Origin of the sequence: Serratia sp. CY84636 (assembly GCF_052166245.1) — a bacterium.
Lineage (GTDB): Bacteria > Pseudomonadota > Gammaproteobacteria > Enterobacterales > Enterobacteriaceae > Serratia > Serratia nevei.
Genome location: NZ_JBJNOX010000002.1, coordinates 1,974,541 through 2,061,266, shown reverse-complemented (window position 1 = coordinate 2,061,266; position 86,726 = coordinate 1,974,541). Strand labels below are relative to the sequence as shown.

At 60.6% G+C, this 86,726-nt stretch carries 79 protein-coding genes, 7 tRNA genes and 1 other RNA gene; 46 read left to right on the top strand and 41 right to left on the bottom strand.

Annotation, left to right across the window (positions count from 1 at the left end; translation table 11 throughout):
* Window positions 1-1,311, bottom strand: a 1,311-nt coding sequence (gene mmuP / locus ACJ8QI_RS14230) for an S-methylmethionine permease (protein ID WP_442532680.1), incomplete at its 3' end; no start/stop codon positions are given.
* 177 nt (window positions 1,312-1,488) lie between these two features.
* On the opposite strand from mmuP, the gene ACJ8QI_RS14225 reads away from it, so the two are divergent.
* From ACJ8QI_RS14225 to ACJ8QI_RS14210, 4 genes are all read left to right on the top strand, one after another.
* Complete coding sequence (locus ACJ8QI_RS14225) at window positions 1,489-2,328, top strand: ChaN family lipoprotein (RefSeq protein WP_187322735.1); 840 nt, start codon at window positions 1,489-1,491, stop codon at window positions 2,326-2,328.
* A gap of 102 nt (window positions 2,329-2,430) precedes the next feature.
* Entirely contained in the window at window positions 2,431-3,228 is a 798-nt protein-coding gene (locus ACJ8QI_RS14220; RefSeq protein WP_442532679.1) for an energy transducer TonB family protein, read from the top strand.
* Between the two features lie 54 nt (window positions 3,229-3,282).
* Window positions 3,283-5,409, top strand: coding sequence for a S9 family peptidase (locus tag ACJ8QI_RS14215; RefSeq protein WP_080435372.1), 2,127 nt, complete (start codon window positions 3,283-3,285; stop codon window positions 5,407-5,409).
* A 121-nt stretch (window positions 5,410-5,530) separates the two neighbouring features.
* Window positions 5,531-7,771 carry a TonB-dependent receptor domain-containing protein gene (locus tag ACJ8QI_RS14210; RefSeq protein ID WP_060419815.1) on the top strand — a complete coding sequence of 747 codons (2,241 nt, stop codon included), beginning with the start codon at window positions 5,531-5,533 and terminating at the stop codon, window positions 7,769-7,771.
* Between the two features lie 22 nt (window positions 7,772-7,793).
* On the opposite strand, the gene ACJ8QI_RS14205 is transcribed toward ACJ8QI_RS14210, so the two are convergent.
* From ACJ8QI_RS14205 to amiA, 3 genes are all read right to left on the bottom strand, one after another.
* Window positions 7,794-8,249 (bottom strand): YaiI/YqxD family protein, encoded by a 456-nt coding sequence (locus ACJ8QI_RS14205; RefSeq protein WP_004936514.1) that lies wholly within the window; start codon window positions 8,247-8,249, stop codon window positions 7,794-7,796.
* Window positions 8,249-9,169, bottom strand: coding sequence for an oxygen-dependent coproporphyrinogen oxidase (gene hemF / locus ACJ8QI_RS14200; RefSeq protein WP_060419818.1), 921 nt, complete (start codon window positions 9,167-9,169; stop codon window positions 8,249-8,251). The genes ACJ8QI_RS14205 and hemF overlap by 1 nt, the downstream gene beginning before the upstream one ends.
* Before the next feature lie 65 nt (window positions 9,170-9,234).
* Window positions 9,235-10,116 carry an N-acetylmuramoyl-L-alanine amidase AmiA gene (gene amiA, locus ACJ8QI_RS14195; protein WP_442532678.1) on the bottom strand — a complete coding sequence of 294 codons (882 nt, stop codon included), beginning with the start codon at window positions 10,114-10,116 and terminating at the stop codon, window positions 9,235-9,237.
* Between the two features lie 204 nt (window positions 10,117-10,320).
* Here amiA and ACJ8QI_RS14190 point away from each other — a divergent pair, with 204 nt between their 5' ends.
* Window positions 10,321-10,746, top strand: coding sequence for a GNAT family acetyltransferase (locus tag ACJ8QI_RS14190; RefSeq protein ID WP_004936504.1), 426 nt, complete (start codon window positions 10,321-10,323; stop codon window positions 10,744-10,746).
* A 42-nt stretch (window positions 10,747-10,788) separates the two neighbouring features.
* On the opposite strand, the gene ACJ8QI_RS14185 is transcribed toward ACJ8QI_RS14190, so the two are convergent.
* Window positions 10,789-11,187 carry a YgiW/YdeI family stress tolerance OB fold protein gene (locus tag ACJ8QI_RS14185; protein WP_049198414.1) on the bottom strand — a complete coding sequence of 133 codons (399 nt, stop codon included), beginning with the start codon at window positions 11,185-11,187 and terminating at the stop codon, window positions 10,789-10,791.
* A gap of 175 nt (window positions 11,188-11,362) precedes the next feature.
* Between ACJ8QI_RS14185 and ACJ8QI_RS14180 the strand changes: the two genes are divergently transcribed.
* The 10 genes from ACJ8QI_RS14180 (at window position 11,363) to ACJ8QI_RS14135 (ending at window position 20,903) form a co-directional block, all read left to right on the top strand.
* Entirely contained in the window at window positions 11,363-11,827 is a 465-nt protein-coding gene (locus tag ACJ8QI_RS14180) for a DUF2919 domain-containing protein (protein ID WP_060439267.1), read from the top strand.
* Between the two features lie 156 nt (window positions 11,828-11,983).
* Window positions 11,984-12,571: an RpoE-regulated lipoprotein gene (locus tag ACJ8QI_RS14175; protein WP_038881279.1), complete on the top strand. Its 588-nt coding sequence runs from the start codon at window positions 11,984-11,986 to the stop codon at window positions 12,569-12,571.
* Window positions 12,572-12,753: 182 nt separating this feature from the next.
* Window positions 12,754-13,653 (top strand): Dyp-type peroxidase, encoded by a 900-nt coding sequence (locus tag ACJ8QI_RS14170; protein WP_060419825.1) that lies wholly within the window; start codon window positions 12,754-12,756, stop codon window positions 13,651-13,653.
* A gap of 201 nt (window positions 13,654-13,854) precedes the next feature.
* Entirely contained in the window at window positions 13,855-14,877 is a 1,023-nt protein-coding gene (locus ACJ8QI_RS14165) for a sulfate ABC transporter substrate-binding protein (protein WP_047730138.1), read from the top strand.
* Window positions 14,878-15,717 (top strand): sulfate/thiosulfate ABC transporter permease CysT, encoded by an 840-nt coding sequence (gene cysT, locus ACJ8QI_RS14160; RefSeq protein ID WP_019453852.1) that lies wholly within the window; start codon window positions 14,878-14,880, stop codon window positions 15,715-15,717.
* Window positions 15,717-16,592 carry a sulfate/thiosulfate ABC transporter permease CysW gene (cysW, locus tag ACJ8QI_RS14155; protein WP_025303787.1) on the top strand — a complete coding sequence of 292 codons (876 nt, stop codon included), beginning with the start codon at window positions 15,717-15,719 and terminating at the stop codon, window positions 16,590-16,592. The genes cysT and cysW overlap by 1 nt, the downstream gene beginning before the upstream one ends.
* Entirely contained in the window at window positions 16,582-17,670 is a 1,089-nt protein-coding gene (gene cysA, locus ACJ8QI_RS14150; RefSeq protein WP_063988895.1) for a sulfate/thiosulfate ABC transporter ATP-binding protein CysA, read from the top strand. The genes cysW and cysA overlap by 11 nt, the downstream gene beginning before the upstream one ends.
* Window positions 17,671-17,751: 81 nt before the next feature.
* The gene (gene cysM / locus ACJ8QI_RS14145; protein WP_033638551.1) at window positions 17,752-18,633 is read left to right on the top strand and encodes a cysteine synthase CysM; all 882 of its coding nucleotides are present in this window, start codon (window positions 17,752-17,754) and stop codon (window positions 18,631-18,633) included.
* Between the two features lie 257 nt (window positions 18,634-18,890).
* Window positions 18,891-19,571 carry a response regulator transcription factor gene (locus ACJ8QI_RS14140; RefSeq protein WP_038881296.1) on the top strand — a complete coding sequence of 227 codons (681 nt, stop codon included), beginning with the start codon at window positions 18,891-18,893 and terminating at the stop codon, window positions 19,569-19,571.
* A 6-nt stretch (window positions 19,572-19,577) separates the two neighbouring features.
* Window positions 19,578-20,903 carry an ATP-binding protein gene (locus ACJ8QI_RS14135; protein ID WP_442532677.1) on the top strand — a complete coding sequence of 442 codons (1,326 nt, stop codon included), beginning with the start codon at window positions 19,578-19,580 and terminating at the stop codon, window positions 20,901-20,903.
* 76 nt (window positions 20,904-20,979) lie between these two features.
* Here ACJ8QI_RS14135 and crr read toward each other — a convergent pair whose 3' ends face one another.
* The 5 genes from crr to cysZ form a co-directional block, all read right to left on the bottom strand.
* The gene (gene crr, locus ACJ8QI_RS14130) at window positions 20,980-21,489 is read right to left on the bottom strand and encodes a PTS glucose transporter subunit IIA (RefSeq protein ID WP_004936467.1); all 510 of its coding nucleotides are present in this window, start codon (window positions 21,487-21,489) and stop codon (window positions 20,980-20,982) included.
* Between the two features lie 49 nt (window positions 21,490-21,538).
* Window positions 21,539-23,266, bottom strand: a complete 1,728-nt coding sequence (gene ptsI / locus ACJ8QI_RS14125; protein ID WP_015378671.1) for a phosphoenolpyruvate-protein phosphotransferase PtsI — start codon at window positions 23,264-23,266, stop codon at window positions 21,539-21,541.
* Window positions 23,267-23,312: 46 nt separating this feature from the next.
* Window positions 23,313-23,570 (bottom strand): phosphocarrier protein Hpr, encoded by a 258-nt coding sequence (gene ptsH, locus ACJ8QI_RS14120; protein ID WP_004936458.1) that lies wholly within the window; start codon window positions 23,568-23,570, stop codon window positions 23,313-23,315.
* Window positions 23,571-23,969: 399 nt separating this feature from the next.
* Window positions 23,970-24,938 carry a cysteine synthase A gene (gene cysK / locus ACJ8QI_RS14115; RefSeq protein ID WP_038881303.1) on the bottom strand — a complete coding sequence of 323 codons (969 nt, stop codon included), beginning with the start codon at window positions 24,936-24,938 and terminating at the stop codon, window positions 23,970-23,972.
* 185 nt (window positions 24,939-25,123) lie between these two features.
* Window positions 25,124-25,882, bottom strand: a complete 759-nt coding sequence (cysZ, locus tag ACJ8QI_RS14110; RefSeq protein WP_049198406.1) for a sulfate transporter CysZ — start codon at window positions 25,880-25,882, stop codon at window positions 25,124-25,126.
* Between the two features lie 221 nt (window positions 25,883-26,103).
* Between cysZ and zipA the strand changes: the two genes are divergently transcribed.
* The 3 genes from zipA to ACJ8QI_RS14095 all read left to right on the top strand — a co-directional run bounded on the left by zipA (window position 26,104) and on the right by ACJ8QI_RS14095 (window position 29,445).
* Window positions 26,104-27,129: a cell division protein ZipA gene (gene zipA, locus ACJ8QI_RS14105; protein ID WP_149571667.1), complete on the top strand. Its 1,026-nt coding sequence runs from the start codon at window positions 26,104-26,106 to the stop codon at window positions 27,127-27,129.
* Window positions 27,130-27,208: 79 nt separating this feature from the next.
* Window positions 27,209-29,230, top strand: coding sequence for an NAD-dependent DNA ligase LigA (gene ligA, locus ACJ8QI_RS14100; RefSeq protein ID WP_442532676.1), 2,022 nt, complete (start codon window positions 27,209-27,211; stop codon window positions 29,228-29,230).
* The gene (locus ACJ8QI_RS14095; protein ID WP_004936441.1) at window positions 29,230-29,445 is read left to right on the top strand and encodes a DUF3820 family protein; all 216 of its coding nucleotides are present in this window, start codon (window positions 29,230-29,232) and stop codon (window positions 29,443-29,445) included. The genes ligA and ACJ8QI_RS14095 overlap by 1 nt, the downstream gene beginning before the upstream one ends.
* A gap of 26 nt (window positions 29,446-29,471) precedes the next feature.
* Here the strand turns inward: ACJ8QI_RS14095 and ACJ8QI_RS14090 are convergent, their stop codons facing one another.
* Window positions 29,472-30,470: a bile acid:sodium symporter family protein gene (locus ACJ8QI_RS14090; protein WP_049198403.1), complete on the bottom strand. Its 999-nt coding sequence runs from the start codon at window positions 30,468-30,470 to the stop codon at window positions 29,472-29,474.
* Between the two features lie 96 nt (window positions 30,471-30,566).
* Between ACJ8QI_RS14090 and ACJ8QI_RS14085 the strand changes: the two genes are divergently transcribed.
* Window positions 30,567-31,487 carry a LysR family transcriptional regulator gene (locus tag ACJ8QI_RS14085; RefSeq protein WP_442532675.1) on the top strand — a complete coding sequence of 307 codons (921 nt, stop codon included), beginning with the start codon at window positions 30,567-30,569 and terminating at the stop codon, window positions 31,485-31,487.
* Between the two features lies 1 nt (window position 31,488).
* Here the strand turns inward: ACJ8QI_RS14085 and ACJ8QI_RS14080 are convergent, their stop codons facing one another.
* On the bottom strand, window positions 31,489-31,956 hold the full coding sequence (locus ACJ8QI_RS14080; RefSeq protein ID WP_442532674.1) for a FlxA-like family protein: 468 nt from the start codon (window positions 31,954-31,956) through the stop codon (window positions 31,489-31,491).
* 52 nt (window positions 31,957-32,008) lie between these two features.
* A complete protein-coding gene (locus ACJ8QI_RS14075) occupies window positions 32,009-32,557 on the bottom strand; it encodes a nucleotidyltransferase family protein (RefSeq protein ID WP_442532673.1) in 549 nt (182 codons plus the stop codon).
* 159 nt (window positions 32,558-32,716) lie between these two features.
* Here ACJ8QI_RS14075 and ACJ8QI_RS14070 point away from each other — a divergent pair, with 159 nt between their 5' ends.
* Entirely contained in the window at window positions 32,717-34,102 is a 1,386-nt protein-coding gene (locus ACJ8QI_RS14070) for an ethanolamine ammonia-lyase subunit EutB (RefSeq protein WP_442532672.1), read from the top strand.
* Window positions 34,099-34,890, top strand: coding sequence for an ethanolamine ammonia-lyase subunit EutC (gene eutC, locus ACJ8QI_RS14065; RefSeq protein ID WP_442532671.1), 792 nt, complete (start codon window positions 34,099-34,101; stop codon window positions 34,888-34,890). The genes ACJ8QI_RS14070 and eutC overlap by 4 nt, the downstream gene beginning before the upstream one ends.
* On the opposite strand, the gene ACJ8QI_RS14060 is transcribed toward eutC, so the two are convergent.
* Window positions 34,869-35,771, bottom strand: coding sequence for a LysR family transcriptional regulator (locus ACJ8QI_RS14060; RefSeq protein ID WP_060439281.1), 903 nt, complete (start codon window positions 35,769-35,771; stop codon window positions 34,869-34,871). The genes eutC and ACJ8QI_RS14060 overlap by 22 nt on opposite strands.
* A gap of 451 nt (window positions 35,772-36,222) precedes the next feature.
* Here ACJ8QI_RS14060 and budA point away from each other — a divergent pair, with 451 nt between their 5' ends.
* From budA to ACJ8QI_RS14045, 3 genes are all read left to right on the top strand, one after another.
* The gene (gene budA, locus ACJ8QI_RS14055) at window positions 36,223-37,002 is read left to right on the top strand and encodes an acetolactate decarboxylase (protein WP_442532670.1); all 780 of its coding nucleotides are present in this window, start codon (window positions 36,223-36,225) and stop codon (window positions 37,000-37,002) included.
* Window positions 37,003-37,034: 32 nt separating this feature from the next.
* Window positions 37,035-38,720: an acetolactate synthase AlsS gene (alsS, locus tag ACJ8QI_RS14050; RefSeq protein WP_033635442.1), complete on the top strand. Its 1,686-nt coding sequence runs from the start codon at window positions 37,035-37,037 to the stop codon at window positions 38,718-38,720.
* A gap of 143 nt (window positions 38,721-38,863) precedes the next feature.
* A complete protein-coding gene (locus tag ACJ8QI_RS14045) occupies window positions 38,864-40,450 on the top strand; it encodes an ABC transporter substrate-binding protein (protein ID WP_060419867.1) in 1,587 nt (528 codons plus the stop codon).
* Between the two features lie 28 nt (window positions 40,451-40,478).
* Here ACJ8QI_RS14045 and ACJ8QI_RS14040 read toward each other — a convergent pair whose 3' ends face one another.
* The 10 genes from ACJ8QI_RS14040 to ACJ8QI_RS13995 form a co-directional block, all read right to left on the bottom strand.
* A complete protein-coding gene (locus ACJ8QI_RS14040) occupies window positions 40,479-41,285 on the bottom strand; it encodes an ABC transporter ATP-binding protein (protein WP_049272132.1) in 807 nt (268 codons plus the stop codon).
* Window positions 41,286-41,302: 17 nt separating this feature from the next.
* Complete coding sequence (gene fepG / locus ACJ8QI_RS14035) at window positions 41,303-42,340, bottom strand: iron-enterobactin ABC transporter permease (protein WP_049233553.1); 1,038 nt, start codon at window positions 42,338-42,340, stop codon at window positions 41,303-41,305.
* The gene (gene fepD, locus ACJ8QI_RS14030; protein WP_135638453.1) at window positions 42,340-43,395 is read right to left on the bottom strand and encodes a Fe(3+)-siderophore ABC transporter permease; all 1,056 of its coding nucleotides are present in this window, start codon (window positions 43,393-43,395) and stop codon (window positions 42,340-42,342) included. Before fepD ends, fepG begins: the two co-directional genes overlap by 1 nt.
* Before the next feature lie 214 nt (window positions 43,396-43,609).
* Entirely contained in the window at window positions 43,610-44,617 is a 1,008-nt protein-coding gene (gene fepB / locus ACJ8QI_RS14025; protein WP_336842862.1) for a Fe2+-enterobactin ABC transporter substrate-binding protein, read from the bottom strand.
* Window positions 44,618-44,823: 206 nt separating this feature from the next.
* Window positions 44,824-44,947, bottom strand: a non-coding RNA gene (locus ACJ8QI_RS14020) — RtT sRNA.
* Window positions 44,948-45,022: 75 nt separating this feature from the next.
* A tRNA-Lys gene (locus ACJ8QI_RS14015) sits at window positions 45,023-45,098 on the bottom strand.
* Between the two features lie 7 nt (window positions 45,099-45,105).
* A tRNA-Val gene (locus tag ACJ8QI_RS14010) sits at window positions 45,106-45,181 on the bottom strand.
* Window positions 45,182-45,219: 38 nt separating this feature from the next.
* A tRNA-Val gene (locus ACJ8QI_RS14005) sits at window positions 45,220-45,295 on the bottom strand.
* Between the two features lie 38 nt (window positions 45,296-45,333).
* A tRNA-Val gene (locus ACJ8QI_RS14000) sits at window positions 45,334-45,409 on the bottom strand.
* A 28-nt stretch (window positions 45,410-45,437) separates the two neighbouring features.
* Window positions 45,438-45,513: transfer RNA gene (locus tag ACJ8QI_RS13995), tRNA-Val, on the bottom strand.
* A gap of 294 nt (window positions 45,514-45,807) precedes the next feature.
* Between ACJ8QI_RS13995 and gltX the strand changes: the two genes are divergently transcribed.
* On the top strand, window positions 45,808-47,223 hold the full coding sequence (gltX, locus tag ACJ8QI_RS13990; RefSeq protein ID WP_442532669.1) for a glutamate--tRNA ligase: 1,416 nt from the start codon (window positions 45,808-45,810) through the stop codon (window positions 47,221-47,223).
* Window positions 47,224-47,289: 66 nt separating this feature from the next.
* Here gltX and ACJ8QI_RS13985 read toward each other — a convergent pair whose 3' ends face one another.
* On the bottom strand, window positions 47,290-48,075 hold the full coding sequence (locus ACJ8QI_RS13985; protein WP_047730144.1) for a formate/nitrite transporter family protein: 786 nt from the start codon (window positions 48,073-48,075) through the stop codon (window positions 47,290-47,292).
* A gap of 308 nt (window positions 48,076-48,383) precedes the next feature.
* On the opposite strand from ACJ8QI_RS13985, the gene ACJ8QI_RS13980 reads away from it, so the two are divergent.
* A tRNA-Ala gene (locus ACJ8QI_RS13980) sits at window positions 48,384-48,459 on the top strand.
* 60 nt (window positions 48,460-48,519) lie between these two features.
* Window positions 48,520-48,595: transfer RNA gene (locus tag ACJ8QI_RS13975), tRNA-Ala, on the top strand.
* Window positions 48,596-48,713: 118 nt separating this feature from the next.
* Here the strand turns inward: ACJ8QI_RS13975 and ACJ8QI_RS13970 are convergent.
* Entirely contained in the window at window positions 48,714-49,901 is a 1,188-nt protein-coding gene (locus ACJ8QI_RS13970) for a NupC/NupG family nucleoside CNT transporter (RefSeq protein WP_004936373.1), read from the bottom strand.
* Window positions 49,902-50,278: 377 nt separating this feature from the next.
* Here ACJ8QI_RS13970 and ACJ8QI_RS13965 point away from each other — a divergent pair, with 377 nt between their 5' ends.
* On the top strand, window positions 50,279-51,514 hold the full coding sequence (locus ACJ8QI_RS13965) for an Nramp family divalent metal transporter (protein ID WP_033635427.1): 1,236 nt from the start codon (window positions 50,279-50,281) through the stop codon (window positions 51,512-51,514).
* Window positions 51,515-51,555: 41 nt separating this feature from the next.
* Here ACJ8QI_RS13965 and ACJ8QI_RS13960 read toward each other — a convergent pair whose 3' ends face one another.
* Window positions 51,556-51,966, bottom strand: coding sequence for a DUF2502 domain-containing protein (locus ACJ8QI_RS13960; protein ID WP_442532668.1), 411 nt, complete (start codon window positions 51,964-51,966; stop codon window positions 51,556-51,558).
* Between the two features lie 223 nt (window positions 51,967-52,189).
* Window positions 52,190-53,179: an L-glyceraldehyde 3-phosphate reductase gene (mgrA, locus tag ACJ8QI_RS13955; protein WP_180547545.1), complete on the bottom strand. Its 990-nt coding sequence runs from the start codon at window positions 53,177-53,179 to the stop codon at window positions 52,190-52,192.
* A 188-nt stretch (window positions 53,180-53,367) separates the two neighbouring features.
* On the opposite strand from mgrA, the gene ACJ8QI_RS13950 reads away from it, so the two are divergent.
* Window positions 53,368-55,029, top strand: a complete 1,662-nt coding sequence (locus ACJ8QI_RS13950; protein ID WP_442532667.1) for an alpha-keto acid decarboxylase family protein — start codon at window positions 53,368-53,370, stop codon at window positions 55,027-55,029.
* On the opposite strand, the gene ACJ8QI_RS13945 is transcribed toward ACJ8QI_RS13950, so the two are convergent.
* Window positions 55,026-55,895 (bottom strand): LysR family transcriptional regulator, encoded by an 870-nt coding sequence (locus tag ACJ8QI_RS13945; protein WP_442532666.1) that lies wholly within the window; start codon window positions 55,893-55,895, stop codon window positions 55,026-55,028. The two genes, ACJ8QI_RS13950 and ACJ8QI_RS13945, sit on opposite strands and share 4 nt — an antisense overlap.
* 98 nt (window positions 55,896-55,993) lie before the next feature.
* Here ACJ8QI_RS13945 and ACJ8QI_RS13940 point away from each other — a divergent pair, with 98 nt between their 5' ends.
* Together ACJ8QI_RS13940 and ACJ8QI_RS13935 are read left to right on the top strand one after the other, a co-directional pair.
* Complete coding sequence (locus ACJ8QI_RS13940) at window positions 55,994-56,446, top strand: multidrug/biocide efflux PACE transporter (RefSeq protein WP_016926809.1); 453 nt, start codon at window positions 55,994-55,996, stop codon at window positions 56,444-56,446.
* Between the two features lie 66 nt (window positions 56,447-56,512).
* Window positions 56,513-57,205, top strand: coding sequence for an aspartate/glutamate racemase family protein (locus ACJ8QI_RS13935; protein ID WP_019453821.1), 693 nt, complete (start codon window positions 56,513-56,515; stop codon window positions 57,203-57,205).
* Here ACJ8QI_RS13935 and ACJ8QI_RS13930 read toward each other — a convergent pair.
* Window positions 57,202-58,449 carry an ion channel protein gene (locus tag ACJ8QI_RS13930; protein WP_060439294.1) on the bottom strand — a complete coding sequence of 416 codons (1,248 nt, stop codon included), beginning with the start codon at window positions 58,447-58,449 and terminating at the stop codon, window positions 57,202-57,204. The two genes, ACJ8QI_RS13935 and ACJ8QI_RS13930, sit on opposite strands and share 4 nt — an antisense overlap.
* A gap of 310 nt (window positions 58,450-58,759) precedes the next feature.
* On the opposite strand from ACJ8QI_RS13930, the gene glk reads away from it, so the two are divergent.
* Window positions 58,760-59,722: a glucokinase gene (gene glk, locus ACJ8QI_RS13925; protein WP_060419908.1), complete on the top strand. Its 963-nt coding sequence runs from the start codon at window positions 58,760-58,762 to the stop codon at window positions 59,720-59,722.
* A gap of 69 nt (window positions 59,723-59,791) precedes the next feature.
* On the opposite strand, the gene ACJ8QI_RS13920 is transcribed toward glk, so the two are convergent.
* Complete coding sequence (locus ACJ8QI_RS13920) at window positions 59,792-61,021, bottom strand: L-lactate MFS transporter (protein ID WP_442532665.1); 1,230 nt, start codon at window positions 61,019-61,021, stop codon at window positions 59,792-59,794.
* A gap of 397 nt (window positions 61,022-61,418) precedes the next feature.
* Here ACJ8QI_RS13920 and ACJ8QI_RS13915 point away from each other — a divergent pair, with 397 nt between their 5' ends.
* Window positions 61,419-61,751 (top strand): DUF2502 domain-containing protein, encoded by a 333-nt coding sequence (locus ACJ8QI_RS13915; RefSeq protein WP_019453817.1) that lies wholly within the window; start codon window positions 61,419-61,421, stop codon window positions 61,749-61,751.
* A 4-nt stretch (window positions 61,752-61,755) separates the two neighbouring features.
* Here the strand turns inward: ACJ8QI_RS13915 and ACJ8QI_RS13910 are convergent, their stop codons facing one another.
* The 3 genes from ACJ8QI_RS13910 to ACJ8QI_RS13900 form a co-directional block, all read right to left on the bottom strand.
* Window positions 61,756-62,490 carry a LytR/AlgR family response regulator transcription factor gene (locus ACJ8QI_RS13910; protein ID WP_442532664.1) on the bottom strand — a complete coding sequence of 245 codons (735 nt, stop codon included), beginning with the start codon at window positions 62,488-62,490 and terminating at the stop codon, window positions 61,756-61,758.
* Entirely contained in the window at window positions 62,487-64,178 is a 1,692-nt protein-coding gene (locus ACJ8QI_RS13905) for a sensor histidine kinase (RefSeq protein WP_060419914.1), read from the bottom strand. The genes ACJ8QI_RS13910 and ACJ8QI_RS13905 overlap by 4 nt, the downstream gene beginning before the upstream one ends.
* Window positions 64,179-64,278: 100 nt before the next feature.
* Window positions 64,279-65,523 (bottom strand): DUF1479 domain-containing protein, encoded by a 1,245-nt coding sequence (locus ACJ8QI_RS13900; RefSeq protein ID WP_060419917.1) that lies wholly within the window; start codon window positions 65,521-65,523, stop codon window positions 64,279-64,281.
* Between the two features lie 168 nt (window positions 65,524-65,691).
* Between ACJ8QI_RS13900 and ACJ8QI_RS13895 the strand changes: the two genes are divergently transcribed.
* The 3 genes from ACJ8QI_RS13895 to ACJ8QI_RS13885 all read left to right on the top strand — a co-directional run bounded on the left by ACJ8QI_RS13895 (window position 65,692) and on the right by ACJ8QI_RS13885 (window position 68,215).
* Window positions 65,692-66,231: a GNAT family N-acetyltransferase gene (locus tag ACJ8QI_RS13895; protein WP_060419919.1), complete on the top strand. Its 540-nt coding sequence runs from the start codon at window positions 65,692-65,694 to the stop codon at window positions 66,229-66,231.
* A 119-nt stretch (window positions 66,232-66,350) separates the two neighbouring features.
* Window positions 66,351-67,580, top strand: a complete 1,230-nt coding sequence (gene alaC / locus ACJ8QI_RS13890) for an alanine transaminase (protein WP_016926818.1) — start codon at window positions 66,351-66,353, stop codon at window positions 67,578-67,580.
* Window positions 67,581-67,690: 110 nt separating this feature from the next.
* A complete protein-coding gene (locus ACJ8QI_RS13885; RefSeq protein ID WP_060419922.1) occupies window positions 67,691-68,215 on the top strand; it encodes a cytochrome b in 525 nt (174 codons plus the stop codon).
* 66 nt (window positions 68,216-68,281) lie between these two features.
* On the opposite strand, the gene ypdK is transcribed toward ACJ8QI_RS13885, so the two are convergent.
* Window positions 68,282-68,356, bottom strand: a complete 75-nt coding sequence (gene ypdK, locus ACJ8QI_RS13880; protein ID WP_099782600.1) for a membrane protein YpdK — start codon at window positions 68,354-68,356, stop codon at window positions 68,282-68,284.
* Between the two features lie 557 nt (window positions 68,357-68,913).
* Complete coding sequence (locus ACJ8QI_RS13875) at window positions 68,914-69,351, bottom strand: antitoxin HicB (RefSeq protein WP_060419926.1); 438 nt, start codon at window positions 69,349-69,351, stop codon at window positions 68,914-68,916.
* 581 nt (window positions 69,352-69,932) lie between these two features.
* On the opposite strand from ACJ8QI_RS13875, the gene pgaA reads away from it, so the two are divergent.
* Genes pgaA through pgaD form a run of 4 tightly spaced genes read left to right on the top strand, consistent with a single transcriptional unit; the run spans window position 69,933 to window position 76,174 of the window.
* A complete protein-coding gene (gene pgaA / locus ACJ8QI_RS13870) occupies window positions 69,933-72,389 on the top strand; it encodes a poly-beta-1,6 N-acetyl-D-glucosamine export porin PgaA (protein ID WP_442532663.1) in 2,457 nt (818 codons plus the stop codon).
* A 10-nt stretch (window positions 72,390-72,399) separates the two neighbouring features.
* Window positions 72,400-74,406, top strand: a complete 2,007-nt coding sequence (gene pgaB, locus ACJ8QI_RS13865; protein WP_342120388.1) for a poly-beta-1,6-N-acetyl-D-glucosamine N-deacetylase PgaB — start codon at window positions 72,400-72,402, stop codon at window positions 74,404-74,406.
* Window positions 74,403-75,737 carry a poly-beta-1,6-N-acetyl-D-glucosamine synthase gene (gene pgaC / locus ACJ8QI_RS13860; protein WP_038876552.1) on the top strand — a complete coding sequence of 445 codons (1,335 nt, stop codon included), beginning with the start codon at window positions 74,403-74,405 and terminating at the stop codon, window positions 75,735-75,737. The genes pgaB and pgaC overlap by 4 nt, the downstream gene beginning before the upstream one ends.
* Complete coding sequence (gene pgaD, locus ACJ8QI_RS13855; RefSeq protein WP_060419934.1) at window positions 75,734-76,174, top strand: poly-beta-1,6-N-acetyl-D-glucosamine biosynthesis protein PgaD; 441 nt, start codon at window positions 75,734-75,736, stop codon at window positions 76,172-76,174. Before pgaC ends, pgaD begins: the two co-directional genes overlap by 4 nt.
* Here pgaD and ACJ8QI_RS13850 read toward each other — a convergent pair.
* On the bottom strand, window positions 76,171-76,626 hold the full coding sequence (locus ACJ8QI_RS13850) for a DUF805 domain-containing protein (protein ID WP_060419938.1): 456 nt from the start codon (window positions 76,624-76,626) through the stop codon (window positions 76,171-76,173). The two genes, pgaD and ACJ8QI_RS13850, sit on opposite strands and share 4 nt — an antisense overlap.
* Window positions 76,627-76,905: 279 nt before the next feature.
* On the opposite strand from ACJ8QI_RS13850, the gene mltB reads away from it, so the two are divergent.
* Window positions 76,906-77,994: a lytic murein transglycosylase B gene (mltB, locus tag ACJ8QI_RS13845; RefSeq protein ID WP_038876549.1), complete on the top strand. Its 1,089-nt coding sequence runs from the start codon at window positions 76,906-76,908 to the stop codon at window positions 77,992-77,994.
* 57 nt (window positions 77,995-78,051) lie between these two features.
* Here the strand turns inward: mltB and ACJ8QI_RS13840 are convergent, their stop codons facing one another.
* Window positions 78,052-79,203: a porin gene (locus tag ACJ8QI_RS13840; protein ID WP_442532662.1), complete on the bottom strand. Its 1,152-nt coding sequence runs from the start codon at window positions 79,201-79,203 to the stop codon at window positions 78,052-78,054.
* A gap of 397 nt (window positions 79,204-79,600) precedes the next feature.
* On the opposite strand from ACJ8QI_RS13840, the gene ACJ8QI_RS13835 reads away from it, so the two are divergent.
* Genes ACJ8QI_RS13835 through ACJ8QI_RS13825 form a run of 3 tightly spaced genes read left to right on the top strand, consistent with a single transcriptional unit; the run spans window position 79,601 to window position 81,167 of the window.
* Window positions 79,601-79,891: a hypothetical protein gene (locus ACJ8QI_RS13835; RefSeq protein ID WP_049200124.1), complete on the top strand. Its 291-nt coding sequence runs from the start codon at window positions 79,601-79,603 to the stop codon at window positions 79,889-79,891.
* A 46-nt stretch (window positions 79,892-79,937) separates the two neighbouring features.
* The gene (locus ACJ8QI_RS13830) at window positions 79,938-80,861 is read left to right on the top strand and encodes a DMT family transporter (RefSeq protein ID WP_442532661.1); all 924 of its coding nucleotides are present in this window, start codon (window positions 79,938-79,940) and stop codon (window positions 80,859-80,861) included.
* Window positions 80,862-80,864: 3 nt separating this feature from the next.
* Complete coding sequence (locus tag ACJ8QI_RS13825; RefSeq protein ID WP_102984315.1) at window positions 80,865-81,167, top strand: hypothetical protein; 303 nt, start codon at window positions 80,865-80,867, stop codon at window positions 81,165-81,167.
* A gap of 11 nt (window positions 81,168-81,178) precedes the next feature.
* On the opposite strand, the gene dsdC is transcribed toward ACJ8QI_RS13825, so the two are convergent.
* Window positions 81,179-82,108, bottom strand: coding sequence for a DNA-binding transcriptional regulator DsdC (gene dsdC, locus ACJ8QI_RS13820; RefSeq protein WP_141967488.1), 930 nt, complete (start codon window positions 82,106-82,108; stop codon window positions 81,179-81,181).
* A gap of 384 nt (window positions 82,109-82,492) precedes the next feature.
* On the opposite strand from dsdC, the gene ACJ8QI_RS13815 reads away from it, so the two are divergent.
* Complete coding sequence (locus ACJ8QI_RS13815) at window positions 82,493-83,971, top strand: phospholipase (RefSeq protein WP_442532660.1); 1,479 nt, start codon at window positions 82,493-82,495, stop codon at window positions 83,969-83,971.
* A 7-nt stretch (window positions 83,972-83,978) separates the two neighbouring features.
* Window positions 83,979-84,722: an ankyrin repeat domain-containing protein gene (locus ACJ8QI_RS13810; RefSeq protein WP_442532659.1), complete on the top strand. Its 744-nt coding sequence runs from the start codon at window positions 83,979-83,981 to the stop codon at window positions 84,720-84,722.
* 93 nt (window positions 84,723-84,815) lie between these two features.
* On the opposite strand, the gene ACJ8QI_RS13805 is transcribed toward ACJ8QI_RS13810, so the two are convergent.
* Both ACJ8QI_RS13805 and ACJ8QI_RS13800 read right to left on the bottom strand, forming a co-directional pair.
* A complete protein-coding gene (locus tag ACJ8QI_RS13805; protein WP_343181818.1) occupies window positions 84,816-85,067 on the bottom strand; it encodes a CsbD family protein in 252 nt (83 codons plus the stop codon).
* Between the two features lie 134 nt (window positions 85,068-85,201).
* On the bottom strand, window positions 85,202-86,698 hold the full coding sequence (locus tag ACJ8QI_RS13800) for a PAS domain S-box protein (protein WP_442532657.1): 1,497 nt from the start codon (window positions 86,696-86,698) through the stop codon (window positions 85,202-85,204).
* Window positions 86,699-86,726 lie beyond the last annotated feature (28 nt).

Sequence of the window (86,726 nt, the reverse complement as noted above, 5' to 3'; positions counted from 1 at the left end):
GAGCGCAATGCGCTGCTCCGGATCGAACGCCAGCCCGATGCAGGCCAGCAGGCACAGCGCAAAGCCGAGGATTGGCGTCAGCGGGTAGCCGGGCGCGCGGTATTTCAGGCCGCTTATTGGCTGGCCGCTGCGCAGGTAGGCGCGGCGGAAAGCAAAGTGGGCCGCGCAGATGCTCAGCCACACTGCCACTACCGCAAAACCGGAGATCGCCGACAGGGCGACGAACACCGTGTCCGGCGCGATCACGCTGGTCAGCAGCGCCAGCACGCCACCGAGCATGCTGAAGGTCAGGGCGTTGATCGGAATGCCGCGCGCATTGACGCGCGCAAAGTAGGCCGGCAGGGTGCGCTGGTGGGCCAGCGACCACAGCATGCGCCCCGAGGCGTACAGGCCGGAGTTGGCCGCCGACAGGATGGCGGTCAGGATCACGAAGTTGAAGATATCGGCGGCGTAAGGCACGCCGATGCGTTCAAACACCAGCACGAACGGGCTTTTGACGATCCCCGCCTGATCCATCGGGATCAACGCTGCCAGCACGAAGACCGTACCGATAAAGAACAGCATCAGGCGGATCACCGTAGTGCGGATCGCCAGCGGCACGACTTTTTCCGGGTTCTCGGTTTCACCGGCGGCGATGCCGATCAGCTCCGTACCGGAGAAGGCGAAGTTCACCGCCACCATGGTCATCAGGATCGGCAGCGTGCCGTGCGGCAGCCAGCCGGAAGCGGTCAGGTTATGCAGGAACGGCGCCGGCGTGCCGTCTTTCATCGGCAGCAGGCCGAACATGGCGGCGCCGCCCAGAATGATAAACGCCAGAATGGTCACCACTTTGATCAGCGAAAACCAGAATTCGCTTTCGGCGAAAAAGCGGGTGGTCACCACGTTGAGCAGGAAAATGGCCGCGCAGAAGATCAGGCACCACAGCCACACCGGCGACTGCGGGAACCAGTACTGCATGCAGAATCCGGCGGCGGTCAGGCTGGAGCCGAGCGCCACCGTCCAGGTGAGCCAATACAGCCAGGCGACGGCATAGCCGGTGGCCGGCCCCAGATAGCGCGAAGCATAGACGTGAAAAGCGCCGGTTTCCGGCATCGCCACCGACAGCTCGCCCAGGCACAGCATCACCAGATACACCACCAGCGCGCCGATCAGGTAGGCCAGCAGTGTGCCGAGCGCCCCGGTGGTGGAGATGATGTAGCCGGTGTTGAAAAACAGCCCGGTGCCGATCACGCCGCCCAGCGATAGCATCACCAGGTGCCGGGCCTTCATGCTGCGTTTGAACTGTCCTGCGGCGGGTGCCGATGGTTGCATAATAATCTATCCGTATAGACGTCTAAATATCTGAATGGCTATTGGTTATACCCGCAATGCTTTTTCAACGCAATGCGCAGCCGGCGATCGCCGCGTAAAAAAATCGTTAAGTCGGATCTATATGCAAATGATAATTATTATCTATAATGTCGCCATTTTCGATAATGGGGCAACATGATGAGATACCTGATTTTATTGGCGGCGTTGGCGCTCGGCGCCTGCAGCCAGGCGCCGGTGAAGGCGCCGGCCAACGACGTCGCGAGTTTGGGGAGCATCACCGATCTGCACAGCGGCGCGACCCTGACGCCGGAGCAGCTGTTGACGCGGCTGGCGCAGCAGCCGCGGGTGATCCTGGGGGAGAAGCATGATAATCCTTACCACCATCAGATTGAGCAATGGCTGGTGCAGCAGCTGCCGCTGCGGCGGCCGCAGGGCAGCGTGCTGATGGAGATGATCAACCCGAACCAACAGGCGCAGGTCGACAAGGTCAAGCAGTGGTTGCAGAGCGATCCCACGGTGCGTGACGGCCGCGTAGCGGAGCTGATCGCCTGGCAGCCAGGCTGGAAGTGGGAGCTGTATAGCGGGGTGACGATGGCGGCGATGCGCGCGCCTTACCCGCTGTGGTCGGCCAACCTGGATCGCAGCGAGATTACGGCGTTCTATCAGCAGCCGCAGTTCCCGGCGGGGCAGCTATCGGCGCAGCCGGCGGTGCGCAAGGCGCTGGAAGAGACCATCCGCACTTCGCACGGCGGCCAGATTGAGGCCGACCAGCTGCAGGCGATGTTGGCGATCCAGCAGCAGCGCGACCGGCGCATGGCGGAACGTCTGCTGGCGGCGCCGACGCCCGCGCTGCTGATCGCCGGTGGCTATCACGCCGCCAAATCGGTGGGGGTGCCGCTGCACGTGCGGGATCTGCAACCGGCGGCGGCGCCGACGGTGCTGATGTTGGCGGAGCCGGGCGTACAGGTCGATGCGAACACCGCAGACTACCTGTGGATCACACCATCAGTGAAATGAATACGTTAAGACAGTGAAAAGGGGTGTTAATTATAGTTGCAAATGATTATCATTAGTAAATGTGATCTGCAATCATTCGCAATTAAGCAAGCTAATGCCCCTATGTTAAGTCAGTCTTACTCCCTCCCGGCCTTTGAACTGCCGCAGCCGCGCTGGGCGCGCGGCCTGCTGCTCGCCCTGGCGGCGCACGCGGCGTTGGTGCTGCTGTTTTACTGGCCGCAGACGGCGCTGGAGCCGGTGGTACTGCCACCGCCGGCGGTGATGATGAGCTGGGCGGCGCAGATTGAAGCGCCGGAAAGCAAGCCGCTGCCGCTGGGCGTGCAGCAGGCGGAATCCGCCGCGGCGCAGCCTGCGGAGCAGCAGCAACAGCCGGATCTGCCCAAGCTGGCGCGCGCCGAGAATGCGAAAATCGTGACGGCGCAGAAGAAGCGCGCCGAACACCGCCCCCCGCAAAAATCGCAGCCGAAGCCGCAGGAACAGGCCAAAGAGACGCGCAATGCCGCCGCGTCCAGCGCCGCCGCGCCGCAGGCGCAGACGCTTTCCCATCAGACCGCCGCACCGATCAACAGCGACGCCAACAGCAACGCGCAGGCCAAACTGTCGTGGGAGAGCCTGGTGAAAGGCAAACTGAACCGCATCAAGGATTATCCTTTGGATGCCCGCAGCCGCCGGCGCAGCGGCATGCCGCAGGTCAGCTTCAGCGTCGACGCGCAGGGGCGGGTCTCGAACGTCATGCTGCAGGTGCGTTCCGGCACCGCGTCGCTGGATCGGGAAGCGGTGGCGGTGGTGTCACGCGCCCAGCCGTTGCCGCCGCCGCTGCCGGAGATGCTGCAGCAGGGAGCCGTCAAGGTGACGATGCCGATCGATTTCAATCTGGCGGAGCTGAATGCCCGCCGTTAATGCCCGCAGGCGCCGCATCGCCGTCGTGCGCCTCTTCAAACTTCGTGAGGGATTATGAATCCGCTGTTATTCACCCCGCGCCGTCGCATCGCGGCCGCGCTCTGGCTTTCTTTAGGCATCGCCGGCGCCGCGCTGGCGCAACCGCAGCCGCCATTGGCGGAACGCGCGCCGAAAGCGCTGACGGCGCACGGCGAGACGCGCACCGACGATTACTACTGGCTGCGCGACGACAGCCGAAAAGAGCCGAAGGTGCTGGACTACCTGAAGGCGGAGAACCGCTACACCGAGCAGATGATGGCGCCGTACCAGAAGCTGCGCGCCACGCTGTATCAGGAGATGCTGGGCCGCATGAACCCTGACGATCGTTCGGTGCCGTATCAGCTCAACGGCTATCGCTATCAGGAAAGCTACGCCGCCGGTAAAGATTTCGCGCTGTATCAGCGCCAGGCGCTCACCGCCGACGCGCCGTGGCAAACCTTGCTGGACGCCAATCAGCGCGCGGCCGGCCACGCCTACTATCGCCTGGGGGCGATGGACGTCAGCCAGGACAACCGCCGGCTGGCGGTGGCCGAAGATCTGCAGGGCCGCCGCCAATACCGCATCTCCCTGCGTGAGATAGGCAGCGAACGCTGGTCGCCGGAAACGCTGGAAAACACCTCCGGCAACATGGTGTGGGCCAACGACAACCAAACCCTGTTCTACGTGCGCAACCACCCGCAAACGCTGTTGCCATACCAGGTTTATCGCCATCAGTACGGTACGCCGACGGCGGAAGATAAGCTGGTGTACCAGGAAAACGATCCGGCGTTCTACCTCAGCCTCGGCCGCTCGTCCTCGCGCGATTACCTGATTCTGACCATCAGCGGTAACACCACCTCCGAGGTGCGCCTGATCGACGCCAACCAGCCGCAGCGCGAGCCGCAGCTGTTCGCCGCCCGGCAGAACGGCCGCGAGTATTACCTCGATCACTACCGCGGCGAGTTCTACCTGCGTTCTAACCATCAGGATCCGAACTTTGGCCTGTACCGCACGGCGGCGGCGGGCAAACCCTGGCAGACGCTGATCGCGCCGCAGGCGCAGCACGAGGTGGAGAGCTTCAGCCTGTTCCGCGACTGGCTGGTGGTGCAGGAGCGCGCCAACGGGCTGGTGCAGCTGCGGCAAATCAGCTGGGACGGCAAAACCGAGCGCGCCATCCCGTTCGATGACGCCAGCTACATGGCCTGGCTGGGCTATAACCCGGAGCCGGACAGCGATCGGTTGCGCTACGGCTATTCGGCGATGACCACGCCGACCCGCACCTATGAGTGGGATCTGAACAAGGGCGAGCGCACCCTGCTGAAGCAGCAGGAGGTGAAAGGCGTCGATCCGAGCCTGTATCACAGCGAGCGCATCTGGGTCACGGCGCGCGACGGCGTGAAGGTGCCGGTCTCGCTGGTGTACCGCACATCGCTGTTCAAAAACGGGCATAACCCGCTGCTGGTGTACGGCTACGGCGCTTATGGCATGAGCATGGATCCGGCGTTCAGCGCCAACCGCATCAGCCTGCTGGATCGCGGCTTCGTCTATGCGCTGATCCACGTGCGCGGCGGCGGCGAGCTGGGGCAGAGCTGGTACAAACAGGGCAAGCTGACGCATAAACCGAACAGCTTCAACGACTTCATCGACGCCACCCAGGCGCTGATCAAAGACGGCTACGGCCAGCCGGGGCGCATCTACGCCATGGGCGGCAGCGCCGGCGGCTTGCTGATGGGGGCGGTGATCAATCAGGCGCCGCAGCTGTACAACGCGGTGGTGGCGCAGGTGCCGTTCGTCGACGTGGTGACCACCATGCTGGACGACAGCATTCCGCTGACCACCGGGGAATACGAGGAGTGGGGCAACCCGCACCAGCCGGCCGCCTATGCGCTGATGAAGTCCTACAGCCCGTACGACAACGTGCGCAAGCAGCGTTACCCGAACCTGCTGGTTACCAGCGGCTTGTACGACTCGCAGGTGCAGTATTGGGAGCCGGCCAAATGGGTGGCGAAGCTGCGGCGCTTCAAGCAGGGCGATTCGCTGCTGCTGCTCTCCACCGACATGACCGCCGGCCACGGCGGCAAATCGGGCCGCCTGGCGCGGCTGGAAAACGGCGCGCTGGAGTATGCCTTTATTCTGGCGGCGGACCGGCAGGCGCAGAAATAACCTTTAGCGCCGCAGCACGCTGCGGCGCAATAAAACAATAACAACCTTTTACCGCGCTTTCGGCGGGCTTTTTGCTGGGCATTGTCGGCCATCAAACCTTATTGGCTATTTCTGGGGATATATGAAAATCAAAATGATAGCGAGCCTGATCGGCGCGGGACTGGCGCTGTACGGGCCGGCTGCGGCCGCGCAGGAACAGGCGGAAAATAATAAAGGCAGCGTGGCGTTCAGCCCGCTCAACGTCTCGGCCGCCGACAGCGGCAAGAGCAGCGAAAAAGACGCATTGGCCCGGCCGGGCGCGTTTAGCTCGCGCGATGAAAACAAGAATCTGGAGTCGGTGGACAGCATTCTGCGCAGCATGCCGGGCACCTATACCCAGATCGATCCCGGCCAGGGATCGGTCAGCGTCAATATTCGCGGCCTGAGCGGCTTTGGCCGGGTCAACACCATGGTCGACGGCATCACGCAAAACTACTACGGCAACTCGCCGAGCGACGCAGCGCACGGGGGATTGCCCACCAGCCAGTTCGGGGCGCTGATCGATCCTAACTTTATCGTCGGCGTCGACGTGGCGCGCGGCAATGCCACCGGCTCCGCAGGGGTGAACGCCCTGGCGGGCAGCGCCAACTTCCGCACTATCGGCGTGGACGACGTGGTGTTTTCCGATAACCCGTTCGGCGTGCGCACCAAATTCTCGGTGGGCAATAACGGCATCGGCCGCAGCGGCATGATCGCCGTGGGTGCCAAAACCGCCGCCTTTGCCGACGGCGGCAGCCTGGGAGCGATGGCAGCGATCAGCGGCAGTTCCATCACCTCCAACTACAAAAACGGCGCCGGTTTCGACAGCGAGGTGTTCAACGTTGATAAAACCTACCGCCAGAACCCGAAATCCCAGCTGTTTAAGGTGGACATCAAGCCGGATGCCTTTAACAGCATCGAACTGTCGGCGCGCAGCTACCAGAATAAAATCACCCGCCGCCACATCGACAGCGACGATTTTTACCTTAAATATCACTACGCGCCGTTCTCGGAGCTGATCGATTTCAACCTGACCGCCAGCACCAGCCGGGGTGAGCAGAAATTCATGTCCAACAACATGGCGGGCTTTAGCGACAGCACGGCGAAAAACATCTCTGATGCGCTGGATATCAACAACACCAGCCGTTTCAGCCTGCAGGATGTCGATTTCGCCTTCAGCTACGGCGGCAAGCTGGTGCGCAACGAGTATAAGAAAAAGGCCTCCGGTTTGGTGACGGATGACAATCAGGCGGAAAGCATGCCGGTGGGAATGTCGGGCAAGCAAGATATTTCCAGCCTGTATAGCGGGTTGCAGGCCAACTACGGCATCTGGCAGGGGAATTTCGATCTGAACTACACCGCCTATCGCCTCTCCGGCTATAAGCCAGCCTGTGACGAGCGCGTAGAGTGCTTCCCGCAGGGCGCCGGCAATATCAACCGCAACGAACACGGCTTCAACCCGTCGGTCATGCTGTCGGCGCAGGTAACGCCGTGGCTGCAACCGTTCGTCAGCTACAGCAAGTCGATGCGCGGGCCGAATATCCAGGAGGTGTTCTTCGCCAACAGCGGCGGCCAGTCGATGAACCCGTTCCTGAAGGGCGAAAAAGCGGAGACCTGGCAGGGCGGTTTCAATGCCAATGCCCACGATCTGTTGTTCAAGCAGGACAGTTTCCAGCTGAAAGCGGTCTATTTCGAAACCAGAATCAAAAACTACATATCCAGCCAAACCTACCTGGTGTGTAAAAACCGCCAGAAGTGCAACCGCTCGCAGGCGACGCAGGAAGAGTGGGATAACGCGGACGTCAACGTAAGCATGACCATGTACAGTAACGCCCCCGAACCGGTCAAAATGCGCGGGGTGGAGCTCGAAGCGCTGTACGACGCCGGTTTCGCCTTCACCAAGCTGTCGTTAAGCAAGGAGCATACCTCCCAGCCGACCAACCAGGCTAGCAACGTGTTCGGCGCGGGCGATGTCAGCGAACTGCCGGAATTCTACTTCACGCTGGACAGCGGGGTACGCTTGCTGGACGAGAAACTGACGCTGGGCGGGGTAGTGAAATACACCGGCAAATCGGTGCGCCTGTCGCCGGACTCTGATTACGATGAGAATGAGCAGTTGCTGAAAGAGCCGGCGCCGCATATTCCGACCATTATCGATCTGTACGGCACCTATCAGGTGAATCGCAATCTGCTGTTGAAGCTCAGCGTGCAAAACCTGATGGACAAAGACTACTCGGACGCGCTGAACAAGATGAACTCGCTGCCGTCGCAGTCGCAGTATGAGACGCCGACCAACACTGCCCGTGGACGCACCTATATCTTCGGCGGGGAGGTGCGCTTCTAAACCGCAGCGGAGCAGGGCGCAGTCACTGCGCCCGTTTCGCCTGCAGCAGCCATTTGTCCAGCTCGTTGGCGAACTGCTGGCGGTCGCGCTGGTTCAGCGCGTTCGGGCCGCCGGTCTGAATGCCGCTGGCGCGCAGGGTATCCATAAAATCGCGCATGTTGAGGCGCTCGCGGATGGTGTCCGGCGTATAGCGTTCGCCGCGCGGGTTCAGCGCCACCGCGCCTTTCTCTATCACCTCCGCCGCCAGCGGAATGTCGGCGGTGATCACCAGATCGCCCGCTTCGCAGCGGCGCACGATCTCGTTGTCGGCCACGTCGAAGCCGGCCGCGACTTGCAATGAACGAATGTACTTCGACGGCGGTGTGCGCAATGGCTGGTTCGCCACCAGCGTCACGGTGATGGCGGTACGATCGGCGGCGCGGAACAGCACCTCTTTGATCACGTTCGGACAGGCGTCCGCATCGACCCAAATCTGCATCATTTCGGCTCCTGCAGCCAGTCGCGCACCGGCAGGAAATCGCGCGCCAGCGCCGCTTCCGGGCTGTCGCCTTCCGGCTGGTAGTTATATTCCCAACGCACCAGCGGCGGCATCGACATCAGAATGGACTCGGTGCGCCCGCCGGTTTGCAGCCCGAACAGCGTGCCGCGATCCCACACCAGGTTGAACTCCACGTAGCGGCCGCGACGGTACAGCTGGAACTGGCGCTCGCGCTCGCCCCAGCTCAAGGCCTTGCGTTTTTCGACGATCGGCAGATAGGCGTCGAGGAAGCCCTGGCCCACCGCGCGGGTGAAAGCGAAGCAGTGGTCGAAGTCCGGGGTGTTCAGATCGTCGTAGAACAGGCCGCCGATGCCGCGTGCTTCGTTGCGATGCTTGATGAAGAAGTAATCGTCGCACCATTGCTTGTATTTCGGGTAGACCTCGTCGCCGAACGGCGCACACAGTTCGGCCGCGGTGCGGTGCCAGTGCACGGCATCCTCTTCGAAGCCGTAGAACGGCGTCAGATCAAAGCCGCCGCCGAACCACCACACCGGCGCTTCGCCCGGCTTTTCGGCGATGAAGAAACGCACGTTGGCGTGGCTGGTGGGCACATAAGGGCTGAGCGGATGGATAACCAACGAGACGCCCATCGCCTGGAAGCTGCGCCCGGCCAGTTCCGGACGGTGCGCGGTGGCCGAGGCCGGCAGGGTGGCGCCGGAGACGTGCGAGAAGTTGACCCCCGCCTGTTCGAACACCGCGCCGTTGGTCAGCACGCGGCTGCGGCCACCGCCGCCTTCTTCACGCGTCCATTGGTCTTCGGTGAACACGGCGCCGCCGTCGGCCTGGGCGAGCTGCGCGCAGATATGATCCTGCAGCGCCAGCAGGAAGGATTTTACTTCAGCGATGTTAGGTAAACTCATGCGGGGTCTTTATAGCGTCTGGCTGAACAAGGCGCTGAGTATACTCTTATTCGCCGCCCGCGGCATCAGCGGGGTTTGCGCTGGTGGGCGTCGAAGTAGTCGAAGAAGTTGACGATGCCGTCCGCGATGGCGCGGGCTATTTTCTCGCGAAACGCGGTGGTGCCCAGCAGCCGCTCTTCGTTCGGGTTGGTGATGAACGAGGTTTCCACCAGCACCGAGGGGATGGATGGGGATTTTAACACCGCGAACGCCGCCTGTTCGGTGCTGTCGCTGTGCAGGTGGTGTACCGGGCGGATCTGGCCGAGCACGTGGCGGCCGAGCGTCAGGCTGTTGTTGATGGTGTCGGTTTGCACCAAATCGAACAGCACCTGCTGCAGGTAGTTGTCCTGATCCTTGTACTTGCCGCCCGCCACGTCGTCGGCGGCGTTTTCACGGTTGGACAGGTAGCGCGCCATGGCGCTGCTGGCGCCGCGGTTGGAGAGGGCGAACACCGAAGCGCCGGAGGCCGATGGGCTGGTAAAGCCGTCGGCGTGAATCGAAATGAACAGGTCGGCCTGGTGCTGGTGGGCGATCTCCACCCGCTGGAACAGCGGAATGAATTCGTCTTCTTCGCGCGTCAGGCGCGCTTCGACGTGATCATGCTCATGCAGAAAACGGCGCACGTGGTTGGCGATTTCCAGCACGATGTGTTTTTCCTGCGAGCCTTCGTGGCCGACCGCGCCGGAGTCGATGCCGCCGTGGCCGGGATCGATCATCACCAGCTTTTTGCCGCCGGCCGGTTTCGCCGCCGGTTTGCTGTGCTGATTGCGCAGCAGGCCTTCCGCCCTGGCGCTGCGGTTTTTCACGCCGAACAGCGCTACCGCCAGGCCGGAAAGCAAAAGTTGGCGTCGCGTCGGGGAAACGGTAAGCGGCTTAAGATTGAGGAATTGTTTACCCTGCTTTTTCATTACGCAACGCTCCATCGACGTTTCTATTTTGCGACGTTATATCGTATTGATAATCATTAATCGACCCGATAACTATTTCCATTTATTACGCCTGTTACCGGCGATTTCTGGGCAAATAGCGCGGTAAATCGCAGTTTGATATTGCGTAAGTGAATAATCACGCGATAATCAGATAAACACCTTAATTAACAGCGGCCAACATCGATGGAAATTCGCGTATTTCGACAAGACGACTTTGAAGAGGTCATTACCCTGTGGGAGCGCTGCGATCTGCTGCGGCCCTGGAACGATCCGGAAATGGACATCGAGCGCAAGCTGAACCACGATCCGGAGCTGTTCCTGGTGGCGGAAGTCGGCGGCGAAGTGGTCGGTTCGGTGATGGGCGGTTATGACGGCCACCGCGGCTCGGCGTATTACCTCGGGGTGCATCCCGACTATCGCGGGCGCGGCATCGCCAATGCGTTGATCAATCGTCTGGAGAAGAAGCTGATCGCCCGCGGCTGCCCGAAGATCCAGATTATGGTGCGCGAAGACAACGACACGGTGGTCGAGATGTACGAGAAGCTCGGCTACGAGATCCAGGGTATCACCAGCCTGGGCAAGCGGCTGATCGAAGATCAGGAATATTGATCGAGCGGCGGGCGGCGGCGTTGCACCGCCCGCCACAGTGCATTATGGCAGCTTTTTGACGGTTTTCACGTCCACTTCGACGCTGCTCCAGTCTTTATCCACTTTGCCTTCCAACTGCACCTTGTCTTTCGGCGTAACGGTTTGGCCGTTCCAGCGTTTGCGATCGATATCGACCGTCAGGGTGCCGGTGGCGTCGCGGAAGGTATAGGTTTCGTCGCCGATGCGCTGCTCGATGTTGCCCTGCAGCATCACCCAGGTGTCGTCGCTCATCGATTTCACCTTGTCCACGGTGGTCAGCGCCGCGCTGGGGCCGGAGAAACCGCCTTGTGCGGTGGTTTGCGTTTGGGCCTGCGGCGCGGCCGGATCGAGGAACCCGCCTTGTTGCGCCAGTACCGGTGCGCTGCACAGCGCGATCAGAGCGGCCAGAGTCAGTTTTTTCATGTTGCGCTTCCTTATCGTTATCGAAAATCACATCCCGCTGATATCGGGTTGCTTGCTCAGTGATAAGGATTAAAACACGCCGATCTTAAGAGCTTCTTAAGCCGACGCATTGAAATTCACGCCGCCGGCGCCCATCTGTAGCCATAGTCTTTATTCTGTTGGCAAGGAACGATCGTTGAAGCCATTCTCACCCCGGTTTTCCCCGGACGATTACGACCAGCACGGCGCGCTGCGGCTGCCGCTGGGATTTTGGGCCGTGCTGATACTGCAGGCGCGCACCTGGCTGCTGTTCGTGATGGCCGGCGCTTCGCGTGAGCAGGGTGAAAGCTTGCTGGCGCTGTTTTATCCGGATACCCAACGCTTTTGGTACGGCATGCTGCTCGGCCTGCCGGCGGCGCTGGCGTTTTTGCTGAGCGGCCGCCGCCACCAATGGCCGCGGCTGTGGCGCGGCTGGCGTTGGGGGCTGATTATCTCCGTGCTGGCGTCCCTCGGCGGCTCGCTGTTCAGCCTGTGGCGCCAGGACGGCGATGCGCCGGGGCTGGAGCTGGCGTTGGCGCTGCTCGATGCGCTGGCGCTGAGCTATCTGCTGTTGAATGCGCGCCTGAAAGCCTGTTTTGCGCCGGCGGAGCACGCCGACTAATTGCCGAGAAGTGCGGCACTTTTCGCATTTTCCGCACTCCAAGCTGGCAACCGTTGGCGTAGTGCGGGCCGTTGTGAGAGGCTGGCACGCAGCAAAACGCCGAGTGCGGCAGGAGCGGATTACCGCCCCGTGCCATTGATGTTTAAGGAGCTAGAGATGAATATTCGCCCCCTGTTGTTAGGGCTTCCGCTGTTACTGACCGGCTGTTCGAGCATGTCCAATTTCTCCTGGTCCAGCCTGTCGCCGTTCAACTGGTTCGGCAGCAGCCTGGAGGTCGGCGCCAAGGGCGTCGGCAAGCTCAACGCCGGCACGCCGATGTCGGAAAGCGCCATCAACGACGGGCTGGACGGCAACTACCGCCTGCGCGGCGGCATGGCGACCAGCAACGGCCAGATCGTCTCTTATTACCAGGCGCTGTCCGGCGACGAAGTGAAGCTGGTGATCACCGGCGAGCCGAAAGGGCACGTGCAGCGGGTAGACGTAATGGATCAGAAAGTGGCGACGGAGTGGGGCAACAAGCTCGGCACGCCGTTCGGCGATATGTACAGCAAGGCGTTTGGCTCCTGTAAACCGGGCAGCGGCGAAGACGCCGGCAAAGTGGAGTGCGTGGCGGAGCAGAGCAAGTACGTTACCTATATCTTCAGCGGCAAGTGGGCCGGGGCGCAGGATATCATTCCGCCGGACGACACCCTGAAAAGCTGGACGGTCAGCAAAATCATCTGGCACGCCAAGCCGCAGCAGTAATGTGTTCAACGGGCGCCGGTTCGCGGCGCCTGCCTTTTCAAGCCATTACCCCTATTTTCTTTGCGCTGCTGCAAGGCAATCGCCCGTGCTTGCGGTATGATAGCGCGCGTTTGTAACAGGGAACCCGCGCGTCAACCGCCATACCTTACCTGTTGCCGGATTCTGGTATTGAGGATAACAACATGACACAGGTTCAGAGCGGCATTCTGCTGGAGCACTGCCGTTTCGCCATTTTTATGGAAGCCACCGTACAGGGCGAATTCGCCGACTTGCGCCAGGGCTGCAAACAGTTTTGTCAGACGCTGAGCGAGCTGCAGCAGCAGTTTCCCGATGCGCGCCTCGGCGCGGTGATCGCTTTCGGCTATGACGTTTGGCACGATCTTTCCAACGGCCAGGGCGCGAAAGAGCTGAAGCCGTTCACGCCGCTCGGCAAAGGGCTGGCACCGGCCACCCAGCGCGATATGCTGATCCACATTCAGTCGCTGCGTCACGACGTCAACTTCACGCTGGCGCAGGCGGCACTGGCGGCGTTCGGCAACGCCATCAAGATTGAAGAAGAAACCCACGGTTTCCGCTGGGTGGAAGAGCGCGATCTGAGCGGTTTCATCGACGGTACCGAAAACCCGCAGGGCGAGCAGCGCCCGGCAGTGGCGACGATCGCCGAAGGCGAAGAGGACGCAGGTGGCAGCTACGTGCTGGTGCAGCGCTACGAGCACAACCTGCGCCAGTGGCAGCGCTTTACCACCGAACAGCAGGAGCAGATCATCGGTCGCACCAAGCAAGACAGCGAAGAGCTGCCGGCCGATCAGCGCCCGGATACCTCGCACGTCAGCCGCGTCGATCTGAAAGAGAACGGCAAGGGCCTGAAAATTCTGCGCCAGAGCCTGCCTTATGGCACCGCCAGCGGCAAGCACGGCCTGTTCTTCATCGCCTATTGCGCACGCCTGCACAATATCGAGCAGCAGCTGCTGAGCATGTTCGGCGATCTGGACGGCAAACGCGACGCGATGCTGCGTTTCAGCCGTGCGGTTACCGGCAGCTACTACTTTGCGCCATCGCTGACGCGCCTGCTGTCACTTTGACGCCGTTGCCGAAGCCGGCGCGCCCGGCTTCGGCCCGTTTTCCCGCCCCGAAAACGCCTCGCATTCCCTGTCTTATAGCGTTTGATGCTTGTAAATCACTAAACGGTATATAAAAGCGTTACAGCTCCGCACCGAGTTATAAATACACTGGTCGTCAATAAGGCGAAAGCCTGAAGGAATGACTCAGTGATAAGGTGCAGAATGAAACAAAACCGGGTTAAAAATCTCGTGCTGAAAGGTTGGCTGGCGGCTGCGCTGTTGGCGAGCGGCGCCGCGTCGGCGGCGGAATTGCTGAACAGCTCTTATGACGTTTCCCGTGAATTGTTCGTCGCGCTGAATCCCGGCTTTGAACAGCAGTGGAATCAACAGCATCCGAACGACAAGCTGACCATTAAACAATCGCACGCCGGTTCCTCCAAGCAGGCGCTGGCGATCCTGCAGGGCCTGCGTGCCGACGTGGTGACGTACAACCAGGTGACCGACGTGCAGATCCTGCACGATCGCGGGCAGCTGATCCCGGCGGACTGGCAGGCGCGCCTGCCGAACAACAGCTCGCCGTTCTATTCCACCATGGCGTTTCTGGTGCGCAAGGACAACCCGAAGGGCATCCACACCTGGAACGATCTGGTGCGCGACGACGTGAAGCTGGTGTTCCCTAACCCGAAAACCTCCGGTAACGGCCGTTACACCTATCTGGCCGCCTGGGGCGCCGCCAATCAGGCCGACGGCAACGATCCGGCCAAGACCCGCGCCTTCATGACCCGCTTCCTGAAAAACGTGCTGGTGTTTGATACCGGCGGCCGCGGCGCGACCACCACCTTCGTCGAGCGCGGCTTGGGCGACGTGCTGATCAGCTTCGAGTCCGAAGTGAACAACATCCGCAAGCAGTACGGTGAGGACAAGTACGAAGTGATCGTGCCGCCGGTCGATATTCTGGCGGAGTTCCCGGTGGCCTGGGTCGACAAAAACGTCGAGCGCAACGGTACCGAACAGGCGGCCAAAGCCTATCTGAACTATCTCTACAGCCCGGCGGCGCAGCAGGTGATCACCAGCTTCTACTACCGCGTGTATGACCAGAAAGCGATGGCGGCGGCGAAGGGGCAATTCCCGGACACCCAACTGTTCCGCGTGGAAGATCAATTCGGCGGCTGGCCGCAGGTGATGAAAACCCACTTCGCCACCGGCGGCGAGCTGGATCAGCTGTTAGCGGCAGGGCGCAAGTAAATGTTGGCGTTGTCGTCCAGTAAGCGGGTGCTGCCCGGATTTGGCCTCAGCCTCGGCAGCAGCCTGTTTTATACCTGTTTGATCCTGCTGTTGCCGCTCACCGCGCTGGTGATGCAGCTGGCACAGATGAGCCTGGCGCAATACTGGGAAGTAATTTCCAACCCGCAGGTGGTGGCGGCGTATAAAGTGACGCTGCTGGCGGCCGGCGTCGCCAGCCTGTTTAACGCGGTGTTCGGCATGCTGATGGCCTGGATCCTGACGCGCTACCGTTTTCCCGGTCGTTCGCTGCTGGACGGCCTGATCGATCTGCCGTTCGCACTGCCGACCGCAGTGGCCGGCCTGACGCTGGCGGGGCTGTTTTCCACCACTGGCTGGTACGGTCAGTGGCTGGCGCACTTCGACATCAAGGTCACCTTTACCTGGCTTGGGATCGCGGTAGCGATGGCGTTCACCAGCCTGCCGTTTGTGGTGCGCACCGTGCAGCCGGTGCTGGAAGAGCTGGGGCCGGAATACGAAGAGGCGGCCGAGACGCTGGGCGCTACGCGCTGGCAGAGTTTCCGCCGCGTGGTGTTGCCCGAGGTGGCACCGGCATTGCTGGCCGGCACCGCCATCTCCTTTACCCGCAGCCTGGGCGAGTTTGGCGCGGTGATTTTCATCGCCGGCAACATCGCCTGGAAGACGGAAGTGACCTCGCTGATGATTTTCGTGCGTTTGCAGGAGTTCGATTACCCGGCGGCCAGCGCCATCGCCTCGGTGATCCTGGCGGCGTCGCTGCTGCTGCTGTTCAGCATTAACGTATTGCAAAGCCGCTTCGGCAGACGTTTGGGAGGAGGGCACTGATGGCCGATGTTTCCGCCTTCAACGGCGCCGAGCGCCCGCGCGTCAACTGGGGCAAGTGGACGCTGATCGCCATCGGCACGCTGTTCTCGGTGCTGCTGCTGGTGGTGCCGATGATGTCGATTTTCGCCGAGGCCTTTTCCAAAGGGTTCGGCGCGATGTGGAGCAACTTGCTCGATCCGGACATGCTGCACGCCATTTGGCTGACGGTCTTGATCGCGCTGATCACCGTGCCGTTCAACCTGGTGTTCGGCACGTTGCTGGCGTGGCTGGTGACGCGCTTCACCTTCCCCGGCCGCCAGCTGCTGCTGACGCTGATCGATATCCCGTTCGCCGTTTCACCGGTGGTGGCGGGGCTGATTTACCTGCTGTTTTACGGCAGCAATGGCCTGCTGGGTGGCTGGCTGGATGCGCATAACATCCAGATCATGTTCTCCTGGCCGGGCATGGTGCTGGTGACCATTTTCGTTACCTGCCCCTTCGTGGTGCGCGAGCTGGTGCCGATGATGCTCAGCCAGGGCAGCCAGGAAGACGAGGCCGCGATTCTGCTGGGGGCGTCCGGCTGGCAGATGTTCCGCCGCGTGACGCTGCCCAACATTCGCTGGGCGCTGCTGTACGGCGTGGTGCTGACCAACGCGCGCGCCATCGGCGAGTTCGGCGCGGTGTCGGTGGTGTCCGGTTCGATTCGCGGCGAAACCTACAGCCTGCCGCTGCAGGTCGAGCTGTTGCAGCAGGATTACAACACCGTCGGCTCCTTTACCGCCGCCGCCCTGTTGACCCTGATGGCGATCGTTACTCTATTTTTGAAGAGCGCGCTGCAGTGGCGTCTGGAACGTCAAAACGCGCGTCTCGAGCGGGAGGAAAATCATGAGCATTGAGATTAACGGCATCAACAAGTACTTCGGTCGCACCAAGGTATTGAACGATATCTCGCTCGATATTGCTTCTGGCGAGATGGTGGCGCTGCTCGGGCCGTCCGGTTCCGGCAAGACCACGCTGCTGCGCATCATCGCCGGGCTGGAAAGCCAGAGCGGCGGCAAGCTGGGCTTCCACGGCACCGACGTCAGCCACATGCACGCGCGCGACAGGCGCGTGGGCTTCGTGTTTCAGCACTATGCGCTGTTCCGCCACATGACGGTGTTCGACAACATCGCCTTCGGCCTGACCGTGCTGCCGCGCCGCGAGCGGCCGAACGCCGCGGCGATCAAACAGAAAGTCACCCAACTGCTGGAGATGGTGCAACTGGGCCACCTGGCCAACCGCTATCCGTCGCAGCTGTCCGGCGGCCAGAAACAGCGTGTGGCGCTGGCGCGTGCCCTGGCGGTGGAACCGCAAATCCTGCTGCTGGACGAACCGTTCGGCGCGCTGGATGCACAGGTGCGCAAAGAGCTGCGCCGTTGGCTGCGTCAACTGCACGAAGAGCTGAAGTTCACCAGCGTATTCGTTACCCACGATCAGGAAGAGGCGATGGAAGTGGCTGACCGCATCGTGGTGATGAGCCAGGGCAATATCGAACAGGTCGGGTCGCCGGTCGAAATCATGCGCGAACCGGCGAGCCGTTTCGTGCTGGAATTCATGGGGGAAGTGAACCGCCTGAACGGCGAAATTCGCGGCTCTCAGCTGTTCGTCGGCGCGCACCAGTGGCCGTTGTCGTTCCAGCCGATGCACCAGGGCAGCGTCGATCTGTTCCTGCGCCCGTGGGAAATGGAAGTGGCGACCGAAAGCAGCGAGCGCTGCCCGCTGCCGGTTCAGGTGCTGGAAGTCAGCCCGCGCGGCCACTTCTGGCAGCTGACGGTGCAGCCGATCGGCTGGCATCAGGAACCGATAAGCCTAGTGCTGCCGGAGGGCAACGCCACGCCGGTGCGCGGCGGCCGTTACTACGTTGGCAGCCTCAATGCGCGGCTGTATGCCGGCGATCAACTGCTGCAACCTGTTGCGTTAGCCAAAAGCGCCTGATAGGTTTTAGCAGCCCTTTTCTTCAAGGCAACCCCCGGGTTGCCTTTTTACTTTACGCACACCAACACACAGGCAAAGATCGTGACAACGCTCGAACAATGCATCGGGAACACCCCGCTGGTACAACTGCAACGGCTGGCCGCCCAGGCGGGCAGCGAGGTATGGGTCAAACTGGAAGGCAATAACCCGGCGGGATCGGTGAAGGATCGCGCTGCGTTGGCGATGATCCAGCAGGCGGAGCTGCGCGGCGAGATCAAGCCCGGCGACGTGCTGATTGAGGCCACCAGCGGCAACACCGGCATTGCGCTGGCGATGATTGCTGCATTGAAAGGCTATACGCTGAAGCTACTGATGCCAGAGAACATGAGCCTGGAGCGGCAGGCGGCGATGCGCGCCTACGGTGCCGAGCTGATCCTGGTCAGCCGTGAACAGGGAATGGAAGGGGCGCGCGATCTGGCGCTGGAGATGCAGCGCCAGGGGCAGGGTAAGGTGCTGGATCAGTTCAACAATCTCGACAATCCCTACGCCCATTTCACCACCACCGGCCCAGAGATCTGGCGCCAGACCGAAGGGCGCATCACCCACTTCGTTTCCAGCATGGGCACCACCGGCACCATTACCGGCGTGGGCGGTTACCTGAAGAGCCAGAATCCGCAGGTGCAGATCATCGGCCTGCAGCCGGCAGAAGGCAGCAGCATCCCCGGCATTCGCCGTTGGGCGCCCGCTTACCTGCCGGGCATTTTCCGCCCGGAGCTGGTGGATCAGGTGCTGGATATCGAGCAGCGCGATGCCGAGCAGACCATGCGCCAGCTGGCGCAGCGTGAAGGCATCTTCTGCGGCGTCAGCTCCGGCGGCGCGGTAGCCGGCGCCCTGCGCGTCGCGGCGGCCCATCCCGGCAGCGTCGTGGTGGCGATCGTCTGCGATCGAGGTGACCGTTACCTCTCCACCGGCGTGTTCGACTGAATGTGCCCTCCCGGCGGTGCGTTCCGCCGGGAAAACCCTTCTCACTTCCCTTTTGACCGACGGCATAGCCGGCCCGCCTGCGCGATGGCCAGCGCCTGTCGGCATGCCAATACCCTGACAGAAGTAGAGAAATTGCGCGACAGCAGCCACACTAACGATGGCGAGACGCGAACCTCGATGTGTAAGGATTGAGTAAAACCGGCTGCGGGCCGGCGGAATTGGCGGGAAAATAACGAAAATCGGTGAAGGAGCAAGGCATGAAAATTTTACTGGTCGACGATGACCTGGAGCTTGGCACCATGCTGAGCGAATACCTGACCGGCGAAGGCTTCGACGCCACGCTGGTGCTGACCGGCAAGGCGGGGGTTGAGGGCGCGCTGTCGGGCGACTATACCGCGATGATCCTCGACATCATGCTGCCGGACATGAGCGGCATCGACGTGCTGCGCGACGTGCGTAAAAAGAGCCGGCTGCCGATCATCATGCTGACCGCCAAAGGCGACAACATCGATCGGGTGATTGGCCTGGAGATGGGCGCCGACGATTACATGCCCAAACCGTGCTACCCGCGCGAATTGGTGGCGCGTCTGCGCGCGGTGCTGCGCCGTTTCGAAGAGAGGCCGCAGGAGGCGGACGACGAAGCCGCCATCAGCTTCGGCGAGCTGACGCTGAACCCTTCAACCCGCAGCAGCGAATGGCGCGGTAAGGCGTTTGATCTGACGGCTTCGGAATTCAATCTGCTGGAGCTGTTGCTGCGCGCGCCGGATCGCGTGGTGTCGAAGGATGAATTGTCCGAGAAGGGGCTGGGGCGCCCGCGCGAGGCCTATGATCGCAGCGTGGACGTGCATATCAGCAATATCCGCCAGAAGCTGAGCGCGCTGGCCGGCAATACGCTGAGCATCGAGACGGTGCGCAGCATCGGCTATCGCATTCGGTAACCTGACATGCGCGGAAGACTGTTCTGGAAAATTTTGCTCGGCTTTTGGCTGACCTTCCTCATCATGACGCAGGCCCTGTGGGTGGCGTTTTCTTTGTATGGCGACCGCTATGTGCCGCCGGAAAACGCCATGGCGCGGCGGGTCATCGGCCTGCAGCTGACCTCGGCGGCTACCCAGTTGCGCAGCGGCGGCATGCCGGCGCTGGAAGCCCTGATGCGCGATTGGCCCGAGGACGACAGGCGTTTGCTGTCGGTGACGCCGATGACCCAACCGCCGCCGCCCGCGCCGGAAGAACCGGTATTTGAAGGGCGGCGGATGCCGAAGGAAATCTCTGCCTGGGTGCAGACCGGGGAAGGGCAGGGATACTGGCTGAGCTATAACGTGCGCGGGCTGCGGGAAGAGTATTGGCCGGAGCGGCGTTCCCATTTCTTCAACATTCCTGCGCCGATGCTGTGGGTCGGCGGGCTGGGCGGTTTGCTGTTCAGCGCCGTGCTGGCCTGGAACCTGACCCGGCCGATGCGTCAGCTGCGCGGCGGTCTGGATCGGGTGGCGCAGGGCGATCTGTCGGTGCGGCTGTTCCCGAAAATGCGCCGCCGTCATGACGAGCTGTCCGACGTGGCGCGCGATTTCGACACCATGGCTGAGCGGCTGGAGCTGCTGGTCAGCGCCCGCGAGCAGTTACTTCATGACGTTTCGCACGAGCTGCGTTCGCCGCTGGCGCGCCTGCAGCTGGCGATCGGCCTGGCGCGGCAGAATGCCGGCAACGTCGAAACCTCGCTCAAGCGCATCGAACACGAGTCGGGGCGGCTGGATAAGATGATCGGCGAGCTGCTGGCGCTGTCGCGCGCCGAACACAGCAGCCTGCCGGACGAGGAGTATTTCGATCTGTACGGCCTGGTGGATGCGGTGGTGAGCGATGCACGCTACGAGGCGCAGGTGCCCGGCGTGGATATCGTGCTGCAGGCCGAGTCGGACGTGGAGTACACCGTCAAGGGCAATGCGGAGCTGATGCGGCGAGCGGTGGATAACATCGTGCGTAATGCGCTGCGCTTTTCCAGCCACGGCCAGCGGGTGACGGTGGCGCTGACGCGCGTTGATAACCAGTTCCAGATCGCGGTCAGCGATCAGGGGCCGGGAGTCGAGGAGGCGAAGCTGTCGAGCATTTTCGATCCGTTCGTGCGCGTGAAGTCGGCGCTGTCGGGCAAGGGTTACGGCCTGGGGCTGGCGATCACCCGCAAGGTGGTGCTGGCGCACGGCGGCCAGGTTGAGGCGCGCAACGGCGATAAAGAGGGGCTGGTCATTACCCTGCGTATCCCGCGCTGGCCGTCATAACGTAGCGAAATCGGGATACGACGAAGGAGATAAAAAAAACGGCGCCGAGGGCGCCGTTTTTCTTGCTCATTCGCGATTATTTCTTGATGCGGATGATCGGGGTTTCGCCAACGGTCACGCTGCCGGACAGTTTGATCAGCTCTTTGATCTCGTCCATGTTGGAGATAACGACCGGCGTCAGGGTAGACTTGGCTTTCTCTTCCAGCAGAGGCAGGTTGAACTCGATAACCACGTCACCTTTCTTGACGCGCTGACCTTCTTCGGCGATGCGTTTGAAGCCTTCGCCTTTCAGTTCTACGGTATCGATGCCGAAGTGGACGAACAGCTCAATGCCGCTGTCGGATTCGATAGAGAATGCATGGTTGGTTTCGAAAATCTTACCGATGGTGCCGTCAACCGGAGCAACCATTTTGTTGCCGGCCGGTTTGATGGCGATACCGTCGCCAACGATTTTTTCAGCGAACACTACGTCCGGCACATCTTCGATATTGACGATTTCGCCAGAAAGGGGAGCGACGATCTCGATAGTGCCCGTGTCTTTCTTGTCATCAGAAACCAGAGATTTCAGTTTATCGAACAAACCCATGATCTTCTCCTAAGCATTAAATTGGGCGGCGTTCCAGTGTCGTGGAAGTTTAGCAGAGCGTTTTTTCTTCGATGAATTTATTGACGCAATTCATCAGGTCTTGTGCCGTTGGCTGTGCCAAGGCCTGCGCTGCCAACGCCTTCACATCTTCGAAATTCGTGTTACGAATAATTTTCTTGATGCGCGGGATTGAAATCGCACTCATGCTGAACTCATCCAGCCCCATGCCCAATAACAACAGTGTAGCACGCTCATCGCCAGCCAGTTCGCCGCACATGCCGGTCCACTTGCCTTCCGCGTGAGATGCATCAATAACCTGTTTGATCAGGCCAAGCACTGATGGGGACATCGGGTTATAGAGATGAGAAATCAGCTCGTTGCCGCGATCTACCGCCAGAGTATACTGGGTTAGATCGTTTGTCCCAATACTAAAGAAGTCGACTTCTTTCGCCAGGTGGTGAGCGATGACCGCCGCAGCCGGTGTTTCCACCATCACGCCCACTTCGATGCTCTCGTCAAACGCCTTGCCTTCTTCGCGCAGTTGCGCTTTCAGCGTCTCGATTTCGCCTTTCAGGTCGCGCACTTCTTCCACGGAGATGATCATCGGGAACATGATGCGCAGTTTGCCGAACGCCGAGGCACGCAGGATGGCCCGCAGCTGGGCGTGCAGGATTTCACGGCGGTCCATCGCGATGCGGATGGCGCGCCAGCCGAGGAACGGGTTCTCTTCCTTCGGCAGGTTCATGTACGGCAGGTCTTTGTCGCCGCCGATGTCCATGGTGCGGACGATCACGGCCTGCGAGCCCATGGCTTCCGCCACGGCTTTATAAGCCTGGAACTGCTCGTCTTCGGTCGGCAGCGAGTCGCGGTCCATGAACAGGAATTCGGTACGATACAGGCCGACGCCTTCCGCGCCGTTGCGCTCTGCACCCGCGACGTCGCGCACGGTGCCGATGTTGGCGCAGACTTCAACCTGATGGCCGTCCAGCGTAATCGCCGGCAGGTCCTTCAGCTTGGCCAGATCGTTTTTCTCGGTGATGTATTGGTTCTGGGCGGCTTTCAGCTGATCGATAACGTCAGCGGTCGGGTTAACGTAAATTTTGTTGTTAACCGCATCCAGAATCAGGTAGTCGTCGTTTTTCACCTGCTTGGTCACGTCGCTGGTACCGACGATCGCCGGCAGCTCCAGGGAGCGCGCCATGATAGAGGTGTGGGAAGTCCGGCCGCCGAGATCGGTAATGAAGCCCAGCACTTTGTCCAGGTTCAGCTGCGCGGTCTCTGACGGGGTCAGATCGGTGGCCACCAGGATCACTTCGTCCTGAATGGAGCCCAGATCGACGATCGGCATGCCCAGGATGTTCTGCAGCAGGCGCTTACCGATGTCGCGCACGTCGGCGGCGCGCTCTTTCAGGTATTCGTCGTCCAGCTCTTCCAGCGCTTTCGCCTGACCTTCGATCACGGTGTAGGCGGCGGCGTCTGCGGAGGCCAGATCGTCTTTGATTAGGGCTATGATTTCCTGCTCAAGCTCTTCGTCTTCCAGCAACATGATGTGGCCTTCGAAGATAGCTTCCTTCTCTTCGCCGAAGGTTTCGCCAGCTTTGGTCTTGATCGCTTCCAGCTGTTCGGACGCTTTCGCGCGGCCGGCCAGAAAACGCGAGACTTCCTGCTCTACTTGATCAGCAGAGATTTTTTTCCGGTTGATGACAATGTCGTCTTCTTTCAGCAAGAGAGCCTTACCAAAAGCGATGCCCGGTGATACTAAAATGCCTGAAATCATAACCCTACCTTACTCTTGACTGGTGTTAACTAAAAAGACGGGCCGATTACTCAAGCTCTGCCATCAGTTTTACCAAGTGCTCAACGGCTTTCTGCTCGTCTTCACCTTCAGCGGAGATGGTCACTACGGTCCCTTGAGTCAGCCCCAGAGTTTGCAGTTTGAACAGGCTTTTAGCGCTGGCGCTTTTGCCGTTGGAGGTCACGGTGATGTCAGACGTGAAGCCTTTGGCTTCTTTAACGAACTGAGCGGCAGGGCGAGTATGCAGACCATTCGGAGCGGTAATAGTAACTTCTTGCTGGAACATTGATGTTTCCCCAACTTATTGGATTAATGTTGTGGAGCTAAAGTTTAGCCCAGGGGCCTGACTTTAGCTTGTCTGGTTATAGCGCCTGACTATGGACAGGGGCGAACGTTGATGCAACAGAAAACGACGCGTTAGGCACTTCAGATCAAAAAACTCGGCTTTAGACGTCGTTCCAATCCGCTCCCCATTATGCCCGATTCGACGCGTCGGCGACAGATGAGTAAATCGATTCAGCCTTGACCGGGCTCGGGGGGTGATTAATTTTGCGCATCGAAATAATGCACCGTTAAATACTAAAGCCGACGGGCAAAAGCAATCTTGGACTGCTATAAAGTTTGATCCAGTCCACAAAAAAGCACCCCGCAGGGTGCTTTTTTAGCGATTTGTGCAGTGGTGGAATTACTGCTGCAATTCCTGCTCGGTGAACAGATCGGCAAACAGCGCGGTGCTCAGATAACGTTCGCCGGAAGAGGGCAGGATCACCACGATGGTCTTGTCGGCGAACGCCGGTTCTTCGGCCAGTTTCACCGCCGCCACGACCGCTGCGCCGGAGGAGATGCCCGCCAGGATGCCTTCTTCGTCCATCAGGCGACGCGCCATGCTGATGGCTTCGTCGTTGGAGACCTTCTCGACGCGATCCACCAGGTCCAGATCGAGGTTGCCTGGAATGAAGCCGGCGCCGATGCCCTGGATCTTGTGCGGGCCCGGTTTCAGCTCTTCGCCGGCCAGCGCCTGGCTGATGACCGGCGAGTCGGTCGGCTCGACCGCCACGGTAGTGATGGCCTTGCCTTTGGTGTTCTTGATGTAGCGGCTGACGCCGGTCAGCGTGCCGCCGGTGCCGACGCCGGAGATGAACACGTCGACTTCACCGTCGGTGTCTTCCCAGATTTCCGGGCCGGTGGTTTTTTCATGGATGGCCGGGTTGGCCGGGTTGCTGAACTGTTGCAGGATCAGGTAACGGTTCGGATCGGTGGCGACGATCTCTTCGGCCTTGGCGATAGCGCCTTTCATGCCTTTCGCCCCTTCGGTCAGCACCAGATTGGCGCCGAGCGCCTTGAGCAGCTTGCGGCGCTCGATGCTCATGGTTTCCGGCATGGTCAGCGTCAGCTTGTAACCGCGCGCGGCGGCCACGAAGGCCAGCGCGATGCCGGTGTTGCCGCTGGTCGGCTCCACCAGCTCTTTACCGGCGGTCAGCACACCACGTTGTTCCGCATCCCAAATCATATTGGCACCGATGCGGCATTTGACGCTGAAGCTCGGGTTGCGTGATTCAACCTTGGCCAGAATGCGTCCGTTGCCGATACGGTTCAGACGAACCAGCGGCGTATGGCCGATTGTTAATGAGTTGTCTTCATATATCTTGCTCATAGCCCGTCCTTTAACTCTATGAAAATGTGGGGAACATCGAAAGCATACGCTAACAGTACCGGCAGGGAAGTAAAGAATTGGTATATCTATATGTTATTAGGAAATAAGTTTTAAGCACAATGATAAGGGCGCGAAATGCGCGCCCTGTCGAAAATTCCCGCGCTATCGGCGGCAAAAAGCGGCGGTTATCGGACGAATTGCGAGCGGTAGCGATCGACCCACATCGCGGTGGCGCCGCAGACGGCGACCGGCAGGATCACCAGGTTGAGGATCGGGATCATGGTGAACAGGCTGACCAGCGCGCCGAACTGCAGGTTGTCGGTTTTGTGCTGGCGCAAGGCGCGGCGCATGTCGGCAAAGCTCACCTTGTGGTTGTCGAAAGGGTAGTCGCAATACTGGATCGCCAGCATCCAGGCGCTGAACAGGAACCATAGCACCGGCGCCACCGTCTGGCCGATGCCGGGCACGAAGTACAGCGCCAGCAGCAGCAGCGCGCGCGGCAGGTAATACATCAGCTTGCGCCATTCGCGCGCCATGATGCGTGGCAGATCTTTGGCGATGCCGAGCAGGCCGGTGTCCGGCAGCGGTTTGCCGGTCAGGCTGCCTTCGAGCTGCTCGGCCAGCAGGCCGCAGAACGGCGCCGCAATCAGATTGGTGATGGTGCTGAACAGATAGCTGAACACCAGCAGCACCGAAATGACCGCCAGCGGCCACAGCAGGTAGCTCAACCATTGCAGCCAGTCGGGAACGTGGCTCATCATCGCCGGGATCCAGTCGCCGAGCCGGCTGAACAGCCACCAGAAAGCGGAGCCCATCAGCAGCACGTTGACCAGCAACGGCAGGACCACATAGCGTTTAATCCCCGGGCGCGAAATCAGGCGCCAGCCTTCGGCGAAATAGTGAATGCCGCTGGTTGAGCGGGCAGGGGGCTGCGTATAGGACATATCTTAAGTTATCTCGTTGTCTGAACAGGCATCATTATCATATAGGGATGATTTTCCACTGGCTAGGGTAGGGTTGGCTGAAAAACCAGCAGAAAAAGGCAGTATAATCATCTTTATTGGCATAAAGTTCAGCACGGACTTGCACTTGTGTGCGCGGGCAAATAGAGTTAAAGAGTGAATGTTTGCCGCGGTGGCAATGTATTGGAACAACAGAGATAGCAATGATGCAGGATTTGCGTCTGATATTAATCGTTGTTGGCGCGATCGCCATAATAGCGCTGTTATTGCACGGTCTGTGGACCAGTCGCAAAGAACGGTCAGCGCTCTTCCGCGATCGCCCAGCCAAACGTTCCCAAAAGGAACGTGAACAAACTCCGATCGACGATCTCGAAGAAGGCGTCGGTGAGGTGCGCGTACGCGCCGCTCACCCGCAAGACGAGCCGTCATTCGGCCATTTCGATGCCGCACGCGAAGAACCCGTGGCCGCGCCGAAGCCCGCTCCGGCGGCTGCGCCTGCGCCCCGCGCCGTTCAGCCGGCTGCCCATCAGACGCCGCCTCCGCTGTCTCAGCGGCCGGAGTATGATGACATCCTGCTGAACAACTACGCGCCGAACGAAGAACAGGCCGAGCCGCAGCAACCGCAACCGGCCGCGCGCCGTGAGCCGCGCGTCGACGATCTGCCGCATGAACATGAGGCGCCGCAGGGGGCGGAACCGGCATTCCACGCCGAGCCGGCCCCTGTGCAGCAGGCACCGGAAGTGAAGCCGGCGCAGGAGCCTGCGCCACAGCCACAACAGCCGGCGGCTGCGCCCATTCAGGCCAAGCTGAAAGAGACCGTGCTGGTGCTGCACGTCGCGGCCCATCAGGGCGGCGTAATCGGCGGCGAAGTGCTGCTGCAGAGCGTGTTGCAGGCGGGCTTCCAGTTTGGCGAGATGGGCATCTTCCACCGCCATATCAGCCCGGCCGGCAGCGGCCCGGTGCTGTTCAGCCTGGCGAACATGGTCAAGCCGGGGTCGTTCGATCCTGACATGATGTCCGATTTCTCCACGCCGGGCGTGTCGATGTTCATGATGGTGCCGTCTTACGGCGACGCCAATCAGAACTTCAAGCTGATGCTGCAGTCGGCACAGCGCATCGCCGACGACGTGGGCGGCGTGGTGCTGGACGACGAGCGCCGCATGATGACGCCGCAGAAGCTGGAAACCTACAAAGCGCGTATCCGTGAAGTGTTGGAAAACAACGCCTGACCGGGTTGCCGCGCGCACTGAACATCCGTAACAACAAAGCCCCCGCTAGCCGGGGGTTTTTTATCTTTGATGGTGAGCCATGGAATCGATAATCCAACAAATCAATCAACTACGAGCCACACTGCGCCATCATGAATACCAGTATCATGTGCTGGATGCGCCGGAAGTGCCGGATGCGGAATATGACCGCCTGATGCGTGAACTGCGCGAACTGGAGAGCGCGCATCCTGAGTTTGTCACCGCCGATTCACCGACCCAGCGCGTGGGCGCCGCGCCGCTGGCGGCGTTCGACCAGGTGCGTCACGAAGTGCCGATGCTGTCGCTGGACAACGTGTTCGACGAAGAAAGCTTCCTGGCGTTTTACAAGCGCGTGCAGGATAGGCTCAAAAGCAGCGATCCGCTGACCTTCTGCTGCGAGCTGAAGCTGGACGGCCTGGCGGTCAGCCTGCTGTACGAAGACGGTGAGCTGGTGCGCGCGGCGACGCGCGGCGATGGCACCACCGGCGAGAACATCACCACCAACGTGCGCACCATCCGCGCCATCCCGCTGCGCCTGACCGGCGACAACATTCCGCGCCGGCTGGAAGTGCGCGGCGAAGTGTTCATGCCGCAGGCCGGTTTTGAACAGATGAACGAAGAAGCCCGCCGCAAAGACGGCAAGGTGTTCGCCAACCCGCGCAACGCCGCCGCCGGTTCGCTGCGCCAGCTCGATCCGCGCATTACCGCCAAACGCCCGCTGACCTTCTTCTGCTACGGCGTCGGCCTGCTGGAAGGCGGCGAGCTGCCGCGCAGCCACTTTGAGCGCCTGATGCAGTTCAAGGCCTGGGGCCTGCCGGTCAGCGATCGCGCCCAACGCCGCACCGGCAGCGAGGAAGTGCTGGCGTTTTATCGCCAGGTCGAGCAGGACCGCGCGCAGCTCGGTTTCGACATCGACGGCGTGGTGATCAAGATTGACGATATCGATCTGCAGGAAACGCTGGGCTTTGTGGCGCGTGCGCCGCGCTGGGCGACGGCGTTCAAATTCCCGGCGCAGGAGCAGATCACCGTGGTGCGCGAAGTGGAGTTTCAGGTTGGCCGCACCGGCGCGATTACGCCGGTGGCGCGCCTTGAGCCGGTGCTGGTTGCCGGGGTGACCGTCAGCAACGCCACCTTGCACAACGCCGATGAAATTGAGCGTCTGGGGCTGCGCATCGGCGATACGGTGATCGTGCGCCGTGCCGGCGACGTCATCCCGCAGGTGGTGGGGGTGCTGGAAGACCGTCGGCCACAGGATGCGCGCGAAGTTGTGTTCCCGCTTCACTGCCCGGTATGCGGCTCCGACGTTGAGCGCGTGGAAGGCGAGGCGGTAGCGCGCTGCACCGGCGGTCTTATCTGCGGCGCGCAGCGCAAAGAGGCGTTGAAGCACTTCGTTTCCCGCCGCGCGCTGGACGTTGAAGGCATGGGCGACAAGATCATCGAGCAGCTGGTGGACAAAGAGTACGTGAAGAACCCGGCCGATCTGTTCCGTCTGTCCGCCGGCATTCTGACCGGCCTGGATCGCATGGGGCCGAAATCGGCGCAGAACCTGGTCAATGCGCTGGAGAAATCCAAACAGACCACCTTCGCTCGCTTCCTGTATGCGCTGGGCATTCGCGAGGTCGGCGAGGCGACCGCCGCCAACCTGGCGGCGCATTTCGGATCGCTCGAGAAGCTGTTCGCCGCCGATATCGAGGCGCTGAAAGAGGTGCCGGACGTCGGCGAAGTGGTGGCCAAACATACCCGCAATTTCCTCGATGAAGCGCTCAATCAGCAGGTGATCAACGAGCTGGTGGGCGCCGAGATCGGCATCCACTGGCCGGCGCCGGTGGTGGTGGTCGCCGAAGAGATAGACAGCCCGTTCGCCGGCAAAACCGTGGTGCTGACCGGCTCGCTGAGCCAGCTGTCGCGCGACGAGGCCAAAGATCGCCTGACGGCGCTGGGCGCCAAGGTCAGCGGCAGCGTGTCGAAGAAAACCGATTTGGTGATCGCCGGCGAAGCGGCCGGTTCCAAGCTGGCGAAGGCGCAGGAGCTGGGTATCGTCGTGATCGACGAAGCGGAAATGATCCGCCTGCTGGGTGACTGATGGAAAAGGAAAACCTGCTGGAGATCGCCAATACCGTGATGCCGTTCGGCAAGTACCAGGGGCGGGTGCTGATCGACCTGCCCGAAGAGTACCTGCTGTGGTTCGCCCGCAAGGGCGAATTCCCCAAAGGCAAGCTCGGCATGCTGATGGAGATGACGCTGGCGATTAAAATCGAAGGGCTTGACCACCTGGTCAAGCCGCTGAAGAAAAGCTGAACTGACGGGCCTCGGCCCGTCTTTTTTTACCCGCGCGATGCCTGCGCGTTGGCGTTGGGCACCGCCTGCTGTGCCCGCTGCTTGCGCTGATACCTTTTCGCCAGCACCGCACAGGTCATCAGCTGCACCTGGTGGAACACCATCAGTGGCAGCACCATGATCCCCACCGTCGCCGCCGGGAACAGGATATTGGCCATCGGAATGCCGTTCGCCAGGCTTTTCTTCGAACCGCAGAACACGATGGTGATCTCGTCCGCCTTGCTGAACCCGAGCCAGCGCGCCATGTAGGTGTTCACCACCAGCACGATCGCCAGCAGCACGATGCTGCCGCCGACGATAAACGCCAGCGAACCGATCCCCACCTGATGCCAGATGCCGTGCGTGACCGCCTCGCTGAAGGCGGCGTACACCACCAGCAGAATCGAGGTCTGGTCGGTTTTGCCGATCAGCGGGCGATGGCGCTCGATCCAGCCGCCGATCAGCGGCCGCAGCAGGTGGCCGGCGACGAACGGCACCAGCAGCTGCAGCACGATCGAGCCCACCTGCCGCAGGCTGCCGGTATCGCCGTGCACGTTCATCAGCAGGCCGACCAACAGCGGCGATACGAAGATCCCCAGCAGGCTGGAGGCGGAGGCGCTGCACACCGCCGCCGCCACGTTACCGCCCGCCAGCGAGGTGAAGGCGATGGCCGACTGCACGGTGGCGGGCAGGATGCACAGGTAGATGAAACCGGCGTACAGCTCGGGGCTGACGTCGATCGGCGCCCACCAGGCGAACAGCATCCCCAGCGCCGGAAAAATGATGAAGGTGCTGAACATCACCCACAGATGCAGCCGCCAGTTATTGCTGCCGGCCAGGATGGCCTCGCGCGACAGCTTGGCGCCGTGCATGAAGAACAGCAGGGCGATGGCGGCGATGGTCAGGGCGTTGAGCCAGCCGACGAACTCGCCGCGCGCCGGCAGGAAAGAAGCCAGCAGCACGGTGGCGATCAGCGTCAGGGTAAAACGATCGGGTAGGAATCTCATGGCGATGCGCTCGGGTAGAAAATCGATGGGGCTATTCTCCCGCGTGGGCATATAATAATTAAATTGATTTATTTAATTCATCTATGAATAAAACACATGAATTACTCACTCAAACAGCTGCGGGTGTTCGTCGCTGTCGCCCGCCACGGCAGCTTCAGCCGCGCCGGCGAGGCGATCGGTCTGACGCAATCGGCGGTCAGCCACAGCGTGAAAGAGCTGGAGGCGGAGGTCGGCGTGCGCCTGCTGGATCGCACCACGCGTGAAGTGGTGTTGACCGATGCCGGCCTGCGGCTGGCCAACCGGGTCGAACGGCTGCTGGACGAACTGCAGGCCGCGTTGCTGGATGCGCGCAGCTTTGGCGTACAGCGCAGCGGCACGGTGCGGGTGGCGACCAGCCAGACCATTTCCGCCCATCTGATGCCGCAGTGCATCGCCGCCGGCGAGCGCCAATACCCGGAGATCCGCATCATGCTGCGCGATCAGGCGCAGCAGCAGGTGCTGCACAGCGTGCGCAATGCCGAGGTGGATTTCGGCATCGTGGTCGATCCGGTGCAGGCGGTGGATTTGGAGTGCGAAGCGGTGCTGCATGAACCGTTCCTGCTGCTGTGCCGCGAAGATCACCCGTTTGCTGCGCGTCAAGAGGTGCGTTGGTCGGCGTTAAACGGCTGCCGCCTGGTGTTGCAGGATTACGCGTCGGGCAGCCGGCCGTTGATCGACAGCGCGCTGAGGCAGCAGGGCGTCGAGGCGCAGGTGGTGCAGGAAATCGGTCATCCGGCTACGCTGTTCCCGATGGTGGCGGAAGGGATTGGCATCAGTATCTTCCCGGCGTTGGCGCTGCCGCTGCCGGAAGGGGGGCGGCTCCGGGTACGGCGGCTGGTGCCGGAGATCAATCGCGCGTTGATGCTGGTGCGGCGCAAGAACCGCTCGCTGACGCCGGCGGCGGAGGCCATCTGGCAGGTGGCGCGTCAGCAGGCGGCGCTGCTGCACCAGCGCCGGCAGGAAAACGCCGAATATTGATTCAGATATAGACGTCCACCACGTTGAGCGGCGTCGGGCGGTTTACGCCGTCGCCGGATTGCGCCGCGGCTTTTTCCATTTGCTCCTGTTGCTGCTTTTCCATTTCTTCTTTCTGGATGCGCGCGATCTCGGCCTGCAACATCTTGATCTGTGCTTCAATCAGCTGCTTTTGCTTCTCGATCTCTTTGGGATCGGCGCTGGAGTCCTTCAGCTCCACCAGCTTTTGCTGCAGAGCCTGAATCTGCCGGTTCAGCGCCTTGATGCGTGCCGAGGCGCGGCTTTCGTTGAGATTTTCCGGTTCGTCATTGCCGCTGGCGCCTTCGCTTTTCTTCGCCTTGCCGCCTTCCGGCTGGTTGTTGACCGGTTTGGCCATCAGCAATTCGCCCTGATGGCCCGGCGCGCTGAAGACGTTGCTGACGCCGGGAACGGTATTTTTGATCGGTACGATCATGGTGATGGTGGTCGACATGGATGCTCTCCCTGAGTCTGGCTATCGCTGTTCAGGGTATCGGCAGCGGCGGCTAAATCTTTACCTGCCGCAGGTGCGGCCAGCGCTGCAGCCAGCCTTTGTCGAGCACGCGCTGGGCATAGGCCGCGCGATCGCCGTTTTTGACGTTGAAGGTGATGGTGTCGTCAAACAGCGCCGCGAGCCCGAAGGGGGCCACCAGCGTGATGCTGTCGTCGGCGTTCAGGCGTGCGCCGATCGCCGTTTCCACTTCGGTCCAAAAGCTGATGGCCTCTTCGCTGTCGCGGTAAGGCGCCCGGCCGCCGCGCAGGTGCATGCGCGCCTGATTCTTGACCGACCACGGCTGCGGCAGCCATTGGTGCAGCCGCGCCTCCAGTATGCGATCGCGCTCGGCGTCCGCACGCTCCGCATCGAAGTGGATCACGTCGATATCGTTGAGCGGCGTGGCGTCCAGGTAGCCGTGGCGCCGATCCCACACCAGATTGCGTACGAAGCCGGCGCCCAGGCACCAGTCATTCAGGCCGAGCCGGCGCGCGGTGCGCAGGGCGGCCATGCGAGCGTCATCTTGTTGCAGCCAGTCGATAATTTGCCATTGCGGATCCATCACCCCTCCTTTTTTCGCGGCTACTGTAACCCGAAGCGGCGGCGGGTGAAATGGGGGAAAGCGCGACGGCGGCGATCGCGTGCAAAATAATTTTCTTTTCCCACTGACTACACTTGGTGCAGGGCTGTTATCTCGTCACTCGGGGCAAGGGAGGGGGCTATGTATCAGGCAACGGTGGGCCAACGCGGCTATCGCTTTGGCGATCTGCGTCAGCTGATGGCGAAGGCTTCGCCGGCGCGTTCCGGCGATTATCTGGCGGAGGTGGCGGCGCAAAGCGCCGAAGAGCGTATGGCGGCGCGCATTGCGCTGGCGGACTTGCCGCTCAAGGCGTTCCTGCAGCAGGCGCTGGTGCCGTACGAAGAGGACGAGGTGACGCGCCTGATTATCGACGGCCACGATGCCGCCGCCTTTGAGCCCATCTCGCACCTCACGGTCGGTGATTTTCGCGATTGGTTGCTGAGCGAGCAGGCGGACAGCGCCATGCTGGCGCAGGTGGCGGCCGGCATCACGCCGGAGATGGCGGCGGCGGTGAGCAAGCTCATGCGCAATCAGGATCTGATCCTGGTGGCGAAGAAGTGCCGGGTGGTGACGCGCTTTCGCAATACGATCGGCCTGCCGGGCCACCTCAGCGTGCGGCTGCAGCCCAATCACCCGACCGATAGCCTGCAGGGCATCGCCGCCAGCATGCTGGACGGCCTGTTGTACGGCAGCGGCGATGCGGTGGTCGGCATCAATCCGGCCAGCGACAGCCTGCCGCTGCTGGAAAAGCTCAACTACATGCTGGACGACGTGATCCAGCGCTTCGCCATTCCCACCCAATCCTGCGTGCTGACCCACGTGACCAACACGCTGCGGCTGATAGAGCGCGGCGCGCCGGTGGATCTGGTGTTTCAGTCGATCGCCGGTACCGAAGCGGCCAATCGCGGCTTCGGCATCAGTTTGGCGCTGCTGGCGGAAGCGCAGCAGGCGGCGCTGAGCCTCAGGCGCGGCACGTTGGGCGATAACGTGATGTATTTCGAAACCGGGCAGGGCAGCTGCCTGTCGGCCAACGCGCATCACGGTGTCGATCAGCAGACCTGCGAGGCGCGCGCCTATGCGGTGGCGCGCCATTTCTCGCCGCTGCTGATCAACACCGTGGTGGGGTTTATCGGCCCCGAATACCTGTATGACGGCAAGCAAATTATCCGCGCCGGGCTGGAGGATCACTTCTGCGGCAAGCTGCTCGGCCTGCCGCTGGGTTGCGACGTCTGCTACACCAACCATGCCGAAGCCGATCAGGACGACATGGACACGCTGCTGACGCTGTTGGCCGCCGCCGGGTTGACGTTTCTGATCGGCGTACCGGGCGCGGACGACATCATGCTCAACTACCAAAGCACGTCGTTCCATGACGCGCTCTATATCCGCGAGCTGCTTGGGCTGGAGCACGCGCCGGAGTTCGCCGCCTGGCTGGCGGCGATGAACATTACCGACGAACGCGGACGGCTGCGCGACGCCGCCGCCAATCATCCGCTGTTGCTGGCGCTGCAGGGAGAACGCACATGAGCAAACCGGTTCACGCCAACAGCTGGGACGCGCTGCGCGCCTTTACCGATGCGCGCATCGCGCTGGGGCGCACCGGCGCCAGCCTGCCGACCGACGAGCTGCTGCGCTTCGGCCTGGCTCACGCTCAGGCGCGCGACGCGGTGCATCAGCCTTTCGACAGCGAACGGCTGGCGGCGGATCTGCACGATGCCGGTTGGCCCACGTTGGCGGTGCACAGCCAGGCTGCCGACCGCGCCGCCTACCTGCGCCGACCGGATCTGGGGCGGCGGTTGGCCCCGGATAGCCGCAGCCTGCTGCTTGGTTTACCACCTCGCCGTGCCGATCTGCTGCTGATAGTGGCGGACGGCCTCTCCTCCAAGGCGGTGCACCGCCAGGCGCTGCCGCTGCTGCAGGCGTTGCGGCCCTATCTCGAGATGCTGGGGCTGACCGTGGCACCGCTGGTGCTGGCGCATCAGGCGCGGGTGGCGCTGGGGGATGAGATCGGTGAATGCCTGCAGGCTCGGGCGGTGGCGATTCTGATCGGCGAACGGCCGGGGCTGTCGTCGCCGGACAGCCTGGGCGTCTATTTGACCTGGGGGCCGAACGCGCGCAGAACGGACGCCGAGCGCAACTGTATCTCCAACGTGCGGCCCGAGGGGTTGGATTATCCGCAGGCGGCGTTCCGCCTGGCCTGGCTGCTGGAGCAGGCGTTCCAGCGGCGGTTGAGCGGCATCGAGCTGAAGGACGAGAGCGACAACCCGGCCCTGCACGGCCGAGTGACGCCGCTTTATCCCCAACTGGGCGGCTGACCGATGGTTTGCTGCAGCAGGGCGGTGAAGGCCGCCAGCCGGGCGGATACCTTTGCCATTGGCCGCAGCAGATAGATGCCTTGCTGCTCATGGCGCGGATCTTCCAGCATTTGCACCAGTTGCCCGTGCTGCACGTCCGGCCCCACCACCCAGTTGGGCAGAAAGGCGATGCCGAGCCCGAGCAGTGCGGCCTGACGCTGCGCGGTGAAGTCGTCGCAGCGTAGCGCCATGGTGCAGCGGCTCATCAGCGCCGCGTCGAGGATCTGCGCCCAGCAGGCCGGCTGCTGCTTGTGGTAGCGGGCGATCAGCCGATGCTGCGGCAGCGCTTCCAGATCGGCCGGCAGGCCATAGCGGGCGACGTAGGCGGGGCTGGCGCACATCACCCAGCGTTGGGTGGCGATGCGGCTGGCATACAGCGCGCTGTCCTTCTGTTCGCCGATGCGGATGGCGGCGTCGAGCCGTTCCTGCGTCGGATCGGTCAGACGTTCGGTCAGATCGAGGTCGACCGACAGCTGCGGGTAGCGTTCCGCCAGCGTCGGCAGCAGCGGCAGCACATAGGTTTTGCCGAAGGTCGGCAGGCAGCTGATGCGCAGCGTGCCCTGCGGCGTTTCGTTCAGCGCGCTCAGCTCGGCGCGAAGGCCGGTAATGTCCGTCATCAGCGCGGTGGCGCGCGTCAGCAGCAGCTCGCCGGCGTCGGTCAGCAGCAGGCCGCGGGTGGAGCGCACGAACAGCGCGGCGCCGAGCGCGCTTTCCAGGGCATCGATGTGGCGCACCAGCGAGGAGGGCACCATGCCCAGCCGGCGCGCGGCGGCGGAAAAGCTGCCCAGGCGGGCCACGTCGAGAAAAATTGGCAGATGTTCTACATAGCGGGCGTCATTCATTTTTGCATTATATGCAAAAGCGTTTCTTATGAATACCCGCTTCTCTGCCGACGGCGCGGCGGCTACTCTGGCTGCGGGTTGACGACGGGCTTCAACGCCGCCTTACCCCGGCCGTATAGAGAGAAAACGTATAAACCTCGCGGCGCTTAGCACTAAATAGCAGATGTTTTTCCCAGGCTGCGCGAGCCGCCTGCGGAGTTGATTGTCGCTCCAACACCAGATTAACCGTTCAATTTGATAACCGGTTCAGTCTCAATGATTAGTAAGCCTTTACTTTATCTCATTCTGATCTGATACCTGGTTATCGGCCGGCCAGCCGTGCCGGTTTTTTTGTCGCCTTAGGCTGAATCGTTCCAACTGATGAACGCGCCTTGGGGGACATCTTGGCTCACCGTCGGTGGGTCTTTTGAACGCGCGGAACCGCGATCCCGCGCTGGTGGAGGAGTCAGTCATGAACGAAAAACACGGGTGTTCCTGTGCGCGCCATTTGGCGCAGGGTTTTGCCAGGCAGTCGATCAACGCCGGGGAGGGCGAAATCTATCAAATCTCGCTGATGAGCGCGCTTATCGACGGGGTTTACGAGGGGGAGACCACCATTGCCGAGCTGCTCAAGCACGGCGATTTCGGCCTTGGCACCTTCAATCACCTGGACGGCGAACTGATCGCCTTCGATCAGGAAATACACCAGCTGCGCGCCGACGGCAGCGCCCGGCCGGCCGGCCTGCAACAGAAAACCCCCTTCGCCGTCGTCACCTTTTTCCAGCCCAGCGTCAGCCAGCAATTCGACCGGCCAATCACCAAGGCGCAGCTGCACCAGAGCATCGACGAGCAGGTCGCCTCGCCGAACCTGTTTTGCGCGGTGCGGGTCGACGGCGAGTTCAGCCACGTGGAAACCCGTACCGTGCCGCGCCAGGAGCGGCCCTACCGCCCGATGCTGGAGGCGATAGAAGAGCAGCCGACCTTCTCGTTCCATCAGCGGCGCGGCACGCTGGTCGGTTTCCGCTCGCCGGATTACATGCAGGGCATCGGCGTGGCCGGCTATCACGAACACTTCGTTACCGACGACCGCAGCGGCGGCGGCCACGTGCTGGACTACCAGCTCGATCATGGCCGTCTGCAGTTCGGCGTCATCACGCGTCTCAATCTTCAGTTACCGCATGATGCGGATTTCTTGCGCGCCAACCTCTGCCCAGAGGATTTGGATCGCGCGATTCGTTCCGCCGAGGGCTAACCCCGGCGATCGTTTTCTTAGGAGGTGGAACCATGGCACAGGAAAAAACAGGCAATGACTGGCAATGCGGCGCCGATTTGGTGGTGAAAAACCTGGAAGCGCAGGGCGTCAAACACGTTTTCGGCATTCCGGGCGCCAAGATCGACCGGGTGTTCGACTCGCTGGAGGACGCGCCATCGATTGAAACGGTGGTGGTGCGGCATGAGGCCAACGCGGCCTTTATGGCGGCGGCGGTCGGCCGCTTGACCGGTAAGGCCGGGGTGGCGCTGGTCACCTCCGGGCCGGGCAGTTCCAACCTGATCACCGGGCTGGCCACCGCCACTTCGGAAGGGGACGCGGTGGTGGCCTTCGGCGGGGCGGTGAAGCGCGCCGACAGCCTGAAGCAGACGCACCAGAGCATGGATACCGTCAGCATGTTCCGGCCGGTGACCAAGTATTGCGCCGAAGTGCATGCCGGTTCGGCGATTTCCGAGGTGATCGCCAACGCCTTTCGCCGCGCCGAATTCGGCCGGCCGGGGGCATCGTTCGTCAGCCTGCCGATGGATATCGTCAATGAACCGGTCAGCGCGCCGGTGCTGGCCGGCTGCCGCTTGCCGCGCATGGGGGCCGCCGCGGCGGATGACATTCAGGCGGCGGTGAAACTGATCCGCCAGGCCAAATGCCCGGTATTGCTGCTCGGCCTGCAGGCCAGCCGGCCGGAGAACAGCGAGGCGGTGCGCCATCTGCTGTATCGCACCCATATGCCGGTGGTCGGCACCTATCAGGCGGCGGGGGTGATCGACGTCAACCACTTCGCCCGTTTCGCCGGCCGCGTCGGCCTGTTCAACAACCAGCCGGCCGATCAGCTGTTGCAGAAGGCCGACCTGGTGGTGAGCGTCGGCTATGATCCGATCGAATACGATCCCTGCATGTGGAACAGCCACGGGCGGCTGAAACTGGTGCACATAGACGTGCTGCCGGCGGATATCGATACCTGCTATCGGCCGGACGTCGAGCTGGTGGGCAACATCAGCGCCACGCTGAACATGATGACCGAAACGTTCACTGAGGCGGTCTGTGTGCCGCCGGAGGTGGAGCTGATCCTCACCGATCTCGGCCGCCAGCGCACTGAACTGGCGGAGCGCGCCGCCCGCCGCGGCGGCATGCCGATCCACCCGCTGCGCATCGTCAAGGAGCTGCAGGACATCGTCAGCGACGACGTAACCCTGTGTGTGGACATGGGCAGTTTCCATATCTGGATCGCCCGCTACCTGTACAGCTTCCGCGCCCGCCAGCTATTGATCTCCAACGGCCAGCAAACCATGGGGGTGGCGCTGCCGTGGGCCATCGGCGCGGCGCTGGTTCGCCCCGGCGATAAAGTGGTGTCTATCTCCGGTGACGGCGGGTTCATGCAGTCGAGCATGGAGCTGGAGACCGCGGTGCGGCTGAAAAACAACATCGTGCATGTCATCTGGGTCGATAACGCCTACAACATGGTGGAGATGCAGGAAGTGAACAAATACCAGCGCAAATCCGGCGTGGAGTTCGGGCCGATTGACTTCAAGGCCTACGCGGAATCCTGCGGCGCGGTCGGTTTCGCCGTGCAGTCGGTGGACGATCTGCGGCCGATGCTGCGCAAGGCGATGGCGATCCAGGGGCCGGTGGTGGTGGCCATTCCGGTCGACTACGCCGACAACTATAAGCTGATGGCGCAGATGAACTTCAGCCAGATGATTTAATTTCATCATCATCGCGCGGTTTCACCGGGGCAGGCCGCTTGCGCGCCTGCCCGTTTTTATGCGCGGAATTTGTCCTTTACTTCGCTAACTGCATGATTTATTGCTATCCGTTGGGCTGTTTTTTCACCACTGGGGATAGCGCAATGAAAAGAAAAGCAATAACGATTGGGCTGCTGGCGTTGGCGATTGCCGGCGGCGCGCGGGCCAATACGCTGGTCTACTGTTCCGAAGGCTCACCGGAAGGCTTCAACCCGCAGCTGTTCACCTCCGGCACCACGGTGGACGCCAGTTCGGCGGCGATCTACAACCGGCTGGTGGACTTCAAACCCGGTACCGTCGAGCTGCAACCCAGCCTGGCGGAAAGCTGGGAAGTGAGCGAGGACGGCAAGCGCTATACCTTCCACCTGCGCAAGGGCGTGGCATTCCAGAGCAATAAATATTTCACGCCTACCCGCGATTTCAACGCCGATGACGTCATCTTCTCGTTTATGCGACAAAAGGACGCCAACAACCCGTATCACAAGGTCTCCAACGGCGCCTACACCAACTTCGAGTCGATGGAGTTCGGCACGCTGATCGACCGGATCGTCAAGGTGGACGATCACACCGTGCGCTTTGAGCTCTCCCGCGCCGAGGCGCCGTTCGTCGCCGATCTGGGCATGTACTTCGCCACTATTTTTTCGGCGGAATATGCCGACGCGATGCTGAAGGCCGGTACGCCGCAGCGGGTGGACAACGATCCGATAGGCACCGGGCCGTTCCAGCTGGTGCAGTACCAGAAGGACGCGAAAATCCTCTACAAGGCGTTCGACCGCTACTGGGAAGGCAAACCGAAGATCGATCGGCTGGTGTTTTCGATCACGCCGGATGCGACGGTGCGTTACGCCAAGCTGCAAAAGAACGAGTGCCAGGTGATGCCGTTCCCCAACCCGGCGGATCTGGCGCGCATGCGGCAGGACGGCAACCTTCAGGTGATGGAAAAATCCGGCTTGAATATCGGCTTCCTGGCGTTCAATACCCAGAAAAAACCGTTGGATAACGTCAAGGTACGCCAGGCGTTGGCGCTGGCGGTCAACAAGCCGGCGATCATCGAGGCGGTGTTCCACGGCGCCGGCCAGCCGGCCAAGAACCTGCTGCCGCCGACCCAGTGGGGCAGCAACGCGCAGCTTGAAGACTACCCGTATTCGCCGGAGCGGGCGAAGCAGCTGTTGCAGGAAGCCGGGCTGGGGCAGGGGTTTGACATCGATCTGTGGGCGATGCCGGTGCAGCGGCCCTACAATCCCAACGCCAAGCGCATGGCGGAGATGATCCAGGCCGACTGGGCCAACATCGGCGTGCGCGCCAAGATTGTCACCTTCGAGTGGGGCGAATATTTGCAGCGGATTAAAAACGGCGAGCACCAGACGGCGTTGATGGGCTGGACCACCGCCAACGGCGATCCGGACAACTTCTTCGGCCCGCTGTTCACCTGCGCTTCGCTCGGCGGCTCCAACTCGGCGAAATGGTGCTACAAACCGTTCGACCAGCTGATCCTGCAGGCGCGCGAGGAGAACGATCACGCCAAGCGGGTGGCGATGTACCAGCAGGCGCAGGTGATGATGCACGATCAGATGCCGGCGCTGATGATCGCGCACTCGACCATCTTCGAACCGGTGCGCAAGGAAGTGAAAGGCTACGAAATCGACCCGTTCGGCAAACACATCTTCAAGCAGGTGTCGCTGGAGAAGTAACGAAAAGGCCGGGGTAACCCGGCCTTTTTCATGCCTGCGGCGCGTCGCAGTGGTAGCGGCCGCGCGGGATCACCAGCGGGGTGTGGGACAGCGGATCGTCGATGATCATGCACGGCATGCCGAACACCCGTTCCACCAGCTCGGCGGTGATGATTTCCGCCGGGTTCCCCTCCGCCACGATCTTGCCGTCGCGCATGGCGATGATGTGATCGGCATAGCGACAGGCGTGGTTGAGATCGTGCAGCACCGCGATGAGGGTTTGGCCGTGCTCGCGGTTGAGCTGACGGAACAGATCCAGCAGCTCGATTTGGTGCGCGATGTCCAGATAGGTGGTCGGTTCATCCAGCAGCAGCAGCGGCGTTTGCTGCGCCAACGCCATCGCCACCCAGACGCGCTGGCGCTGCCCGCCGGACAGCTCGTCAACGCTGCGGTCCGCCAACTGGCTGACGTTGGTGGCCGCCATGGCGGCTTCCACCGCCTGTTTGTCGGCCTGCGTCCACTGTTTCAGCAGGCTCTGGTGCGGATAGCGGCCGCGCGATACCAGGTCCGCCACGGTAATGCTGTCCGGTGCGATCGAGGTTTGCGGCAGCAGCCCAAGCTCGCGCGCCAGCGCCTTGGTGGCGAAGCTGCTGATGTTTTTGCCGTCCAGCATCACCTCGCCGGCGCTGGGTTTCAGCAGGCGGCACAGGGCGCGCAGCAGCGTCGATTTTCCGCAGGCGTTCGGCCCGACGATCACCGTGAAGGCGCCGTCGGGGATCGCCACGCTCAGATCGTCAGCGATGATTTTATTGTCGTAGCCCAGCTTCAGGTGCGAGGCGTGCAGGCGGTGGCTCATGGCGTTATCACTTTTCATTATCTGCGGGCCTCACGGATGAGCAGCCAAATCAGGTACAGGCCGCCGATGCAGACGGTCACGACCCCGACCGGCAGTTGGATCGGCGCAAAAAGATGTTGGGACACCACGTCGGCGCCGAGCAGCAGCGTCGCGCCCATCAGCGCCGAGGACGTCAGGGTGACCGAGGATTGTCCGGCCAGGCGGCGGGCGATCTGCGGCGCCGCCAGCGCGATAAAGGAAATCGGCCCGGCGGTGGCGGTGACGGCGGCGGTGAGGGTGACGCCGAACAGCATCAGCCACAGCCGGCTGCCTTCGGCGTTCACGCCCAGCGCGCGCGCCGTGTCGTCGCCCATTTCCAGCAGCTGCAGCCGTTTGCCCATCAGCAGCGCGGCCGCGGCCGCCAGCACGATAAACGCCGTGGCGGGCTGGGCTTTTTGCCAGGTCATGCCGTTGAGCGAACCGGCCTGCCACATGGCGGCGTCCATGGCGCGCTCCAGCGAGGCGGTGATGATCAGCCAGGTATTGGTGGAGACCAGCACCGCGCTGATGGCGATGCCGACGATGATCAGCCGGAAGCCGGCGATGCCTTGCCGCCAGGCCAGCAGGTAGATGGCCAGCGCGGCGAGAATGCCGCCGGCCAACGCGCCGCCGGCGATGTAGTAATAGCCGCCGTTGAACAGGGTGATGGCGATCAGCGCGCCAGTGTAAGCCCCCATGTTAAAGCCAATCACGTCCGGGCTGCCGAGCGGGTTGCGGATAATCGACTGGAAGATGGCGCCGCTCATGCCGAGCGCGGCGCCTAACAGCAGCGCCATGGCGATACGCGGCAAGCGCCATTGGGTGACCACGGTGACCAGATTTTTCGGTGCCTCGCCACTGAGCGCGGCAAAGACCTGTTCCAGCGAAAGCTGCAGCGTGCCGTAGCACAGCGCGGCAACGGCCATTGCCAGGCACAACGCCAGCAGCGAAAGATTGACCAACAGTAGGCGCAGCGGCATGCGCCAGTTGATGACGCCGTCCGGACGGCCGATATGCAGCGTGTGCGGCAGACTCATCACAGACCCCCCAGCGTTTTCTTGCGGCGCACCAGCCAGATCAGGACCGGCGCGCCAATGAAGGCCGCCACGATGGAAACCCGAAGTTCACCGGCCGCCAGCAGACGGCCGACCACGTCGGCGCACAGCAGTAAAATCGGCGCCAGCAGCATGGAGTAGGGCAGGATCCAGCGCTGGTCGGGACCGACCCACCAGCGGGCGATATGCGGCACCATCAGGCCGATGAAACTGATTGGGCCGACGGTGGCGGTCGCCGCGCCGCACAGCAGCGTGATGGCGATCACCGCGATGACCTGAGTCAGCACCACGCGCGCGCCGAGCGCGATAGCCAGATCTTCCCCCATGCCGATGGTATTCAGCGGCCGGGCGATGAGCAACGTCAGCAGGCAGCCGAGCAAAATGGCGGGGGCGGTGACCGGCAGCGTGGACAGCGTGCGGATATCCAGCGTGCCGGCCTGCCAGAAGCGCAGTTGGTCGAAGGTTTGCGGATCGATCAGCGACAGCCCGGTGGTGATGCCGAGCAACACCGCGCCGATCGCCACGCCGGCCAGCGTCAGCCGCACCGGGTTGATGCGCCCGCCCGCCAACGTGCCGATCAGGTAGACCAGCAGGGTGGTGAGGGCAGCGCCGACAAAGGCGTAGGCCATATAGCTTTCGGTGGTGGCCGCGCCGAAAAACATGATGCCGATGACCACGGCGAAGCTGGCGCCGGCGTTGATGCCGAGCACGCCGGGATCGGCCAGCGGATTGCGCGTCAATGCCTGAATCAGCGCGCCGGCGGCGCCGAGCGCCATGCCGGCCAAGATGCCCGCCAGCGTACGGGGCACCCGGGCGTTGAGAATGATGGTGCTGTCGGAACCGCTCGCGGCGCCCTGCAGACTGAGCCAGACGGTATGGAAGGGGATGGCTTTGGAACCCAGCATCAGGCTGGCAATGATGCACAGCAGCAGCAGCGCCGTGCCGATACCGAACCCGGCGATGCGTTTGAAGCCACTGGCGTAAGCTGCGTGCGGGGCGGACGAAAGCGTCCGCTCAGTCGGAGTGGGTACGTTCACACCGGTAACTCCTGTATGATTTTTATTCTCATTGTTATTTGCGTTCATGCGGGCGCTAATAGTAGCACGAGTTTACGCCCGCATGCACCCGCCGGTTGGTGGCGCAGGTGCGTTGACGATGTTAATAACTATTGATATTTCAATTGATTGAATGTGAACGGTTGCCCTGTTTATGGCAAACGTCGGCAGGAGGCTGACCCGCCGACGGCGTGGTTCAGGGCTTTTTGAACAGCCGTTCGATTTGGTTCAGCATGTTGGTGGCGCTGTAGTAATCGAGACGGAAAGTGTCGTTGCCGACGGCGTAGACGTGCCGCTGTTCCACCGGCTCCAGATGTTTGAGGAACGGGTTGGTCAGCACCTCTTGCACTTTACGCTCGTTGGTGGCGAACAGGATCAGGGTTTTGCCGTTCAGGCCCTCGGCCATTTTTTCGCCGGAGATCTGGATGATGTCATGGCGCTTACCCATGCTGGCGTTGCCTTTGGCGCTTTCCGGCGGGGTGGCCAGTTGGAAGCCGAGCTGGGTCAGCAGCTTGCCCTGGGCTGACCCCGGTGTCCACAGCATGGCCTCGCGGCCGTTGTCGGCATACACCAGCGGGGTGGTCGGCTGCGGCGGCAGCGCGATCGCCTGCTTCACTTGCTCCACGCGCTGTTCGAAACGATCTTCCGCCTGTTTGGCGCCGGCTTCGTGACCGGTGATCTCACCGAGCTCGCTGGCCAGCTGTTGCCAGCTTTTGTCGCCATAATCGAGCACCAGCGTTGGCGCAATGGCCGACAGCTGGTCATACAGTTTCAACGCCGAATCCCCACCGGTGGCGGCGACGACGATCAAATCCGGCGCGGCGGCGGCGACGGCTTCGGCATTGGGCTCCACCTGGTACAGCCGTTCGACGTGGCGCTGTTTGGCCACCTCGCTCCACTGGGTAAAGAAGCCTTGTTTATCGGCCACCAGCGGATTTGGGCTGGTGGCGGCGCTGGCGACCACCGGGGCGTCGATAGCCAACAGCGTGCCGGTGATGGTGACGCTGGTGGACACGATGCGCTGCGGCGGTTTTTCCAGCGTGAATTTCCCTTTGGCGCTGTCGATGGTGCGCGGCCAACCGCTGTCGGCAGCGGGGGCGGACGGTTTCTGCCCGTCGCTCTTGTCGTCCGGGCCGCAGCCGCTGAGCAACAGGCTGGAAGTGGCGATAAATGCAATGAACAGCTGGCGTAAGGATAGGGTCATGAGCGGGCTCTTTCTTTCCTTGAACTAAGGCGTATCAATCCGGCGGCGGATTGGCTGCGTGGTGGATGCCCGCTAATTTACCATTCAAACCGGCAAAATGATAACCATTCGTATCTCAGCGCGTGGTGAATAAAGAAAGAATAAGAAGAAAGGGGAAGGGGGGAGACAGAAACGAAAAAAGCGCCAAAAGGCGCTTTTTTCTGAATGGGTGGGGCGTGCAGGATTGATTCGGCCTGTGGCCTCACCCTGCGGGCAACGCTGCGCGTTGTCGTATCGCTGCGCGATGCTCGAACCTCTACGGCTCTTCATCCTGCACGACTCGGTGAACTCTGTCGGCAAGAAGATGAAGTCGGGTTTAGATGGCGCAGAAACGAAAAAAGCGCCCAAAGGCGCTTTTTTCTGAATTGGTGGGTCGTGCAGGATTCGAACCTGCGACCAATTGATTAAAAGTCAACTGCTCTACCAACTGAGCTAACGACCCGCAGAAGTGGTGGGTGATGACGGGCTCGAACCGCCGACCCCCTCCGTGTAAAGGAGATGCTCTACCAACTGAGCTAATCACCCACTTCAGGACTTCCAGGTACTGCTAAACGAGAGAATGATGGTGGGTGATGACGGGCTCGAACCGCCGACCCCCTCCGTGTAAAGGAGATGCTCTACCAACTGAGCTAATCACCCACTTCAGGACTTCCAGGTACTGCTAAACGAGAGAATGATGGTGGGTGATGACGGGCTCGAACCGCCGACCCCCTCCGTGTAAAGGAGATGCTCTACCAACTGAGCTAATCACCCTCATTCGTTCTCATTTTTTTCAACAAGATGGTGGGCGATGACGGGCTCGAACCGCCGACCCCCTCCGTGTAAAGGAGATGCTCTACCAACTGAGCTAATCGCCCCGTCTTGTTGGAGTCGCATTATAGGGATAGTTCAAAGTGAGTCAACGGTTTTTAAAATGATTTCAATCGTTCGCCGCAAATTTAGGCAGGGCGCGATAATTATCGCCAACGGCGTCGATTCTTTGCGCAACGCTATGCGAAACTCGCCGCAAAACGCGCGAAATCGACCGGTGCAATATCGTGTCGGCGTTGAGGAATTAGCGCGTGGTGATACAATGTCGTCCACTCTTTTTTCAATTCCGAGCAATCGTCGGCAACCGCCGACACGCGTTGCGTAATAAGGCAGTGAACCCAATGAAAATCAAAACCCGTTTTGCACCGAGCCCGACCGGCTATCTTCACGTCGGCGGCGCGCGTACCGCACTTTACTCCTGGTTGTTCAGCCGCCATGCGGGCGGTGAGTTCGTTCTGCGTATCGAAGATACCGATCTGGAACGCTCCACCCAGGACGCGATCGACGCAATTATGGATGGCATGAACTGGTTGAACCTGGATTGGGATGAAGGCCCGTATTTCCAGACCAAGCGTTTCGATCGTTACAACGCGGTCATCGACGAGATGCTGGAGCAGGGCACGGCCTATAAATGCTATTGCTCCAAGGAACGTCTGGAAGCGCTGCGCGAGAAGCAGATGGAAAACGGCGAGAAGCCGCGTTACGACGGCCACTGCCGCGACAGCCAGTGCAGCCACACCGACGACGAGCCGCACGTGGTGCGCTTCCGCAACCCGCAGGAAGGCTCGGTGATCTTCGACGACAAAATTCGCGGCCCGATCGAATTCAGCAACCAGGAGCTGGACGATCTGATCATCCGCCGCACCGACGGTTCGCCAACCTATAACTTCTGCGTCGTCGTTGATGACTGGGACATGGAAATCACCCATGTGATCCGCGGCGAAGATCACATCAACAACACCCCGCGCCAAATCAATATTCTCAAAGCGCTGGGCGCGCCGGTGCCGGAATACGCTCACGTATCAATGATCCTCGGCGACGACGGCAAAAAGCTGTCCAAGCGTCACGGCGCCGTGGGCGTTATGCAGTACCGCGACGACGGCTATCTGCCGCAGGCGCTGCTGAACTACCTGGTGCGCCTGGGCTGGTCTCACGGCGATCAGGAGATCTTCTCCAGCGATGAGATGAAAGAGTTCTTCACGCTGGAAGCGATCAACAAATCCGCCAGCGCGTTCAACACCGAGAAGCTGCAATGGCTGAACCACCACTACATTAACCATATGCCGGCGGAAGAAGTGGCGGTGCATCTGGCATGGCACGTTGAGCAGCTGGGCATTGAAACCCGCAACGGCCCGGAACTGAAAGACATCGTCAAACTGCTGGGCGAGCGTTGCAAAACGCTGAAAGAGATGGCGGAGTCCTGCCGTTACTTCTACGAAGACTTCAGCGAGTTCGACGCCGACGCGGCCAAGAAGCACCTGCGCCCGGTGGCGCGTCAGCCGCTGGAAGCGGTGCGCGCCAAGCTGGCCGCCATCACCGTCTGGACGCCGGAAAACGTGCACGACGCCATTCAGGGCACGGCGGATGAGCTGGGTGTCGGCATGGGTAAAGTCGGCATGCCGCTGCGCGTTGCGGTGACCGGCGCCGGCCAGTCGCCGGGCATGGACGTGACCGTGCATGCGATCGGCCAGAAGCGTTCGCTGCAGCGCATCGACATGGCGCTGGCTTACATCGCCGAGCGCGAAGCGCAAGCCTGATTCGCTGATACGCCATAAAGAAAAAGCCCCGTGGAGCGATCCCGGGGCTTTTTTCATGGCGGTGCGTCAGGCTTGCTCGCTAGCCGGCAGCCCCGGGCGGTAGGCGAGGAAATACATCAGCCCGACAAAGCCGGCGCCTCCCAGCGCGTTGCCGAGAAATACCGCGACGAAATTGGGCAGATACTGCTCCCAGCCCATGCCGCCGGCAAAGATGGCCGCCGGGATGATGAACATGTTCGCCACCACGTGCTGGAAGCCGATGGCGACAAAAGCCATGACCGGGAACCACATGCCGATCACTTTGCCCGGCACATCCTTGCTGGCGAAGGCTAACCATACCGCCAGGCACACCAGCCAGTTGCAGCCGACGCCGGAAATAAAGGCGTGCAGGAAGTCCGCATCCACTTTGGCCTGCGCGATCGCCAGCGTCTTATGCAAGAACGCACCTTCGGTCAGGCCCAGCAAATGACCGAAGAAGTAGGCGACGGCCAGGCTGCCGGCCAGGTTGGCCAGGGTGACCCAAAACCAGTTACGCAGCACGGCGATGGCGGGGATTTCGCGGGCAAACCAGGCCATCGGCAAGGTCATCATATTGCCGGTCAGCAGTTCGCCACCGGCCAGAATGGTCAGGATCAAACCGATAGGAAAGACCGCGGCACCCAACAGGGCGCCGAAAGAGCCCCATTCGGCCGGCAGGGTGCCGATGACGTGAATATCCAGCAGAAAGCCGGTGGCGATAAAAGCGCCGGCGAGAAAGCCCAGAATCAACAGATTAGCGAGAGGGGCGCGGCTTTTGTTTACCCCGGCCTGAACGGCGAGGGCGGCGATTTCTTTTGGTGAATGCAAAGACATGACGGACTCGGTTTATAGTAATGAAGTTTATGGCGCGGGCAGTCTATGCCGCTCGGGAGTCCGACTCAAGCGCATTTCGCTAACATTCCGTTAATTAAAAATCAACGTGATATACAGGGTCTTTTGCCATTTTGAGATGTAGCGCGCAAAATGGATGAACTCTGCACAAAGTGATGATTTTTTGGCGCCAAACATGCTGATTTGGCGGCTTTTTCAACGCTTGATTCAGGAATTCAATTTAGCCGTTGACAGCTTTGAGCGGGTTTCATATTATGCGCCCCGTTCACAGCACAAAGTGATTGTGGAACGGGGCTATAGCTCAGCTGGGAGAGCGCTTGCATGGCATGCAAGAGGTCGACGGTTCGATCCCGTCTAGCTCCACCAACCTTCTTCTCAGAGAGGTTGGGGAATACCGTAACGCCGGTCAACGCGTACCACTTTTGTGGGGCTATAGCTCAGCTGGGAGAGCGCTTGCATGGCATGCAAGAGGTCGACGGTTCGATCCCGTCTAGCTCCACCACCATTTAAAAAGCCGACCTTAGGGTCGGCTTTTTGCTTTGCGTTATTTCACCTTCGCCGAATGCAGGCCAACAAAAAAGGCGCCCGCAGGCGCCTTGTTATCGCAGTCGGTTCGAGGCTTAGCCCAGTACCAGACCCGCGATGGAAGCGGACAGGATGCTGACCAGCGTAGAGCCGTACACCAGCTTCAGGCCAAAGCGCGACACCACGTTGCCCTGGTGTTCGTTCAGGCCCTTGATCGCACCGGCCACGATGCCGATGGAGGAGAAGTTGGCGAAGGACACCAGGAACACCGACAGGATCCCCAGGCTGCGCGGCGACAGTTCGGCAGACACTTTCTGCAGCTCCATCATTGCCACGAACTCGTTGGAAACCAGCTTGGTGGCCATGATGCTGCCAACCTGCAGGGCTTCGTGTTTAGGAATCCCCATGATCCAGGCGAACGGATAGAAGAAGTAGCCGAGGATTTCCTGGAAGCTCAGGCCGAAGATGGCGCTGAACACACCGTTGAGCGCGGCGATCAGGGCGATGAAGCCGATCAGCATCGCGGCAACGATAATCGCTACTTTGAAGCCGGCCAGGATATACTCACCCAGCATTTCGAAGAAGCTCTGGCCTTCGTGCAGGTTGCCGAGGTGCAGCTCTTCTTCTTTATTGGTGTCGTACGGGTTGACCAGCGACAGCACGATAAAGGTGCTGAACATGTTCAATACCAGCGCCGCCACCACGAACTTGGCGTCCAGCATGGTCATGTAGGCACCGACGATGGACATGGACACCGTAGACATCGCGGTCGCCGCCATGGTGTACATGCGCTTTTCCGACATCTTGCCCAGGATATCCTTGTAGGCGATGAAGTTTTCGGATTGGCCCAGGATCAGCGAGCTGACGGCGTTGAACGACTCCAGCTTGCCCATGCCGTTCACTTTCGACAGCACGGTACCGATAATACGGATGATGAACGGCAGCACCTTGATGTACTGCAGAATACCGATCAGCGCCGAAATGAAGACGATCGGGCACAGCACCTTCAGGAAGAAGAACGCCAGGCCTTTGTCGCCCATGCCGCCGAATACGAAATCAGTCCCTTGTCCCGCAAACCCGAGCAGTTTGTCAAACAGCGCGGCAAATCCTTTTACGAAGCCCAAACCCGCTTCCGAATGCAGGAAAAAGTAGGCCAGCAGTACTTCGATAACCAGTAGTTGAATAACATAGCGAATGCGGATGCTTTTACGATCGCGGCACACCAACAGGGCCAGGATCGCCACCACCACTATCGCCAACGCAAAGTGCGCAATATGGGACATGTTTGCTCCAAATTTGAGGCAGGCTGAATTTCGGCTGTCATTTTATGTAACGCTACGTTTAAAAACGAGACTTCTATTGCAAATATGGAAAATCATAGTGGGAGTTCTCCTAAAGTGTTGCGCAAAAGCATAAAAAATCAAGATGTTAAAGCAGCAATAGGAAATTCGTATTCTTGTGCTAACCTGTCTTTCAGGGGTATTGCAGCCCAAATCCCATCAGAAAAGCACGGAAATCGGCAAGCTCCGCGCTGAACCCTTCGATAAAACCGTTAATGTTGGCTATTACAGAGATAAGTTTTACCGCTCTAAATGCGCTTGATAATTATTATCATTTATATAGAGTGGAGATAAACGTAATTTCAGTAAGGGTTCAACATATGCTGAACAGTCGCGTGGTTGAAACCACCTCCGGGCGCTCCGCCAGAAAAATCAAACTCTCGCTGATGGGGCCCGCCTTCATCGCTGCTATCGGCTATATCGATCCCGGTAACTTCGCCACCAACATCCAGGCCGGCGCCTCGTTCGGCTACAGCCTGCTGTGGGTGGTGGTTTGGGCCAACGTGATGGCGATGCTGATCCAGCTGTTGTCCGCCAAGCTGGGCATCGCCACCGGGAAAAACCTGGCCGAGCATATTCGCGATCGTTTTCCGCGGCCGGCGGTGTGGGCCTATTGGGTGCAGGCGGAGATCATCGCCATGGCGACCGATCTGGCCGAGTTTATCGGCGCGGCGATCGGCTTCAAGCTGCTGCTCGGCGTTTCCCTGTTGCAGGGCGCAGTGCTGACCGGCATCGCCACCTTTTTAATTCTGATGCTGCAAAAGCGCGGGCAAAAACCGCTGGAGCTGGTGATTGGCGGCCTGCTGCTGTTCGTCGCCGCCGCTTATATCGTCGAGCTGGCGTTCTCCCAGCCGCAGCTCGCGCCGCTGCTGAAGGGCATGGCGCTGCCCGATCTGCCTAACGGCGATGCGGTATTTCTGGCCGCCGGGGTATTGGGCGCCACCATCATGCCGCATGTGATCTACCTGCATTCGTCGCTCACCCAAATCGGCGGCGAGCACGACAAGGCGGAGCGCTATGCCGCCACCAAAGTCGATGTCGCCGTGGCCATGACCATTGCCGGTTTCGTTAACCTGGCGATGATGGCCACCGCCGCCGCCGCGTTTCATTTCAGCGGCCACAGCGGCATCGCCGATCTCGATGTGGCTTACCTGACGCTGCAACCGCTGCTCGGGCAAGCCGCTGCCACCGTGTTTGGCCTGAGCCTGGTGGCCGCCGGCCTCTCCTCTACCGTGGTGGGCACGCTGGCGGGGCAGGTGGTGATGCAAGGGTTCGTGCATTTCCATATCCCGCTGTGGCTGCGGCGCGCGGTGACCATGCTGCCGTCGTTTATCGTCATCATGCTGGGAATGGACGCGACGCGCATTCTGGTGCTGAGCCAGGTGCTGCTCAGCTTCGGCATTGCGCTGGCGCTGGTGCCGCTGCTGGCTTTCACCGGCAATCGGGCGCTGATGGGGGAGATGGTCAACGGCCCAGTGGTGCAAAACCTGGGTAAGCTGATCGTACTGGTGGTGGTGGGATTGAACGGCTATCTGCTGATCGGCAGCGTGCTGTAGGCAAAAAAAGCGCGGGCCGGCATGGTGCCGGCCCGTCGTCGTTAATCGCGGTCGTCATCGCCGTGGCGGCGCCAGCGATCGCGATCGTGATCGTGATGGTGTTTTTTCTCTTTCTTCCAGTAATGCTTGTCGCAACGGCGGTCGCACTTGTAATAACGGCCATCGCGAGAGTAGTAGTATTTGCGCCAATAGTCGCGATCGCGCCAGCGATAGCCGTCCCAGTAATAGCCACGCGGGCTGCGGTCGCCGAGATAGCGGCCCTGATGGCCTTGCCACCAGTCACGATCGCGCCAGTCGTAACCGTCCCAGTAACGGCCGCGATTGTCCCGATCGCCGATGCGCAATGAAACGCCCGGCATCAGATCGATGCTGAGCCCTTCGGCGCGAGCCTGCTGTACGGCGGGCAACACCGTCGCCGCCAAGATAGCGGCCAAGAGCAGAGGTTTAAACATGACTTCTCCTTTCCGCTTGCGCGGCCTGGCCGTTAATCACTTTATGAAGCGCGTTCATCAGTTTAAAAAGCGGCCTTATCGTTATTTTTGCTGCAATATCGGCATCATAGCGCCGGCGCATAGGGTTGAATCTGAGAGCCACTCTGAAAACGGCGCCGCAGGCCGAGATTTGAGATTTTTCTGGGGGATCGCCGCTCGGTGGAGCGGCGGTATTTGTAAGCGATTACAGTAGGATTTGTTCGATCTGAACGAGCTCTTCTTCACTGAAATGACGATTGGCCAGCATGCCTACCGCGTCTTCTATCTGCGCATTCTTGCTGGCGCCGATCAGCACCGAGGTGACGCGATCGCCGCGCAGCACCCAGGCCAGCGCCATTTGCGACAGCTTTTGCCCGCGTTGTCGCGCCAGCGCATCGAGGCGATGCACCTTGTCCAGCCGTTCGGCGGTCAGTTGCTCCGGCTGCAGAAAGCGGCTGCCGCTGGCGGCGCGGGAATCTTGCGGGATGCCGTGCAGGTAGCGGTCGGTCAGCAGGCCGCCCGCCAGCGGCGAGAAGGCGATCGACCCGACGCCATGCTCTGCCAATGTATCCAGCAATCCCGCCTCCGGCGTGCGTTCCAACATCGAATACTTCGGCTGGTGGATCAGGCACGGCGTGCCGAGCCGCTGCAGAATGTCGAACGCCTGCCGCGCGCGTTCGGCCGGGTAGTTAGACAGGCCGACATACAGCGCTTTGCCCTGGCGCACCAGCAGATCCAGCGCCGCCATGGTTTCTTCCAGCGGCGTGTCCGGATCCGGCCGGTGGTGATAAAAGATATCCACATACTCCAGCCCCATGCGCTTCAGGCTCTGATCGAGGCTGGCGACCAGGTACTTTTTCGAGCCCCAATCGCCGTAGGGGCCGGGCCACATGGTGTAACCGGCTTTGGACGAGACGATCAGCTCGTCGCGCCAGGCCCGCAGATCGGCGTTGAGTATGCGGCCAAAGTTCTCCTCGGCGGCGCCGGGCGGCGGGCCGTAGTTGTTGGCCAAATCGAAATGGGTAATGCCGCGATCGAAGGCGCAGCGGATCAGGCCGCGGGCGTTGTCGTACAGCGTGGCGTCGCCGAAGTTGTGCCACAGCCCGAGCGAGACGGCGGGCAGCTTCAGCCCGCTGCGGCCGCAGCGCCGGTATTCCATATCTTGATAACGCGTAGGGGAGGCTTGGTAGGACATAGTTATCCTTGTCGGCGGGAGGTGAAGTGCTTTGAGTGTATACGCTTTCACACCGCGCTGCCGGGGGAGCGATCACAGCGCCGGCATGTAACGCCAGGTTGCCGATCGAGGCAGGCGCGTTTGTTCGAAATTTGAACGGCATCTTCGATACTTAAGATAATCGCTCCAGCTGCAGACAGGTGATGATCATGACTCAGACCTATACGGTGGCCGATTATCTGCTCGATCGTCTGGCCCAAATCGGCATCCGTCATTTCTTCGGCGTGCCGGGGGATTACAACCTGCAATTCCTCGATCACGTTCTCGCTCATCCGCAAATCACCTGGGTAGGCTGCGCCAACGAGCTGAACGCCGCCTATGCCGCCGACGGCTACGCTCGCTGCAAACCGGCGGCGGCGCTGCTCACCACCTTTGGCGTGGGGGAGCTGAGCGCGTTGAATGGGGTGGCTGGCAGCTACGCCGAATACCTGCCGGTGATCCACGTGGTCGGCACGCCGGCGCAGCGCGCCCAGCGCGCCGGTGATTTGCTGCACCATTCGCTGGGGGATGGCGACTTTACCCACTTCGCGCGGATAGCCAAAGAGGTGACCGTCGCGCAGGCTAACCTGACCGCCGACAACGCCGCCGTGGAGATAGACCGCCTGATCGGCGTCGCCTTGCTGGAGCATCGCCCGGTTTACCTGATGTTGCCCAGCGACGTCGCACAAGCGCCGCTGTCGGCCAAACCGGCGCCGCTGATGCTGCGTCAGGCCAAACTGTCGCGCAGCGCATTGCAGGCATTTATCGCCGCAGCGCGCGAAAAGCTGCTGCCGGCGCGGCGGGTATCGCTGCTGGCGGACTTCCTGGCCGATCGCTTCGGCGCCGAAGCGGCGCTGGACGAGTGGCTGCAGGCGGTCGACATTCCGCACGCTACGCTGCTGCTCGGCAAAGGCGTGCTGGATGAGAACCGAGCCGGGTTTGTCGGGACCTACTGCGGCGGCGCCAGCGATCCGGCGGTGAAACAGCTTATCGAAAACACCGATGTGGTGATCAACGTCGGCGTGCGTTTGACCGACACCATTACCGCCGGTTTCACGCATCATTTGCCGGTGGAAAAATGCATCGACATTCAACCGTTCGAAGCCTGGGTCGGGCGGCAGCGCTTTAGCCGCATTCCGATGCGCGAGGCGGTGCAGGCGCTGCACCGCCTGAGCCTGTCGCTGGCGTCACGCTGGCCGTTGCCGCCGATCGTCCGCCCGACGCTGCCGGAAACCGATGGGGAAGGGCTGGATCAGCACACCTTCTGGCGGCAGATACAGGATTTCCTGCGGCCCGGGGATATCGTGCTGGCCGATCAGGGCACTGCCTGTTTCGGCGCGGCGGCGTTGACGTTGCCGCGTGGCTGCCGCCTGATCGTGCAGGCGCTCTGGGGATCGATCGGCTATACCCTGCCGGCGACGTTCGGCGTACAGACCGCTGAACCGCAGCGGCGGGCAATATTGCTGATCGGCGACGGCGCTGCGCAGCTGACCGTACAGGAACTGGGATCGATGCTGCGCGACGGGCTTAAGCCGGTGATCTTCGTGCTGAATAATCAGGGTTACACGATCGAGCGTGCGATCCATGGGCCGGAGCAACGTTATAACGACATCGCGCGCTGGAACTGGACGCAGTTGCCGCCGGCGCTGGCCGGCGAGCGGCCGGTGAAGGCGTTGCGGGTCAGCGATCCGGACGGATTGCGCCAGGCGCTGCGCGAGGTAGCGGACGACGATCGGCTGGCCTTCATCGAAGTGATGCTGCCGAAGATGGACATGCCGGAACTGCTCGATACCGTCTCACGCGCCATTCAGGCACGCAACGCCGCCGCTTAAGGCAGGGTATCGCCCAGCAGGCGCTCCAGCATCCAGAACCCCGCCGGGCCCGGCGGGGTCAGTTTGGACCAGACCGCATCCACCGAAATCAGTTTTGGCCAGCCGCGCGGCCGCAGCTGGGTGAGTTTGCCGTGGCCGTATTGTTGCACCAGCCAGTGCGGCAGTACCGCCCAACCGAACCCCTGTTCCGCCATCTCCAGCAACAGCAGATAGCTGGGCGCCGACCAGACCAGGCCACCCTGTCTGGCCGCTTCGGCGCCGGTGTAGGTATTCAGGATCAGCTGGCGGATGCTGGACAGCTGCTCCGGCGTTGGCGCGGCGACCTGGGCCAGCGGGTGCTGATGTGCGACGAACAGCCCCATTTCGGTCTGTTCAGGCAGCCGGGAGAAGGCGATATCCGGCGGATAACTTTTTTGCACTTCCACCATGCCCAAGTGCGCGCGGCCGCTTTGCAGCAGATCGATAACGTCGCCTTCTTCGGCGATCATCCATTCCAGCTCAATCTCCGGGTAGCGCTGTTCGAACAGCTGCATCAACCGATCGTGATGCTTGGGCTGGTAGGTATCGGAAAACACCATGCTCAGGCGCGGTTCAACCTCGCCCGCCAGCTGAATGCTCAGGGCGTCGAGCCGTTCGCTGGCCGCGAGGATCGCCTGCACATGCCCCAGTACCTTGCGGCCGGCGGCGGTGAGCACCGGCTGGCGCGCGCTGCGATCGAACAGCGTCAGCGCCAGATCGGCCTCCAGATTGGCGATGGCAGTGCTGACGGCGGATTGGCTTTTGCGCAGCTTGCGCGCGGCGGCGGAAAACGAGCCGAGGGCGGCGGCTTCGACAAACGCATGCAGCGCTTCCGGAGAATAGTGCATAACCTATCTACTTTATCGATGGAATCTATTTTTAACCTACCCGAAAAAGCGATGATAATCACCTGGCTTTCGCAACAACTGTTGAAAAAAGGTGATGTATGCAACTGCAAAACAAGTCTCTCATTGAACGTATCGTCCACGCCGTCGGTTTCGAGGCCATCGCCGTGATGGTTTGCGCCCCGCTGGGCGCGTGGCTGCTGAACCGCTCAATGGTGCAGGTCGGTGCGTTGGCGGTGATGCTCTCCACCGTCGCGATGCTGTGGAACATGGTTTACAACACGGTGTTCGACCGCCTGTGGCCGGTCAGCCGGGTGGTGCGTAACCTGAAAGTGCGTGCGCTGCACGCCGTCGGCTTTGAAGCCGGTTTTATCCTGATCGGCGTGCCGATCGCCGCCTGGATGCTGAGCATCTCCTGGGCGCAGGCGTTTATGCTGGAAATCGGTTTCTTCCTGTTCTTCCTGCCGTACACCATGGCCTATAACTGGCTGTACGACACGCTGCGCCAGCGCTGGTTCGAAGCGCGCCAGCCGATCAATTCCGGCGCCAAATAAGGCGTCGTCAGCCCGGCGATTCTCAGGTAAGGTCAGAGGATCGTCGGAAATGCTGAGGAACGAATGATGAAAGTGTTGGGCTTGCTGGGTGGCATGAGCTGGGAATCCACCATTCCTTATTACCGCACTATTAACGAGCAGGTAAAGGCACGCCTCGGCGGGCTGCATTCGGCCAAAATCGTGCTCTACAGCGTCGATTTTCAGGAGGTTGAACGCTTGCAGCACCAGGGCGATTGGGACGGTGCCGGCCGGCTGCTGGCCGCCGCCGCAGTGGCTTTGCGCGCCGCCGGCGCCGAAGCTATCGTGATCTGCACCAACACCATGCACAAGGTGGCGGAGGCGGTCGAGCAGGCCAGCGGCCTGCCGCTGATTCACATCGCCGATGCCACGGCGCTGCAGGTGCGGGAAAAAAACATTCGCCGCGTCGGGCTGCTGGGCACGCGCTTTACCATGGAGCAGACCTTCTATCGCGGCCGCCTGCAGGAATTGCACGGCATCGACGTGGTGACGCCGGTCAGCGCCGATCGCGACATCGTACACCGCATCATCTATGACGAACTGTGCCTGGGTAAAATTCGCGACGCCTCGCGCGACGAGTATCGCCGGATCATCAGCGATCTGGAGCAGCAGGGCGCGCAGGGGATTATTTTCGGCTGCACCGAAATAGGTTTGCTGGTGAGCGAGCGTGATGCGTCGGTGCCGGTGTTCGACACCACCGCGATCCACGCCCGCGCCGCCGCGGCGTTCGCGTTGGCCTAATCGTCGTGCGGCGGCTGCCGGCGATTCACCAGCATCAGCGGTTTGCCCGCCAGCGCCAGCCAGGCGGGCAGCATCACGATGCACAGCACCGGCAGCAGGTGCAGATCCGGCACCACCGCCACCGCCATGAACAGGCTGAGCCAGCCGTCGCGCGTGACCACCAGCACCAGCCCCATGATGGCGCAGGAGACGGTGATCGCCGCCGGCACTGCGGGAACGTGCTGATGCAGCATCAGCCCCAGCGCCACGCCGACGAACACCGCCGGGAAGATACGCCCACCGCGAAAGCCGCTGGCGGCGGCGATCACCAGCGCCGCCAGCTTGGTCAGGGTAATGGTCAACAGCGCCGGCACCGAATAGCCGTCGTCTTGCGCGAGGCGCTTCATTTCATCCAGCCCTTTGAACAGGGTAATCTCTCCGCCCACCAGCGCCAGCAGGCCCAGCACAAAGCCCCCCAGCCCTAACATCAACACCGGATTTTTCATCGAATGGAACAGGCGGTGAACGTGCGGGAAGCACCACAGCGCCACCATGCCGAGCGCGATGGCGATCAGCGCCACGATGGCGCCGCTGAAGATGTCCGGCAGCCGAGTTACATCGTAGGCGTCGAGCTGCAGGGCGAAATTGGGCACGAAGAACATCTGGGTGGTGACCGCGCCGGCGGCGGCGGCAACCAGCGGGGCGAACAGCCGATCCCACAGCGGCGTTTCGTTATTGCCCGCCAGGGTTTGCGAGAAGATCAGCGCGGCGGCGACCGGCGTGCCGAACATCGCGCCGATGGTGCCCGCAGCCGCCAGGATGATCCAGTCCATGCGCGGCACCTTCGGCAGCAGGCGCGCTCCGGCGGCCGCTACCAGCGCGATATTGATGGCGGTGATCGGGTTCTCCGGCCCCAGGCTGACGCCGCCGGCCAGGCCGACGATCAGCGCTAACCCCAGTCCCGGCAGTGCGGAGAGCGGTAGGGGCATGCCGATCAACGATTCCGTCGCCGGGTCCGGCCCGGCGTGGCCCGGCATATAGCGCACGATAAGGCCGACCGCCACGCCGGTCAGCGTCAGCATCGCGACCGGCCACCAGGGCGACTGGGCGTCCAGGCTCAGCGCACCGGGCAGCGTCACCCACAGTAATTGCTGCAGTGCGGCGGCAATTTTCATCACCAACAGCAGCACCAGACTGGAAGCGGAACCGATAATCAGCGCAGGCAAAGCAAAGGCCAACATGGCATTGGCGCGCGGATGCAGCATGGATAATCCCTTGTCGATGCCTCCCGGCAGGGCAGGGAGAGCGGGTGGTTGAGCAGTGGCCACAGCTTGCCAGACTATCGGCGCGCAGGCACGCATTGATATTGCCCGGCGTCGATGACGGTTAACAGTCGCCGGGGGGCGTTTTTTGCCGCAATTTGTTTCAAAACGCGGCGCCGCAGGCCAGCTGAAACGTTTTTTGTGATCCGGATCGCTATTGGGGTGCAGATCCGAGGCGGGTGATTGTTGTTTTTGCAGCAGGATTTTACAGTGTGGGCAGCTTTTTATTTTTCATTTTGCGGAGACGAAATCAATGACCTATGCCCTCGTAGGTGATGTTGGCGGCACCAATGCCCGCCTGGCGTTGTGCACTGTTGCGACGGGTGAGATTACCCAGGCGAAAACCTATTCCGGCCTGGAGTTCGACAGCCTGGAGGCGGTGATCCGCCAATACCTGAAAGCGTGCGATATCGAGGTGCAGGACGCCTGTATCGCGATCGCCTGCCCGGTGACCGAAGACTGGGTGGCGATGACCAACCACAGCTGGGCGTTCTCGATCAAAGAAATGAAGGCCAGCCTGGGGCTGAGCCATCTGGAAGTGATCAACGATTTCACCGCCGTCTCGATGGCGATCCCGATGCTCTCGCCGGACGACGTGCTGCAGTTTGGCGGCGGCGATGCGCAGCCGGGCAAACCGATCGCGGTGTATGGCGCCGGCACCGGGCTGGGCGTTGCCCACCTGGTGCACGTCGATCGCCGTTGGGTCAGCCTGCCGGGCGAGGGCGGCCATGTCGATTTCGCGCCGAACAGCGAAGAAGAGGACATCATTCTGGAGGTGCTGCGCGCGGAAGTGGGGCACGTTTCCGCCGAGCGCGTGCTGTCCGGGCCGGGCCTGGTCAATCTGTATCGCGCCATCGTCAAGGCGGACAACCGCCTGCCGGAGAAATGGGAACCGAAGGACATCACCGAGCGGGCGCTGGCAGACAGCTGCATCGACTGCCGCCGCGCGCTGTCGCTGTTTTGCGTGATCATGGGGCGCTTCGGTGGCAACCTGGCGCTGAATCTGGGCACCTTCGGCGGCGTGTACATCGCCGGCGGCATCGTGCCGCGCTTTATGGAATTCTTCAAGGCCTCTGGCTTCCGCGCCGCCTTTGAAGACAAGGGGCGCTTCCGCGACTATGTGCGCGAAATCCCGGTGTTCATGATAACGCACGGCCAGCCGGGCCTGCTGGGTGCCGGCGCGCATCTGCGCCAGACGCTGGGCATGCACCTGTAAGCTCAGGGGCGGGGCAATAAAAAAGGGGCGCAACCCACAGGTTGCGCCCCTTGTCGTTTGCGCGGGGTATCAGGCTTTCGCCAGCTCCGCCGTTTGGGTGGTTTCTGCCGTTTCCGCTTCCACCGCCTTCGGCGCTTTGATGAACAGCGTAATCAGCAGAGAGGCGGCGGACAGAACGCCAATCACTATGAAGGTGGCGTGGAAGCCGCCGAAGTATTTGGCGACGAACGAACCGGCCAGCGCACCCAGGCCGAAGCCCTGGTAGATGATGCCGTAGTTTTTGCTGTGGTTCTTCAGGCCGAAGAAGTCGCCGACAATCGCCGGGAACACGGTGATGTTGCCGCCGAAGCAGAAGGCTACCGCGCCGACGCAGATAAAGAACAGCGTGTGGTTCAGGGTCATGAAGCTCAGCGCGACAATCGCCAGCACGGTAACCAGCATGGTGAAGCTGATGACGCGCATACGGCCAACTTTATCGGACAGCGTACCCAGGATGATGCGGCCGGCGGTGTTGAAGATGGCGACGGCGGACACGGTGTTGGCGGCGGTGGCCAAATCCATCCCGGCCAGTTGAACGCCCATGTCTTTCACGATGCCGATGAGGTACAGACCGCTCATGCAGGCAGCGAAGAAGATGGTGAACAGCAGGTAGGCTTCTTTGGTGGCCAGCATCTGGCGCACGCTGAAGTCGTTGCCCAGACCGTTGGCGCCTTGCTGCGCGGCGTTGGTCGCCAGCACCGGCTCTTTCAGCAGCAGGGAACCGACGACGATCAGGCCCATCACGATGGCGCCCCAGTAGAAGAAGGCACCGGAAACGCCGACGTCGGCGATCAGGGCGGCGTTGACGTATTTGAACAGCAGGCTGCCGCTGCCGAAGGCGCCGACGGAGATGCCGGAAATCAGGCCTTTGTTGGCCGGGAACCACTTAATCAGGTTGGACAGGGTGGAGATGTAGGCGATACCGACCGCGAAGCCCACCACCACGCCGGCCAGCAGGTAGATCATGTCGAGCGAGCTGACGTGGGCGCTGGCGATAAGGCCCAGGCCGACCAGGATGCCGGAACACAGCGTCAGGTTGCGGATGCCGAAGCGCTCTTGCAGCTTGCCGGCGAACAGCGTGGCGAAGGCCAGGAAGAAGCTGGTGATGGAGAAGGTGGTGGCGACGTCCGCCAGCCCCCAGTGGAACTTGTCGACCAGCGGCTGGTTGAACAGGCTCCAGGTGTAGATGGTGCCCAGGCCCATCTGACAGATGATGGTGCCGAGAACGATTAAGCTGCGATTTGCCGGTTTGGTGTTCATGGCCGGTCTCCTTCCTGTGTGTGCGTTGCCGGGCGTGAGCCGTTGGCTGAAATTTGCGGGGTGAAGCTGGGTTCCCGCGGTATGGGCTTATTATATGGCCGGCCCCCCCGGCGGGCGGCGGATCGGGAATGAGTTGCACGGCGGAAGGAATGAAATGCATGTTATGCGGCGTGAGTTGCCGTTTTTGCACCGAAAAGCGCGTGAAATGCCGTGGGTGGCACGTGATCTACATCAAAGATATCAACGATTTATTGTTAACTGCCGGTGAACGATTGTGGTGAAATTGTGAAGGATGCGTCTGAAAGGCGTAAATCGGCATTGCGCCTATAGAGCGGCGATGAGCGTGGGACTATGTTATCTGCGATCGGACGAGGTCCGCTCTGCAGGAGTCCATGAAATGAAAAAAACGCTGTTGTTACTGGCCGCGCTGCTGGCGCTGCCGCTGGCGAGCCAGGCCGACGTGTCCATCGGCGTGAACGTGCCGGGCCTGTCGTTGCATATCGGCGATCGCGATAATCGCGGCCACTACTGGGACGGCTATCGCTGGCGCGATCCGCGCTGGTGGGCCGATCACCACCGGTATGAACGCCCGCGCGGGTACTATTATGGCCCGCCGCCACGGGTGATTTACTACGGGCCGCCGCCGCGCGACTGGCGCGACCGGCCGCATTACCGCATGCCGCCACCGCCGCCGCCCGGCTATTACTACCGTCCGGGCCCGCGCTGGTAAGCGCTTACAGGCGCATCAGCTGGCGAAACTCTTTCACCTTGCTGCGGCTGACCGGCACTTCAAACTCAAGATCGCTCAGCCGCAGAATGTAGGTATTGTTGAACCAGGGCACGATCTCGCGGATCTTCGCCAGGTTTACGCAGTAAGAGCGGTGGCAGCGGAAGAAGTGCGCTTCCGGCAGCCGGCCGTAAAACTCGGTGATGTTCATCGGCATCACGAACTCTTCCCGGCGGGTATAGACCCGCGTCACCTTTTCATCGGCGGCGGCGTAGTAGATGTCGTTGATGTCGGTAACGATGATCCGCTCGTCTTTGATCAGGTTGATGCTGTGGCTGCCGCGGCTCGGCGCGCTGGTCGGTTCCGCCGCGCCGGCGGGGCGCTGATGCAGCGCCTCCAGCTTTTGCAGCATGGTGACGATGCGCGCCTCGTGATAGGGCTTGAGGATATAGTCGAACGCCTCGATCTCGAACGCTTCCACCGCGTGCTCTTTATAGGCGGTGATAAACACGATAGACGGGCGATGCGCGAACTTGCTGATGTTTTGCGCCAGCAGCACGCCGTCCAGCGAGGGGATGTTGATGTCGAGGAAAATGGCGTCGACCTGGTGGGTTTGCAGGTATTTCAGGACGTCGAGGCCGTCCTCGAAGCTGGCGACGATATCGATATTGCTGTGTTTCTTGATCAGGTAGCTGAGTTCTTCCTGCGCGAGGAATTCGTCTTCCACGATGATGGCTTTCATGAGGCCTCCCCGACCGGCGGCGCGCTCGCTTCCTGATGCAGCTTGCCGCCGTTTTTGCTGATGTAGAACGCGATTTCGGTGCCTGGCTCCAGGCGGCGAATATGCAGCCCTTCACCGTACAGCAGCGACACGCGGTGGTGCACGTTGAGCAGGCCAATATTGTGGCCCGGCATCTCGTTGCGCGCCACCCGATCGATGGTTTCCTGATTGATGCCGTGGCCGGTATCCTTCACCGAAATCTTCACCCGATCGCCTTGATCTTTCACCGCGATCACCACCACCCCTTTACCCTTGCAGGGCTGGATGCCGTGCACGATGGCGTTCTCCACCAGCGGCTGGATCAGCAGGCTCGGAATGCGCACCGAGACGTCGTCGTCGATGTCGTAAATCACCGTCAGCTTGGCGCCGAAGCGCGCCTGTTCGATGGCGATATAGTCCTGAATCTGATGCAGCTCCTTGCGGATATCGATCAGTTCGTCGTTCAGCTCCAGGTTGTAGCGCAGGTAGCGCGACAGGTTAATGATCAGTTGGCGCGCGGTGTCCGGATTCAGGCGGATAGAGGAAGAGATGGCGTTCAGCGCGTTGAACAGGAAGTGCGGGTTAATCTTGCTCTGCAGCGCACGCATTTCGGCCTTGTCCGCCATCTGGCGCAGGTGCTCGATGCGGGACACTTCCATCTGCGTGGAGATGATTTGCGACAGCCCGACCGCCATCACCTTCAGCGTGTTGGTGATCTGGTGAGCGTGGCAGTAGTAGATTTTCAACGCGCCGGTCACTTCGCCTTTTTCCCACAGCGGCACCACCAGCTGCGAATGGATCTGCGGCGCCGCCGGGTTTTCCAGGTTGTTCTTGATGATGATCTTGCCGTGGCGAATGCTTTCGCGGGTGACGCGGCTCAGCCCTTCGCGGCCGATCGGGTAGGCTTCGCGCCCTACGCCGACGTAGGCCAGCACCTGATGGGTATCGGTGATCGCTACCGCATCGGCGCGGATGTCCTGGCGGATGATATCGCAGATGGTGGCCAGCGATTCGCTGTTGATGTTGCGGAAATAGGGCAGCGTCTTGTGGGCGATATCCAGCGCCAGCTTGGCCTGGCGCGCGGCGATCACCTCTTTTTCATCCTCGACGCTCTGCACCAGCAGCACGATCAGGCCGATGCACACCGTGCCGAGGATCATCGGCAGGGCAATCTGCGACACGATGTCCAACCCAAGCTCGGTCGGCTTGGCCCACAGCACGATTAGCAGCATGGTGAGGGATTCGCACAGCATGCCGCCGACGATGCCGGCGCGCCAGCGCTGCTCTTTTTTCACCTTGAGGTTGATGTAGCCGGCGCTGATGCCGGCGATGATGCTGGTGATAAGACAAGGCACCGACGTGATGCCGCCGATATCGATCAGATAGCGGTGTACCCCGGCGACGATGCCGGTGACGATCCCCACCCAGGGGCCGAACAGGATGCCGCCGGCCATAATGGCGATGACGCGCACGTTGACCAGCGATCCTTCGACGTTGATGCCGGAGTAGGTGCTGAACAGCGCGAACAGCGAGAAGATCGCCGTGACGATGCCGAGCTCGAGCGGCGTATGGTCTTCTTTTTGCAGCAGTTGGCGGAACAGCCGGGTGCGGGTCAGGAAAAACAGACAGATCAACATCAGCGCGGCGCGATCAAACACCGCCAACAGCATTTCAAAAAAAGGGTGCACGACGGGTTCTCGCTGCGGCCTACGGATGGCGGCAGTATACCACAGCGAAAGGGGCCCGTGGCGCACGCCACGGGCGGGGGGATCAGCCCATGCCGAGCTGCGTTTTGCCTAGCGGCGTCAGCAGGTCGGCGGTGGCGCGGCCGTCGAAATCCACCTCGAAATCGTCGGGGGCGAAGTCCGGCGGCGTTCTGCCGTCGATAAAGCTCGGCAGCTGGCGCTGCAGATAGGCGTCGTTTTTCTCGCAGCCCGGCGCGGCGGCGATGTACATCACGTTGCTGTCGAACTCGCCGTTATGCTCGTTCTCCACCGCGTGGATCACGTCGCAGTGCCAAAAGACCGTGTCGCCCGGCTCCAGATCGGGAATAGGGGAAATCCCACTTAATAAAAGGGGATGCCACTTTTCCGAGATCGACAGCGCGCGGCCCGGCGCCGCATCGCACAGATCGTCGTCGGCGACGTCGTCCTGCAGTGCGCGCAGCAGCACATAGGCCATGGCGTTGGCGATCGGCACCAGGTTCAGCGTGCCGGCGTTGGTGCGCTGCGGCGTCAGCGCCGTCCAGCCCTGGAAGGTACGGAACATCGAGCAGACCGCCGGGGAGGCTATCTCGCGCACCTCGGTGCGGCCGTCGGCGGCGAAGGGGTCGTACTGCTGCCAGTCGCCGGAGAAAACGTGGCGATACACATAGCGGAAGTTTTCGTCCAGCCAGCGCTCGATGGTGCCGCTGTCGACGTGCGGCGACAGGCCCAGCGACGAGGAGTTCGGCGGGCGGCGGCGGGTGCGATCGGCGTAAGTGGCGACGCGGGTCGGATCGAAATGCTGTTTGCCGTTGCTCTCGGTGGCCCACAGGCTGTTGAGGAACACCTGCACCGCATGCATACGCGCATCCTGCCGCGCCTCGACCTGCGGTTTCGACCAATAGATGCCGTAGATCTGCGGTTTGCTGGCGGCCAGCTTGCCGAAATAGTTGTCTTCGGCGGCGTTTTTCAACCGCTCGACGAAGTTGTTGCGCTCAAGGTAGTCGCCGATTTCCCGGTTCCAGCCCTCGGCCTTGGCGCGGGGAAACACGCCGCGAATGGCGCAGGCGCCGCGCTGTTTGATCAGCGCTATCTGCTGCTCGCTGACGCGCTGCTGCAGGATATCTTCCGCGTCGATCTGCGGCACCGGATTGTGGCCGGCGGCCAGCTCGCGGCGGATCTGTTCGACCTGGCCGCGGATGTTCTCTTCCAGCGCCAGAAACACGTCGCGGTAGTTCGGCAATGCCTGGCGCAGCTGGCGTTTGACGTTAACGATCGTTTGCGGAATATCGTCGATGACTAAAGAGGCCATGGTGTTCTCCTCGTGCCGCATGAGTGACTGCGGCGAGCGGTTGTAGGGAATCGGGCAAGACGTTATGGTTTTGTGGTTTTAACGTGAATGATTATCGGCAACCCATCGGGGAAAATAAAGAGATATCTTTCATTCGTAAGTTCCTCTTTTTCGTTTTTCGGAGATTATATGAAGCTGGTCACTGAACGTCTGAGCTTGCAGTCGATAACCGCCGAGGATTGGCCGCTGTTTTTGCGCCTGTACCAAGATCCCGAGGTGATCCGTTACATCTCCGATCCGCGCAGCGAAGCGGAGATCCGCGCCCGGTTCGAGGAGCGGCTGCCGGCCTGGGACAAACACGGCGAGCAGTGGCTGTGCCTGGTGATGCGTGAGAAGCACAGCGCAGAGGCGGTGGGCATTACCGGTTTTCGCCCGCAGTGGGTGCCGTATCGGCAGGCGGAAGTGGGATACGGGAGTTTGCCTGCCGGGCAGGGCAAGGGCTATGGCAAGGAGTCGCTTCGGGCGGTGCTGGATTTTGCGGTGAACGCCTGCGGCTTTCACAAGCTGACCGCCACCGTGACCGCGGGCAACCTCGCTTCGCGCGGCCTGCTGGAATCGTGCGGCTTTCAGCTGGAAGGCACGCTGCGCGACAACTACCGTCTGGCGGGGCAGTGGTGCGACGACTGGCTGTTCGGGCTGCTGGCGGCGGAGTTTCAGGGCGGCAAATAAAAATATCGCGCCGGGTATCGACAAGCTCGTCGGCGCTGCGCTATGTTCGATATTCGGTCAGTTCGCTGGCCTGCGTCGCTCGGACGGTCCGGGCGCTAACGTCTATCGAGGAATCCCCTATGGCTGATAACAGTCCACAGCGCCGTTTCACGCGCATTGAACGCCTTCCCCCTTACGTATTCAACATCACCGCCGAACTGAAGATGGCCGCACGCCGTCGCGGCGAGGATATTATCGACTTCAGCATGGGTAACCCCGACGGCCCGACGCCGCCGCACATCGTGGAAAAACTGTGCGCCGTCGCCCAGCGCGACGACACCCATGGTTACTCTACCTCGCGCGGCATTCCGCGCCTGCGCCGCGCCATTTCGCGCTGGTATGCCGATCGTTATCAGGTGGATATCGATCCGGAAAGCGAAGCCATCGTCACCATCGGTTCGAAAGAGGGGCTGGCGCATCTGATGCTGGCGACCCTCGATCACGGCGATACCGTGCTGGTGCCGAACCCCAGCTACCCGATCCACATTTACGGCGCGGTGATCGCCGGCGCCCAGGTGCGTTCGGTGCCGCTGGTGGACGGCGTGGATTTCTTCGGTGAGCTGGAGCGCGCCATTCGGGAAACCATCCCGCGTCCGAAAATGATGATCCTCGGCTTCCCGTCCAACCCGACCGCACAGTGCGTGGAGCTGGATTTCTTCGAGCGAGTGGTGGCGCTGGCCAAGCAGTACAACGTGCTGGTGATCCACGATCTGGCCTATGCCGATATCGTCTATGACGGCTGGAAAGCGCCGTCGATCATGCAGGTGCCGGGGGCGAAAGACATTGCGGTGGAGTTCTTCACCCTGTCGAAAAGCTACAACATGGCCGGCTGGCGCATCGGTTTCATGGTCGGTAACCCTGAACTGGTCAGCGCGCTGGCGCGCATCAAGAGTTATCACGATTACGGCACCTTTACGCCGCTGCAGGTGGCGGCCATCGCCGCGCTGGAAGGCGATCAGCAGTGCGTGCGCGATATCGCCGAGCAGTATCGGCAGCGCCGCAACGTGTTGGTGAAGGGGCTGCACGAGGCCGGCTGGATGGTGGAAAATCCGAAGGCGTCGATGTACGTGTGGGCGAAAATTCCCGAGCCTTATGCCCACCTCGGTTCGCTGGAGTTCGCCAAACGCCTGCTGGCAGAGGCCAAGGTCTGCGTCTCGCCGGGCATCGGCTTCGGCGACTACGGCGATACCCACGTGCGCTTCGCGCTGATCGAGAATCAGGACCGTATCCGCCAGGCGGTGCGCGGTATCAAGGCGATGTTCCGCGCGGACGGGTTGCTGAAGCCGGGCAAGGCCGGCAGCGCCAAATAATGCTGTCAGGCCGGGCGTTCGCCCGGCCTTATTTTTTCCGTCCCAAGGTTTTCTTCATCATTTCCCCATTATGCTCATCTACGCTGAATTTTATTTTTTGGATAGAGTGTATGAGCAACCGCTACGCGCGATCGCAAATCGTTTTACATTGGCTGACGCTGCTGATGGTGATCCTCACCTATGCGGCGATGTTGCTGAAAGATTCAGTGCCGGAGGCGTGGGTGCCGATGGTCAAAAATCTGCACTTTAATTTTGGGGCTTCGGTCTTTGCCCTGATGCTGATTCGGTTGGCGGTGCGTTCTTTCCACACGCCGCCGCCGACCACGCCACCGCTGGAAGAATGGCAGGAGGTTGGTGCCAAGATCTTCCATTGGCTGCTGTATGTGGTTTTCCTGATGTTGCCGCTGCTGGGCATGTTAACCCTGGCCTACGGCGGGAAATCGTGGTCTTTGCTGGGCTGGCCGGTGCCGCAGTGGGTGATGCCGGATCCGGTGATGCGCAAGCTGGTCAAAACGGTTCATGAGACGCTGGCAAACATCGGCTACTTTATCATTGGCGCACATGCGCTGGCGGCGCTGTATCATCACTACCTGCGCAAAGACGACACCCTGCGCCGCATGATGCCGGGCAAATGATCGCAAGCCGAAACGACAAAGGGACGCTTGCGCGTCCCTTTGGCTGTGTTCCTGGTCTGGCTGCTGTCAGGCAACCATCAACATGAAGGTGCCAACCCAGGCAACCAGCATGAATGACACGCCCATCAAAAAATATTTCACTGAACAACTCCTGTCTGGAGTCCTCGCCAGCAATGATCCCGATTGTTGTGCTGAGTATTTTATGGGCAACCTGCCTGTCGGGTGGGTTCTTCCAAGCGAAAGAACAACGGCCCCACGTACGGGTTGTCCGGTTGTCGCGCCTCATGCTCCGTGAGGTAAAATCCGAACCGCGACAGGATCGGCGCTAATGTACTCTCAATACTGGTCTGATTTCAATACTGTGTTTTTGATCACAATTTTCGGCTGTTTTTTGCACAGCGTGGACTGTTTTATAACGCTTTTTATGGGCAAGCGACAGGAAGTAGCCTGCCGCTGCGGGTTTTAAAATCGGGGTATTGCAATGCGGTGGCAGGCGTTCAAGCGACGGCGTTGATGCCGGTCACCAAAATGGCCCAAAAAACGAGACAAGACAGCAGAATAACGGCCCAAATATGACGGCGACTCCACTCCATTTTTAGCCTTCGTTGTTGCGACAAGTGATTAGGTAACGATCATATCGGCGCACAATGGGGAAAATTTAGCCCCATCGGATAATATTTCGCTTACCTGCCGCTAACTTATTGGCAAACTTCGCTTATTGTCACGCGCACTTCGTAGCCCAGCAGATACAGCGCCTGCTCCAACGCCTCAACCTTCGAGGCGTAGCCGAGATCCAGCAACCGCTCCATTTGCCCGCTGTTGAATCCCAGCTTGCGTGCCAGCTCCGCTTTGCCGGTGTTTTTGCGCAGCATGGCGTTGTGCAGTTCGATCTTCAGCGCCACCAGCACCGACAGGTGTACCCTCAAGTCATCGGTTTGCAGCGGGGAAGGAGCAGGCAGGGGCAGCCCTTCGTCCATCGCGGCGGCGATGGCGGCCAGCAGGCTTTCCTGCGCTTCCAGCTCGACGTCTTCGCGTTTATAGCAGGCCGATTGCCACTCGGGGAAGTCGTGGAAACCGATCTGCCAGGCGTCGCTGTCGCTATCGAAGGTGTAATGGGCGGGGTAGTGGCTGTACATGGCAATCCCTGATTGAAGCCTGAATGAGGCGCTATTGTGACGGCATGCCCGGGAGATAGCCAGCATGAACGTCGCCGTGGGGGAATTTAAATTGAAAGTAATAATTATTAGCAGGCAAATTTAATTTTCTTGTTAGCAATATTCTTATTATTTTTTACGGAAAGAAAGATTATTTAATTAGGTGCTTGGATTAACATCCCCATTAATGATTGATAATGAGAATTGAAATCAAATATCACGTCGGTTTTTATACAATTTCACACGAAGGGATGAAGATAAGAATATTGATCATGATAAAAATGTATATTTATGATTTTTATGGCTTTAATTTTTATTATTTCACTTTTTAACAATTGTGAAATTCCATTTTCATTCAGATATCACCTGGCTGCGGTATTCATCGGCAGATTTATAAAATACTCTTTTTAGGCAAAGGCGCATTCGATTCTATTTAAGCGTGCGTCAGACAGAAATATTCATTACTCCATGCTTATTACCCGACGGCCTTAGCCGATTTTTCGGGTGCCTGCTCGCATTTCCACTTTGCCAGGACAGCAGCTCACGGATTAAAGGAATACCTCGTGCCTAAAGTTAACTCGCGTTCATTACGCTTTACCGAACGCCACGCCACCAAATATGCGGCGTCATTGCTGTTTATCGGTTTATCCCTGCCGGCCGCCGCGCTGGCGGATGAACGCTATGACGCGCTGATCCGTCAGGCCAGGTCGGGTGATACCGCGCCGGTGCTGGCGTATTTATCGCAGCGGCGCGCTCAGGAGGGGTTGAGCCTGCAGCAGCGAGCCGATTATATCCAGGTGGCCGGCTGGGCCGGCCACGATGAAGAGGTGGTCGCGCTTTGGCGTGCCGACGGCGCTGCGCTGCAGCGGGATAGCGCCAGTTTGGCGACGGCGGCCCGCGCCTATCGCAACCTGAAGCAGTGGCAACCATCGCTGCGCCTGTGGCGTGCGGCGTTGCAGCTCGCTCCCGCCGACGGCGGTCTGCAGCGCGGCTATGTGATGACGCTGGCAGATGCCGGGCAGGATGTGCAGGCGCAAACGGAAGCGGCAAAAGCGGAGAAGCTGCTGGAGCCGGCGACGTGGTATCTGACGCGCGCCTATGTGGACCAGGCCGCCGGCCGCAGCTGGGCGGCGCTGGAAAACGCCACCCATGCCCGTGCGCTGGCGCCGTCCGACACCGGAATTCAGGCTTATTACGTGACGCTGCTGGCGGCAAATCGGGTTGCGGATCCGGCGCTGCGTGAAAGCCAGGGGCTGGCATTGCCGCCCGCGCAGCAGCGCCGCCTGCAGGCGGATGAGGCCGCCGAACTGGTGCGGCTGTCGTTTATCGATGCTCGCGGCGAACAGGAACGTTTCGTCATCGCCGACCGCGCGCTGGCGCGCTATGACCAACTGCTGACGCAGTGGCGGCCGCTGCCGGAGGCGCAGGACAGCTACCAACAGGCGCGTATCGATCGCCTGGGTGCGCTGCTGGCGCGTTATCGAATGGCCGACGTGGTGAGCGAGTATCAAACCCTGCAGGCGGAAGGGCGCACGGTGCCGGATTATGCCCAGCGCTGGTCGGCGTCCGCCTACCTCTATCTGCAGCAGCCGGACAAGGCGCAGGCCATTTTCGGCCGCCTGAACGCCGCCGCACCGCAGGCGGTGACCGCCGAAGACGAAACCGATCTGTTTTACGCGCAGGCGGAGAACGAACGCATCGATCAGGCGGCGTTGCTGGCGCAGCGCGTCAGCCAGCGCTATCCCTACGCGACCCGCCTGTACCAGCTGCCGACGCTGGCCTACAACGATGACTGGCTGGTCGGCCAATCGCTGCTGGCGCAGTCGCGGGTTTATCAACGCGATCTGGCCGAGGCCGAACGGCAGCTGACCCATCTGGCGCGCACGGCGCCGGGCAATCAGGGTCTGCGCATCTCCTTGGCCAGCGTTTATTTGGCGCGCGGCTGGCCGCGTCGCGCCGAGGATGAGCTCAAGCAGGTGGAAGGGCTGGAGCCGCGCAGCCTGCCGTTGGAGATCCAGCAGGGCTATGTCGCGCTGGAGTTGCAGGAGTGGCGCCAGCTGGATTTGCTGGCCGACGATGTCATTCAGCGCGCGCCGGAAAGCGTCGCCGCTCAGCAGCTTGAACGTTCGCGACGCATTCACCACATGTCTGAACTGCGTATCAGCGGCAATCAGGGCATCGATTCCGACGGGCCGGTCAGCGGCAGCCACGATTTTGGCATTCACGCCGCGCTCTATTCACCGCCGATCGACGACAACTGGCGGCTGTTCACCGGCTGGGGATTCAACACCGGCCAGTTCGACGAGGGCAAGGGCATCAACCGCGATCTCAGCGCCGGCGCCGAGTGGCGCTCGCGCGATCTGTGGCTGGAGGCCGAGGTGGCCAACCGCAACTACGGCCACGGCAATGAGCTCGGCCTGCGCCTCTCATCCTGGTATGACCTGAATGATCAATGGCGCCTCGGCGGTTCGGTGGCGCGCCTGTCGGCCGAGACGCCGCTGCGTGCGTTGACCAACGGCATCAGCGCCAACGGCGGCAACCTGTGGCTGCGTTGGCAGCAGAACGAAAGCCGCGAGCTGCGCGCCAGCGTGGCGCCTTCGCACTTCTCGGACGGCAACAACCGGCTGGAATACGGCCTGGAAGGGCGGCAACGGCTGCTCGCCGGCGCCCGCTATCGGCTGGACATGAACCTGACGCTGTCCGGCAGCCGTAACAGCCAGGAGAACGTGCCGTATTACAACCCGAAGCGCGACTTCACGCTGCTGCCGTCGTTAACGCTCGATCACACCCTGTATCGCCATTATCAGACCGAGTGGAGCCAGCAGTTCCAGGCCGGTGCCGGCAGCTATTGGCAGCGGGACTATGCGCGCAAGCCGATCACCCAGCTGGGTTACGGCCAGCGCATCAGCTGGAACGGGGTGTTGGACGCCGGCGCGATGCTGCAGTTTGAGAAGCATCCGTACGACGGCAAACGCGAGCGGAACATCGGCGTGACGTTTGATCTGAATTATCGTTTTTAAAGGAATAATCATGCTTATTCGATCCTCGCTTTTCGTGTTGGCCGCGTTGCTGACCACCGCCTGCAGCCAGGCGGACGTGCCGCGCTTCACGCCGCCGGCGGAGCGCCCCGTGGGGCCGATGGAACGCCCTTGGCCGGCCAACCGTTACGCGGTGCTGGCGTATCACGACGTGGAAGACGGCGCGGCGGACCAGCGCTACATGTCGGTGCGCACCAGCGCGCTCAACGAACAGTTCGCCTGGCTGAAGCAAAACGGCTACCAGCCGGTGTCGGTCGAGCAGATCCTGCAGGCGCAAAACGGCGGCCCGGCGTTGCCGAACAAGGCGGTGCTGCTGACCTTCGACGACGGCTACCGCAGCTTCTACAGCCGGGTCTTCCCGCTGCTGAAGGCCTACAACTGGCCGGCGGTGCTGGCGCCGGTCGGCGTCTGGCTGGATGCGCCGGCCGGCAAGCCGGTCGATTTCGGCGGCCTGATGACGCCGCGCGATCGCTTCCTCACCTGGCAGCAGGTGCGGGAGGTGTCGGACTCCGGGCTGGTGGAGATCGGCGCGCACACCTACGCGTCGCATTACGGCGGCATCGCCAACCCGCAGGGCAATACCGAACCGGCGGTCGCCAATCGGCTGTACGACGCCAAACAGGGCCGCTACGAAAGCGAGGCGGAATATCGCCAACGCATCGAGAAGGACGTGGCGTTGATCACCCAGCGCATCACCGCCGCCACCGGTAAGGCGCCGCGCGTGTGGGTCTGGCCGTACGGCGCGGCCGGCGGCGTGGCGCTGGACATCGCGCGCAAGCACGGTTACCGCATGGCGCTGACGCTGGAGAACGGGCTGGGAGACGTCAACGCGCCTGAAAACGTGCCGCGCATGCTGGTGGCCGGTAACCCGTCGCTGACGAGCTTCGCCCAGCAGCTGACGCAGATACAGAACCGGCAGATCATGCGGGTGGCGCACGTCGATCTCGACTACCTCTACGATCCCGATCCGCAGCAGCAGGCCAAAAACCTCGACAAGCTGATCCAGCGCATCTACGACCTGCGCATCAATACCGTTTTCCTGCAGGCGTTCGCCGATCCAAAAGGCGATGGCAACGTGCGCGAGCTCTATTTCCCCAACCGCTGGCTGCCGATGAAGGCCGACCTGTTCAACCGGGTCTCCTGGCAGCTCTCTTCGCGCACCGGCGTGGCCGTGTATGCCTGGATGCCGGTGCTGGCGTTCGAACTGGGCTCTGACGTGCCGCGCGTACAGCGCCTCGATCCGCAAAGCGGGCAGCTGTCGGTAGACGACAAGCAGTACCGCCGCCTGTCGCCGTTCAGCCCGGTGGCGCGCCAGCGCATCGGTGAGATCTACGAGGATCTGGCGGCCCACGCCACCTTCAAAGGGATCCTGTTCCACGACGATGCCCTGCTGTCGGACTTCGAGGACGCCGGCCCCGACGCCGTTGCGGCCTACCGCCAGGCCGGCTTCGCCGATTCGGTGGCGGCGATACGCCAGGATCCGCAGCAGATGGTGCGCTGGACGCGCTTCAAGAGCCGGGCGCTGATCGCGTTTACCCAGTCGCTGACCGAGCGGGTGCGGGCGATCCGCGGCCCGCAGGTGCAAACCGCGCGCAACATCTATGCGATGCCGGTGCTCGAGCCCGCCAGCGAAGCCTGGTTCGGCCAGAATCTGGCGGATTTCCTGCAGGCCTACGACTGGGTAGCGCCGATGGCGATGCCGCTGATGGAAAACGTGTCGCGTGCCGACAGCGGCCGCTGGCTGGATCAACTGGTGGGCAAAGTGGCCGCTTACCCCGGCGCGCTCGATAAAACGGTGTTTGAGTTGCAGGCCGTCGACTGGCGCAAGGAGCGCCGGATCAGCCTGGATGACGGTCAACTGCTGGCCGAATGGATGCGTCGCCTGCAGCGCAATGGCGCTCAGAGCTTTGGTTATTACCCCGACAACTTCCTCGACGATCGGCCTAAGCTGGATGCCATTCGCCCGGTGTTGTCCTCAGCCTGGTTCCCACTGCCATGACCGATCGTTTAATTGCCTTATTTATCCTGTGCCTGGTGTTGAGCGTGCCTTTCGGCATCGTCCTGCTGTTTACCGGCGAAGTGCTGCTCAACTTCGTGTTTTTCTGGCCACTGTTCATGTCCGGTATCTGGATCGCCGGCGGCATCTATTTCTGGCTGCACCGCGAGCGCCACTGGCGCTGGAGCCCGGACATGCCCGCGCCGGTGCTGCCGGGCAACCCGTCGATCAGCGTGCTGATCCCCTGTTTCAACGAAGGGTTGAACGCGCGTGAAACCATTTCGGCGGCGATGGCGCAGCGCTATGAAAATATCGAAGTGATCGCCATCAACGACGGTTCCAGCGATGACACCGCCGAGGTGCTGGATCAGTTGACGCTGGAGTTCCCCCGCCTGCGGGTGATCCATCTGGCGCAAAATCAGGGCAAAGCGATCGCGCTGCAGGCAGGCGCGGCGGCGGCGCGCAGCGAGTTTCTGGTGTGCATCGACGGCGATGCGCTGCTGGATCGCGATGCGGCGGCCTATTTGGTGGCGCCGCTGTTGGCCAATCCGCACGTCGGCGCCGTGACCGGCAACCCGCGCATCCGCACGCGCTCCACGCTGATCGGCCGCATCCAGGTCGGTGAGTTTTCGTCGATCATCGGCCTTATCAAGCGCACGCAGCGCGTCTATGGCCGCCTGTTCACCATCTCCGGCGTGGTGGCCGCGTTTCGTAAGCAAGCGCTTACCGATGTCGGCTACTGGAGCCAGGACATGATCACCGAAGACATCGACATCAGCTGGAAGCTGCAGCTCAAGCACTGGGCTATCTTCTTCGAACCGCGGGCGCTGTGCTGGATCCTGATGCCGGAGACCCTGCGCGGACTGTGGAAGCAGCGCCTGCGCTGGGCGCAGGGCGGCGCCGAGGTGTTTTTAAAGAATCTGCGCAACCTGTGGGCCTGGGAGCACCGGCATATGTGGCTGCTGTTCGCCGAGTATTGCCTCTCTACGTTGTGGGCGTTCACTTACCTGGTCAGCGTGCTGATTTTCCTGGTCGGGCTGGCGGTGCCGCTGCCGGAGGGCATCCGCATTCATTCGTTGCTGACGCCGGCGTTTACCGGCCTGGTGCTGGGCGTGGTGTGCCTGCTGCAGTTCACCGTCAGCCTGCTGCTGGAAAAGCGCTATGAGAAGGGCTTCGGCCGCTCGCTGTTCTGGATTATCTGGTATCCGCTGGTGTATTGGCTGCTCAGCCTGCTGACCACGCTGGTGGCGTTTTCCAAAGTGATGTTGAAAGCTCGGCGCGGGCGTGCGCGCTGGATCAGCCCCGATCGGGGCATTGGGAGGATCAAAGAATGACGGACGTCCTGATTTATTCCGAACGCGGCCTGCTGCCGCGCGTGGTAGACAGCCTGTTGACGCTTTTTGCCTGGTGCGGCTTCCTTTATCTGTTCAGCCGAGGCCTGATGTCGGTGATGGATCAGCACGGGGTGGGGTCCGCCCTGTCGCTGCTGGAGGTGATCTCGCTGTATATCATTGTGGCGTTGTTCAATGCCGTCACGTTGATCGCCTGGGCCAAATACAACCAGTATTTCTCCCGCCGCAGGGCGGCCGGCCGCTGGCGGAAACAGCAACCGAACACCCACATCGGCTATATCACGCCGGAGTTAACCCGGCAGCTGCGGCATTTGCCGATCGCCGTGGTGTCCCATAACAGCGGCGGCGGCATCAGCCAGGTCAGCGGCAGGCTGACGGCGGCCGAACCGGCAGCGAACAAGGTGGTGCAGCTGCGTTAGTCGTCAGCGTTGCCGTCCGGCTTGCGGCGCAGCCCGCCCGGCGGCAACAGCAGGGCGCAGATCATGACGGCCAGGCTGAACAGCGGCAGCCAGCGCGCCACCGGGCCGGGGGAGTAGTTGTTGAGCACCGAGCAAACATAGCACGCCACGGCCAGCGCCCAACCCGGCAGGCCGATATCGTTGAGCCGAAACGCGGTTTTGGCCATAAACCACGTCACCAGGCCGAAACAGAACAGCGCCCAGACCATAATGCACAGCAGGTACAGCAATACCGAGACGAATTCCTCGGTATCGCCGTGCGCATGGGCGCGAAAATGGTTTTTATCCAGGTAGGTCGACAGAAACGACAGCAACACGATGCCAATGGCGAAGATCGCCAGCGAGAAAACAAAGGGTTTGCGCGAGATGCGCCCACGGTAAAGATCTTTGGCGAGTTGTCCGAGAGATTCCATTACAGTCCATTGTCGTGATCATTGCGGCGATAGCCGGATGGCAAGCAGCCGGGCATTTTATCGGGGTAAAAGGGGGCGTCAAGGTGATAATTTTTCTCATTTAGTCGCGGTTGAGATTCCGCGCGGCCGCACCGGGCGTCCTTTCACCGTGCAAAACGTCACAATTTGGCACGTTTGGCTACCTGACGCGGTAATTGGCGACATAATCCAGTTTGTTCGCGCCGAACAATGCATTAACATAACTCCCACTTATCTCTTGCATGGTTATATGGATATCCGATGCGTCACCTGGTTGCGCTTTTACCGCTGATTACCTTGCTTGCTGCCTGTAGCAGCACGCCGAAACCCAGTCCCACCGCTACGCCGCAGGGCACCCCGGTAAAGGGCGGCTTTTTGCTGAGCCCGGCGCACAGCGGCGCGCCGCTGGGTGGTGATTTCGCCAATAACCCGAATACCGCGCGCTTTATCGATAAGATGGTGCAGGAACACGGCTTTGATCGGCAGCAACTGCACGACGTGCTGGCGCAGGCACGGCGCCTGGATTCGGTTCTGCGGCTGATGGACAGGCAGGCGCCGACGCCGTCGACCCAGGGGCCAACCGGGCCGAATGGCTCCTGGCTGCGCTACCGCAACAAGTTCATCACGCCGGATAACGTGCAAAACGGCGTGGTGTTCTGGAATCAATATCAGGATGCGCTGCAGCGTGCCTGGCAGGTGTACGGCGTGCCGCCGGAGATCATCGTGGGGATTATCGGCGTGGAGACCCGCTGGGGCCGCGTAATGGGTAAAACCCGCATTATCGATGCGCTGGCGACGCTGGCCTTCGACTACCCGCGCCGCGCCGATTACTTCGCCGGTGAGCTGGAAACCTTCCTGCTGATGTCGCGCACCGAAGGCGACGATCCGCTCGAGCTGCGCGGCTCCTTCGCCGGCGCGATGGGCTATGGGCAGTTCATGCCTTCTTCCTTCAAGAGCTATGCGGTCGACTTCAACGGCGATGGCCATATCAACCTGTGGGATCCGGTCGATGCCATCGGCAGCGTGGCCAATTACTTCAAGGCGCACGGCTGGTCCAAAGGCGAGCCGGTCGCGATTCAGGCCAACGGCCAGGCGCCGGGGTTGGAAAACGGCTTCAAGACCCGCTACTCGGTCACCGCGCTGGCGGAAGCCGGCCTGAGCCCGCAGGGATCGCTCGGGGATAACCAGGAAGCCAGCCTGCTGCGGCTGGACGTCGGCACCGGCTACCAGTATTGGTACGGCCTGCCGAACTTCTACACCATCACCCGCTATAACCACAGCACCCATTACGCCATGGCGGTATGGCAGCTGGGCGAAGCGGTAGGGCGCTCGGCGCGCGGCGGTTTCTGACGCTGCGCCCATAAACGAAAAAGGCCGCTTGCGCGGCCTTTTTTACGTTCTGAGCAATCAGAAATCGTAGCGCAGACGCACCACGGTCATATCGCCGAGGTTGTCGGTGCTCGATGTCAGCACGTGCTCTACGTCAACGCGGAAGCCGTAGTCAAACTGCACGGTAACCCCGAGGCCGTTGTCGATGCGCTGGTAGTTGCGCCCGGTGACGTATTCCAGGCGATCGCCCATAAAGTACGGCATCACCGATTTCACCGCGTACTGGCCAACCGGCACGGTATAACCGGCCAGGTATTCGATACCCCACGCATCGCCGGCGAAGTAATTGTTGACGTCGGCTTTCTTGGTGGTCAGGAAGTCGTGGTAGTAACCGCCGCCGAAGGTGAGGGTCCAGTTGTCCGGTTTCCAGCTGAGGGCGGTGCCGACGATGTTCTGATCGTAGCTCTTGCTGCCGCTGGTGGACGGGTTGCGCATTTCGGCGCGGGTGTAGTTCCAGGCGGTGCCCCAGGTCAGATCCTGCGTGATGTGGTAATCCACGCCCAGTGAGCCGCCGCCTTTGCGCTTATAGCGCAGGCCGTTGCCCGGCAGGTAGTCGCTGTCGCTGAACACGTACGACGCATAAATGTCCGCATCGCCGAAGCGGTTCTTGTACTTCAGCATTTTGCGTGAACGGTAAGAGCCGTCGTAGTCGCCGTTGATGCCGTTGCCCGGCGCCTGGGCCAACATGTCGTAGTCCCAGATATCGGTCTTGGCGCCAACCACATCATAGTAAACGCTGTTCTGCTGGCCGAAGGTCATCTGGCCCCAGGTGTTGCTTTTCAGGCCGGTGTACAGCATGCGGCGGCTGGTGTTTCTCGCGCCGTCGGCATAGTGATGATCCCAGTCGAACAGCGCCGGAATGTTTACGCCCAGCTCGTAGTAGCTGATCCAGCTGATATCGTCGAACAGGTAGTAGTCCGCCGCGAAACGGAAGCGGGTGCCGCCGTCAAAGCCGTTACGCTTGTAGGAACCTTTGTCGCCGTCGCCCGTCATGTTGTTGAACTGCGGACGGATGCTGCCGCCAACGGTGAAGTTCAGGCGGCTGAGCGGATCGCCGGCCTGTGGATCCTGCTTCAGCAGGGTGATTTCCGCCTGAGCGGCGAACGACGCGCTGCCGATCGCCAGACCCAGCGCCACCGCTTGAGTCAATACGCGCAATTTCATTGCCATGTGTTATCCCTGTTTTATGTATGACCGCCCCCATCAGCGCCGCCATGCCGATGTTTTGCGCAGAACGCTGCGTTTTTGCGCATTTTGACGGTTTTTTTTGGTGTTTTAGCGGCGGGCGGCATTTGTAACATAAACAGGGACATAAATAATTACTTTTCTTGCTAATTATTGGCCGGTTTTTGACCATTCCGTGCGGTGCAAAGGGCCGCTGTTCATGTTTCTCGATTCGGATGAATTCATTTAACGCCAAGGTTTATATTTTTCATTTGTCAGTCACCGGCACCTGCCTGTAATTTCAGTCTTGCAAGAGATAATTAATTTCAACCTGTCACCACCGTATTAACGTTAGCCATTTCTGCGTAATCGGCCGGCAGGAATAAGCGATTGGGAGGTCGCCATGAGAAACCTGTTAATGTTGTTAGTGGGGCTATTTTCACTGCCGGCGATGGCGGCGGAGTCGCACGTTTGCCATTCTCAAGCTTATGATTATGCGGAGGTTAGTAAACTCAGGCTATCTGACGACACCCTGTTTACCTGCCGCGGCGTGGGGCGCCTGACGATCCCGGAACTGGCGCGTAAAGGATGGAGGGTGATTCATTTAGCGCAGCAAACTGAATATACCGACTCCGTAGACAGCGATGGTGAGGTTATTAAGCTTTATCAGGAAATCGTGGTGTATAAAGAATAATTCGACGGTAGCCTGTTATTATTTCAACGACGGCGAGAATCCTATTATGAATGCAAGAGTCGGTATTGACGGCAGGGCCGCCGCCGCCATGGTGATGCTTTGCGCCATCTGGGGGATGCAGCAGGTGGCGATCAAGGCCGCCGAGCAGGATGTGTCGGCGGTGCTGCAAATTGCCATTCGCTCGGGCCTTGCCGCGCTGGGGGTATACCTGTTGGCGCGTTGCCGCGGTGAGTGTTTCACCTGGGATCGCGCCACGCTGAGCGCCGGTTTGAGCGTAGGGGCATTGTTCGCGCTGGAGTTCTTTTTTGTCTCCGAAGGGCTGCGCTACACCAGCGCCTCGCATATGGCGGTGTTTTTGTACACCGCGCCGCTGTTTTCTGCCCTCGGCCTGCATTTTCTCCTTCCTCAGGAGCGCCTGTCACCGGTGCAGTGGCTGGGCATGCTCATCGCCTTTGGCGGCGTGGTGCTGGCCATATCTGGCATGGCTGAGGGAAGCGGCGGAGCCGATCGGCTGAAAGGCGATTTCTATGGCCTGTTGGCGGGGATCGCCTGGGGTGGTTCTACCCTGGTGATCCGTACCACGCGCCTGGCGGAGTGCCCGGCCAAACAGACGCTGCTGTTCCAGTTGATGGGCGCCAGTGTACTGCTGTCGCTGTTGGCGATAGCGACGGACAATTTGCACGTCGTCCTGAGCCCGGTGGCCTGGAGCAGCCTGCTGTTCCAAACGGTGATCGTGTCGTTTTTCAGCTACCTGATCTGGTTTTCACTGCTGCGCCGTTATCAGGCCTCCTCGCTGGGCATTCTCACCTTTATGACGCCGGTATTCGGCATCCTGGCGGGGGGCGTCATTCTCGGCGAACCGCTGCAAATTGAGTTTGTATTGGGGGCCGTGCTGATCGTGCTGGGGTTAATCGTGGTGAGTTGTTCATATCTTATTTATTTTGACCGAAGGGTGGCACCAAAAATATAAATTATGGATGTTGATGTACAGAACTACCAAATAAGCTGCGAAAGCCAATTCATTATTCAGTTGCAAATATCCCGCTATGCCTGGGGCGTGCCGCTGATTACGCTCAGCGATAACGGTGATTTTACCGTGATAAGAAGCCGAGGCTGGTCGAGGTTGGCGAATGGGATGCAATTGGAGGTTTATTATTTTGCCAATAACTCCCTGCTGGCTTGGGATAAAAGCCGCAAATACATCTCTTATTCAAAGGCCGGCCGGCTCTACGCCTGCGCGCTGCATTTTTCTTATTCCCCCAAAATAGAGCGCTAACCCTCTGGCCATCAGACCAGAGGGGAGATTTTCATGATCCACTGCTTAAATGCGAGGATCTTGGGCCACTGCCGCTCGGAAATGGTCGAGGTAAAATAGCAGTGCTCGCAGGGCACGGTCATATCGGTGAACGGAATGATCAGCTCGCCGCTTTTGATCCAGTCCTGCACCAGATTAAGCCGCCCCATGGCGACGCCAAGGTGCCGCGTGGCGGCCAGCACCGCGAGATCGGAACGGTCGAACTCCATGCTTTTACTGTCGGTATCCAGCCCCAGCGCAAAGTGTTGCGACCAGGTTTGCCACTCGTCTTCGCCGGAGTTGTAGCGATCGTGCAGCAGCGTGCAGTGGACCAGGTTTTCCGGCGCATCGTACAGGTTATGTGCGGCGGCGTACTGCGGCGTGCAAATCGGCACCATCGATTCCTGCATAAAGGCCTCGTCCAGATGCCGCCCCGAGGGCAGTTTGCCGAAGTACATCGCCAGATCCACGCCGCGGTTGGCCAGGTTGATGATTTCCTGCCCGGTCAAAATGTTGAGGTGAATGGTGGGGTGCTGGGCGATAAAGTCGCCGATGCGCGGCAACAACAGACATTGTACCAGAGACGGGTGCGAGTAGAGGGTCAATGTCCCCGTCAACTCGCGATTTTTGATGTCCAGAATTTCCTGGTTCAAGGTGTTGAACGAGCTGTTCAGCGCCCATTGCATGCGCTCGCCCTCCGGCGTCAGGGTAATTCTGCGATGAAAGCGCTGGAATAGCAGAAAGCCCAATTCTTTTTCGAGCAAATTAATGCGGTGGCTTACGGCGCTCGGGGTGATCGACAATTCTTGCGCCGCCAGCGCAAAAGATAAATGGCGGGCGACGCATTCGAAAGTATGCAGCCGAGAAAATTGATAGCTGGTGAGCGGGGTGGCCCGCTGTGAATGTTTTTTACTGGGGAACATGCTATTTCTCCGTGCGCGCAATGTGCCAATATTAACACTTAATGGCATGAGTGATAAACCCAAGTTGATTAATATGTTCAGGTTATATATCAGGGTCCTGTTTACTGATTACCGTCATAGATTTTAAGGATTAAGATGATGAGATAACATGAACCGGTAAATGACTTGTCTGCTGGCAGACTGAAATTAGAAATTGACGAGGTCTGACATAAACCCTTTAAAGATAAATGTGACGTAGAAAGAGAAACGGTGAAAAATAAGGCCGTTATTTCTTACGCACGTATCGGTCAAGTAGAGCTGTAGGTATGATAAAAAACTGGCTCGTCCAGTGACGTTCACTGACAGACGAAGGGAAAGCCAGTAGCAAGCCGAAGGGAGGCCATTGTGCAGTTGATTTATTTTATGTCGGAATCGTTGGCGCCGGAGAAATTCGCCCGCATCCTCAATCCCGCCGATGCGCGTTATGAGCTGGAACGATATTACCTGTTCGGCGGTTCGTCCATGTCGTCGATATCGAGCAGGCACACTATCACGCGCAATACGCAGTCCGGTATTGGCGTATCGAGTTACCGGGAAGATAGCGGCATGAAGCGCGGCGTGTTTGATGAACTAAAACGCGGCAGTTTGCTGGCCGTCGATGCAAGCATCGGCGCCTGGAGCCCCGTCAAATATCCGTTTTTCATCAATGCGCAAGGGCGCCTGCAGCGCTATCCCGGCACTGTATTACCGCCGCAGTACCCAGTCGAACGTATAATTCAACGTTATGAAGAGATGATCAGCCGATACGCCGCCAGGCCTAAACCAACTTCCTTGCCCCCGAGACAAAACACCGCTAAAAATCCGCCGATGATGCAGGCGGTGGCCGCCGCCGTTGGTTCAAGCCTTACCGTCATCAAAGAGGTCATTCGCCCAATGAGCAAACAGGAGCGCTGGCAGGCGAGAAAATATCTGATTGGTCGAGGGGAGCGGAGTATCTATCCGGATGCGCGGATTGCGGCGCAACGCCTGGCGCAAAATAACGTCGCGGTGGAAAAGGCCAAGCTGGCGCAGAATGTCTATAACACGACCAATCCGTTGGCGGCTACGCCTGGCGTGCCGGAAGGATGGCGGGATGTGAGTAATGACGGCGGTTTTTTGGATGGTTTAGGGATTCGCCGGGAAACGCTTTATGACAATGAGATATCACCGGGTTTTTTGGCAAGGGTTTATGCTCCGGATAAAGCCGTGTTTGGCGATGATATGAATCCGACAGTTGTTTTTCGCGGGTCAAGAATGCCTGAACTTCCTAATGGTAAACTGAATGCGGCGAAGAAGATATTTATCGACCGTGAACTGCCAGAGATAAAGAACCTGGAAGACTGGACGAATAACTTCAACCAAGGCAGAGGTGCTGAATCTGCATACTATCAAAGAGCTGTAGATATTGGCTCTTTATTAAAGGGCCGGGTAGATACCTCTGGGCATTCGCTAGGTGGTGGGCTGGCATCGGCGGCATCAATGACCAGCGGTAAATCTGGGTGGACATTTAATGCTGCGGGATTGAATTCAAGTACCGTGGAAAAATATGGCGGTTCCTTGGTGGGCCGTGAAGATATTATCAACGCCTACCGGGTGAAGGGTGAAGTTTTGACGAGGTTACAGGAAGTCGATCTCAGGCAAGATTTTATCGACGTTAATGGCAACCTTGCGTTATTGGCCGCGAAGGAAAAGTTATCGTCGCATTTGCCGGATGCAGTTGGTGTTAAACACACGCTTGATGGCGGTGTGGGAAATATGGGGGACCGACATGGCATCCAACAAGTGATAGACTGCATCGAACAGGAAAAAGACGATGATATCGCCACAATCGGTCACAGGATATAGAAGCTTAATGAGACAAGTTTTTAACGTGTTCGCAGCGCTGTTCATCGCGATTGGATTGGTGTTTACAACCGGATGTAAGGAGAAAGGAATGGACTTGCCGCCAGAAGGTTACTTTACAGGTCAACAGCTTGTGTTGGCTAAGGCTATCCGCGATGGGAATATCGGCGACATCAAACGTCTGGCGAAAGAGACGGATCTGAACAGCCCCGGTGAACACGATATGACATTATTGTTTTATGCTCTGGCGACGTCGACTCATGACAATGCCACGCCGGAACGGCTGCAGATTGCGACTGAGTTGGTAAAGGCCGGAGCCGATCCACTGCAACCTCGCCCCAATGGCGGTGCCAGTCCTGCTGAATGGATGGCAAAATTAGACAACGGTATTTGGTTAAAGGCATTGCTTGATGGGGGATTGTCTCCTAATGCAAGAGGCAAACTTGATGATCTACCAATAATATTTCAGACAATTAAATCCAGTAATACAGAGACAATGGCGACACTGATAAAATATGGTGCGGACATTAACATTCAGGATAGGTTAAAGAGAACACCATTAGTGGAGTGTGCTTATTTGGGGCGAATTGACCATATGAATCTTCTGCTTAAACATGGTGCAAATCCGTTTATTGAAGATAGATTTGGTGAAAACTTTGTTGATTTACTCGATGATAAAATCAAGAAAACGGAGGGTAATGATTCATTGCATACTCGATACCTTGAATTAAAGAAACTGCTGAGAGTTCAATAACAAATCGGGCCTGCATCGCCGAAAAGAACCGCGCCCGGTGGTGACCCTCCGGGCGCGGCATTCAGGGAAAAACGGTGTGCTGGTCGGCGCGCATCAACGGCGGCGCAGCAGCAGGCCGGCCAACAGGCCAGCGCCGGCAATGAGGGCTAATGCAGCGAGGGGGTTTTTCTTCATCATGCTGCCGGTGCAGCTCAGGGCGTCGCCGTATTTTTCTTGCAGCGCGCCCGCTGCATAGCGCGTGACGCCTTCGGCCTGCAAACGTTCGTTTCCGGTGACGTCGCCCGCCATTTCCTGCGCTTTGCCCGCCACTTTTTCCATCATGCCATTGGCTTTTTCGCTGTTCATTATGATGCGCTCCTAAGGTTCGATCCGTTTGGCTTCCGCACAGGGCGAAAGCCTGCATTTGCACCTCCATGTTATGCACTTCACGTTGTGCCTATAAGGGGCGTTTGCATCGGTACGGATAGTGCATTTGCAGGCTACTTGCCGTTCCTGGTGGCCGACCCGCCGGTAAAAAGACCGCGCTCCCTGGCCCAGACGATGGCTTCGCTGCGGCTATGCACGCCCAGTTTGGAATAGACCGTCGCGACATGATTGCGAATGGTGTTGAGCGCCAGATTGAGGCGCGCCGCGATTTTTTTGTCCGGCAGCCCCTCGCAAATCAATTCCAGCACATCGCGCTCGCGCGGCGTGAGATCGCTGGCGTTAAATCCGGTCTGGTCGGGCCGGTTGATGCTTTTCACGTTGGCCAGTTTTTCAATCAAGGTTTGGCTGAACCAGGAAGCGTCCTGCATCACTTCTTCGATGGCGCTCACCAGCTCCAGCTCCGAGCGTTTGCGTTCGGTAATGTCCATGAGCACCAGCAGGTAGCAGGGCGCATTGTGAATGCTGACGGCATCCGCCGAGGCCACGCAGTCGATCGGCTCGCTCCCTTTCTTGCGTACCCGGATGTCCAGTCCTTCGACGTTACCGCTTTTTTCCAGCGCGGCAAACAAACGGCGGTTCGCCTCGGGATCGTCAATAAATTGGATCTCATCGACCGTTTTGCCGATCAAGGCTTCGGCGTCGTACTCGGTGGTGCGGGTGAAGGCTTCGTTGACGTCCAGCACGCGCCGCTCGTGCGCCGTACACAACAACGTCGGCACCGGGCTCAGGCGAAATGCCTTGGCGAACCGCTCTTCACTTTCCCGCAGCGCCGATTCCGCCAGGCGCCGGGGCTCGAGATCGGTAAAAGTGAACAGCATGCAGTCGTCTTCATTGATGTCCAGCGGTTGGCCGGCAACCACCACCAGCTTGCTTCCGCCACCGGGCAGTTTCAGCTCGGCCTCCATTTGCGGAATGGTTGCGCCTTCCCCCAGGCGCTGAATCGCCAGCTCTTTGTGCTCAGCCTGTTCCAACACGTCGAGTTCATAGACCGAACGCCCCATGACCTGTTCACGCTGGTAACCGGTCATATCGAGGAACCCCTGATTGACCTTGACGTAACGCAGGTCGCTTAGCCGACAAATGACCGCCGGCGCCGGATTGGCGTTGAAGGTTTTTTCAAAGCGCTGTTCGGCGCTGGCCCACTCCGTCGCGTCGCTCAGGATCAGCGCCAGCAGCTCCGGCTGCCCCTGTGCATCGGTGATAATCAGGCTCCGCAGGCGGTGTACCCAGAAGCTGTCCGGATCGTCGACCTGCCGAACTTCCACCACCACATCGGTGAAGGTCTCGCCATCGGCAACCCGGTTCAGCGGGTACTGTTCCAGCGCCAGCGGGTGGTTGTTGCGATAACGCAGGGCAAACCGCGCCGCGTACTCGTCGGCATTGGCCCCCAGGGCTTTCTGGTGGCTCACGCCATGCATGGCCAAGGCGGCTTCGTTGGCCCAAAGCAGCGTTTGATCGGTATCCGTCAGGATCACGCCGTCGGACAAGCCGGAGATGATTTGCTGCAGGTGGCCGCGGTGGGTTTCGCTGGCCAGGACGGATGGGTTCATGTGCTCTCCGCTAGACAGAAGGGGGAGC

What these genes read in the sequence shown, in the direction of transcription:
- cysZ (WP_049198406.1), bottom strand. Translation starts at nt 25,882, where the DNA reads ATGTCCTATACGCAGCCCCCTGCCCGCTCAACCAGCGGCATTCACTAT.
- ptsH (WP_004936458.1), bottom strand. Translation starts at nt 23,570, where the DNA reads ATGTTCCAGCAAGAAGTTACTATTACCGCTCCGAATGGTCTGCATACT.
- ACJ8QI_RS13960 (WP_442532668.1), bottom strand. Translation starts at nt 51,966, where the DNA reads ATGTTTAAACCTCTGCTCTTGGCCGCTATCTTGGCGGCGACGGTGTTG.
- ACJ8QI_RS14060 (WP_060439281.1), bottom strand. Translation starts at nt 35,771, where the DNA reads ATGAATGACGCCCGCTATGTAGAACATCTGCCAATTTTTCTCGACGTG.
- crr (WP_004936467.1), bottom strand. Translation starts at nt 21,489, where the DNA reads ATGGGTTTGTTCGATAAACTGAAATCTCTGGTTTCTGATGACAAGAAA.
- ACJ8QI_RS14090 (WP_049198403.1), bottom strand. Translation starts at nt 30,470, where the DNA reads ATGAGATTCCTACCCGATCGTTTTACCCTGACGCTGATCGCCACCGTG.
- ACJ8QI_RS13895 (WP_060419919.1), top strand. Translation starts at nt 65,692, where the DNA reads ATGAAGCTGGTCACTGAACGTCTGAGCTTGCAGTCGATAACCGCCGAG.
- eutC (WP_442532671.1), top strand. Translation starts at nt 34,099, where the DNA reads ATGAGCAAACCGGTTCACGCCAACAGCTGGGACGCGCTGCGCGCCTTT.
- ACJ8QI_RS13805 (WP_343181818.1), bottom strand. Translation starts at nt 85,067, where the DNA reads ATGAACAGCGAAAAAGCCAATGGCATGATGGAAAAAGTGGCGGGCAAA.
- ACJ8QI_RS13965 (WP_033635427.1), top strand. Translation starts at nt 50,279, where the DNA reads ATGCTGAACAGTCGCGTGGTTGAAACCACCTCCGGGCGCTCCGCCAGA.
- cysA (WP_063988895.1), top strand. Translation starts at nt 16,582, where the DNA reads ATGAGCATTGAGATTAACGGCATCAACAAGTACTTCGGTCGCACCAAG.
- amiA (WP_442532678.1), bottom strand. Translation starts at nt 10,116, where the DNA reads ATGAAAAAGCAGGGTAAACAATTCCTCAATCTTAAGCCGCTTACCGTT.
- ACJ8QI_RS14225 (WP_187322735.1), top strand. Translation starts at nt 1,489, where the DNA reads ATGAGATACCTGATTTTATTGGCGGCGTTGGCGCTCGGCGCCTGCAGC.
- ACJ8QI_RS13915 (WP_019453817.1), top strand. Translation starts at nt 61,419, where the DNA reads ATGAAAAAAACGCTGTTGTTACTGGCCGCGCTGCTGGCGCTGCCGCTG.
- mgrA (WP_180547545.1), bottom strand. Translation starts at nt 53,179, where the DNA reads ATGTCCTACCAAGCCTCCCCTACGCGTTATCAAGATATGGAATACCGG.
- ACJ8QI_RS13840 (WP_442532662.1), bottom strand. Translation starts at nt 79,203, where the DNA reads ATGGCAATGAAATTGCGCGTATTGACTCAAGCGGTGGCGCTGGGTCTG.
- ptsI (WP_015378671.1), bottom strand. Translation starts at nt 23,266, where the DNA reads ATGATTTCAGGCATTTTAGTATCACCGGGCATCGCTTTTGGTAAGGCT.
- pgaB (WP_342120388.1), top strand. Translation starts at nt 72,400, where the DNA reads ATGCTTATTCGATCCTCGCTTTTCGTGTTGGCCGCGTTGCTGACCACC.
- pgaC (WP_038876552.1), top strand. Translation starts at nt 74,403, where the DNA reads ATGACCGATCGTTTAATTGCCTTATTTATCCTGTGCCTGGTGTTGAGC.
- hemF (WP_060419818.1), bottom strand. Translation starts at nt 9,169, where the DNA reads ATGAGTTTACCTAACATCGCTGAAGTAAAATCCTTCCTGCTGGCGCTG.
- ACJ8QI_RS14135 (WP_442532677.1), top strand. Translation starts at nt 19,578, where the DNA reads ATGCGCGGAAGACTGTTCTGGAAAATTTTGCTCGGCTTTTGGCTGACC.
- ACJ8QI_RS13835 (WP_049200124.1), top strand. Translation starts at nt 79,601, where the DNA reads ATGAGAAACCTGTTAATGTTGTTAGTGGGGCTATTTTCACTGCCGGCG.
- ACJ8QI_RS14140 (WP_038881296.1), top strand. Translation starts at nt 18,891, where the DNA reads ATGAAAATTTTACTGGTCGACGATGACCTGGAGCTTGGCACCATGCTG.
- glk (WP_060419908.1), top strand. Translation starts at nt 58,760, where the DNA reads ATGACCTATGCCCTCGTAGGTGATGTTGGCGGCACCAATGCCCGCCTG.
- ACJ8QI_RS14185 (WP_049198414.1), bottom strand. Translation starts at nt 11,187, where the DNA reads ATGAAAAAACTGACTCTGGCCGCTCTGATCGCGCTGTGCAGCGCACCG.
- ACJ8QI_RS13850 (WP_060419938.1), bottom strand. Translation starts at nt 76,626, where the DNA reads ATGGAATCTCTCGGACAACTCGCCAAAGATCTTTACCGTGGGCGCATC.
- mltB (WP_038876549.1), top strand. Translation starts at nt 76,906, where the DNA reads ATGCGTCACCTGGTTGCGCTTTTACCGCTGATTACCTTGCTTGCTGCC.
- ACJ8QI_RS13905 (WP_060419914.1), bottom strand. Translation starts at nt 64,178, where the DNA reads ATGCTGTTGGCGGTGTTTGATCGCGCCGCGCTGATGTTGATCTGTCTG.
- ACJ8QI_RS13950 (WP_442532667.1), top strand. Translation starts at nt 53,368, where the DNA reads ATGACTCAGACCTATACGGTGGCCGATTATCTGCTCGATCGTCTGGCC.
- fepB (WP_336842862.1), bottom strand. Translation starts at nt 44,617, where the DNA reads ATGACCCTATCCTTACGCCAGCTGTTCATTGCATTTATCGCCACTTCC.
- ACJ8QI_RS14220 (WP_442532679.1), top strand. Translation starts at nt 2,431, where the DNA reads ATGTTAAGTCAGTCTTACTCCCTCCCGGCCTTTGAACTGCCGCAGCCG.
- ACJ8QI_RS13810 (WP_442532659.1), top strand. Translation starts at nt 83,979, where the DNA reads ATGAGACAAGTTTTTAACGTGTTCGCAGCGCTGTTCATCGCGATTGGA.
- ACJ8QI_RS14095 (WP_004936441.1), top strand. Translation starts at nt 29,230, where the DNA reads ATGGAAAAGGAAAACCTGCTGGAGATCGCCAATACCGTGATGCCGTTC.
- ACJ8QI_RS14165 (WP_047730138.1), top strand. Translation starts at nt 13,855, where the DNA reads ATGAAACAAAACCGGGTTAAAAATCTCGTGCTGAAAGGTTGGCTGGCG.
- ACJ8QI_RS13935 (WP_019453821.1), top strand. Translation starts at nt 56,513, where the DNA reads ATGAAAGTGTTGGGCTTGCTGGGTGGCATGAGCTGGGAATCCACCATT.
- ACJ8QI_RS14205 (WP_004936514.1), bottom strand. Translation starts at nt 8,249, where the DNA reads ATGCAGATTTGGGTCGATGCGGACGCCTGTCCGAACGTGATCAAAGAG.
- ACJ8QI_RS13800 (WP_442532657.1), bottom strand. Translation starts at nt 86,698, where the DNA reads ATGAACCCATCCGTCCTGGCCAGCGAAACCCACCGCGGCCACCTGCAG.
- alsS (WP_033635442.1), top strand. Translation starts at nt 37,035, where the DNA reads ATGGCACAGGAAAAAACAGGCAATGACTGGCAATGCGGCGCCGATTTG.
- ACJ8QI_RS13970 (WP_004936373.1), bottom strand. Translation starts at nt 49,901, where the DNA reads ATGTCCCATATTGCGCACTTTGCGTTGGCGATAGTGGTGGTGGCGATC.
- ACJ8QI_RS14215 (WP_080435372.1), top strand. Translation starts at nt 3,283, where the DNA reads ATGAATCCGCTGTTATTCACCCCGCGCCGTCGCATCGCGGCCGCGCTC.
- fepG (WP_049233553.1), bottom strand. Translation starts at nt 42,340, where the DNA reads ATGAGTCTGCCGCACACGCTGCATATCGGCCGTCCGGACGGCGTCATC.
- ACJ8QI_RS13940 (WP_016926809.1), top strand. Translation starts at nt 55,994, where the DNA reads ATGCAACTGCAAAACAAGTCTCTCATTGAACGTATCGTCCACGCCGTC.
- ACJ8QI_RS14075 (WP_442532673.1), bottom strand. Translation starts at nt 32,557, where the DNA reads ATGGATCCGCAATGGCAAATTATCGACTGGCTGCAACAAGATGACGCT.
- ACJ8QI_RS14070 (WP_442532672.1), top strand. Translation starts at nt 32,717, where the DNA reads ATGTATCAGGCAACGGTGGGCCAACGCGGCTATCGCTTTGGCGATCTG.
- ACJ8QI_RS14045 (WP_060419867.1), top strand. Translation starts at nt 38,864, where the DNA reads ATGAAAAGAAAAGCAATAACGATTGGGCTGCTGGCGTTGGCGATTGCC.
- ACJ8QI_RS13900 (WP_060419917.1), bottom strand. Translation starts at nt 65,523, where the DNA reads ATGGCCTCTTTAGTCATCGACGATATTCCGCAAACGATCGTTAACGTC.
- alaC (WP_016926818.1), top strand. Translation starts at nt 66,351, where the DNA reads ATGGCTGATAACAGTCCACAGCGCCGTTTCACGCGCATTGAACGCCTT.
- budA (WP_442532670.1), top strand. Translation starts at nt 36,223, where the DNA reads ATGAACGAAAAACACGGGTGTTCCTGTGCGCGCCATTTGGCGCAGGGT.
- ACJ8QI_RS13985 (WP_047730144.1), bottom strand. Translation starts at nt 48,075, where the DNA reads ATGTCTTTGCATTCACCAAAAGAAATCGCCGCCCTCGCCGTTCAGGCC.
- ACJ8QI_RS13875 (WP_060419926.1), bottom strand. Translation starts at nt 69,351, where the DNA reads ATGTACAGCCACTACCCCGCCCATTACACCTTCGATAGCGACAGCGAC.
- ACJ8QI_RS13930 (WP_060439294.1), bottom strand. Translation starts at nt 58,449, where the DNA reads ATGCTGCATCCGCGCGCCAATGCCATGTTGGCCTTTGCTTTGCCTGCG.
- ACJ8QI_RS13920 (WP_442532665.1), bottom strand. Translation starts at nt 61,021, where the DNA reads ATGAACACCAAACCGGCAAATCGCAGCTTAATCGTTCTCGGCACCATC.
- ligA (WP_442532676.1), top strand. Translation starts at nt 27,209, where the DNA reads ATGGAATCGATAATCCAACAAATCAATCAACTACGAGCCACACTGCGC.
- ACJ8QI_RS14210 (WP_060419815.1), top strand. Translation starts at nt 5,531, where the DNA reads ATGAAAATCAAAATGATAGCGAGCCTGATCGGCGCGGGACTGGCGCTG.
- cysK (WP_038881303.1), bottom strand. Translation starts at nt 24,938, where the DNA reads ATGAGCAAGATATATGAAGACAACTCATTAACAATCGGCCATACGCCG.
- ACJ8QI_RS14190 (WP_004936504.1), top strand. Translation starts at nt 10,321, where the DNA reads ATGGAAATTCGCGTATTTCGACAAGACGACTTTGAAGAGGTCATTACC.
- gltX (WP_442532669.1), top strand. Translation starts at nt 45,808, where the DNA reads ATGAAAATCAAAACCCGTTTTGCACCGAGCCCGACCGGCTATCTTCAC.
- pgaD (WP_060419934.1), top strand. Translation starts at nt 75,734, where the DNA reads ATGACGGACGTCCTGATTTATTCCGAACGCGGCCTGCTGCCGCGCGTG.
- ACJ8QI_RS13945 (WP_442532666.1), bottom strand. Translation starts at nt 55,895, where the DNA reads ATGCACTATTCTCCGGAAGCGCTGCATGCGTTTGTCGAAGCCGCCGCC.
- ACJ8QI_RS14040 (WP_049272132.1), bottom strand. Translation starts at nt 41,285, where the DNA reads ATGAGCCACCGCCTGCACGCCTCGCACCTGAAGCTGGGCTACGACAAT.
- ACJ8QI_RS13830 (WP_442532661.1), top strand. Translation starts at nt 79,938, where the DNA reads ATGAATGCAAGAGTCGGTATTGACGGCAGGGCCGCCGCCGCCATGGTG.
- ACJ8QI_RS14085 (WP_442532675.1), top strand. Translation starts at nt 30,567, where the DNA reads ATGAATTACTCACTCAAACAGCTGCGGGTGTTCGTCGCTGTCGCCCGC.
- ACJ8QI_RS13885 (WP_060419922.1), top strand. Translation starts at nt 67,691, where the DNA reads ATGAGCAACCGCTACGCGCGATCGCAAATCGTTTTACATTGGCTGACG.
- ACJ8QI_RS14175 (WP_038881279.1), top strand. Translation starts at nt 11,984, where the DNA reads ATGAATATTCGCCCCCTGTTGTTAGGGCTTCCGCTGTTACTGACCGGC.
- cysW (WP_025303787.1), top strand. Translation starts at nt 15,717, where the DNA reads ATGGCCGATGTTTCCGCCTTCAACGGCGCCGAGCGCCCGCGCGTCAAC.
- zipA (WP_149571667.1), top strand. Translation starts at nt 26,104, where the DNA reads ATGATGCAGGATTTGCGTCTGATATTAATCGTTGTTGGCGCGATCGCC.
- dsdC (WP_141967488.1), bottom strand. Translation starts at nt 82,108, where the DNA reads ATGTTCCCCAGTAAAAAACATTCACAGCGGGCCACCCCGCTCACCAGC.
- ACJ8QI_RS14170 (WP_060419825.1), top strand. Translation starts at nt 12,754, where the DNA reads ATGACACAGGTTCAGAGCGGCATTCTGCTGGAGCACTGCCGTTTCGCC.
- ACJ8QI_RS13825 (WP_102984315.1), top strand. Translation starts at nt 80,865, where the DNA reads ATGGATGTTGATGTACAGAACTACCAAATAAGCTGCGAAAGCCAATTC.
- ACJ8QI_RS13910 (WP_442532664.1), bottom strand. Translation starts at nt 62,490, where the DNA reads ATGAAAGCCATCATCGTGGAAGACGAATTCCTCGCGCAGGAAGAACTC.
- ACJ8QI_RS14080 (WP_442532674.1), bottom strand. Translation starts at nt 31,956, where the DNA reads ATGTCGACCACCATCACCATGATCGTACCGATCAAAAATACCGTTCCC.
- cysT (WP_019453852.1), top strand. Translation starts at nt 14,878, where the DNA reads ATGTTGGCGTTGTCGTCCAGTAAGCGGGTGCTGCCCGGATTTGGCCTC.